Below are 115,343 nucleotides of genomic sequence, written 5' to 3'. Positions count from 1 at the left end.
GATGTTACTCACCCCATTTGTTACATCATCTTGCGTCAAACGCTTAAATGTTACGTGCACCGTTGTCTCGGTAATGCCATACATATTAATCAATTGACAGTTAGTAAAACGCGTAGCCCATGGGACCAATTTCACCGGTTGTAACGCTTCACCACCAAAAATAACATATCGTAAGTGACTACCTTCACGGCGACTATTTGCCTCGTCTATGAAGGGGATTTGCAAAGCATAAAACGCGCTGGGGGTTTGGTTTAGTACCGTGACTTTTTCATCAAACAGTAATTGTGCAAATGCAGGGCTATTTTTGCTTGTCTGCGATTCGACAACAACCAATTGGCCACCAAACAAGAGTGCGCCATACATTTCCCATACTGAAAAATCAAAGCAGAATGAGTGAAAGAGTGTCCATACGTCATGTTCATTAAAATCAAACTGATTCGGTTCAACACATAATAAGCGTACAACGTGGCGGTGCTCTATCTGTACACCTTTGGGTCGCCCTGTCGTGCCAGATGTATAAATCATGTAAGCCAAATCACTGGATTCAATCGCTAATTCAAGATTATGACGTTGGTCAATATCAGCGTACAGTGCTGCATCGTCAATATTAATAGCGACTAAATTGCGTTCATCCTGATTAAACAGCTCTAAACTTGCCGCATCACAGAGTACCCATTTGCTGCCAACATCATCAAGAATGTAATTGATCCTTTGCACCGGATAGTCGGGGTCAATCGGCACATAGGCAGCACCAACTTTAAGCACTGCCAGCAGAGTCACCACCAACTCAGCACGTCGAGTAATACTCACGGGTAACATATCTTGCGCACGCACCCCTTTTGCACGTAATACCCACGCGAGTTGATTCGCTTGGTCATTTAGTTGCTGATATGTCAGTTCATTTTCACCATGCTTGATTGCTATTTTGTGGGAAAATTGCGCCGCTTTTTGTTCAAAAATATGCACTAAGCTTGCTGCTTTATCCCACTGCGCCAGTACACCACTTTGCTGCACGGCTAAGTCAATTTGCTGTTGCTGGTTAAGTAGTTCCAAACATTTAAAATTGCGCTGTGGACCTTCAACAATGTGCTCTAATAATACTTCAAAGCACGTTGCCCAATGCATTATTGTGTCTATTTCATACAGTGCTTTATCAAACTTCCAGGTGAGTAACAAGCCTTGTGTATTAACCGTTGCATTGAGTTCGATATCACATTTAACTGCTACCTGGTGTGCGCGCTCAGCACTGCGATATTCCTGAATATCAAGCTCTGGTAATTGAAAATCGGCTCTGTTATCCATCTCCAAAGTAAACAAAATCTGAACCAATGGATGGTGACTTAAATCTCGTGGACAGTTAAGTCCTTCAACGACCTTATCAAATGGCGTATCACGATACTCAAAAGCTTGCAATATATGGTCTTTTTGTTGTTGCAGCCAATCGTTAAATGACTGTTCTTTGGATAAATCAGCTCGAATAACTAAGGTGTTTACAAATAAGCCAATTAAGTTTTGTAACTGTGGGTGTTCCCGCCCTCTAACCGGGGTGCCCACGACAACTTGTTCACTCTGATTAATGCGTCCAATAAACAACATGAAACTGCTTAACAGCCACATAAAAGGGGTCACCGATTGCTGCGCTGCATGTGCCTGAATCTTAGATAACAACGGCATGGTTAGCTGTTGCCGATACACTAAACCTTGCTGCTGCTGTATTGCCGGTCTTGGCTTATCTGTCGGTAAAGATTGAATGGGGTCTAGCCCCGCTAAAGTTGTTTGCCAATGCGTTAAATGCGTAGCTAGTCGCTGCTCAGATAGCATAGATTTTTGCCAATGAGCATAATCAACATACTGAATGGGAAGCGTTGATAACGCAGAACTCGATGAGGGATATAGTAAATTACAATATGTACGTTGCAAGTCTTGAACGAGTATTTGTAATGATGCACCATCTGACACAATATGGTGCATATTAAAGGCTAAATAATGCTGAGAACCATCTGAGATTAAAAGGACACGCAGTAATATATCCTTCTCTAAATCAAATTTCTGTGATTGATGCTCAGTAATAGAGTCAATGATTTTTTGATGGCGCTGTGCAACAGGAAACTCCGCCGCATTTATCCATTCAAACGGCGTATCAAATGACGTAGAAACCAGATGGTGCGGCTGGCCATTGTGCTCTACTTTTGAGCTGAAGCGGGTCCGTAATATTTCATGCCGCTCTACTATCTGCTTGATAGACTCACGTAGTAATGGCACCTCTATTTTTCCCTGCAATTCAAACTCGGCGGGCATATAATATTGACGACTACCTTGTAGCTGTTCAATAAACCATAACCCTTGTTGTGCAAAAGTAAGAGGTAATCGCTGCGAACGTGATACGACAGGGATCCGCGCATTATCTGACGAGGCTTCTAACGATTTTCGTTGCTGAAAATACGCAATGATCTGCGCTTTATTGGCTATCACCCGTAACTTCAATGCTTCTGGAAAACCATTCGTTTGCTTAAATGCCAAGCTCCCTTGCTTTTCGTACAGAGTAACCCCCACACTTAAAGCTTCAGCAATAAGGTCTTCAATTACTAATAACTGTCCATTCATTACAAAAACATCTCTTCTGAAGTATCGCTTTCATTATCATTTGGCGCTGTGTTAGTCATCATTTTCTGAATGCTGTACCACTTAGAAAGTGCTTCTATGGTTGGCCGTTCAAACAAAACGCGTACGGGAATGTCTACATCTAAGGTCTCTTTCACCATTGCCATACACTGGGTGGCTAATAATGAATGCCCTCCCAATGCAAAAAAGTTATCTGTTATTCCCATAGAATCAGCAGCTAATATCTTGGAAAAAATATCAATTAGCGCGCGCTCAAAATCATTATTTGCGGCAATATTCTTACTTTCTACAGTAATTGAAGCACTTAGATTCAACAGCTGCTTAGAATCAACTTTACCATTGTGGGTTAACGGTATGTGCTCTACGACCATCCATTTATGGGGGATCATATAGGTAGGTAAAAGCGCAGCTAAATGCTCTTTTAAAGCCCCTATGACATTGTTGGATACGGGCTGAATGCGTTGCTGCTCTGAAAATTGATATTGCAACCCATACTGCTGTGAAATAATGAAGGCTTCAAGTTGTTCTGTCTCAGGGTTTAGCAGTACCTGCGCCTCATCGATATCACCATGACGTATTAATTGGTGAGCTATTTCGTTTAATTCAATACGATAGCCTCGCAGTTTAACTTGCTCATCTACTCTGCCGTAAAATAATAAGTATTCAGGGTGCATTTGTTCATTTATATGCCAACGAACCTTATCCCCAGTGCGGTAAAAGCGCCGTTCGGTACCCTCAGGCCCCAATGGCAACATGTTAAAGCACTGATTTGTTAGGCTTGGTTGGTTTAAATAGCCTAAAGCAAGATTGTCTCCTGCAATGTATAGTTCACCAATTGCGCCCACTGGGGCCAACTGTTGCTCTGTATCGAGCACCACGAGTCGACTGTTTGCAATGGCGTTTCCAATGGGCACTTGCGTCAACTGCTGTTGATCAAGCTCGGCTATACTTGCCGCATTACAACGATAAACACTGGTTCCGACTGTTGCTTCTGTTGGCCCATACTCGTTCACCCATTGAATGTTAGGGAAATACTTACTGAGTGATTGCAGTAAAGGTAATGGTAATTTTTCACCACCAATAATCACTTGATGGGCTGTGGGGATGATTTTTTGAGGCAATAAAGCCAATATCCCTTGCAGATGTGCGGGCGTGACTTTAAAAAATCCAGAGTGTTCGCTTTGCAAACGTTGCGACAGTTGGGTCAGCATTTGTGTATCATCAACGAGTATATCTAAACACATTCCCGTCAATAATGGCCCCCAAATTGACGTCACCGTCGCATCGAAAGCCAATGGCGTACTCACCACACTAATAGATTGATCGCCATCTAAGTAGGTATCCAACACATGATCAAGATACATCGATAAATTGCGATGCGTTATCTGCACCCCTTTCGGCATGCCCGTCGTACCCGATGTATAAATAATATAGGCCAGATCATCAATATCATAAGCGACAGGTGCAAGTTCACTCATCTCTTGCTGCCAATTATATTCATTTAACAATAAGCGACATGAGGCACTCGATTGCGTTAGCGTATTAAAATCGATATCTAACTGCGACGTAGTTATTAATAGTTCAGAGCCCGAATCGTCTAATATATACTGACGTCTTGATATTGGCTGCTTGGGATCTATGGGCACATAGGCCCCACCTATTTTGGCTACTGCGAGTATAGCGATAATCATCATACTCGATGCCGGTAAACAAATTGCAATCTTGCTGGCTTTACCGATCCCTTTACTTTGCAAGTACCCTGCGAGCTGATCGGTTTTTTTAACCAGGTCAGCGTAACTCATGACACGCCCATCAATATCTATCAATGCTCTAGACTGGTTCAAATGACCTTCATTCGAGCCCGTTTTGCTATGCCAATGTTTATTCAACCTAGACATGACATGGCGAGTATGGGGTTCTGGGCTTAATCGCAGGTTATTTTCTACTGCTTCTTGGCCACTTAGTTCTTCAGCCAGTAACCGCTGTCTTGTATCCGTGCTCATTACGGATAATGATCCAATTTGCTGAGATGGTGCTGTGAGTAAAGCAGCAATCATCACCTCAAAACTGAGAATTAGTTGTTCAATCCGCTGTTTTTTAAATAGTGATGTGTTGTAATTCCATTGAATATGAATACCATCACCTTGCTCAATCGCATTTACCTCTAAATCAAACTTCATTCGTACCGCGTGCGTTGAATGTTGTTCAATATGTAAATGCGGTAATGTAAAATCAGTGACTTCATTATTTTGTAGCGCAAACAAAATTTGAAACAAAGGTTGATGTGCCAAATTACGCTCTGGTTGTAACACTTCGACTAACTGCTCAAAAGGCACATGTTGATGTTTGAATGCATCAACAATAACCTGCTTTTGCTGAGCTAAAAGTTCAGTAAAGCATTGCTTGGACTGGGTCTGGCTTCGAATAACAAGCGTATTCACGAAGAAACCAATTAAATCACTCACTTGAGCCTGATCACGCCCCGCAACTGGCGAGCCAATTAGTACATCTTGAGATTGGCTGTATTTCATAACTAATACTGAAAATACCGTATGAAGCCACATATATAATGTTACACCGTGATCTGCACACTGCTGATGTATGGCTTTCGTTGTCGCGGCATTTAAATGGTGAATAACGCTCGCCCCGACAAGCTGTTGTTCTTGAGGGCGCGTAAAGTCCAAAGGCAACTCATGCACATGTGGTGCACCTTGTAATTGTGAGCGCCAATAATCAAGCGATGTGTTCAATGCATTTTCGCTACACACTAAGCGCTGCCAGTATGCATAGTCAGCATACTGCACTGAGAGTGGTTCAGCCAAAGTTTGTGGTAATTGATACTCTTGCTCAGCAGTATGCGTGCGATAATAGGCAACAAACTCTCGTATTAAAATCGCCATAGACCAACCGTCACTGGCAATATGATGCATGTTAAAGTGCACAAGGCTGGTTTGTTCAGTCATTTTTGCCACTACCACACGCAGCATCACATCATGTGCTAAATCAAATGGTGCTGTACTTGCTTCGAATGCAATATGTGCCCACTGTTCGTCTTGTTCTTGCTGACTGAGCGCGGTTAAATCAAGACATTTTAGTGGTACTGAGAATGTTGAGTTAATCTTTTGCTCTGGTGCATCACTGCCATTTTGATTCACAATTATGGTGCGTAGCACTTCATGGCGCGTAATTAAGTCGTGTAATGCACTCGACACCGCTTCTAGATTCAACTTACCATTAAATGTAAAGCTCGCAGGCATATGGTATTGCGTACTACTTTGCTGCACTTGGTCAATCAACCACAGTCTTTGCTGTGCATAAGACAAGGGCAATGCCTGCTGTCTCGACACTTTTACAATCTCTTGAGCGTGTGTAATCTTTTGACAACTCTGCAACGCGTCCGTTAACGCTGCAACAGAAGGTGTTTTAAACAATTGAGGTAAAGTGATATCAAAATGTTTTTGCTCGCGAATTTGTCCAATCAGCCGAATAGCCAAGAGCGAGTGACCGCCTATATCAAAAAAGCTATCTTCTATACCAATATGCTCCAACAGCAACGTTTCACGGAATAGGTTTAATAAATAACTTTGTAGGGGTGTTAAGTCTTTATCATTATCAACCGCTTTAGGCTCTAAATCACGTTGCTCAATACCTACTGTTAACGCAGTTTTGTCTACTTTGCCATTTTTTGTAACGGGTATGCCATCGTGCTCAAAAAATAACGACGGGACCATATAATGAGGTAACGTGTTTGCTAACTGTGACTTGAGAAGGCGAGAAACCATAGTATGACCTTGGCACATCACAATATGGGCGTGCAGCACCGCTTGTTCTACATCGACAGTGACCGCGCAATCCGATACTTCATTTAATTCACGTAATGTGTGCTCAATGGCGCAGACGTCTATTCTAAAGCCGCGCAACTTAACTTGTTCATCAATCCGTCCACTGTATCGCAAATAACTGGTTTCTGTTTTTTTATCCGATTGCCAAAATGCAATGTCCCCGGTTCGATAAAAGCGCTGTGTTCTTTTTTTGCCATTGCTTTGCATAAATGTCAGTGTGACAAAACGTTCATCATTAAGCCCAGCTAAATTCACATACCCTTGGCTAACAACAGGCCCACCAATCAACAATTCTCCCGGCATGTTCAATGGAGTCAATTGATTAAATCTATCAACCACTCGCACTATGACATTACTATTTGGTATACCAATAGGCACATCTTTATGCCCCTCATTTACATACTGAGTATACGGCGGCACCTGAATACCATTGCTGAGCGTTGTTTGTGTATCATCAATGGTATACGTTGTTGAACCAACTGTGGTTTCTGTTGGACCATACTCATTGACCCAACGACAATATGGCAGTTTTTTGCGCAAAGCTGCCAATAAGTCAACTTCCAGCGCTTCACCACCAACCACCAATGTGTGGTTCATTAAAGTGTTACTTTTATCTTTCGATAGGCCAACAATGGCCCTCAAATGCGCGGGGGTTAGTTTGAATAACTTAGCATTCATACTAGAGAATATAACGTCGGTTAACTTAACCAACTGTTCTCCACCTTCAGGTATTATTTCAACGGTTCCACCATGCATTAAAGGCGGAAATAACGCGGTTACCGTAGCGTCAAAAGCCAATGGAGTACTCACAACCGACGACCAGATCACCCCATCTTTCGGTTTATAACAAGTCACAGCATGCTGTAAATATGCACTTAGATTATCATGACTGATCATGACCCCTTTTGGCTTACCAGTAGAGCCTGACGTATAAATGATATAGCATATATCTTCGCCTTTATGACAAGGCTCACCAGCGCGTTCAACACCCTTTGGTGCTGCCGTATCATAGCCACAGAAATTTGAGTCTAAATCAAAAATATCATCTAACAATAAGAAGTCACTGCCACTGTTAACCAATGTGTCGGTATCATCACTGTATGCCAAAATCATCAGGAGCTCTGCGTCATCAACGATGTAGTTTAATGTTTGGCTGGGCGTGTTACTGTGAAGGGGAACATAAGTATGGCCTGCTCTCAAAATTGCGAGTATCGCCACAACCATTGCAGGGCCCGATGGTAATAAGATGGCGATGCGGCTTTGTGGTTCAAAGGCCATTTCGAGTAAACAATGTGCTAATTGATTGGCACACTGCTCTATCTTCTCATAAGAATAGGCTCGTCCATCATATAACAGCGCATCATAGTGCGGATACTGTCGTGCCATACTTGAAAAATGCGCTGAAAAAGTCGGTTGTTGTGCCACAGTTAAATCGAGCGATTCAGTGTCATATATAAACTGTGATTGTGCTTGGTCAGTCCATAGTTGTAACTTTGAAAGTGGGGTGTGAATGTCGTCAAGACATTGCTGTAACACATAGCAGTACTGCTCAAAAAACGCCTTAATGCTACACTCATTCCATAGTGCAGTATCGTAAAGCCACTCAATATCGATAGCGTCACCACTGTCAATTACCGATACTTCAAGATCTAATTTCGCACTACGTACCCCACTCTCAACCTGTTCAATTATCAACCCATCAAGTTGTAAAGTTTCATTCACGTCATTATTTGCTCTGAATACCACTTGCATTAATGGATGTATTGATAAACTCCGCTCAATATTCAAGGTATCAACAAGTGCTTCAAATGGTAATTGTTGATGTACCAATGCATCGCTCAATGTCACTTTAGTCATTCGCAGCATATGCGCTAGGTCAGTGTCAGATGACATCTGGCTTCTTAGCACTAAAGTATTAATGAAATTACCAATAATAGGCTCAAACTCGGCGAGTTCACGCCCCGCGACAGGGGTGCCAATTGCAATATCATACTGCTCAGAAATACGGCTAAACCATAATGTAAACACGCTTTTTAATGTTAAAAAGAGTGTTTGTGATGATGCTTTATTAAAGCGTCGCAATTGCTTAGTCAAACCCTTTGGCATTGCACCTTTAAATAGCCCACCTCCGCTAATCACATTATTTGAACGTGCACGATCAGTTGGTAGCGTATGCACTGTTGGTAAACCGTCGAGCTGAGAACGCCAATATTCACAGCTATCTTGCCATTGCTTCGAAGCTTTTTGTGTGCGCTGCCAATACACATAATCGATATAATGATACGGCAGTGCCGTTTGGGCACAGTGCTCATTACCCACAACCAAATTGTTATAACTTTCTGACAGCTCTTTACACAAAATGGAAATCGACCAACCATCTGATACTATATGATGCATTGTGACAATAAGTTGATAACATTGAGTATCGAACTTAAGTAACGTTGCACGTAACAGTAGATCATCCGTCAAATCAAATGATGTGCTGTAATCATCCGCAATGAACGTCTGAGCCACTTGTTGCTGTGATGGGCTGTCGGAATCACATAAATCAATTTCAGCCAAGGTAAACGCTAATTGTGAATTTAAGCTCTGCGTTGCTTCTGCTGTCGCGCTGCTTTGATAATTAAAATGAAGTATTTTATGACGCGCAATAACTCGCTGAAATGCCTGTTGTAACGCCACTATATTCACGTTACCTTTTAAGGTATAAACACCTTGTAAATTGTACTGTTCACTGTGACCTTGCATTTGATCAACGAACCACAGCCTTTGTTGTGAGAACGACAATGGATGAACGCCTATTAAATCATGATGCTCAAGCGCAACTATCCCTTGTAAACCACTTTTTTCTGGCGTTTGACATAAATATGCTGCCAACTCAGCAACGCTTGAGTATGCAAATAACGCTTTAAGCGAGATATTCACATCTAACTGCTGACGTATCAAGTTCAATAATCGCATCGCTAACAGGGAGTGCCCACCAATAGCGAAAAAGTCATCCGTAACACTGACTTTTTCATGTCCTGTCAATTGAGAAAACAGCGCCACTAAAGTGTGCTCAATATCTGTTTGAGCAGCAACAAACGCACGTTTACTAACTTGAATTGGCTTATTTTGTAATTGCTTGCGATCTATTTTCCCATTTGCCAAATACGGTAATTGTGTTTCAATTTCCCATATTCGGGGGATCATTGGTTCTGGTAATAGCAACTTTAAAGCATTTACAATGTCTTGCTTCATTTTCGCGATATCTAAATCAACGCTCTCATTTGATAAGGTGCAATACCCTACTAGCGTGTCAAGTTCACCCAATTTTCGACACACCACTACAGCGCTGCTTATTATCGGCAGCGCGGTCGCTTTTGCTTCAATATCTAACAGGTCAACTCGATAACCACTGATTTTTGGTTGATTATCTATGCGGCCTAAATACTCTATATCACCTTGTGGCGTGAGTTTCACTTTATCGCCAGAGCGATAAAACAACTGTGCTACCCCATTACTTTCATGCTCAACAAAGCTGTCTGCGGTTTGTTCAGGTGCATTGATATAGCCCGTTGATAAACTCCTGCCTCCAATGTATAACTCTCCCGGCATACCTGGTGGTGTAGGCTGTTTTAGCTCATCCAAAATTAACGCCGTAGCATGAGAAAGCGGCTGACCAATTGGATACAAAGTACTCGTACATTGCTCGTTAGACGTAATCTGGTATGTCGTCACACCGATGCATGTTTCTGATGGCCCATAATGATTTATTATGGAAGACGTTGGGTACACGCTCTGCAGTGTATTCACAAGTTGAGGCGTTAATGGTTCCCCACCTAACACCCAATATGAAATAGCGGGTATATGCTTGATATTCTGCGACATGACAGGCAGTAATTCGCTGGCAATACTCGGCGTTATTTTTAATAAATTAACGTCTAGTTGATATAATGCGTCCACAATTAAGCTTGGATCAGCACCAATATCATGACAGGCAAGCGCTACGGTGCCCATACCGGCTAACACTGGATATATTCCTGTAAGGCATAAGTCAGTCGCCAACCCTGTGATCACACCGGCACGTATACTTTCATCAAATTGAATGCGCTCGCTGACCCCATTAACATAATGGGAGAGTGCCCCATGAGATATTTCAACGCCTTTGGGCTTACCTGTCGTGCCAGATGTAAATACCACATATGCTGAGTCACAATGTTGTACTTTTGGAAGGGCGAATTCTTTTTCTATATAAGGACTTATAAAGCCCTCTAATGGATGGATGCTGATTTCATGCTCATTTAATAGCTGCATGTCGGCCTCTACTAAGCTCTGCTTATCAACCGTGATCAGATATTGGCTTTTTGCCTGACTTAGCATCTCCATGATACGACGTACCGGTGTACCGCGCTCAATCGGCAAATATGCTCTGCCCGCACGCATAATGCCAAACATTGCCAGTACTGAATAAGCAGAACGAGATACAAGTAACCCGATTGGGGCTAATTGTGACGTACTGCGCTGTTCTAACAAGGCGGTCATATGTTGAGCAAAATTAAAGCTGAGGCTGTTTAACTGTGCATAACTAATACGGCTTAGTTTTTCTGTATGAACACTCGATTCAACTAACGCCGTTTTGTTTGGGTTACGGTCACTATGCGCCATTACCTTATGTAATAATAAATCCACATCGTCTTGTACTACGCTATTACTTGTTGTAAATGTATTCTCAGAACGTAAAATTGAAGGCAGGGCTACCTTCCCGATTGCTTGCTCTGGTGCAGAACTCAATGCTGTTGTCAGCGCAATAAAATCATCACTCATTCGCACTATTAACTGCGCGTCAAATAATGCAGTGCAGTAATCAATACTGCCAACTAACCCAGTATCTGACTCTGTGATATTCAGTGTGAAATCAAACTTCGCCGTATTGTTATCCAAAGGCGTCAGATCCGCTGATAACTCCGACGTTTGATGTGATTCAATGGTAATACCGTTATAGTTGAACAATATTTGAAACAAGGCTGAGTGTGCCGATGATTTTGCTAAACCAAGCGCTTCAATAATACTCTCAAGTGCAACATTTTGATTTTCTAATCCCTGCGCCACCGTGGCCTTTGTCGTACTTATCAAAGTATGAAATGATTGTTCTGCACTGAGCTTTTGACGCAGTGCTAACGTATTAACAAAACACCCAACCATTGCTTCAAATTCTGGCTGGTCTCGATTTAATACTGGTACACCCACAGTCACATCATTTTTCTGACTATACCGATGTAATAACACATAAAATACACTCAGTAACCCAACAAACTGTGTGACGCTATGTTGCTGACAGTAGTGCGTAAACGGCGCTATCGTTGCTTTGGATATGTCAAAATGATGAGTCGCACCGTGATATGTTTTTTGACTTTTTCTCGGATAGCTGGTTGGTAATTCAAACAACTCAATGTCTTTTAACGAGGTTTGCCAATATTCAAGCTGATTAAGGTATACCGGTGTTTGCTTAAACTGCTTTTCCCAATGAACGTAGTCTAAATACTGTAATTGTGGCTGCTGCAACGAGCCAAGATCATCCGGGCATTCCGCCAATATATCAACCAGTTGCTGTACTAATATTTGAACCGACCAGCCATCTGCAACAACATGGTGCATCGCAATATACAGCCACTGCCCTCGGTTCTGCTGCGTTATCAAGGTCGCTCGAAATAACAGTTCATTTTCTAAATCAAAACAATGCTGCAGTTCATCATCAAGCAGCGCGATAATATCCGCTTTATTTGCATTAACACCGACTTCGATTGTGTCTAAATGAAGTTGTGCCTTTTCATTAATTCGTTGTACGACATTACCATCGACTGTAACAAAGTTACTTTTTAAAACTTGGTGACGTGTTAGTAAAGTGTTTAGCGCTTGCTCTACATCCGCCGTTAACACTGATGTTGAAAAATGTAGTAACCCGCACATGTTGTACGTCGCTGATAACGGCTCATATTGGTCAATAAACCAAATCCGATACTGAGCGCTTGATAACGGCCCCTGCTTTTGATGATGCTGTTGCATGTAAGCGATCAACGCTTGCTTACATGCTTTGATACGCGCAAGCTGTTCTGCCGGCACAGTGGTAAGTTGCGTCCGCAGCTTTAAGCGGTCTTCTTGCAAGTAAACAAATATACCTTGTTCATCTAACTCAGCTAAAAAAGCGGCAATTTCTGAATTTTCCATCGTTATAGGTCCATCTCTGTCATGGATTCATCATCCAAAGCGGCACTAATATCGCGTCCACTCACAATATCACTCACCATTTTTATATCTGGTGAGCTGTCTGAACATGTCGCCATTGCATTCATCAAATCATCTATTCGCACTGCCAGAAGTGCGATGCTTGAATGGTCAAAAACATCGCCAACAGTGATACGGATCCCGAATTGGGCATTGATTTTCGACACCAACTGCATCGCTAAAACAGAATTGCCACCGCACTCAAAAAAGCTTTCTTGAGTGCCTAAAATACTTGTATTAAGTAACCTCAAAAAGCAACCGTGAAGCGCTTCTTCAGTGGCGGTATTCGGCTCTACAGGTATTATGTTTCGCTGTTTTATACTCTCTGGTATGGGTAGAGCATTCGAGTCCAATTTTCCATTCGGCGTTAATGGCCACGCCAGCAACCAACACACAGATTCAGGTACCATATAGCTTGGTAAACGCAGGGTGAGTGCTTGGCGTATCTCGCTGTATGCCCATCGTGTTTGCAAGATGCCATCATCAATACAATACGCACATAAACTGGCTTGTTGCTCGGCATTTTGTTTTATGAATACACGTACATTCTTAGTTTCCAAAACTTGTCGTAAATGATGTTCGATATCACCTAATTCAATTCTATGACCGTGCAGTTTTACTTGCTGATCAAGTCGTCCTTGGAGCTCAATTTCACCATTTGGTAAACGTCTTGCTCTGTCCCCCGTCCGATATAAACGCTGAGTAAATTGGTCATTAAAACGATGCTCTATAAATCGTTGAGCAGTTAATTGAGGCTGCTTAAAATAGCCATTTGCCAAACCTACACCACCAATACACAGCTCCCCCCATACACCCGTAGGTAGTGGCAACAATGCACCTTGCACATTGTCTGACATGATATACAAGCTGGTATTTGTAATACCGTCTCCGATAGATATGTGCTCGGCATCTGTGATGTGACTCAGTGAAGACCAAATTGTGGTTTCAGTCGGTCCATACATATTCCATAATTCAACGTCATTTTTCAAAAATGCCTTTGCCAACGACTTGCTAAGTGGCTCGCCGCCACAGAGCACTTTTAACCCTTTGACACAGTGAGGCTGGTGATCTAACAGCAACTGCCAAAGTGTTGGTGTCGCCTGCATTATAGATACAGGGTTTATATTTAGGAGCTCAACAATGGCCGCAGGGTCACTGCATGTTTGCTCACTTGCCAGCAGCACATGAGCACCTACAAGCATTGGCGTAAAAAGCTCCAGCATTGCAATATCAAATGCAATGGTTGTCACTGATAGCAACGTATCTGAACGCGATATTCCAGGCGCTTGTACCATTGCAGATAAAAAGTTAATTAGCGCTAAATGATTTATTTCAACGCCTTTTGGCTGACCTGTAGATCCTGAGGTATAAATGACATAGGCAGGCTGTGTTGGCAATAACTCGATATTTAAGTTAGGCGCCTCGCTTGGATTTAAAGTGCTCGATAGTGAGTCAATATCTAACACTGTCATACTATGGCGACTATTTAATACACTGTCGTCGCATAGGCTATCACAAAGTAAGATGCACGCTTGTGCATCATTTAAAATGTAGTTTATCCGCGCCTGTGGAAACGCCAAATCTAATGGTAAATATGCCGCACCTGTTTTCAAAACAGCCAATATACTCACCACCAACTCAACACGCCGAGGCAAAGCAATGGCGACTAAACTACCGACGCCAATATCGAGCGCTCGCAAGTGGTGTGCAAGTACGTTTACTCGCCTATTTAATTGCTCATACGTTAAAGTTTGTTCTTCACAACTCAATGCTGGATGCGTCGGGTACTGAGCAACGATTTGCTCAAACTGCTCAATATAGTTAGTTAATGCCGGCTGTGAGCTGTTCGAGTCAACGTGTCGTTGCTGTGCTTTATTGAACTGCTCTTCAAGTAACGTTTTTTGAGCTGATTCAGTTACAAACGAACAAGCTGGTGAGTGCAACGTATCTTGAGTGTTTCCTTTCTCAATGAACGCAACAAAACTTTGTATGAAGCCATCAAATAGTTGGGTATCAAATTTGTGTTTATTAAACTCTATGTCTAACGACCATGACTCACCAACTTGGGTAACATTACAATTCAGTTCAAACTGACTATAGGTGGTTACCGAGGGCCCAGTATCAATACTCAGCTCAGCAAAAACCGGTAATGACGGTACTTTATCCATATTGAACAAGGTAGAGGGTAAATGAATGTCTTCTTTCGTTAACGCAGAATATGGATAATGCTGATGTTCAAAGGCAGTCAGTAGTACAGACTGCACGTGCTTGATCAGCTCACCTAAATGAGTGCACGCCATAACATCAATATTAATTGGCAGAATATTAGTACAGTACCCCACCAACTGGCTATCTAAGATATCAGGCTCAAAAGTATCCTCCGAACTTCCAACGATATCTCTGCGAGACAATAACTGTCGATCTGAACATGGGATCCCTGCTGTAACAACCGATTGTTGCGTCAATTTACTTAACCATAAAAGGTACATTGACAACAAAGTAGCAAATTGCCCACAGCCATTGCGTTTAGCAAGCTGCGATACATTCAGCATGGCCTCCTCTGTGAGATGTATACTCCGTGTTTCCACCTCAAAATGCATCTCCTCCTTTGCATCGATGTTTTCAGCTAACGCAAACTTCGTTGGCAAGGCGAGCTCACAGCTGGTCGCTAAATGCGTTAACCAAAACGTCCTATCCTCTTCAAATTTTATTGTCTGTTGGTATTGCTTGAGCGCTTGAATATAGGCAAAAAAGTCTAGTTTTGAATTTGCGGGCTCTATCACTTCCTGATTATAATAAGCTGCAATCGCCTTCAAAATAATCTGTAGTGACACTCCGTCATACAGTATATGATGTGCAACAAGGCTAAAATAACTGCAGCCTCGCTGATCTTCTACCAAATTAAAACGGCATAATACATCATTATCCAAGTCAAACGGGGCGTAACGCAAGGCGCTTAAATTTGCCGTCAGCTGAGCGTCTGTATCAATTGTCACAACCGGCATTAATATTTGATTAAAAGCACCTTTCCTATGACATAACGTATCGCTATCCACACCATAACTTAGCATTGGGTATTGCTTTATAACTTCCCTAATTGAACGCTCTAAACGTTGTTTATTCACTGTACCAGTTAACTTCACCGTCGCTTGTAACTGATAGGCTTTTGCACCTTGTTCAGACCGTAAAGCCAACGCCAGCAATTGCTGCTGAGCATCACTTAAGGGCACAGCGTCATTTTCACTGGCACCACTTATCTGTGATTCTAATGCTAAAGAATCGCCAAAATATCCGGCTTTTTTTATACTGAGTGCGCTGTCTTGTACGACTTGGATAATTGCCTCAACATCAGCATCCGTATGCGCTGCTGATAAGAAGCAATTTCGCCCCTCCCAAATAAACACGCCACGATTGAGCATTTCATAAAAAAACACATCCAAGTTTTGTGTAAATTTAAATCTAAATAGTGATGTAAAGGCTTCAAGGCTAATTGGGATCTGCTCTGCTGTAAAAAACCGATTTAACGTCTCTTTCAAGTACGTGGTTTTTTCATTCACAGCATCGAACAAAGCGGGTCCTTGACGTTTTATTTCGCTCAACACAGCTTTTGCACTCGCCATGGCTAATGGGTGTTTGCAGAAAGTCCCAGCAAAGAACGTTGTGTCTGCTTGGGGGTAAGAAGTATCGCCATATTGCCACACACCACCATCAATACCATCTAAGTACGCGTGGCTACCCGCAACCACACCAATAGGCAGCCCGCCACCAACAATTTTTCCATAAGTTGCCATATCGGCTTGGATATCTAGCAACCCCTGAACTCCACCTGGATGTGCTCGAAACCCAGTGATCATCTCGTCAAAAATCAGCGCAATGCCCAATTCTTTCGTCAACTCGCGTAATTCTTTTAAAAATGCCCATGGCTGTAATTCAGGATGACGGCTTTGTACAGGCTCGACTAATACGGCTGCAATAGAAGAAGCATGTTTACGAATAGTCTCTAACGCCTTAGGATCTGCATATTCTAAAACCAAATTATCACTAATTGATCCATGACGAACACCCGAACACATTGGCTCAACGTCACTTTCACTCAATGCATGTGCTAATGTGCCATCATAATGTCCATGGTAAGCACCTGAAAACTGAACGACTTTTTCACGTTTAGTCGTATTACGCGCTAAACGAACCGCAGTCATGACCGCTTCAGTACCAGAGTTACAGAAAGTGACACGCTCTAAACCGGTCAAATCATTAATCAATGATGCCACTTCACACGCAAGCGGGCTGGCTAACCCAAGTTGCAAACCCGCCTCAACTTGCTGTAACAACGCCTGTGTTACAAATTCTGGTTTATGGCCGAATAAATTAACCCCAAAATCCATAGCAATATCAATGTACTCGTTACCATCAATGTCCCATATTCGCGATTTTTCACAACGCTGAGAAAAAATTGGGTAAAGTAACTCTTTACTTGAAAGTCTAAATCCAGCCGAGGCTCTACTGTCTGCTAAATATGGTCTGTTCTCACTAATTAGTCCTTTAGATTTTGCCGTTTTTTTACAATATTCCTCACTTAATACCGCAAAATGTTGCTGCATACGTTCAGATTTTAATTGAGAAGTAAGCTGTTTTTTTTGAAAAGATGGCAAGACTGAATTAACGCTACTTTGATACTTGTGTACTTGGGGCTGAGGTACTGAATGTGTAACATTACCTTCCTCAACGCTGTACTTATACCCAGTATTTACGCCTTCTAAAGCATCCTCAGAATCATCTTGTCCTAACGGTAATGAGTGACTACGCTCTGTCGTCGTTGTTAGCCACTGTAATTGCTGCGCAGTGATCGCCTTGAGACTATCTCGACTATGCGCGTTGTTAACTTGAGTAGCAGCGTGTAATTGCGCTTGACAAATTTCTTTTACAAGCTCGCCATTTATATGGCCCACAGCACACGAAGCTACGGTGTTATTTCCGTGCGTAATGTCTCCGGCACTTACTAATTGGTCTGTTGCGTGTTCTTCAACATTTGCTGCTATTGGCTGAGTACAGTAATCACTATGTTGTACAATGTAAGCCAATAAACTATCAACTGTGCTCAACTCTTCATAAAACTGACGCACACTAAACTCAAGGCCAAACTCCCTTTCATATAAGCGCACGGCCTGCATGATCATCAATGAATCTACGCCCATTTCGAGCAAAGGTAGATCTGTCTGGATTGCTTCAGCCGGCATCGATAATAAGTTTGCTAATGTAGACAATACAAACTCTTGAATTATGACTTGTCGGTCTTCACTATGCTTGCCTTGAACAGTCGCGCCTTTAACATAAGCGTTAACTTCATCTGCATGGCGGTGCCCGTTCGATGCTTTACTTTTACTCTCTTGGGTATTTAAAGGCACAATCCAATGAGCATGTTCATCAAATGGATAAGCAGGTAAACTCTGCCTTGGAACCAATTTTTGAGGGTAAACGCAAGACCAATCAAGCTCCAACCCTAATTCAAATAAGCGACCAATACTTGCTGGAAAGCGCGATACATCTTCCCCCTTGTTATGGAGTACATGCAAACATTCACAATGATGATCTTTAAGGTTTTCTTGAACAAGGGCACTCAATACAGGTTTGGGCCCCACTTCGAGCGTACAAAGTGGTGCAACTTTATTTAATTGATGCAGACACAAATCAAACCGTACAGGTTTAATAATTTGTTGCACCCAATAATCAGGGGTTGTCAGTGCGTCAGTTTCAAACTCACCTGTAACCGAAGACAAATAGGGATACTTAGGTAAAGAGAAAGTAATGCTATTGGCTACTTTTGCAAACTCACTAAGCATAGGTGCCATTAATGTAGAGTGAAAAGCACGTGCAGTGTTTACCTCCCTATATTTAATTTTCTTCTGTTCTAACTGCCTACATGCAAAATCAATCGCGGTATTGTGCCCAGATAACACCACCCCTGACTCTGCATGAAATGCGCAAATGCAAACCTGAGTTGAACAGTCAGCATGGCACTTCGCAACTATTTCTTGTGCCACAATATCAGTACAGCGTATTGATATCATTCGGCCTTCATTAGGCAGCTCTGCCATTAACGATGCTCGAGCAGCAATCAGTTTAACTGCATCTTCGATAGAAAAAACCTCTGCAATACATGCAGCAGCATATTCTCCAACACTATGACTGACCAAATATTTCGGTGTAATACCTAAGCTTAACAATAACTTTGAGAAAGCGTATTCCACGGCAAATAAACAAATTTGTGTCCACTGTGCTTCGTTGAACAATTCAGCTTGTGGATTGCCGTATAACACGTCCAGCAAACTTTCTGCTCGCTGACCCTCTAGCAAATCATTACATTCGTCTATCGCAGCCTTAAATACTGCCTGTGTTGAATACAAAGACTTTGCCATATTTGCATACTGAGCACCCTGCCCTGTAAACAATAAAGCCAACTCGCTGATATTATTAGACCCGCCGTCATGATGCGCACTATAGGTTTTGTTAGCCATGTTCAGGTTTTCAAGTAATTGTGATCGACTTAAACCGTGTACCACCCGCTTATACTCTCTCATATGAGGCTGCATTGCATTGTTATAAACCAATGCATCAAACTCATTAGCGTCTAGTTTAGCTAACACCTCGTTGTAACGATTAAGAGACTGATGCAGTGCCAAAGGCGTTTTTGCTGAAACAGCAAGCAAATAAAACCCTGTTTGCGCCAGTAAATTAACATCAAGGGGATTTTGCTTAGGTGCAGCTTCACAAATTACATGCGCATTGGTTCCCCCAAAACCAAATGAACTTACCCCTGCATAATGTGCTAAATCCTCTTTTGGCCAATGAGTATCAGAAGTATTTGCGACTAAAGGCATTTTTGCCCAAGGAACATGCGTATTAAGTGTATTAATGTGGGGCTGAGCAGGAATTTTTCCATGCTGCATACACAATAGAGTTTTAATGACACCTGCAATCCCGGCGCCTGATTCTAAGTGGCCTATATTGGCTTTAACCGCGCCGACAGTAATGGGAGACGCCATTTGACCCTGAGGTCTATATACTTTGCTTAGCGCTGATAACTCGATAGGATCACCCAATTTAGTACCAGTTCCATGTGCTTCAACATACTGTACATCTTCAGCACAAACAGCTGCGTTGTCTAAAGCGGCTTTAATAACAGTCTGTTGTGATAAGCCATTCGGCGCTGTAATACCATTACTGCGTCCATCTTGATTTACAGCACTGCCTTTTAATATGCCTTGTATTGGATCTTGCGCTCGATATGCCTCTTCCAATGGCTTCAAAAACAAACAACCAACACCTTCACTACGAACATATCCATCAGCAGCGTCTGAAAATGTTTTACAACGACCATCATCAGCAAGCATTTGTGCGGCTTCACAGGCTTTAGTCACTTCATCACTGAGAATCAAATTCACACCACACACAATCGCTTGAGAGATCTCTCCTCTTTTGATGCTCTGAATTGCTTGATGAAGCGCCACTAAAGATGAAGAGCATGCTGTATCAATCGAAATGCTAGGCCCCGTAAAATTATAAAAGTACGATAGCCGATTTGCTGCAATACTCAGTGCTGTCCCAGTACCAAGATAAGCATTTTGTTTATCAAACTGCTGTGACATGGCAAAGTAGTCGTTCTGTGAAATTCCCACATACACGCCTGTATTGCTTCCTGATAAAGCTGAGGGGGAATAGCCACCAGCCTGGATGGCGTGATAACTGACTTGCAGTAGTAAACGATGTTGAGGATCAATATATTTTGCTTCCGTTGGAGAGATACCAAACAAAGCGGCATCAAACTGCGCAATGTCTTCTAAATATCCACCAAACCGACCCGCTTCCAAATTAGGACACAATTGCTGACGCCTTTCGGAAGGTAAAGAAATGGCGTCTCGTTTATCACAAATGAGCTGCCAAAATTCCTCAATATTATTTGCCTGCGGATAGCGACAAGCCATACCTATAACTGCAACATCTCTCTTATCTAAAGCCTGCTCTATACTTTTACCAATCGGAGTGTTGATGTTTTTTACCGTATCATCCATGTCACTCTGATTTATAACGTTTTCAATACCTTTACTCTGTAAAACCACGCTTTGTACTTGCTCAAACTGCCACAAATAGTCACTAAGCTGAGCAATAGTCGGGTATTCATATAACACTGTTGCTTCCAGCTCAATGCCATGCATTTCCATTAACTCGCCAGAGATCCGTACCGCCCTCATAGAATCAACACCCAACGAGTGAAAAGGTGCATTCACGTCTAAAACGGGAGCATTACTTTCGAGCTCTTGACCAACGACCTGCTGCAACAGCTTTTCTATCAATAATTTGCCTGATGCGTTTTGTGAAGAACCTGCCGTTAATGGCGCGTGAGTTTCAGCTAATTCATGCCCATGAAGGGTTCGATATAAAGGTGAAAATAAGGCTTCTACGTAGTGCCGTTTATTTTCTTGGCGCTGAATTTTACCACTAGATGTTTTTAAAATACGACCTGGTTTGATTAACACAACTTCATATGGTGTTACACCATGATGTTGTGTTACCGCGGCCATAATGTCAGCGGTTACGCTCTCGGGGTTTAGCTTACGCACCGCAGTACGTTTTACTTGCTGGACTATGATCAAACGTTCTTGCGCTGCTGATTGGTTTGCTTGTTGATCCGGCGATGACACAATTGAAAATGCAGCCCCTCCGTTGGCATCTAATGCCTCATTTGCATTGCTGACCGTAAGCTCTATATCTTGAGGATAATAATTTTTACCCCGAAAAATAAGCACATCTTTTGATCTACCTGTGACAAATAATTCGTCTTGAAAGATAAACCCTAAATCTCCCGTGCGTAAATACGGGCCATCATTGTCATCTGCAATATGTGCTTGAAATATCTCTTTTGTTAGCGCTTCTTTACCCCAATATCCTTGTGCAACACTTGCACCTTTAACCCAAATTTCCCCTGTGTCACCATCATCACACCGCTCTTTACTCTCTGGGTTTACAATTGCGACGGTATGATTATGCCACGCAATACCACATGAAACCGCGTAATAGGGTTGCTCTTCAGAGATACTATCAAAGTCAAAAAAGATACCTGATTGAGAGGGCATAGATTCTTGCGTGCTCAACAACCGAGCTTGTCCACCTTTTAACGCTTGACTGGCCAAGCGCAATACCGTTGGCGCGACAGACAATTTACCTCCAGTGGCAAATAACGTCGTTTCAGCCATGCCATAACAAGGTGCAATACTGTCTCTATGTAATCCACACTCTGCAAACTTTTGCGCAAAACGCTCTAAAGTACTTGCTCTTACAGGCTCTGCACCATTTAATGCAGAACGCCAATGTGATAAATCTAACGATTTTAAATCTGCATCTTTGACAGTATCAACGCATAAATCATATGCAAAGTTTGGGGCGCTTGAGGTCACGGCTTTGGTGTCACTCAACAACTTTAGCCATCGGTAAGGCTTTTGCAAAAAATAAGTTGGGTTCATTAAGGATGCCGGTGCACCAATATATATCGGATGCAAAATACCAAAAATAAGACCCATATCATGGAAATGTGGCAACCAACTGACTATTGGGGTTGAATTATCATGCCCAAATGCAATTTTCATCATTTCTTGGTTATCGATGATATTGCCGTGGCTAACCATCACCCCTTTAGGGTTACCCGTTGACCCCGAGGTATACTGCAAAAATGCTAAATCATCCAATAAAATATCACTAAAACACCATTGCTGCGTTTGTATCTTAGTGGTGCTTTCTGAATCAGTTGTAAATACGGCTAGTTTGGCTAATTGCGCTTCAGAATCAAATAGAGGGCGTGCAATTTCATAAATTTTCTCACTGGTTAAGGCACCTTTCGCACCCGCATCAGTCACTATGCTTCTTAAGCGATCAACATTTTGATTTTTTTTAGGTGGATAAACAGGAACTGCAATAATACCTGCATATAAGCAAGCGAAGAAAGCTTCAACAAATTCAAAGCCTGAGTTAAACAATAAGAGTGCTCGGTCGCCTTTGGAAAAATGTTGCTGAAGGTGTATTGCAACTTGCTTTGCTCTCTCGTCTAGTTCAGAGTAGCTCATTACTCTACATGGCTTACCGTCTTCATAAAAATATTGATATGCAATGTCGCTACCACGTGTATTAGCCAATGCGACTAACCTAGTCACTAAATCTGTATTCATTCCATGCCCATCATTGGTTCTGCGGATCAGTCAGATGTCACATCCTCAGCACGGCAATTGACACAGTAAAGTGCATTAAATCGCGTTACTCAAGGTGTTTCAGCCTATTACCACTTAAAATTGAAAAAATAGAATCAATTAAATATCATCAATAAACATTTATTAAAAACCGTGCATTCTGTGTTTCTAAAATGGCAGGGTTTAGTGAAACATTTATTGCAAATCAAAGGTAAAACTAACCGCTTAAACCACCAGCACTGCTAATTTAACTGCACCTTTCTTACTACATCTTATTGCCTAAAGACATAAACTAACTCTAAAGGTAGACTTTTCATAAAACGTCTTTCGAAATTAGTTTATGCACTCATTTAAATAAACGAGTACTCAAATAATATGACAAATCTCGCAAAAATAACCTTATAAGTGTGCCAATAAAAAACTACTAAAGGTGTCCAACACCATGAATATTTACAAAAATGCTACCACAAACACCTAAAAAATAAAGATAAACAACAAAAAAATTAACAACCCGCAAATATAAATCAAATTATCACAACAATAAACATACTTGTATTTCAAGCTGCTCAACATCGTAAATCTATGAATCAGTATCTTAATAGATAGTACTGAATATAGTTGCATGGGTAAATTACAGTCAATTACATTAACAATATGTAAACTATAATCTTAGGTAATTCTTGAAAAAAACAGAGTACTTTTTGAAACTAAAATCTTGATTGTTAAAAGCGGTAGCCGACAGGTGAAAATAAAAACATAATTATTCATATCAATTACTTATATTTTATTTTGCCGAATAGTGAAATAAAATACCTTGGCCATTGATTAAGGGTTTTGTTTAGATATCGATATTATTTACATTGAACATGAAATTTATCACATTTTGTGACTCATACTTGTATGCTAATACAACGGACTATATAAGAAAAAACAACGATACATAGTAGTGGCTATAAAGAAAGTGACCAGGTTTGACGATTAAGCCAAAATAGCTGACATGCTGAACTTTAAAACAGGTAAATTGAACTCGTCAATAAATAAGCCTATACCTCCAGGTTTTTAACTAATTCAATTCACAGCATAACATTAATTTAATGCAGAATAAGGCGAGCTGGGTGCGTACTTGCAGCGAAAAGGCAATGAAGCCAGAGATTCAACCAATGCGTGATAGGATAAATTTATAGCATTATCATTTGTATTTTTCGAATTTCACGAAGTTAGTACATAAGAAGTGGCTAGTAATTACAATTACAAACCACTGCTTTGTTAAGTTGCATTCAACTTACCACTTATATAAGCGGCACTTTTGTTTCGATTTTAAACCGTAATTAGCAACAGTGTATGGTCCAATTTCAGCATCACGAATTGTCTTAAAAGTAAAACTATCCATTGACACATCCATTGTTCCATTGCTATCGAGTGCGTATGTTGTTTGAATTTTACTACTGCCAATTTCAAACATACTTATAAACTCATTACCTGTTAGGAATTGATCAATCACAATCCCGTTATTTTCATCCACAGCATAATGGCCTCTATCAGCATTGATTGTTAATAGATTATAGTTACGTACACTCGCTGATTGCCCTGAGCCATAACTGAGCGTCCACGAAACCTTACCAGTATCTTGTGCCGCAATTTCTAAAGACATTGCAAAGTTATAATAAGACCCGTGTCGAGGAGAAATAAGCTCACATTCCCCCTTGTAAGTGCCTGCCCAGCCATCGGGAATAGTATCCGCCGCGTAAGCCACTGAAGATAAAACTGCACCAGCAAATAGTATTGATAGAGTTTTCATTGATAATCCTTATTTTAATGTTGGTCTCAACAAGGTACCCAATATAGCAACACAATCACATTTTACAAGTATTACTACTTAATATTCCAACACACCGTCGTCTATAGCGCTTTTACCAAAAAGTAGACATAAAAAACGGCACTTAAAGTGCCGTACTAATTCATATGATTAATAGCTAATATCGGTTCAACCTTAGCAAACTATTTCCAACATCGTCACATCACCAAAAAATAGCTGCACATCGTCGACTTTATTCGTTACCTTCATACTCGTAACCTCTATAGCTCGTTAGATATCAGAACTAAGCGTAAAAGACCTATTTTGATATCCAAGGTTTCACTGACACAATCGAAGCTGGCGTATCTACTAATGCAGTTTCAATTCCATCCCACGTGGCATCCACTGCAAAATGACATAATGTACGTTCACACTTAATATCTATATTATCTAAAGCCACGGGTTGAGAGAATTCAACTATCACTCCTTTTTGTTCCGGTAGTAAAAAGCGCATTAACTTACTAACAAAAAACCCTGACAGATCAGAAAGTAACGTATCAAATTCATTGTGTAATTGATATAAACTCGCTTTAGTCAATTGCGTGCTATCAAAATGCTCTGCTTCAATTTGAAATTTCAATTGGCATTGATGCTGAGGGTCACGGGGTTCTATAACCAGCACCGCTTTATCTTTGTCTAGCTTTTTATCAAATGGCAACAGTAATTGAGCTTGATCTGTATACGCCAAAGGCGCTTCGCTATTTTCTGTTATAATTTTCCCACTACCAATTTTACAAGGTGCTAACGTTGTACTGTCTACAACATAGAAGTTTATGCGAGCGAACTCGAACTCACCTTTTTCAATTACTTTCAATCTGTCGTAAAAACCATCATATGACACAACAAACTCTGTGGCCTGTGACATAAACGACATGCTTAATAACACTGCTGCGCAAAACCAATTACTCTTCATCAAAATAAGCCTTATTGTGTCTGATCATATCATTCAGTTCATTTACATATGCTTCTCCACGTTCTGAATATGAAATCAAACCAGCCGTTAAGGCAGTTGCTTCAACTGGTTGTTTATTACTTCTTAATTCGGAACGCTTTACTCTTAGTCCTTGGTAAGCCTCATGTGTATTAATGTTTCTAAAATACGACTTAACGGCAGCTCGAACGGATTGAAATGCAGCAACCTCATGCTCCGCTTCATTGTCTCTACGTCGCGGCACCATGCCACACCCTTTTTTGTAACACCATTGACCAAAGAAGTTTAATCCAATACGTGCAAACCGAGAAGTCCCCCATGCAGATTCATTTGCCGCTTGCATTAACGCCAACTCTTTGGGGATCACATCGACATGAGATAGCGCGACCTTTAAACTCTCTTCGGTATAACGCTCACCCTCCAAACGGTAATAATCATATATTTTATTCAGCTTGTCGGTTTGTGCGCCCGTTAATACTTCATCAAACTGTAACATCATAAGTGCAATTTCAATACTTGCACGCTGCTGCTGTATGGCTTTATTTTCCGCGATAATGTGTGGCTTAATAAAATCAAAAAATTGTTGCTTCTTTTGTCCAACCTCTTTTATCTGCGAAAATTTTGGGAGCCTCACAGTGTGTAACGGTTTTTCGGCAACAATTGGCGGTGTCTCAATCACCACCGGGGTGGTTTCACTTGGTTTTATGATTGGAGCTGGTTTATACAAAAATGGGTAAGCTAACCCCCATAATGACACTATAAAAATGACTACTCTAACTACATTGACTTGCATGTCTTTCCTCATCATTGAGCGTACCAGCCTATATCCATAATTTGGCTGTAAGTTACTGATATAACTTGCTACTATCAGCATATGTGTACGCTATTACTTCGTTCTTTCATTTTAAACTAACGGCGTATTATACTTAAAGTAGCAATTAAACGCGAGTTTATGCGTATTCACCGCATAATCGATATGTACAACGTGCGTTACTATGCCCATTAATCATGGAGTACTTATGCAGTCTGCTTGGCAACATAGACTATCGGAACAACAGAAAAACCGGCCAAACGATAATCGTTCTGCGTGGCAAGTAGACCGTTCACGTATTATTCATGCCGCTGCATTTAGGCGACTACAAGCAAAAACTCAGATAATGAGTATCGGTGTGAACGACTTCTATAGAACTCGACTTACTCACTCATTAGAGGTTGCACAAATAGGCAGTGGTGTACTACGCCATTTACGTATTCAAAACCCTGATTTTGAACATTTCCCTTCGACCAGTTTAATCGAAACACTATGCCTAGCACATGATATTGGCCATCCGCCATTTGGCCACGGTGGCGAAACCGCCCTTAATTACTTAATGCGAGAATACGGTGGGTTTGAAGGTAACGCACAAACCTTAAGGATTGTGTCTAAACTTGAACCCTACAGTAATGGATTTGGGATGAACCTTACTCGGCGTACATTATTAGGGTTTATTAAATATCCCGCTATTATTGATACTTTGTGGTTCAACATACCGAAACACAACACTAATCGACGTTTCATTAAAGCCAAAGATTGGCTCCCAGCTAAAGGCGTATATCGATGTGATTTAGACGTTTTTAATTGGGTTCTCGATCCTTTTTCAGAGACAGACCGTAGGCTACTGCAAACCAACAGACCTTTTGACAGCCACAAACGCAAAACACAATTTAAGTCTTTAGATTGCGCGATAATGGAGCTGGCAGATGACATTGCTTACGCTGTCCATGACTTGGAAGATGCCATCGCCACGAGTACACTCAGCTTAACTGATTGGCAAAACTACGCATTACCACAACTCAAAGCAGTGCCATCTAAATGGCTCAGTAACAACTTAAATACGCTAACCGAAAGGTTATTCTCTTTTGACGAGTCATTACGAAAAGACGCCATTGGGGAGCTTGTAAACTTATTTATTATTAATAGCCATTTAGTCATACAACATAATGACTTTGAATCGCCATTACTCAAATACAGCGTTGAAATAAATGCTGAATACGCAGCAATTCTTCAAGTATTAAAAACGTTTGTTTTTGAGCGCTTAATTCGAGAACCTAAAATGCAACAAATCGAATTTAGCGGTCAAAATTTACTGATTGACGTATTTGAAGCTTTGGCCAGTGATCCTCTACGCCTACTCCCATATACAACACAAGAATTGTATATGCAGGCAAATTCAAAAGCAGAGAAAATGCGAGTACTCGCTGACTATTTAGCAGGCATGACTGATGAGTACGCTAGAAGGACACATAAGCGGCTATTTAGCAGTGAGTAACATAACAACGCCAGACTCATTGTCTGGCGCTTTTATCAAAACAATTCACGATAATAATCGTATTTAAATTGCCGTATTTTCAAACTTTCTGACGAACTCTCTCACTGGTACATCATTACAACGTAAGCTACGTGCCTTATGACCATATTTTGAAATACTTGATAAACCATTTTTAGCTGCTTTTATGCATAACTCTGTTGCTGATGTTGACGTTTTTGCATAAAGAGCCACTTTTTTTGCATCTGAACGAGTGTCATTGTTCACCTTCTTTGCCACATCACGAATATCTTCACCATTGCACAATACACTGGCCGAAAAACGAGAGATATGAATACCGTGTTGTGATGCTGCAGCCCGTGCAGCACTTAGCCCTTGCTCGGCAGCAACAACACACACTTTTGACGCAACAGAAGCATCGCCCTGAGTATATTGTACTTTCTCAGCCTGAACTGACAAAGTAGTAGAAACCGCAACAACCAAAGAGATAAATTTAAACATAATATACCCAACAAAGATGAATTTGCGCGCATTATATAGCCAAATTACCCTTTGTAAATGATTCATTAAGTCTTAAAAGCTAATTTAATAGACCATTCACATCTTTGTGATTTTTTCTCTCGCCCACTGTAACATTTACATACATTTATACATAAATCGATCAAAAATTAACCTTTGGTTTTTATATCTAGATCATGCCAGTTATGAAATTAAATGATAAACTATCCTTCACCTGACCATAGCGAAATAATCGATCAATATATGAAAGTCATTTCTTTTAACATCAACGGCCTAAGGGCTCGTCTACATCAATTACAAGCCATCATCGATAAACACCAACCTGATGTCATCGGATTGCAGGAAATCAAAGTACATGACGAAGCATTCCCGATTGAAGATGTTGAAGCCATGGGTTACAACGTATACTTCCACGGACAAAAAGCACACTACGGTGTAGCTTTAATGTCGAAAAAGCCAGCTAAAAGTATTCAAAAAGGATTTGCAACTGATCCAGAAGATGCACAAAAGAGAATGATCAGTGGGACATTCGAAAATGCAGCGGGTGAAGAAGTCGTAATAATGAATGGCTACTTTCCGCAAGGGGATAATATAAGTCATGAGACAAAGTTCCCGTATAAACGTCAGTTTTATGCTGATTTAATGACTCATTTGCAAGAATATTGCGACCCAAAAGAACATTTAATTATCATGGGAGACATCAATATTTCTCCCACTGATTTAGACATTGGCATTGGTGAACCGAACAAAAAACGTTGGTTAAAAACAGGTAAGTGCTCCTTCCAACCTGAAGAACGTCAATGGTTAAGTACCTTAATGGATTGGGGGTTAAAAGACACTTTTAGAACCCTAACACCGGACGCCAGTGATCTATATTCCTGGTTTGACTATCGTTCAAAAGGGTTTGTCGATAATAGAGGCTTAAGAATAGATGTCATTTTAGCAACTGAATCATTAATGCCGCACTGTACTATCAGTGCGATTGATTATGAGTTGAGGGGCATTGAAAAACCATCAGATCACGCCCCTATTTGGGCTGATTTCGACTGCTAATACATGCTCGAATATCTCATCGTTACGGCATTATTTCTGCTGAGCATAAATAAAGTAGAGTGTATTGCCCTGTTCAAAAACCCCGCTCGTCAAACCGGGGTTTTTGCATGTGCGGTGATATTTGCCGCATTATGGCAAATCAAAGCAGGTATTTTGCCTTATCTTGACATTCACATTTTGGGCGTTACTGCCGTCACCCTCGTTATGGGCTGGAGATTAGCCTGCTTGAGTGCATTAGTGGGTGCTTGTTTGTTACTGTACTTTACATCTTTATCAGTCAATGATTTTGCGCACTTCCTGCTTTTCACAGCATTACTCCCAATTTATTTAAGCTATGCACTATTTGTATTGTGTTACAATTTCTTGCCTAGACATTTTTTTGTCTACATTTTTGTATGTGCGTTCATATGCGCAGGATTGGTAGCTGCAACTAAGATTTTAGTGACTAGCAGCTATTTTTGGTCCCAAGATATATACCCTTGGCAAACACTGTGTGACAATTATTTGTTCTTTTCAGTGCTAATGTGGTTTCCCGAAGCCATGCTAAATGGTATGGCCATTACTTTATTAATAACTTATCGCCCTGAATGGGTGAAAACCTTTTATGATCAGGAATATTTAGATAAATGACTTTGATGTATCACTGCCCACTTTGCAGTAAGCCGCTTAAAACAAACGACCAAAGTTTACAATGTGACAGCCTTCACCAATTCGACTTTGCTAAAGAAGGTTATGTCAATTTATTACCTGTGCAAAATAAAAAATCCAAGCAACCCGGTGATAACTTAGAAATGGTGCAAGCAAGACGTGCATTTTTCGCGACCGATCATTATGATTTTTTGCGTCAAGAAATTGCGCAAAGGGTCATTGCAGCAAACCCAAATACCGTGATCGACTTGGGTTGTGGTGAAGGGTTTTATACCCAAGCTTTTACTCAGCACCTATCTGCAACAGCACAGGTTTATGGTGTTGATATTTCTAAGTCAGCTATAAAATACGCGGCCAAACGCTACAAGAATGTTAATTTCAGTGTTGCATCGATTAAACAAGCACCATTTAAGGCCCAGTCTGCAGATGTTTTGGTCAGTATCTTTGCCCCGGTCTTTTCGGATGAATTACACCGATTGTGTGATAGTAACGGCAAGGTTATTATCGTTAGCCCAGGTCCAAAGCATTTATTTGAATTAAAAAATTGTATTTATGAAGAAGTCAATTTGCACGAAGCCATTGAATGCCCAGCAGGCTTTGAGTATCGCTCACAAACTCTATTAGAAGTTCAGCAAGATATTCCGACCAAAACGATAGCGCATTTAATTATGATGACACCTTTTGCATGGAAGTTTAAACCATCTCATTACGAAGCACTTCATAAAAAGTCATCTCACAGGGTTACCTTATCATTCTATATTAGTGAATTTTCTCCGGCTGTTGTTTAACTAAATAGTGTGCGAGTCAATATTTTCTCGCACACCGTATTAATTTTACTAAAACTGTTCTTTCGTAAATGCTTTGTCCATTTTATTAAACATATCTGCCAATAGTTTTGCTAATTCTCTATATTTCGGTTTACTAGAAGCTAGCGGAGTGTCATACCCGTTCGCCACCATTTTATGATAAAGCTCGTTATACCAAGAAGCCAGTGAGGGGTTTAATGATGTTTCAGCTCGTTTACCAAGCCACAACAACCCTTGGACAGGTAACGACAAGAAAAACAATGCAATCGTAATTGCTTGTGGTAGATATTCCATACCTAACTGGCTGGTTTGAAAAAACACCGTAAAAATAGCCAGCATCGGCATCACTGTTAACCCTAGTTCAGTGGCTTTTATTACTCTAAACTCAGCAAACATTGGCGCGAGTTCTTTTCGCATAGGCCATTCTTTGGCATATTGGCGTCCAAGCTGCACTTGTGAAATAAGACTTTTTTGCATCATAACTCCTAGGTGCTAACTTTTAAGTAAATAATCAGGTAAAATTATAGTCTTAATAAGTCAATTATACCTTTGTCTAACGTGTAGCTGTAGTGCAACCTCACTATTAGCTTAATACGCGTTTACTGTTCTTGTCAAAAACGGAAAGTCATTATGTCATCTTCGCATGTTCTGGTTCTAAACTGTGGTAGTTCTAGCCTTAAGTTTGCCATTATCGATATCAACTCTGGCGCTGAGGCGTTATCCGGTTTAGCCGAGCGCCTCGCTGAACAAGCCCCACTGATTAAGTATAAACACAATGGCAGCAAACAATGCATTGACTTAAACGCAGGTGATGCACACCAAGTTGCTATCAAGCAACTTGTCAAGCTAGTCAAGCAACTCGATTTAGCGCAGAACCTTATCGCTGTTGGTCACCGAGTTGTACACGGTGGCGAACACTTTACGAAATCAGTACTCATCAATGATAACGTGATTGATGCGATCAAACAAACAAGTGTACTCGCCCCCCTACATAACCCAGCAAACTTGCTCGGTATTACCGCAGCACAACATGCTTTTGAAAACCTACCGCAAATCGCGGTATTCGATACCGCTTTCCATCAAACCATGGACAAACACGCATTCTTGTATGCGATACCTTATGCTTTATACACCGAACATGGTATTCGCCGTTATGGGTTTCATGGAACCAGTCATTACTATGTATCGACCCAGGCACATAAAATATTAGGTCTATCTCATGATCAATCTCGCGTTATTAGCGCGCACTTAGGGAATGGTTGTTCAGTAGCAGCCATTAAAAATGGAAAATCTGTAGACACCAGTATGGGCCTTACACCTTTAGAGGGTTTAGTCATGGGCACACGTAGCGGTGACATTGACCCAGGGTTATTTTCATTTTTAGTTAATCAGCTAAATTACACGGCCAGCGCCGTCGATGAACTACTGAACAAGAAAAGCGGCTTATTAGGCATCAGTGAGTTATCAAATGATTGTCGTGCAATTGAAGAAGCCGCAGCGCAGGGACACCCACAAGCAACCCTAGCTCTGGACATTTTTTGTTATCGACTTGCAAAACAAATTGCCGCATTCGTCGTCCCTTTAGGTGGACTTGACGCACTCATTTTTACTGGCGGTATCGGTGAAAATTCAGATGTTATCCGAAGTAAAGTCGTTAATATGCTCGCATTCTTAGGGTTAAATATTGATACAGACAAAAATCTTGCTGCCCGTTTTGGTAATCAAGGCGTTATCACCTCTCAAATTCAACCATGCGCCATTGTGATCCCCACTAATGAAGAGTGGGTAATTGCAACCGATGCTGCAACAATCGCTCAGGAGCAATAATATGGGTCGTCGTATTATGCTCATCCCTATCTCAACGGGTGTTGGTCTAACGTCTATCTCTGTTGGTCTAGTACGTGCACTTGAACAAAAAACTGTTAAAGTCAATTTTTTTAAACCAATTGCACAGCCACGTAAAGACGATGAAGGCCCAGAGAAATCAACGGTCATAGTTCAACAAGGATCAACCATACAACCACCAACTCCATTCGCGCTAAGCTATGCTGAACAAATGATAGGTGATGGTAAAGGGGATGATTTACTTGAAGAAATAGTTGAGCGCTTTGAAAGTGCCATTTCTGATGATGAAGTTGCAATTATCGAAGGCATGGTGCCAACTCGCCTACAGCCCTATGCGGGTCGGGTAAACCGTGAGATTGCACAAACGCTGGGGGCTGACATCGTATTTGTGCTCACACCTGGCAATGACAATAACAGCCAACTAGAAGATAGGCTCGAGATTGCGGCGGGTAATTATGGAGGTGTCGACCACAGTCGTGTTTTGGGCTGTATTTTTAATAAAGTAAATGCGCCCCTAGATGAAGAAGGCCGTGCACGTGCCGACCTTGTCGATCAACATAAGCCAGAAGAGTTAGAAAACGAAATAAATAGGCTGGCCTCTCTGCCCATCTTTAGAAAACATCCATTTAAGCTGCTCGCAACCATTCCGTGGGATTTTGATTTGGTTGCACCACGCGTTATTGATTTAAGTAACTATTTAAATGCTGAAATAATGAATGCAGGAGATATGGCGCACAGACGCCTTCGCCGTGTGACATTTTGTGCCCGAACAGTATCAAACATTCTCAATCACTTTACCCCTGGCGCGCTGTTAGTAACGCCAGGTGATCGCTCTGACATTCTGGTTGCAGCTTGTCTATCTGCAATGAATGGTACCAAGTTAGGCGCAATTTTACTGACTGGTGGATTCAAACCTGAACCTCGCATTATGAGTTTATGTGAACAAGCAATGGAAACAGGATTGCCGATCCTTGCAACAGATGCTGATACATGGCGCACTTCATTACTACTGCATAACTTTAATATGGAAGTACCAAGTGATGATGAGCAACGTATTGATAAGGTTAAACAACATAATGCTAACCACATCGATTCAGAGTGGCTAGATAGCCTAGCGCAAGGGGTAGCGAAAACACGAAAACTATCCCCTCCTGCTTTTCGTTATTTATTAACAGATCTTGCTCGTAAAGCAGATAAAACCATTGTCCTACCTGAAGGTAACGAACCAAGGACAATTAAGGCAGCCGCAATTTGTGGTGAACGTGGTATAGCGAAAACTGTTTTATTGGGTGATAGAGAAGAAATTGAGCGTATTGCCTTACAACAAGGCGTTGAACTAAACGAAAATGTTACAATCTGTGAACCTCATAATGAGATAAGCAATTACATTGTGCCTATGGTGGAGTTACGTAAAAATAAAGGGCTAACAGAGGTTGTTGCTGAGGAGCAACTACAAGATAATGTAGTACTCGGTACCATGATGCTTGCACAGTCTCAAGTTGATGGGCTTGTCTCAGGCGCCGTTAATACAACAGCAAACACCATACGTCCGTCATTACAGCTCATTAAAACAGCACCAGGCTCATCTTTAGTGAGTTCTGTCTTTTTCATGTTGTTGCCAGATCAAGTACTCGTCTATGGTGATTGCGCTATTAACCCAGATCCAACCGCTGAGCAATTAGCAGATATCGCGATTCAGTCTGCAGATTCTGCCGCTGCATTTGGCATTGAACCGCGTGTTGCTATGATAAGTTATAGCACGGGTACTTCTGGGCATGGTGCTGACGTTGATAAAGTGCGCGAAGCCACCGAACTCGCTCAGCAAAAACGTCCAGATTTAGATATTGATGGACCGCTACAATATGACGCAGCAATTATGGAGAATGTTGCGAAGAAAAAAGCCCCGAATAGCAAGGTTGCGGGAAAAGCCACTGTATTTGTATTCCCTGATTTAAATACCGGTAACACTACCTATAAAGCGGTACAAAGAAGTGCTGATTTAATCAGTATTGGTCCTATGCTACAAGGGATGCGCAAACCGGTTAATGATTTAAGTCGTGGTGCGTTAGTGGATGATATTGTTTATACAATTGCACTCACAGCTATTCAAGCACAGCAAATCATAGACGCTAGCTCACAAAGCTGAGTTGTTTTAGCCAAGTGTTAAAAAGGTTTTAATTTTTATCGCTTGGCTATACTATTAACTTAATTAGTTTTTATAGAGCTTACGGGATGTCAAAGCAAACCTTACAGTTGCTCAACCAAGACTTTACCATTCATAGCTTAGACTGTGATGATACAATCCCCACAACGGTTTTAAATGCAAGTATTTTTTTTATTGCCAAAACCGATGAAGAGTTATCAATTGTCTGTCCTAGTGATATAAAGCTGCGTAGTTTTTCGGCAGAGAAGCACTGGCGAGCATTAGAAGTTGTTGGCCCATTAGGCTTTTCTCTCACGGGGATCATGGCTGATATTTCCGGGGTACTTGCTAATGCAAATATTTCTATTTTTGCGATGTCCACCTATGATACTGATTTCATTTTAGTTAAAGAGCAGCAAATTGATGTTGCTATTCATGCCTTAAAAAAAGACGGCTATATGGTGCTTTAAATGCAATTCTCCCCTGTCATCACTTACACTCCTATCAATGCAATACCAAACCCGTTCATGCACCTTGCAAGCCCGTTCAGTGGCAAGGTTTTACCTCTGAGCTCACACCCTGAGCCTTTATTTTCTCAAGGGATGCTTGGTAGAGGTGTTTGCGTGCAATTGAGTAGCTGTAAAGTAGTGTCACCTGTACACGGAACCATTGAGCAAATTAATCGTCATGGAACAGAATATATTATTACTGCACAAAATGGCCTAAAAGTGCTCGTCAACATACTGATCCCCGCTGAATATTCGAGTGCCCAATATCAAACGGCTAATACATTTGGTAAAACCGATATACAACAAGGAGAAATTTTGGCCTATTTTGATATTCCCAGCTCGGTGGCCCCTACAATGGGCTCTTTGGTGCTCATCAATGCAGAAAAACTCGGACCATGCTATCATCCATTGAAACAAGTGAGTGCGGGACAAGATCCTCTCATCACACTCACTAAAACTTGAACAAATTTCAAATGAGGCCAATTTATGACCATCATGTACGGTATCCCTAACTGCGACACAATAAAAAAAGCTAAAAAATACCTTAATGATAACAATGTTGAATTCACCTTTCACGATTACCGTAAAGATGGCGTATCACCCGAGTTAATTGATCAATTCTTCGCTCAACTCGGATGGGAAAATGTGCTAAATAAGCGCGGTACAACTTATCGATCATTGACTGATGAGCAAAAACAAGCATTAAATGAATCCTCTGCTAAGCAGCATTTACTCGACTCACCTGCAATGATAAAACGCCCTATTATCGTACATAATGAAGCATTTCATTTAGGTTTCAAAGCACCGCAATATAATGAGATTTTTAGTTAATGAGTGATACACGCCTGAGTTCCGTGGTACAGCTCGCGCAAACGCTAATACAGCGTGAGTCGATTACCCCCGAAGATGCCAACTGCCAATCATTAATGAACAAACGTCTGAGCAATATTGGCTTTAACATTGAAGAACACTTCTTTGTAGACACATTGAATACTTGGGCAAGAAAAGGCCAAACATCCCCCCATTTTTGCTTCGCAGGACATACCGACGTAGTCCCTGTAGGTGACGAAAAAGCATGGCACTACCCCCCGTTTTCCGGTGTAGTGAAAGATGGGATGCTCCATGGTCGTGGTGCCGCAGACATGAAAGGCTCCCTTGCTGCCATGATAATCGCAACAGAGCAATTTATAAAAAAATACCCAGATCACAAAGGCTCTATTTCATTTTTAGTTACCTCTGATGAAGAAGGTCCGTTTATTAACGGTACAACCAAAGTTGTGGACTTACTTGAGGCCCGAGGTGAAAAAATTGATATGTGCCTAGTAGGAGAGCCTTCTTCTCGTAATGAACTCGGTGATGTCGTCAAAAATGGCCGACGGGGATCCTTAACTGCTCACCTAACAATTAAAGGAAAACAAGGCCATGTTGCATACCCTCATTTGGCAATAAACCCGATCCATAAAGTCGCTCCTTTTATTAGTCGGTTAACTGAGGAAGTTTGGGATGCTGGAAATGATTATTTCCCTGCCACCAGCTTGCAAATATCCAATATCAAAGGGGGAACCGGAGCTGGTAATGTTATCCCCGCTGATGCATATGTTCAATTTAACTTTCGTTTTAGCACTGAGGTCTCTGCAGACGAACTCAAAACTCGAGTTCATCATTTGTTAAGTCAATTCGAGCTAGACTATGACATTGAATGGATACTAAATGGATTACCATTCTTAACCGAACCTGGGCCTTTATTAGACGTAACCTTAGCTGCAATCAAAGACGTAACGGGTGTTGAGAGTACTCCCGAAACGTCAGGTGGCACATCTGATGGTCGATTTATTGCCCAAACAGGCTGTAAAGTCATAGAGCTAGGGCCTATTAACGCAACAATCCATCAAGTAAATGAATGTGTAAGTACAACAGATCTTGATAATTTAGCCCTGATTTATGAACGAATTTTAGAAAAGCTGCTGACCTAATGATGGATGAACACTTAGCCAGTATCGCCTGTGGGCTCACACAAACTCACTTGTGTGAGTATCAAGGGCAATTATTGCACCGAGATATTATTGATGATTTAGTATGCTTAACCCAGCATGCAAAAGACGCTGGGTTCACACTTTCAATTGCATCGGGCTATCGAAACTTTGAGCGACAGATGCTTATTTGGAACAGTAAGTTTCTAGGTAAACGCACCGTTTTAAATAAACAAAATGCCCCAGTGAACCTATCTGGGTTTGACGATTTAGAAAAGTGCCATGCGATCATGCTGTTTTCTGCATTACCTGGGGGGAGTCGGCACCACTTTGGTACAGACCTAGACATATATGCGATAAACAGCCTTCCAGACAACCAAAAATTACAACTTGAACCTTGGGAGTATGCGAAAGGAGGTCCTTTTTATGACTTCAACTGTTGGCTAGACAGTTATTTAGCGAAATTTGGGTTTTACCGGCCATATGCACGCTTTAACGGTGGTGTTGCTGCTGAACCTTGGCATATTAGCCATATAAAAACCTCCTCATACATTTCTCAGGCGCAAAATGTAGATAATCTTCAAAGTGCGATACAGCTATTTGACGTTGCAGGAAAACAAACTATTCTAGCAAACATTTCACAATTACATTCCCAATATATAAACAATACGTGCTCACCCTAGACGACTTTTTTGTTTCAAGTAAAAGCCAATAGATAATACAATTAATACCGCACATATACATTGGATGACATTGACTGACTCGCCTAAAAATAGCACACCAGAGATTAACGTGATCACAGGTACACTTAACTGCATAGTAGCCGCTTTATCTACCTGCAACCAAAACAAGCTTTGATACCATAAAACATAGCCAACACCTGATGTTATCGCACCACAGATTATAGCGATAACAACACCATACCATGAAAATTGAATCGCAGAGATAAACGGAAATATAGCAGGCACAAACACCATGGCTCTAAGAAAGCATCCTGCAGTACTTTGAATGGGGCTCTGCCCTTCTAATTTTAATTTGGTACCCTGCAGACTATATGCCCCCCAACCAATGCCACTTAACCCCATCGCCAACACTGCATACCAATTAGGATGTGACACGGAAGGGTTGAGTAAATATGCTAAGCTCAATAATGCGACGCTTAATGCACCCCACTGTAGTAGTGATAATTTTTGCCCCTGAATAATGCCCCCTATTACCATAGTGAATGTTACCACCACAAATAATATCAAAGCACCAAAGCCCGCATCTAGCGCTGTATAAGCAAAACTAAAACCAATTAAATAGACTAGCAGCGCAATTGCCCCATACCAACTTCCGCACTGTGATAATGCTCTATTTTTTTGCTTGGAAAGTAACAGAAATAATACCAGCACAAAAGCACCACTACATAAACGAATCACCGTAAACGTCACTTCATCTAACAAGTCTTCATTAAAAACATAGCGGGCAATTAAAGAGTTAAGAGCAAAACATACGAGGGCCAGTACCAAAATAAAATACTTCATAAAAACAAACTTTTTGCTCAATCCTATTGGTTGTAGTCCATATTATCAGTAAACAAACACTTACCGACGTTTTAGCATAATAAAAAAGCGGGACTTAGCCCGCTTTCATTCCCAACGTAATTTACACTTGCTGGTATCCATCAAAGAAATGCTTAATTCTCTGCATTGCTGGTTCTAATTCATCTTTATGAGGTAGAAAAACCAGTCTAAAGTGATCTGGCTGTGGCCAATTAAATGCACGCCCAGGGACCAACATAATTTTCTCTTGGCTTAATAAGTCAAGCATCATCTGCTCGTCATTCACAACATTAAATTTAGCCATGTCTATCTTCGGAAAAGCGTATAATGCTCCTTTAGGCTTAACACAGGTGATCCCATCAATTGCATTAAGGCCTTCAGTTACGATATTACGTTGCTCGTAAAGCCTTCCACCTGGTAGAATCAAATTATCAATTGACTGAATACCACCCAATGCTTGTTGAATAGCAAATTGCGCGGGCACATTTGCGCATAAACGCATAGAAGCCAACATATTAAACCCGGTGATCAAATCAGTCATAGCACTTATTCTACCACTTAAAACCATCCACCCCATCCGCAAACCGGCGGCTCGATACGATTTTGCTAAGCCGTTAAATGTGATAACAGGTAAATCATCACACATCGCTCCAATAGACGTATGCTCTAAACCATCGTAAATAATTTTTTCATAAATTTCATCACTCAATAACAACAACTTATGCTCTCGAGCAATATCAATAAGACCTTGTAACAGTGTTCGATCATACACTGCACCAGTGGGGTTATTTGGGTTTATCAATACCAACGCTTTTGTTTTCGTTGTAATTTTGGCTCGAATATCTGCCAAATCAGGAAACCAGTCTTGCTCTTCATCACACAAATAATGGACTGGCGTTCCGCCTGCCAGCTTTACTGACGCTGTCCATAAGGGGTAATCTGGAGCCGGTATTAAAACTTCATCACCGCTATCAAGCAATGCCTGAGTGGTCATTTGAATTAACTCACTCACCCCATTACCAATATATATATTGTCTACATCAATATTCGGTAAGTTTTTTTGCTGGTAATGCTGATAAATTGCTACCCGAGCTGAATATAACCCTTTTGAATCACAATAACCTTGCGCTAAATGTAGGTTTCGGATGATATCTCGATGCATGTCTTCTGGCATATCAAAACCAAATACGGCTGGGTTACCAATATTCAATTTTAAGACCTTTTGACCTTCGTCTTCCATTTTTTTCGCTTGATCAAGCACAGGACCACGAATGTCGTAGTACACCCCATTTAATTTATTACTTTTTGTTAGTTTAGACATTTTCATCTCCCTCTCGACCCTAGAATAGCTTACAAAGCATCCTAAAAACTAGAGGGGGAAAACGATTTTTAAGAGGTTTTTCTTAAGATATAATTAAAGAGACGCTTTAGATGACAACCACTGTAACAGCTGAGCTTTTGACCCTGCCACTTGACCGGATAAGCATGCAACGTTCTCTTGAACTGACTCATTATCTTCATTTATCAAGCCTTGCTCTATCGCACGCGCAGCATTACTCAAGCTCATTGCTCCAAACTGTGCCGCGTTTGACTTTAAGCTATGTGCGTGACGGATTGCATCTTGATTATTTGCATTCAGCGACATTCTTAATTCATTTTCGAGTCTTTCAAATTCATCACAACAAAAAATAAGCGTATCTTCAAATTGATCGCCTAAAAGTGATTGCATACCTTCTAAAGCATCTTCATTAATGGTTACATTCATAACAATCCCTTCGCTTTGTTTCATACTTGTAATGCTAGTCAATTCAGACACTATTAGCAAAACAATTCACGATATATGGTACTATTTGTCTAGGTTTTAAATCCACGAGTAACCCATGAAACGCTCACAATGCTCAAACTGTACATACCCGACTACCACTTGTGTTTGCAAATACCTTCAAGACCCAATTAAAAATAGAACCAGAATCATTATTTTGCAACACCCCGATGAAGCCGATCTTGCAAAAAACACGGTTCGCTTATTGAATTTACAATTGGACAATATTGAGATTTTTGTGGGGGAGTCCAATCAAGACTTTGCACAATTACAAACGCAGTTAAATTTGTCATCGTGTGCATTATTATACCCAGGGCAAGAATCCATAGCCGTTGAGGATATTCCCCAATCAGGTATTGAAATTGATACCCTATTAGTTATTGATGGAACATGGAAAAAAACCAATAAAATACTCGCGCTTAACTCATGGCTGCATGCACTCAAGTTTGTCAGTTTCAAGCAATTACCAAAAAATCAATACTCAATAAGAAAAGCAGAACAATCATACAGCTTATCAACATTGGAAGCAGTTGGCCTTTTTCTTACTTGCCATGAACATGTTAACTCCCAACCATTGCTTAATTTGTTACAGGGTATGATTGAACAGCAAACAAAATATATGCCCCCACACGTAAAAGCACGCTATTCATGATGAGAGTTTCCCGAGTTATGCAAAAGTTTAATCGTCAAGGTCCTGACTATCGCTTTGATGATCAAGTTGATTTTGACGAAGTGCGTGATACTTTTGGGTTGTGCACAATCTCAATTGGCCAATGGGTAACCAAACCTGAACGATTAGCGAGTGCAAATTTAGTCTATGATGCATTTGCAGATTTGGCACAAATCCTTAACATTCCTCCTTATGTTATTGGGTTGCGGGGAACACTCAACTTTTCATTTGGTACAGGTGGTCAACTGGGTGTTCAAGCTCACTATGATAGCGGCTCACGTACATTAGCGTTGGCAAAAAATGCGGGGGCTGGCGCGATCGCACATGAATGGTGGCACGCATTTGACCACTATATCTGCAAGCGCCTCTTTAATAACAGCTCTGCACATGGATTTGCATCAAGCTACTGGTTACATAGCGCAAACATGACGCCTCACCCTTTGAACAATCTATTAAATGACTTTTATAAAGCATGTATGCTAGATCAAAGTGGTGTAAACCCCAGTATATTTTTCGTCCGAGCAGTCGAATTAGATAAGCAATACCAACAACTTTATTTCAGCAAACCACAAGAGCTTACAGCAAGAGCGTTTGAGGCATGTATCGCTTTTAACTCAAAAATACACAACGAATTTTTAGTCAGCGGTGTCAAAAACAGTGAGCTTGCAAGTCTTGGTGGCTTTCCGTGCCCTACTCTTCGAGCTAAATTGTCGCACTCTATATTCCGCTACTTTAACGCGCTAGGTGTTGCTTTACATCAGTAACTCGATTCGCTTTAGTTAGCCAGACCAAGTAATCACTCATCGCTAACGGCTTTGAAATAAAATACCCTTGACCAAAGTCACACCCATAACCCTGCAGCCGAGTATAGCTAGCTAAGCTTTCTATGCCTTCTGCTACCACTTTTGACCCCAAACTATGTGCCATATCACACGTTGCTTTACATATGGTTTGATTACTTCGAGAAGTTTCAATATTCATAACAAACTGCTTATCTATTTTCAATTCATCAAATCCTAATTGACTTAGATAAGCCAAAGATGAATACCCGGTACCAAAGTCATCTATCGCCACCTTGATCCCTATCCTGCGGTAATCATCAACCACCTCTTTTAAGTTTGCTTCTTTGCCTATTGTGACTGATTCCGTGATCTCTAATATAATTTGCCGTGGATTAAGATTTAACTCATTAATCAACGTGATCAATTGCACCGTGAGTTCTCTTTTTGATAAATCCTTCCCTGATATATTCAGCGATAAAACATGGCTAGGGAATTGCTCTACTATTTGCTTTTGGTATCGTAAGCCTTGCTCAATAACCCATTCAGTTACTGAATATATCATCCCTGACGATTCCGCTATCGGAATAAACTCATCTGGAGGTACTTGACCTAAATCTGGATGGCTCCACCTGAGTAACCCTTCACATCCGTGTACCTTACCAGTCGTTAAATTAATTTGAGGCTGCATATATAACGCAAACTCCCCCTTATCCAGCGCCGTTTTCAAAGCCGATGTAACCTTCAGCCTTCGCTCAGAAACAACCGAGTTTGCGACATCAAACAACTGCCAACGCTCACTACTTGCACATTTTGTTGCCAATGCTAGCCTAGCGCGTTGTACTAATTTCTCAGCGCTTTTTGCATGCACCGGAGAATGTGCTACGCCAATTTCTATTTTATCAACGAGCTGGTGCCCTTTCAGCTCAATACCTTCTTCAAATACTGACGATAACAAACACACATATTGTTCAACTTGAGACAACGACAGTTTTCCGACTAGAATCACTGCAAAAACCGACTCATCGAGTCGATAAATGTCCGTATGTTTATCGTTGCGCTTGGTACTGATCGTTGAGTTACCATATGTGTCTAGCTGCAAATTTAATTGCTCAAAGAGGTTTTTTAAATGCCTATCGGCATAGTCCATGCCATAATTTAGGCGAATACTATTAAGCACCAACGGCTTAAACAAAAGCAATGTGTGGTGTTTGTGGCCTGCTGCAAGCTTGCTCAACTCGCGACTTAATGCAAGCCTGTTGGGTAACCCCGTATCTTTGTCATGAATCGTATAAAATACAAATGCGTCTCTTTGTCTTTTATCACGCAAGTAGATAAGGAACCCCAGTAGAGTAACATGGAAGATAACAGCTAATTTACTGGCGCTCACTAGTGCGCTATTAATAAATATCCCCATTTGCATACTGACCCAGGTAAACGCTAAAATAAACATCGGGAGCCATGCAAGTATGACGACCCATATTTCTCGCGCATGCTCCTTTTTTAGATAACTACACATACCGACCCCAAGCCCCAATGTCGTTAAAACACTCAACGCTTGAACCTGCACTGCAATCGAAGACCCCATTCCAATCGATAACACAGCCATAAATACCAACAAGCCAGTCAGTATTAAAGTCGGCAATTTTAATTGTTTTACATGCTTATCTATTTTAAAAAAGCTATAGTGGAACAACAAACACGCAGCTAAACCTAACACCACAAGCGCACTACAATGATGCGTGACCCACCTTGCGATGCTTTGTGGTAAGTAGTAATAAATACTGCCATTGTTTGCACTGCATTGCAGCGCCAGTAACAATAAATAGCCACCTAAATATGATAAGTACTTTCTAGCGCTAAATATTGCAATCAGTACGATAAACAACGCAACAAAGTAGAGCAAACCTAGCTCTAGACCATACCAAAATAACCGTGCTTGTGCTTGCTCAGAAAAGTCTCTCACGGAGAGTCTTTGATGCTCTATCTTAGTGTTGAAGGGCGCTCTAATTCGAATATAAATCTGTTGCGGTGTGTTAGAAGTCGTATACTTAATATGAGGGTAAATACTTTGTAAACGGGGGAGTACCGCGTTATCTATAGGTAGGTTGACTGCTTGAACAACTCGAGCTCCCTCAACAACATACAGGTCAAGCAGGGTTTCAACAGGTTTATAAATAGTGAGGATTTCTTCTCTAATGACATTGCTGTCCTCGGCTGGAATATCCACTTTCAGCCACGTCGAGATTGCTTTTTCTGCAATCGCTTGATTGATATTTACAGCAGAAAACAGTCCTTCCCCATAAATGATCTCATTAATTGTGACTTCATTGCTGGTATCATTAAACACCTGAGCAGCCTGTAAATAGTTGCTAAACAAGTGTGTTATCAATATCAGAGCTATTGCATGTAATGCCTTTTTACATACCCACATACCATCTCCTTGATGCCGAGGCATGCAACAGCCTCGTTCAATCAATATTTAAGTATGTAAACTTTACTCAGTATTGCCAGTTATGAATTAAAATATTCATATATTTTACACTGTCTTCTGAGACGCCTAAAAGCTAGGCTTTATTGTCATCACTAATGCGGCTTGCTACAGCGCTATTTTGCCCTTTGTATTTCGCATCTTTTCTCGCATTATATGGCGTTGCGGCTTCACTGCTCATCGTTTCAAAACTCAGTGCACCAATTTTCATATTAGGCCTTAATGCTAAAGGTAGCTTACCTGAGTTATAAAATTCTAATACAATGTTCCCTGACCATCCAGGATCAATTCTATGAGCTGTAACATGAACCATTAAACCCAATCGTGCCAATGAAGATCGACCGTCTAACCAACCAACAAGGTCCGCTGGCAATGTAACCGACTCAAACGTAATAGCCAATGCCAATTGACCGGGATGCAAAAAAAACGCTTCATTTTCTTCAAGTACAATTTCATCGCTCATGATCGACTCCATTGCAGCATTAAGCTGGTCTTTTGGTCCGCTCAAATCAACATATGGTGCAGCGTGATCTTGAAAAACTCTAAACTTATTCCCCAATCGTAAATCCAGCGTAATACCTGAAATCATTCCGTCTTCAGGAGACGGGTCAATAATAATGCGCTGTTGTTCTATCGCTTGTTTTATATGCGTATCTGATAATCTCATTGATTAGTCATCCGTTATTACAATATCGACCGTTGAAGTCGCTTGCGTTTGATAATGCAGTATGCTGCTAACAAGTTGAGCGCACGCAGTATAATTGCTTGCTTGATTTGCTGGCAGCGTTGAAATATTTCCACCTAGCTCTGACGTTTCACGAATTGCAACATTCAGTGGCACTTCAGCCAGTAAAGGAACACCATGACGACTCGCTAACTCTGCGCCACCATGCTCACCAAAAATATGATTTTTTTGTCCACAATGAGTACATAAAAAATGGCTCATATTTTCAATCAGACCTAAAATAGGTAAATTAACTTGATTGAACATAGCGATACCTTTTTGCGCATCTGCCAAAGCTAAATCTTGTGGTGTAGTAACAATCAGGGCACCGCTTGCTGGCACTTTCTGTGTCATTGTTAATTGTATATCGCCAGTGCCTGGCGGCATATCAACAATTAAATAGTCTAAATTACCCCAATCGGTTTCATTCAGTAACTGATTTAATGCTTGTGATGCCATCGGCCCTCGCCAAACCGTGGCGTTTTCAGCCGGTACTAAAAAACCGATCGATTGAATTTTTATTGCATCTTTTACGATAGGGTTGAGGGTTTTATTATCTTTTGAAGACGGCTTCTCATTTTTCACACCAAAAATAGACGGAATAGAAGGCCCATATATATCCGCATCTAATACACCAACATTCGCCCCCTCTGAAACGAGCGCTTGAGCTAAAAATGCCGCGGTTGTTGACTTACCAACCCCGCCTTTCCCTGACGCCACCAAGACGATGTGTTTTATTTTTCTATATTTAAACTGCTCAGGTAAGTGTACATTAATTGTAACCGTGACGCGCTTATCTAAGTGCTCGCTTAAATAAGTAGCTAATGCAGTGTTCGCACTTTGCACTGCAAATGGGACCGACAACGTAATATCTAAGACGTCTGGTTTGTCAGTATAACGCTCCACCCATTCATGCTCAATACCAAGCGGAAATACGCCACTTTTATAGCCTTCAAGTAAAGTAAATAACCGCGATTCATCGGAATTATCTTTCTTAAATAGTTTATTGATGCCAAACATAAAAATAAAACGTACTCGAGTGATGAAAAAGGCTTCGGAATTATGTAACATTCAACCCATTAAAACCAGTCTATTAATGCTTTACATGGCTACCAACTGGCAATTGTAAACTAAAACTTAGAGGGTTGGCTGTTTCTTAAACAGAACCGCTCAAAATTCACGGAACCGTTATGACTAAGAGAAAAATTCTCATCACCAGTGCTTTACCTTATGCCAATGGCCCAACACACTTAGGCCACATGCTTGAGTATATACAAACGGATATTTGGTCACGCTTTCAAAAACTACGTGGTCACGAAGCGTATTATGTATGTGCTGATGACGCACACGGTACTCCTATTATGCTCAATGCCCAAAAGCAAGGGATCTCGCCAGAGGAAATGGTGAAAAATGTCAGCATAGAACGCCAACGAGATTTCGCTGACTTCAATATTGAATTTGATAACTATCACAGTACGCATAGCGATGAAAATAAAGAACTGAGCGAACTGATTTATAACCGCCTAAATGACAAAGGGCATATTAAAAAACGGACAATTTCACAGCTGTTTGATCCTGAGAAAAACATCTTTCTACCTGATCGTTTTGTGACTGGTACATGCCCTACATGTGACGCAACAGAGCAAAATGGTGACAGTTGCGATGCATGTGGTGCGACATATAGCCCAACAGAATTAAAAGAGCCGCGCTCTGCAATGTCTGGCGCTGTCCCTATCTTAAAAGACTCAGAGCACTTTTTCTTCGATTTGCCTGCATTCGAAGGCATGCTAAAAGAATGGTTACATTCTGGTTCAATTCAAACTGAAATGGCTAATAAGCTTGACGAATGGTTTGCTGATGGTCTTCAGCAATGGGATATCAGTCGAGATGCGCCTTACTTTGGTTTCGAGATCCCAGGTGCTCCTGGAAAATACTTTTACGTTTGGTTAGATGCACCAATTGGCTACATGGCGAGCTTTAAAAATCTATGCGATAAAAAAGGCATCAATTTTAATGATTTCTGGTCTGAGAATTCAAATGCCGAGCTTTATCACTTTATTGGCAAGGATATCATCTATTTCCACAGCTTATTTTGGCCTGCTATGTTAGATGCTGCAGAATTCCGGAAACCAACGAATGTATTCGCGCACGGTTTTGTTACAGTCAACGGTGCCAAAATGTCTAAGTCTAAAGGCACATTTATCAAAGCTCGTACCTACCTTGAGCATTTAGACCCTGAATTCTTGCGTTATTACTTTGCAGCAAAACTCAATGGGGGGATCACTGATTTAGACCTAAATTTAGAGGATTTTGCACAACGTGTTAACTCAGACCTAGTTGGTAAAGTTGTTAACATAGCCTCTCGTTGTGCTGGGTTTATAACTAAAAAGTTTGATGGAAAAATCTCTGACACAATACTTGAGCCAGAACTCATTACAGAATTCCAAACAGCCGCTAGCGTTATTGCAGAGCATTATGAACAACGTGAGTACAGTAGAGCCATTCGTGAAATAATGGCACTTGCAGACAAAGCAAATCAATTTATAGATGCACAAGCACCATGGGTACTGATCAAGAACGAAGAAACTCATGAACAAGCACACCAAGTGTGTTCTTTGGGTTTAAATTTATTCAAGATCCTAATGACGTATTTGAAGCCAGTATTACCTGCTATGGCTAGTAATGTGGAACAGTTCCTAAATACAGAATTGACATGGGACAGTGCACAAGAACTATTATCTGATCACCCGATCAATAAATTTAAAGCACTAATGCAACGTGTTGATATGGATAAAGTCAATACAATGCTAGATGAGTCAAAGGAAAGTTTGGTTGCGACAACCCAAGCAACAATTGATCCAAGTAGCCCACTTGCGAAAGAACCAATTGCCGAAGAGATTGAATTCAATGACTTTGCCAAGGTTGACCTGCGAGTTGCCAAAATAGCTAAAGCTGAGCATGTTGAAGGCGCTGACAAACTACTCAAACTCACCCTTGATTTAGGGGGAGAAACAAGACAAGTCTTTGCCGGGATCAAGTCGGCGTACGCACCTGAAGATATTGAAGGTAAACTAACAGTGATGGTTGCTAACCTGAAGCCTCGTAAAATGCGCTTTGGGATGTCAGAAGGTATGGTCTTAGCTGCAGGACCAGGTGGTAAAGAAATTTACATATTAAGCCCAGACGACGGTTCAGAACCTGGCATGCGTGTAATGTAAAAATAGCCAAATTGAGAAATGGCCAATTAAGAGGCCATTTCTTTTACACTGTCGATTGGTATTTTTAGCTTCACAGCAATACCTTTTCCTTCTTCTGAGAAACACTTAATTTCCCCTTTTAATAGCTGCGTCACTAAATTATAAACAATGTGCATCCCCAGCCCACAGCCTCCCTGGCTACGCTTAGAAGTCACAAAGGGGTCAAAAATGGTTTTTAACATCTCCTCATTCATTCCTACACCATCATCCGTATAATTGACATACCAACTACTCTCATCAACTGCAACCGTCACTAACACCTCTCCATTACCACGTTTTTCAAAGCCATGCAGTACTGAATTATTGAGTAAGTTAGTTAATATTTGATAAATCGCCCCTGGATAGGTTGTTAATATCACAGTGTCACTTCCTGATACATGGATAGTGATCTCCTTGCCCTTTATCAATGGTTCTAAAGAATGAAATACATCTTCGACATATTCTTTAAGGTTGATTTGACGAGACGTTTCACTAGATTGGTCAACTGCTACTTGCTTAAAGTTACCTATTAAGTTTTGCGCCCTATCTAAGTTCCTCAGAATGAGCTGGTACCCTTGCGTTTGCTCTGCAATCGCTTTAACTAAATCATTTTGTTTCAAAGTTTTATCTGCTAATTTCTTTTCAACTACTTGCAAACACTCTTGATTATATGTCATCGCGGTTAGTGCGACGCCCAAAGGCGTGTTAATCTCATGCGCTACTCCGGCCACAAGCCCACCGAGTGATGCCATTTTTTCACTTTCGATAAGCTCTTGTTGAGTTTGTTTCAGTGTTAACATTGCCTGCTCGAGCATTTGATTCTGTTTATAAAGTTCATTTGTACGCATTTCTACTTTAATTTCAAGTTGCTCATTAAGCAGTTGTAACGCATTTTGGTGTGTTTTGAGTTCGGTAATATCTTTCAATGCCCCAGCAATTCGAATGGCTTTACCACTTTCGTCTCTATCAACCACTTTTCCCCGATCTAAAACCCATGCCCATTGACCACTTAAGTCTTTTACTCGTATTGCGATTTCATAGCTTTCAACGTTTCCACGAATACAAGCTTCTACTTTATCTTCTAATAAAATATTATCTTTTGGGTGAACAAACTGTATAAAATCGTCCAGCTGCATGTGATTCTCAGCTTTCCCATAATCCACTCGAGGTGAAACACAGTGTCTATATATCGTCTGTTGATCTAAATGCCAATCCCACAACTCATCACCACTTGCCCATAGCGACAACTCTAACCGTTGCCGTAATTCACTCATTTTCTGATTATCGGCCACGACCTGCCTATACCGCTTCTGCCTTATCCTTACTATCAAGATAATTAACGCAAGTAAGGTCAATACATATAATGTCTTCGCATATATATCCCACCACCATGGCGCATCTATTTTAAGCTCAAAACGATGTATAGGTGACTGCACATTAAAACGATTAATTGTATATGACTCAATAATATAGCTCCCTGGATCTAAGCGTAATAAATTGACTTGACGAACCCCTTTTGCCAGCTTAAGCCATTTATCACTCAACCCAATCACTCGATAATAGAATTGCTGTTGCTCCGAGCCATAATCTAAACTGGAGTATTGTAACGAGACAATATCTTGATCATATTTCAATAACAATGATTCAGCCAATTCTGGTGCTGTTTTTAAAAGCCCTTCATCACTTGGTGTTAAGCTCTTACCTAACAGCTCAATATGACTAATCAGCAACGGACTAGCTGAGTTATCTAAACGAAGCTTTTGTGGATAAAATTGATTAAAGCCCATCGCACCACCAATAAAAACACGTCCATCAGGTGCCAACCACGCAGCGTTATAATTAAATTCATTGCCTTGAACGCCATCTACCGGAGAGAAGTTATAAATTTCAAAGTTATTGGTGTTGATCTGACTTAACCCCCCACTACTGCCTACCCATAAATGATTTAGATTATCGAATACAAGACCCCAAATTGCGTTATTTGCTAAACCACTTTGCTGAGTAAAAACACGCTCAACAGTAAACTCTTTTGTCACCAATGATAGGCCTGACTCACTGGCAACCCACACCCGACCATACTGGTCTTGTTCAAGCATAAATACTAGATCTGATACTAATCCTTCTGCTGTTGTCAGATTCTCCAGTTTCCCATCAATATCTCGATACAGTCCATTGCCAATTGATCCGAACCACAGCTCTCCATTAACCACTGACATTGATGATACATGACTAGGCGCGTTCTGCTCATTTGTATATAGTGACTTTAGAGTCTCGGATGTCGCATCAAAATACATTGCCCCCATGGTTCTAGAACTAACTAGAACTCTATTTTTAAACAAAAACACATCATTAAAACTCAGTTCTGGTCCATTGCCTATATCGGGTTTTAAGTGAAGTAATTTCTTTGTTTTCAAATTAAACGACACCACACCGTTACCCCGAGTAGTGGCCCAAAGGTGATCGTCATCAAAAAGTATCCGCGTGACAAAGCTTCCGTCAAGTACCTTTAATAATGGATATAGCTCATGTGCGCCATTAAACCCCTTACCATCAAATATATGAACACCATTAGATGTTGCTAACCAAATTCGATCATTACGGTCTATGGCAAAATTACGAATATCAGCTGACTTGATTGGCGCACTGGGGTAATTGTACTCACTGACATGGCCAAATGATTCACTTAACTGGCTAAAAAAGTGCAGACCACGCGTTTCAGTGCCAATCCACAGATCTTGGTTTTTGTCCCTCATAACGGTGAGAATATTATTGTCCTGAAGACCTTCATGTTGTCGGTCACGTTTATACCAGTGATTTAACAACTTACCCTGTAAATCAAGTAGGTATACACCGTTGTCACTGGCAACTAATAATTCGTTGCCAGTGATGGCTAAACTATGAAGTGTGATGTTCTGCACCGCATCAAAATTACGCGACCATAAAACCCGTTGATACAAAGTATCATAACTTATCAGACGGTCTGACTTACTGATCAACATAGCGCGTTGACCTTGGTAAATCATATGCTTAAACTCACCGGAGAGCAGTTGTACTGAAGTTTGTGCCTGTTTATGATAAACCATAAACCCTTCATTGCTCAGGTAGAAATAATTGTCACCCCGTTGCACTACATTTCTTATGTAACTACCTTCTATTTTTAAAGCTTGGGGTACCAACGTCGCTTTATCAACTTCATAAGAAGTATTATCCTCGGTAGAAACAACAACATGCTCACCTTTACAATCAATCCAATTTACTCGGTCAGATCCAATAACCGGAAACTCGCTGGCCAATAAAGACGTAAACCGTCCTTCAACAGTATGATAAACACTTAGACCTGTACTCGTTCCCACCCACACTTTATCATTACTAACACATAATTCAGTAATAAAACCACCAGCCAAGCTTTTTACGTTTTGCTGCTGTGATGCAAATGTTTTAAATTCGTGCCCATCAAAACGATTGAGTCCAGCTTGAGTTCCGATCCATATATAACCAAACTGGTCTTGTGCCAGTGCCATAACAGTCACTTGGCTTAACCCTGCTCGGTAATCATAATGTCGCATGACCTGAGCGGTATCAGTAAATTGTGGGACTGCCCACAATAATTTACAGAATAGGAATAATAGACAACCAAGACAGTGAACGGTTTTCATATACAGCCATATGCAAGACTCGATTTATAAAATATAGCAAACTGTATAAAAACTAGGAGGTTTTTATTCTAAGTCTAAGCAGAATTTACTTTTCGAACCATCGCCATGTAATAGCTCATACTGTGCTAATTTTCCTTGCTCTAACGTAATAAGGCTTATCGCACTATGAGATACTAAATAGGGTTGCTTTTGATCACCCTCTTGAAGCGGGTGCTTGTTTACTTCCATTTGCCAACGCTTGGTGAAAAAGTTAAGAGGACTCCAAGGGCCATAAAAAATTGAATCTAATTTGTCTAAACAAGCAATGAGCTTTTTTGGAAATTCATTTTTAATGCCTGATGCAGTTAATTGCCAAATACGGTTATCATGGCGACCAAATCGGCTTTGCACTGAAAAACAAAAGGAGTAATGTACATCTCCTGATAATATAATTGTTTCTCTTGGAGTGTCTGGCCGTTTAAAAATATCCAATAGCTTCCTTGCTGATCCCTCATGGGCCATCCAATTTTCAACATCTACAACAAGAGGTTGACCGCAAAAATTAAAAAGTGCTTGGATCGCTTCAATCGACTTAACACCAAATACTGGCGGGGGTGATACCAGTATCACGGCATCATGATCAACGAGCATGTCTTGCAACTCCATCAACATTTCCCAGTCCATTAAGCCACTGGGTTCTCCGAAATTTTGCTCATTTCGCCAGCGGTGTGTTCGCGTATCCAGCACCACAACTTTCGGGTATGTATTTAAACAAAAGTGCCACCGACCAAATCGCTGTAATGATTTATCTAATGTGTCAAAATGCCAAGTTTCACCTCTAAAGCTGGCTTCAAAAGGTGCTATAAGCGCTTCAGAATCACTCATCGCGTCATTACCTAGACCTTGGAACAACCAATAACTCAACAATCCGTTGTTAATGATCCTACGGCTCGCATAATTGCTCGCTATTGCTTGTTCCCATTGTGCAGTTAAATTCCAATCATCAGTGACATCGTGATCATCAAACATCATGAGTGTTGACGTATTGGCAAACAACCGTTGCGCCTTTGGTAATTGGGTAATAAAGGTTTGTAATGCGATCCACTCGTTAGAAAACTTGCTCACCTTGGCTGGATTGTTGCCGTCGTACGTAATTAAACTTCGATCAATCAAAGTCCATGCAATAGGACTAAAAGCGAGCAAATAGTAAGCGATAAACTCTTCAAAATGAATAAGGTGATTACATGCATGTGCACTGGTAAAGTGTGGCTCATCTTTTTTAAAGTGATACCCCAAAGACCATTTACTGCACTTTTGCCATGGGGTTTTTGGCAAAAAGTTATGTCGGCTGAATAGTTGTTCTTGTCGCAACTTAGGTAATTGCAACCCATTGTCCGCTTCTTTATACAAGCCAAGTTTATCTATTAACTGACCTATAGCAAGTAGCATTGCTCCCGCTACATCATCTGCATAGATCTGATCGCCAGACATTAACAATAAGCTTGGGCCAACTTGCCTGCGCTGTCGATATTGCTGTACTTGATCATCGGCACTGGCTAAGCTATCTGCACTAGGGTGATGGGGGTTACGACATGAGCCATGTAGAATTTGAGTCAGGTTATGCGGAATAACAATTTGTGGTGATGACAACCCAGCATAGCAAAGCGCATCAAGTTGCTGCATAACACCATCAAAGTACAGCATATAATCTAAGGCTACATCGACTGAAAACTCATTTTGGTATGGCCTGATAATCACAGTATGTAAAAAGCAAGACTGACCTAAATTAAGCGTTTTTTGTTCACTCTGTACAGTATAATCAGCCACAGTGAACTCTACTCGTACCGCAACACTAGTAACCAATTGAACACATACTTGATGACGCTCGGCGCGACGAATAATCGGGCCAAGTAACATCAAGGGTAAATTGCTAGTACAATCAGACATTCACTTTTGACGCTAAGTTAAATAAGCGATAAAAGTTTTCTGTGGTCGCATCAGCCAATGATTTAAACGGCAAGCCTTTTAAATCCGCAATATAATAGCCCACATCTTGTACATAAGCTGGTTGATTAGTTTTTCCTCGATAAGGAACCGGTGCTAAATAGGGTGAGTCTGTTTCTATCAATAACCTATCTAGAGGCAGTTGCTTAACAACTTCTTTTAGCTCAATTGCATTTTTGAACGTGACAATTCCTGAAATCGAGATGTAAAACCCCATATCAATGGCCTTTTTAGCCATATCCCAATCTTCTGTAAAACAATGTAATACGCCACCACATCGCTCAGCATTATGTGACTTCATAAGAGAAATGGTATCTTCTCTTGCATCTCGAGTATGAATAATAAGTGGTTTGTTTAACTCATTGGCTACTTCAATATGCCCGACAAAACTGTCTTGCTGCACTTTATGTGTGTCTTTTGCGTAATAATAGTCCAGCCCAGTTTCACCCACAGCCACTACACGCTCATGGGATGCTAATGTTCGCAGCAATGCTTTATCCAATTGATCTTTTTGGTCTAAAGGGTGAACGCCACAGGATGCGGAAATATCTTTATAAGGGAGAATAGTTGCAAGCATGTTAGGGAACTGCTCTAAGGTCACGCTTACACACAAAAAGTGCTCTACTTGTCTTGCTCTTGCAGCTTGTAAAATTTCAGGTAAGTCCTGACCTAGCTTGTCAAACTCAAGTCTATCTAAATGGCAATGGGAATCTACAATCATAACTACTCTTACATGGTGTAGGTGGGTTTATCGGCATTAAGCATCGTACCCAATAACTTAATTATTTTATCGTTAACACGATCTTTGTCTTCAGTAAAACCGATGCCAACACCGGGTGGATTTGAATTTTGCGCACCTTGAGGTGTGATCCATACGATCTTGCCCAAAACTAAGTCATGCTCTAATGCATCAGGTAATGTTACTCTCATATTGACAGCCTGACCCAATTCATAGCGTGTATTTGTTTTAATAAACAAACCACCGTGCTTTAAAGCTGGCATATAACAACGATACAGTTCATCTAAATCTTCAAAATCTACTAATAACTCTTGCACAATGTTACATCCTATTTTATTGCGTTTTGTAACGTATATATTAGCTTAGCTAACCCTAACGATTGATTTAAGCCTAGGATCTGTTGTGTATCTAACATAAAGCGATGCAGAGCTTTTTGCGCATCATTATAAGCGCTAAAACCCAAACCTTGTTGTAAGCGGTATTTAAGCTGTTGATTGATAAACACGTAAAAAACAGAGTTCAATTGAGTGTGCTCTGTCAAAATCCCTTGTACTTCAGCAAAATTATGACTTTCTTTTAAGTGACTTGCAAATAAGTAGAGTGCTTGAATTTTATCTAGCATACCATCTTCGTGCCACTGTACTAGTTTTAAAGGTTGCAAATAGAACTGCTCTACCCATACAAATTCATGCAATGGAATATGCTGCTCTGATAACCAGTTTTGTGCACACGACACCTCACTCACAGCCACAGATTGCTGACCACAGCGGCTGAGAACCGTTGCTGGTAATTGACTTTTATCATTGCACGTTAACAAGATATATCGATTTAAGTTCGGCTCTTCTAATGTTTTTAACAATGCATTAGCCGCAGAATGCGTCATTTTTTCAGCATCTTTGATAAGGACAACTTTATTGCCACCTTGTAGCGCTGAGTGGTGTATAAAATCACTTAGGGCCCGAATAGCATCTACACCAATACTATTTGATTCCGCACTTATTAGCAGCTTATCTGGGTGAGTCTCTGCTGCCAGTAGCCCACAAGCCTTACAGGCATTACAAGCTCTAAAACCCTCTGGTCGCTCACATAATAATGTACTCGCAAGCACTTTAACTAAATCAAATTTGCCAACACCAGGTAAACCAATAAATAATTGTGCATGATGAAACCGCTTTTGCTGGAAGCTATCTTGTAATTGCTGCCATAAAGCATGTTGCCAAGTATACATACTATGCTTTCACACCAAGATAAAATGTGTCTAATGCAGCAATAATATCTTTATGTACACGCTCTATTGGCTGTTCAGCATTAATAATGACGCAGTGTTCATCAGCGTTTGCAAGCGTTAAATACCGCGCACGCGTCCGCTCGAAAAAACTCATCGCTTCAAGTTCAATTCTATCAAGCTCTCCACGGCCTTTAGCCCGAGCTAACCCGATTTCGGGTCTAATATCTAAATATAGCGTCAAATCAGGCTTTAATCCTTGTAAAACGATACCAGAAAGTGCAGTTAACGCCTCTTGCGGTAAACCTCTGCCGCCCCCTTGATATGCTTGTGATGACATATCATGGCGATCACCAACTACCCACTGACCTTTGTTAAGCGCCGGTGTGATAACATTATGCAATAGCTGCATACGGGCTGCATACATCATCATAAGTTCTGTTTCTGCTGCAATGCTTTCTTCATGCTGCTGTTTGACAAGATCACGTAGAGCTTCTGCTAATGGCGTTCCTCCTGGTTCTCTAGTCTGAATAAAGTCAATGGCTTTATCCGCTAAAAACTGCTGGCATGCCTGCATTGCCGTTGACTTACCCGCGCCTTCAAGGCCCTCTATTACGATAAACTTAGCTGTCATTACGTCTCTTTAAAATATACTTTTGCACAGCGCGATTATGCGCTGCTAAATCTTTTGAAAATTGATGCTGTCCATTACCCTTGGCAACAAAATAAAAATAATTCGATGCCTCGGGGTGCAAAGCTGCCCGAATAGCATCTTGTGATGGCATTGCAATTGGCGTTGGGGGTAACCCATCTATTCTATAAGTATTATATGGTGTCAATTGCCGTAAATCTTGCCGTTTAATATCCCCATCAAATTGCTCTCCCAAGCCGTAAATCACCGTAGGATCGGTCTGCAACCGCATTTTAGCGTGTAATCTATTTATGAAAACCGACGAAATAAGGCCCCGCTCTGGCGCATAACCTGTTTCTTTTTCAATGATTGAAGCCAATATTAATGCCTGATATGGTGTGTTTATTGGCAAATTATTTGCGCGATTATTCCATTCTATATTTAAAACTTCATCCATTTTACTTTTGGCTCTTTGGATGATTGACACCGCACTCGTGCCAGCAGTATAAGCATAAGTTTCTGGGAGTAAATACCCTTCAGCAGACCCTTCAAGTGCCAGTAACTCTGTAAGCTTTTCTAATTCAACATCATACTCAATAAAACGACTGGCTTTAAGTTTAGCTAGAACACCACGAAGCTGCTCGCCTTCAATGATTGTAAAAAAAAACTGCTGTTGCTGCCCTTCATTAATTTTATTAATTGCAGAAAGCACCGTTAAACCACGTAAATCGTAAACACCGGCCTTCAATATAACTTTTTCGGGGAATAATTTGGCATAGAGCTTATAAGGTAGGCAGGATTCTAACAACTGTTTGTCTTGCCATGACCGACATAGCTGATTAAACCCTATGCCTTGCTTAACATGATACAAACTTTGTACATTGTTAAGTGGCAATACCTTAAACTTCGATATTTTATATGTCAAAAATATCCCTATAAAGACGATTAAAGTCATTAGTAACAGCAAAGTTTTTTTCACTTCTATACCTTGTTATTGAGTTTTCTAATGGCTTGGCATGCCATGTCTAAATCATAAACTTTATTCTCTAATTGAGAAACATGAATACATTCCATTAAACTATTACATACCACAACCACATCCATCTCAAGTAGTTGGTCTAATTTTATTTGTATAGGCTTAATTAGATTCTGTTGAGCTAAGTGTTTTAGATATACCCCTTCAATACCACATTTATCTAGTTGCGGTGTGTAAAACACACCATTTTTGCAAGCTATAATGTTTCCAACAGATGTTTCTATAACGTGGTTGTCTATATCCATCACAAGCACATCATCAACACTAAACTGCATTGCGTCCTGCTTAATCAAAACTTGCTCTAACCTATTTAACGTTTTTAGACCCGCCAATAATGGCTGATGCCCCAATTGGATATTGCTAATGCCCAAGCGTAAGCCACTTTGAGAGAGCTGCTTGTAATGCCCTGGAAATTCACTCACTGATACATATATCGTTGGAAGCACGGCTGTTGGTGGGGTATAACCTCGTCCGCCCACACCACGAGTAACGATTATTTTCAAAACTGCGTGTTGATGCTCTGCCGCTACATTTTCGCAATGCGTTGTTAAATATTGCCAGTTAAGCGCCGTAAACCCCAATCTCTCTTGGCATTGCTGTAATCGCTGTAGATGCAATGACCAAAGTGACAGTTGTCCTGCTGTGATCTGCACCGTCGTAAAAAAACCGTCTCCATACTGCAGTCCGCGGTCTTTGCAAGAGATCGTATCTGTCGTTACTATATTCATCTAACACCTACAAAAAAAGCCTGGCATTGCCAGGCTTTTATTTTCCTTACTGACTAGATATTATACCCTTTTAAACAGTAAAGAACCATTTGTGCCACCAAAACCAAAGGAGTTACATAGCGCATACTCTAATTTAGCATCTCGTGCCGTATGGGCGATGTAGTCAAGATCACACCCTTCATCAGGATTATCTAGGTTAATCGTTGGTGATACTTTTTGTTCTTGTAATGACAAAGCGGTAATAATTGACTCAACAGAACCTGCCGCCCCAAGCAAGTGCCCCATCATTGATTTAGATGAACCAACCATTACTTTATCTGCAGCTGCACCAAACACAGACTTAACAGCTTGAGTTTCTGCTTTATCACCTGCATTTGTTGATGTACCGTGAGCATTAATATACCCAATTTGATCGGCATTAACTCCTGCATCATTTAGTGCATTGACCATAGCTAATGCTGCACCTGAACCATCTTCTGGCGGTGAAGTCATGTGAAATGCGTCACCACTCATGCCAAACCCAACAAGTTCGGAATAAATTTTTGCACCTCGCGCTTTAGCATGCTCATATTCTTCAAGCACCATAACACCCGCACCATCCGACAACACAAAACCATCACGATCTTTATCCCATGGACGAGATGCTGCTTGTGGATCGTCGTTGCGAGTTGATAATGCTCTTGCGGCGCTAAAACCACCCATTCCTATCGGTGTTGAGGCTTTCTCTGCACCACCAGCAACCATGGCATCTGCATCGCCATATGCGATCATACGCGCGGCGTGTCCAATATTATGAAGCCCTGTTGTGCACGCTGTTACAATAGAAATATTTGGGCCTCTAAGGCCGTGCATAATTGATAGATGACCAGAAATCATATTAATAATGGTCGACGGCACATAAAATGGTGATAATTTACGTGGACCACTGTTTAATAGCTTAATATGATTCTCTTCTATCAATGTCAGTCCACCGATACCAGAACCAACGGCAACCCCTATACGCGGTGCATTTTCGTCTGTTATCTCTAGACCTGAATCTTTAAAAGCTTGAACTCCCGCAGCGATACCATATTGGATAAATAAATCCATTTTCTTAGCATCTTTCTTTGGCATAAACTGTGTTACATCAAAGTCGTTAACCAACCCTGCAAACTTAGTTCCAAAACTTGAAGTATCAAAATGAGTAATGTTTTCGATGCCACTTCGGCCATCTAATAAGCCCTGCCAGGTTGATGATACATCATTACCTAGCGGCGTAAGCATACCTAAGCCAGTTACTACAACTCGACGTTTAGCCACGGAGTCCTCCAAAAAAGGGATTATTATATTTTACGAGGGGATATAAAGACTAAGGGCAGCGAATGCTGCCCCAGTGATTAGTTACTTACTCTGCGTGAGCTGTAACGTAATCGATCGCTGCTTGAACAGTAGTAATTTTCTCTGCTTCTTCATCAGGGATCTCTGTATCGAACTCTTCTTCTAAAGCCATTACTAGCTCAACAGTGTCTAAAGAGTCTGCACCTAAGTCATCTACGAAAGACGCTTCGTTTTTAACTTCTTCTTCTTTAACACCTAGTTGCTCTATGATGATTTTCGTTACGCGTTCTTGGATGTCGCTCATTCTTCTTTCCTTTATTTAAACGCATTTGCGTTATTTTCAGATTGCGGCGTAGTGTACGGCGCATAATACTGTGATTCAAGGATTTGCTCAGAATTTTTTATCTGGTCAAACCTGTTACTAAATGTTTTGTTCTTTTATCGCTCATTTTAAAAGCAATTTCAAGTCTGTTTGTAACACGATCACAAAAATTTAAATTTATTCTTGCACTCTTCAGTGCCTTAAACCATGTACATTGCGCCATTGACATGAAGTGTCTCACCAGACACATACGCGGCAGCATCTGACGCCAAATAACACACTGCAGCAGCAATTTCTTGTGGTTGACCTAAACGCCCTGCTGGCACATTTGATAATGTCGCAGCTTTTTGCTCATCAGTTAACTCATCAGTCATATCAGTTTGAATAAAACCAGGTGCAACCACATTGACAGTAATACCTCGAGAAGCAACTTCTCGTGCTAGCGATTTGCTAAAACCAATAACACCAGCTTTCGCCGCCGCATAATTTGCTTGGCCTGCATTGCCCATCGTACCAACAACTGACCCAATATTAATGATTCGACCTGACTTTTTCTTCATCATTGGGCGTAATACAGCTTTAGACAAACGATAGACCGAACTCAGGTTAGTATCAATGATATCATTCCACTCATTGTCTTTCATTCGCATTAATAAATTGTCACGCGTAATGCCTGCATTATTTACTAGCACATCAACATCACCTAAGTCAGCTTTAATTGCAGCAAGCGTTACCGAGATAGACTCTGCGTCAGTCACATTCAATGCGTACCCTTTACCTTTATCTCCAAGATAAGCACTGATTTTCTCTGCTCCAGCTTCACTTGTCGCTGTTCCAGCTACAAGTGCACCTTGAGCAACAAGCTCAGAAGCAACCGCTTTACCAATCCCACGACTAGCACCTGTTACTAGTACAACTTTCCCTTCCAGTGAAAATAAATTACTCATATTAATTCTCTAATTATTTTGCAGATTCAATAGTAGCAACAGTATTTACTGCGCTACATGCTACTGATTTATCTATACGTTTCGCTAATCCAGTCAATACTTTGCCAGGACCAAACTCATATGCTTGGGTGATACCCAAAGCTGCAAGTTTTTGAAATGTCTCAGTCCATCGAACCGGACTATATAATTGACGAACCAACGCACCTTTAATTTCTTGTTCTGAGCGTGCAATTACAACATCAACGTTGTTGATAACGTCAACTTTAGCGTCAGAGAAAGCCAACTGCTGTAAGTCTGCATCGAGTTTATCTGCCGCAGGCTGCATTAGCGCACAATGAGAAGGGGCACTTACTGAAAGAGGCATCACCCGTCTTGCTCCCGCTTCGTTACACACCGCTGATGCTCTTTCAACAGCCTCTTTATGACCCGCAATCACAACTTGACCTGGCGAATTATAATTTACTGGGGAAACAACTTGGCCTTGTGCACTCTCTTTACAAGCATCCGCAATTATTTGGTCACCTAGACCAATAACAGCCGCCATAGAGCCAACACCGGCAGGCACCGCTTCTTGCATGTACAATCCACGCTTTTCTACCAGTTTTACAGCCTCACCTAAAGAAATCACTTCAGCACACACTAATGCTGAGTATTCACCTAAACTATGCCCAGCCATTACAACTTCGCTTTCTAAGTTGCTCGCACGCCATTCGCGATAAATTGCAACACTCGCTGTAAGTAATGCTGGCTGAGTACGGTGCGTTTGATTTAAGTCGTCTTCAGGACCATTTAAAACAAGATCAGCCAAATCGTATTCTAATGCTTCTGACGCTTCTGAAAATGTTTCTTTGACAATCTCTGATGTGGCAAGTAACTCTGCTAGCATACCGACCGCTTGAGATCCTTGTCCTGGGAACAAAAGTGCAATTTTCTGTGACATATGGTGCTCTTAATAATAATAGTTGTGCCATATCGCTCATCACAACTACTTCATTAGTTTTCGAGCGAAGATGACGAATGTTCTGATTTTGCTGCTATTTGTGCAAAAGTGGCTTGGATTTTATCCGGAATACAACGCTCGACTTCGCGCGAAGCTTCTTCAATTGCAGCAAGAAATGCTTTATTCGAAGCATTTCCGTGGCTTTTTACAACAATACCCCGCAATCCTACCAGACTTGCGCCATTATACTGGTCGGGGTTCACGCGTTTATACAGTTTTTTTATGACTGGTTTAAGTACAAATGCTAGCAACCGATAAAATACATGCTTTTTCAATGATTTTGTAAACTTATACATAATAAGTTTCGCTATTCCTTCACATGTTTTTAAAGCCACATTACCCACAAATCCCTCGCACACAATAACATCGGCCTTACCAGAAAACATATCACTACCTTCACAATAGCCTTGATAATTGATCTGTGGTGTTTCTTTCATTAACTCGGCGGCTCTTTTTATTGTGTCATGACCTTTTATTTCTTCTGAACCTATATTAAGTAAGCAAACTTTAGGGCTTGGAATATTTTGAGCTTGACCTGCAACAATTGATCCCATTACCCCAAATTGAAATAAAGTATGCGCGTCACAATGTACATTCGCTCCCAAATCTAACAAATACACTGGTTGTTTTTTTTCGGTAGGCACTGCTGAAATTAATGCTGGTCGCTTGATACCAGGTAGCATTTTTAAGACATAATGAGCCATAAAAAATAGTGCCCCAGTATTACCTGCACTGACACACGCCTGTGCTTCTCCGGCTTTAACAAGTTCAAGAGCAACTCTCATTGACGACGACTTTTTATTTCGCAGCGCTGATGCAGGCTCACAACTGTTCGTTACAACTTCAGAGCAATGCTTAATAATTAAGCGGGGATGGTTTATCGAGTCGAGACTGGTTAAGCGCTCTCTTATAACACTTTCATTACCGCATAAGAGTAACGTTAAATTGGCATGTTTATTTACTGCAGAAACAGCAGCGGGGATAGATGAACGGGGGCCGTAATCGCCCCCCATCATATCTAACGCTATGGTTAGATGAGTCAGCATAAAGTAATCTCTTAGTTAGAAATTACTTTAACGCCTTTGTAGTAACCATCTGCAGTCACATGGTGACGACGATGAGTCTCGCCTGAAACCTGATCTACAGTTAAAGCTGGTCCACTGATCGCATCGTGTGAACGACGCATACCACGTCTTGCGCGAGACTTTTTGCTTTTTTGTACTGCCATGAGCCTTCTCCTAAGAATCTTTCTTAAGTTGTTTTAAAATGTCAAATGGATTTGGTTTACTTTCTTCTGCATCTACTTCTCCAAAGCTGGCTGGCTTCTCAGAATAAGAGCAGTTAACTTCGTTATGTGTAGGAACTATTGGAATAGCCAAAATCAATTCATCTTCGATTAATGCTCGAAGATTAACTTCTCCATCTTCATCCAGTTCTACTATATCGTAGTTATCAGGAAGTTCGTCCGACTCTGTATCCGCCTTTACAGGTGAATAAGCAAAATCTTGGACCAAATCCAACCCTAGTTCATCATTACAACGCTGACAGACAACTGTTAGATGTGCTTGGATTGAACCATACACAACTGTTAACCCTTGTTCATCATTTTTGCAATGAATCTGTACCGCTATTTCACCGCTTTGATCACGCACAACTTGCTCTAAACGAGAAAGTTCTTCAAGCTGAACAACACCATCATAACTAAGTTGGCGCTGAGCTGCTCTGCTTGGATCAAGAGTGACGGGAATTTTCACCTTTTGCATAGGGGCTGCATCATATAGATTGTTAGTATGTTAGTCAAAATAAATCTCAAACTTTCCTTTGTTTTTCGCCTGATTGCGTCCTATTCTAGCGACATAATTATAACGACGTCAGAGTATTTATGAAAATCCCTCTAATTCTAGCCTCAAGTTCTGAATTTAGGCAGTCTATTTTAAAAAAAATAAATCTCCCTTTTTCTTCTTTCAATCCTGAAATTGATGAAACCGCACTCAATTGTGAAACACCCGAGCAATTGGTTTTGCGGTTAGCAGAACAAAAAGCACACACGGCTAAAAAGTTCTATTCCCAAGGCCTTGTCATAGGATCCGACCAAGTAGCCGTGCATCAAAGTCAGGTTTTAGGAAAACCACATACAAAACCAAATGCCATTGCGCAATTGCGCCAATTTAGTGGCCAGAAAGTGACCTTTCTAACTAGCCTTTGTCTATACAATATTGAACAAAACAAAAGTACTTCCCTGGTTGAACCGTTCCATGTTTATTTTCGCATTTTGAATGATAAACAGATCAGTGCCTACTGTGATATCGAACAACCTTATCAATGTGCGGGTAGCTTCAAAAGTGAGGGTCTAGGGATCTGCTTATTTGATAAATTGGAAGGAGACGACCCCAATAGCTTAATAGGTCTTCCTCTAATACGGTTGACACAACTATTATTAGCTCAAGGAGTCGATGTATTAACTGCAAATAACCTGTCGTAGTTGTACGTAGCTATCACATATCGTTAACGCTTTTGATGCTGACAATGATAATTTGTCAGCGGCCCCCCAACTCATGGCAACAGCATCCATATTCGCATTGCTTGCCATCGTCATATCTAATAAAGAGTCACCCACCATCAACGCCGAACTTGCATCTATTCCTACTTCATTGAGGATCTGCTTAAGCATATCAGGTGCAGGTTTCGAATGAGCTTCATCCGCAGTTCGACTCGTAATGAAATAATCACACAGTTGCGACTCATCCAAAACTCTATTCAGTCCTTGCCGACTTTTCCCTGTCGCGACAGCTAACAGCATCCCCTGATCACGCAAGTAGCTCAATAATTTTGCAGTTCCCTCAAACATCACAGGTTGTATACTATCACTTGCTTTATAATTCGCTTGATACCCTGTGACCAGCTCGGTCCAATAATCTTCTTGTTCGGGAAACAAGGCCGCTATCGCAACATCCAATGATAACCCAATAACCGCTGCGGCTTCATTGGTAGTAGGTTCAGGTAAACCCACCTGCAATGCGGACAATTTAAGACAATGGACAATTTTTGGTATAGAGTCCATCAGAGTGCCATCCCAATCAAAAATTATCAGTTTATACTTCATCAACTTAGCTCCGTAGAACCTTCAAACAATTTTTTAACGTTTTATCTAATGGCGCTTCTACTCGTAAGGTTGTCTCAGTTTTAGGATGGAAAAAGCGAATATCATGCGCATGCAAAAATAAACGATTTAAACCGAGTTTACGCATTTTACCGTCAAATACCTGATCACCATATTTGTCATCACACGCAATAGGATGACCTTTACATTGTGTATGAACACGTATTTGATGCGTACGACCAGTCACAGGAGATGCCTGTACCAAAGTGCAATCATCAAATCGTTGTAACACTTTAAAACGAGTGTGTGATGCTTTCCCTTCTTCAAGGTCAACTCGAACAACTCGCTCACCTGACTGTAAGGTGTTCTTTCTTAGCGGCTCCGTCACATTTTTCAATTTTGATGCCCATTCACCCGTCACTAACGCCCAGTAATTCTTTTCCATGGTTTTTTCACGCAGCTGCTCATGCAAACTTTTTAGTACCGAGCGTCGTTTAGATATTAACAAACAGCCAGACGTATCTCGGTCTAAACGATGTACCAGCTCCAAGCTCTTTTCATCCGGTCGAAGCGCACGTAAAGCCTCAATTAAGCCATAACTCAAGCCACTGCCTCCATGCACTGCCATACCTGATGGTTTATTTATGACAATCAAATATTTATCTTCATATATAATCGCATTTTCAAGACCCGCTACTTTATCTAGGTTTTTTGGAACGAACTCTTCCCTCTCTGCAACCTTTACAGGAGGAATACGCACTAAATCATCTAGTTGTAACCTATATACGGGCTTAATACGCTTCTTATTTACACGTACCTCGCCTTTTCGCAAAATCTTATAGATAGCACTTTTTGGTACCCCTTTTAAATGCGTCAACAAGAAGTTATCTATCCGCTGACCATCTTGATCTTCGGTAATAGTTACGAAGCTAACTTTTAGAGCCGGTTTTTCTGACATTGCCTAATCACTGATTTGAGTAATAATTTAGTTGCTATCACGAGTATATTAGTGGGATAATTGGTCCGCAATTTTTGCGGATTCGCTTTTTATCGCAAAAATCAACCGTGATGCACATCTTGGGTGCCAGATCATACAGATTGAAGCTTGGATCTCCAACGCTTTTTAGCCCCAATTAAAACACGTGCGTTTAGCCCACTGCGTTGCGCGTAATAGAATGTAGTGTGAAGCTAAGCATGGTTAAGCTTAAAAAAGCAAAAAATAGAAGATATATGTCTGATTGTTTAACACCGAGCCCTTTAGCCCGTGCAAACACCAAACGCAAATAGCGATGCTCACAGGTGCCAGTAACAATGGCGAAGTTAGCCAAATATAAGGCACTGTGAAGCCGGTGATACTGATTGTTCCCATTTCCCCAGTCGGGAGACTGTATTAAATACCTAGGAACACTAAATGTCGGCGAGTGATATCAATCAGGCTTAACTAAAAATTGAAATGTAGAGTAACAATATGAAACGTATGCTAATCAATGCTACGCAGCAAGAAGAAATGCGCGTCGCACTGGTTGACGGCCAACGCCTTTACGATCTAGATATCGAAAGCCCTGGTCACGAACAGAAAAAAGCCAATATATACAAGGGTAAAATTACCCGTATCGAACCATCTCTTGAAGCAGCCTTTGTAGATTATGGCGCCGAGCGTCACGGTTTCCTTCCTTTAAAAGAAATAGCAAAAACGTACTTCCCTTCCGGATACACTTTCAATGGTCGTCCGAACATTAGAGATGTGATTAAAGAAGGCCAAGAGGTTATTGTTCAAGTTGATAAAGAAGAACGAGGCCAAAAAGGTGCTGCACTTACTACATTTATCAGTGTTGCTGGTAGTTATTTGGTACTCATGCCGAATAACCCTCGTGCAGGTGGGATTTCTCGCCGTATCGAAGGTGACGAGCGTATTGAGTTAAAAGAAGCACTAAGCCGACTTGATTTACCTAAAGGTATGGGATTAATCGTTCGTACTGCTGGTGTTGGTAAATCTTTTGAAGAGTTAGAATATGACTTGAAAGCGCTACTTGTGCATTGGCAAGCAATTCAAGAAGCCGCGGATAGTGATAAAGCCCCTTTTTTAATACACCAAGAAAGTAACGTTATTTTCCGTGCGATTCGAGATTATTTACGCCGCGACATCGGTGAAATATTAATTGATAAAGCCCGAGTATTTGAAGAAGCAAAGGCGCATATTGAACGCTTTCGCCCTGACTTTATGAGCCGTGTGAAGTTATATCAAAATGATGTACCTTTGTTCACTCACTATCAAATTGAAAGTCAGATTGAATCAGCCTTTCAGCGCGAAGTGCGCTTACCATCAGGTGGCTCAATTGTAATTGACCCAACTGAAGCGCTAACTTCTATTGATATTAACTCTTCAAAAGCAACTAAAGGTGGCGATATTGAAGAGACAGCACTCAATACTAATTTAGAAGCCGCTGATGAAATTGCTCGCCAATTACGATTACGCGATTTAGGCGGTTTAATCGTTATCGACTTTATCGATATGACACCGCCTCGTCACCAGCGCGAAGTGGAAAATCGTCTAAAAGATGCAGTTCGACCTGATCGTGCTCGAGTACAGATTGGTAAAATATCTCGTTTCGGTTTACTTGAAATGTCTCGACAACGTTTACGCCCAAGCTTAGGTGAAGCAAGTCAGCATTCATGTCCACGCTGTAATGGTCAAGGCACGATTCGTTCAAATGAATCAATCGCGCTTTCTATTCTTCGTTTAATTGAAGAAGAGGCGATCAAAGAAAATACGGCACAAGTTAATGCGCAAGTTCCTGTTCGTGTTGGGGCTTATTTACTAAATGAAAAACGTAAATCAGTTCACCGTATTGAAAAGCGCCATAACTGTGACGTGGTGATTATACCTAACCAGCATCTAGAAACTCCTCATTACGAAGTCGTTCGGTTACGCAAAGATGAAACTTCTGAAGCCGCTAGCTATGAACAAATGAGTGTACCTGAGCCTGAGACCATTGAAGTCGCACGAACCGTAACAACGGTTAAAGAAGAGCCGGTTCTAAAAGGTGTGGTTATGCCTTCAGCACCTGCACCTCAACCTGTCTCTGAAGCAGTCACAACGCCTACCGACTCAAATGAACCATCAGAACCGAGTTTACTTTCTCGTATTGGTAGTTGGTTAAAAGGTTTGTTTGAAACTGAAGAAGTTAAGCCTGAACCTACTCCAGAGCCAAAACCTTCGGAAAGAAAGCCGCGTCGAAATAACGACAATCGTCGTCGTAATCAACGTAGACGTAACTCAGGTAAAAAACGAGATGAGCACGTTGAAAGTAATGAAACTGAACAAACTCAGTCTCAACCTGTCAGTAATGATAGCAGCGATAAAAATGAAGGCCGTAATAAAAGGCGTCGTCAAAATAACCGTAAACGTACTGACCACCAGAAACCAAGTAACGAAGGTGATACTGCAACAACTGACGCTACAGAAGCTAAAGAAGTTAAAGCTAAGCCGCCACGTCGCCAACGAAGAAACCTGCGTAAGAAAGTACGTGTCACCGAAGAAAAAGTTGAAAGTGTTGAATTAGACACGACTCAGCAAGCACCAGAGCAATCAACTGTAGCTGTAGCTGAAAAACCAATTAAGCGAGTGAAGAAAAAAGACAATGCTGAAGCAACGTCTCCTTCTAATGACGACAATACACCGCAGCAAGATATTGTTGAAAAAGCATTACCTCAAGACCAAGCAGTGATTGCAGTTGATGACAATGAGAAAGATGCACCAAGAACCCGCTCTAGGCGCTCTCCTCGCCATTTACGTGCAGCTGGTCAACGCCGCCGTAAACCTGAAGTGGAAAATAGCGAAGAACCTGCGTTTGTTCCTGTTGCAGATCAAGCTGCTGCTGAATATGAAGCACAATTGAAAGCCAGTGACGACGTTGAACAACCCACAGCTACTATTTCAGCGCCAGTTGTTGAAACGACAGTCACTAAAACACCCGTTGTTGAAGCACCTGTTACTGAAACACCTGTTACTGAAACACCTGTTACTGAAACACCTGTTACTGAAACACCTGTTACTGAAACACCAGTTACTGAAACACCAGTTACTGAAACACCAGTTACTGAAGCACCAGTTACTGAAACACCTGTTACTGAAACACCAGTTACTGAAACACCAGTTACTGAAACACCAGTTACTGAAACACCAGTTACTGAAACACCAGTTACTGAAACACCAGTTACTGAAACACCAGTTACTGAAGCACCAGTTACTGAAGCACCTGTTACTGAAGCACCTGTTGTTGAATCACCTGTTACTGAAGCACCTGTTACTGAAGCACCCGTTGTTGCAACTCCGGTAGTTGAAGCATCTGTTACTGAAGCACCAGTTGTTGAAGCACCAGTTGTTGAAGCACCAGTTGTTGAAGCACCTGTTACTGAAGCACCTGTTACTGAAGCACCCGTTGTTGCAACTCCGGTAGTTGAAGCAGCGGTAGTTGAAGCGACCGTTGTGAACACACCAGTGCTTGATAATTCTCATGGTACGTCTCGTATCCGCTTTAATCAAAATGCGAGTGCACCGATGAAAAAGGCCAGTAGTGTAGAAGACCCTAGTGTTGTAATAACCCCTTCTGCAATGCCACATGAAGCCCGAGAATTAGTAGAAAACTCAGGCCTTTCTGCGGGCTCTAAAGCCCCAGCAGGACGAGCTAGTGCTGCTATGGCATCACCTGCTCAAGTTGGCTAAAAGATAAAAACTCAATTAAAAGGCCGCTTTTTGCGGCCTTTTTTACCCTAATACAAATACACTCCTACCTATGTTGGTAACGGTAAAGGCCTTAATCAAACCAATAGTTCTGACCTCCTCCAACCTATTAAGCTATTAATAACTTTCACGGAACATCAATACAAACCCTTCAAGTGCATACGCGAACACACCCTAATAATAGTTTATTAATCTATACAGTTTTATGCTTAACTCAGCAAAGAAAGCTTGTGACAAGAAGATTGATTGCGATAAGACGGCACCGCGGTGAAAAGCGACAGTAATACTTTAAGTCTAGTAAAGGTGGCATGGTAAAGGCAGTGTTAATTTCAGCATGGTTTGTAGATGTCACATAACTTATTTGCCTAGTGTGTGATCAGCCACTTATCGCTGCGGCCGATTTAAACTCTGTTCTTTTATCATTTACTAAGTGATACATATTCTATTGAATATAAAGTGCCTCTCTTGATAACACTTTTTCTAGATAATGCTTTGTTTCATCATAGGGTAAACGACTTTGGAGTGCTTCTAAAACTAACTCAGGAGACATCGAGTTAATTACACGACTCGCCTTCTTTATATTTCGTGAATCATCACTATTAAATACCCTAGCAACATTGCCTGCTCCAGTGTTGTAAGCAGCTATAGTACAGTACTTACGACTTATAGGGTCTTCTATATGTCTTAAATATCGATCATTTAATATATGTAAATATGCAGTACCCGCTTCAATATTATTGTTAGTAACATATAAGTAAGGTTCTGACATAGGCTCATCTATATCATACAAAAACCGATTTACGTCAACGCCTGCACTGGTTGGTACAACTTGCATCAATCCATAGGCTGGAATATGAGACTTAGCCAGTGGGTTAAAGTGACTTTCGGTATGCATCACCGCGAGTACTAAACTACCGTCAATTTCAAACCGCTTACTGTGAGCGGTTATTTGATTGAGGTAACTGCTCGCTCGCTGCTTAGCGAGTGTATTTTTTGGCAACTTTATCACAAACTCTGTAACAGAGCTGTCACTGCGCCCAGATGGTAACTCTTTGATACTTTCTTTTAGGCTTTTGAGTCTATTGTTTTGCAATGTCTGTAGGTCAGCTTTTTTCTTCTCAAGTACTTGTTGTGCATTATAGTTTTGGGGGTTAGTCAACGCATTAGGAGACAATACATCGTTTTCCCCCGCTAATAGCGCGTCAAACTGCTTTTCAAGCAATTGCTGCTGTTGTTGTGTTTGATTTTGTATTTGCTGCTTTGCATCAAGCAGTGCTTTTGCCCGTACTTTATTATCAATAATATAAGATTCACTTTTTTCAATTGTAGCTTGCTGTTCTTTGACTGATTGTGTTTTAAAGAATTCAGTTAATAATGCACTATTTGATTGTAGAAATCGTTTAAATACAGCCTGTGCATTTTCCTGAGAAACATCAGTATCAGCATGATGCTTAATACCAACCACTAATTGATCTTGCTCGAAATCGACAATTAATCTGGTATTTTCAGCTTGAGAATAATGTACATACCGACTTGTTGTCGAAGTCTGAGCATCACCCCATTGTTTAATCAACTTATCTCTAAAAGCATCAAACTCTGCAAAGTGCTCTTCAACATATTTGTGGTATTCATTAAGGTGCTGTGTCTTAAATTGCTCAAACTCATCCTTGTCTTGCACTGAATGTTGACTTGTTTGCCAACCATTCATAGCCTCATCTAACTCGGCGTATAATTGCGCTTGACTTGCTTGAAGTTGGGTGGGTAGAAGATGAGTGGCAACAACAAATGCGATAAATTTTTTCATTATGCTGTTCTCCAAAATAGATAAAATACAGTATTCGCGTAACAACGTGTTATTACGCGAATACTGAGCCATGATTAGTTTGTCAGCTTAGCAATTTCCTTTTCTAAATCTTGCTCTGCTTTAAATGCTTTAAACTCTTGATATAGAAACTGCTCATCTTTGGCATTTATCTTTGGCTTAGTTTCTTTTATGAGGTCTTTAAAAAGCGTTTTTGTCAGCTCAGGAGATAACGTAGTCAATGCACAGAAATAATCTTTACCACCAATCTCCACAACATCAGCTTTAACAATCCGAGACCCACTGAGTGTTTGTTTAGTTAACTGCTTAGAAACCGAACTAAATGTAGTACCGACTGTTGTCTCTTCATTCGCATCAGTCCTGTTTGCAAAAGTTTTGTCTAAGCCTTCTATACGCGTTTCTATCTGCTGAGAAAGCGCGAGACGTGCATTCGCAACAGCCATTTTTTGGTCTATTGAAATATTACCCGAATATTTAATGCAATCAGCCGCTGCGATCCCATTCTCTACAACAGGGTTCAATACCCACTCTGGTATATTTACACTCGAGCTTGATGCAGCGTCATTTTTAGTTGAACTACACGCAGATAGCATCCCAGCAATAATCAAAGTTGTTAACATTGGTTTCAATTTCATAGTGGTTCCTTTTAGCATTGAGCGGTTTAGAGTTAATCTAGCAAAAATACATCGCATTAACAGTAATAAAGTGTAAAAACGATTTTTAACAATTTATTGCTTTAAATATCATTTCTTTTTATCTAACTTAGGGAAGTTACTGTAATATATTCTCAATTATAATTGAGTGCAAAGGACGCATTTTTGAATTTAAACGTCATAAACACCCTAAAAAAATTAGTACTAATGAGTACTTTAACATGTTTAAGTGCTTGCAACGTCACGCACTTTCAAAAAAACAATGCGATTGCGTTGGCTCAAAAAGGTGAACTTGTCTCAGCAAGAACAACTATAAAACGTAACTATAGTAGTCAAGGCAAGAATAGACTTTTATATCACCTTGAACTTGCCACTTATTTCCAATTAGAAAAAAAATATGCGCAAAGTAATGAACACTTAAGTGAAGCAAAAGACCTACTTGACTCTTTTTACACGAAGAGTATTTCTGAGCAAGCATTGTCGCAATTTAGTGGTCCTACTTATACTACTTTTCATGGTCAAAAATATTACCGTCCATTGCTACATATGATGAAAGCCATGAACTACAATGCACTTGGCACGCTTCAGCCTACTCGCAGGCAAGAGATGCTAGACGCGTCACTGATTGAAATGCGACAATTAAACGTTTACTTAGAAGGGCTAACGGAAGAAACTGGTGGTTATCATGCGCCAAGTAGTGATGAATTAACCAACCAAGTTTATGCCATTTTTCACCCCCTCTTTTCACCGAGTGATTTACTCACTAATATTGAATATAAAGATGATGCCTTTGCACATTATTTAAGTGGTCTACTTAATGAACAAAGCGGTGAGTTGGATAGCGCCAGATTACAATATCAACGTGCGGCGCTGGCGTATGAAAAAGGGTTTGCAAAACAATACCAATTGCCAAATCAAACCACAGAGCAGGTTTATAAAAATTTAGTAAGAGTCATGAAACAGGCTGGAGGCTATGAAGAAGAACTCAGTCATATCCAATCGAAAGTCCAATCTGATAACGATTATGATGGCAGCCAATTGACCATTTTACAGAATCTTGGTGTAGCGCCAAAACGTAAACAATTTAACCTTATTCTAAGAGCCGACCACAAATCCAAAGCATTGGTAATCACACCTATTCCGATGGGTTCACACCGAGAACAACAAATTCAGATGAAATGGTTTCAAATGCTTTTCGCTGACACCAGTTTATTCGACATGATGCAAAACTATGCAATGGGTGACATCTCTGACGTCGCACTTGGACTATTAACAAAGCGTATTCCTCTCGGTGGATTATGGGACGATGCTAAGAAAGTAGGTTTAATTGATGCTTTAGAATATGGAGGAAGAATTTCAGTTACCTACTTATCCCCTTCAGAAACGAGAGTCCAAGGCTCAGAAGTTTGGGTTAATGGCAAAAAGCAATCAGAGCTAAAAACTTTTTATTCAATTGAATTATTAACGCTGCAGAATGCACTAGAAAATGCCAATACTGAAATCCAATTGGCTTTGACTCGCGAAGTTGTAAAAGCGATAACAGCACAACAATTGCTAAATAAAACAGGTTTACAAGAAAACAATGTACTCAGTGGTATCGCCAAGTTAGCAACGTCAGCCGTTAATGCTGTCACGGCTTCTGCGGATACACGGCAATGGCAGTCTTTACCCGCAGAAATAAGAGTGTCTCAAATACAGTTGCCAGTGGGGCAACACCAAGTCACCATCAAAACAGTATTGAATTCTGGACGTGTAATAGAACAAACGGACAATGTTGATGTAAAAGGACCTATGTCCCTGTGGCAAACCAGAACTTTTATTAATTCGCAAAAGCAACCGACATCATCCGCACAATCAATTTTTACTTTGGAATAAATGGTATGAAAACAACACCTAAATTAATCACAACGGCCCCTCTTTTTGTTGCTCTATCTCTTGCTTTGGTAGGGTGTAAAAGCACAGAGGTACGTCGCGTAGACTCGAGTCAAGAAGTTGCTCTATCTGATAAATGGAATGGCAAAGACTCTCAACTTGTATCAGAAGCAATGGTCAACGACATGCTGAGCTTTCCGTGGGTTAACGATCATCTAGCTAAGGAAGGTACAAGGCCTGCAGTAATTATTCAATCAGTTCGCAATAAATCTCATCAGCATATTGCTGTTGATACTTTTTTAAACGATTTAAAACGCGCAATTTTGCGCTCTGGACAAGCGGATTTTGTTGCCAGCGCAGATTTACGCGGTGAGATTAGAAATGAGCGAAAAGATCAGGAGCTTAATTCAAGCTTAGCAACACAAAATGAAATGGGCCAAGAGCAAGGCGCAGACTATGCCCTATCAGGTACTATTAACTCTTTTTTAGATGAACAAGGAGGCAGCCGCGTGACTTTCTATCAAGTAGATTTACGTTTAATTGACATGACAACAAACCGGGAGGTATGGAATGGCCAGAAGAAAATTCAAAAAGTTCAAGAGCGCTCACGCTTTGGTTTCTAAAACCAGCGTGGCATTTTGTGTCTCTGTTGCATTACTAAGCGGATGTAAAACCACTCAGAACAGCACTGAAAATATAGCCAAACCCACTTGGCTGACGACCACACCTACATCAACATATTTGGTATATGGTGTTGGCAGTGCCAAAAACATAGGCGACACGCGCCAAGCCCAACTTGCTGCGCAAGAAGCTGCTCGTTTGGAGCTTGCAAAACAGTTGAATGTATCAATATCAGGAACTACCACCGTACAACAAACTGCCAATGAAAAGTCGATGCAATTTCATGTTGATGAATTGATAAGCTCTAACGTCCCGACGATTCAGCTGCAAGGAGTGAAGATAGAACAAGAGTATCAGTTAAATGATGTTAACTATGCACTTGCTTCATTTAATCGCACTGAAGCCATAATGCAAACTGAACTGAGTATCAATGCGCTCGATACTCAGATAAGTGAATTTAATATACAAGGCACTAGTAAATCAGAGCTGCTAAAAAAAGCGGTTAAAATAAAAACGTTTGCGGCTAAGCGTGGCAAACTGAACGCATATTTACATATGCTCCAAAGCCCTTTCGTCAATATACCGGCTAAAGTAAATAAGCAATTAGAAACAAGCGAGCTCATACTAAACAACCTTAGTTTCAATGTTGTCTCTGATAATATGCAGCACGCAAAAGTAGATGACCTTCTCTCGAGTGCCCTTACTCGTAATGGCATAAAAGTTACACAATCTAATGCTGATTTCGATCTAAGTTTTAGAGTTGAGTGGCAAGAGAAATACCAGTCAGGTACTTATTATTCTGTTGCAGAAAGTTATATGGTCGTTATTGAAAATGGGGAAGAAAAAGCACACTTTAATAGCCGTGTTAAAGCAGCCTCTTCTTTCAAAGACACAGCCAAGAGCAATGCAATGACTAAGCTCGCCGAGAAATTATCAACACAGCTTGCTAAATTTATTATTTCTGGTCATTCGTAGTCGGCATAACACGTATAAAGGCCACGCTAGTGGCCTTTATTCAAACAACCCTTGATTCAGTCACTTTCATCGTAATGGCGTTCAAGCTGATCTTTCAAATTAGGTGGGATCCCTTTTATTGTTAAGGTATCGGTCGCAGCGTTATAAGTCACTCGCTCGCCCAAATGTTTGCGTTCAAACCCTATACTTACACCACCTCCAAGACCAGAAAACTTAACCATACTTGTTACGGTTTTCTTATCTACCGGGAATGACTCTTCTAAGGCATAATCTTGATCTTTATAAAAATCATCAAATTGTGTATCGCCTGATTTCGACAATGTATCTGATAACGTTTCAATATTGGCATCTTCTCCTGATGCGATACAATCATTACAATAATCAAATACTTCTTTTCGCAACGTGTCTTTTTCTTGCTTATCAAACTGCTGTTCACTCAAATAGTCTTCTACCGCTTCTAGCATGACTTGAGATTGTTGCTTCGGATCTATTCCCTCTTCACAGCCCAAAAAGTCCAAAAAGAAGTCAGCTACTTTACGACCCGCTCGACCTTTTATAAACGAAATATATCGCGCGTCATCTGGTTGAGTGTCCCATGCTGATAAATCAATTTTTGCGGCCAGTTGCATACGGGAAATATCTAAATGTCGAGATGATGACAAATCGAGTTCCGATGTTATCGAATAATGGTCCTTAATATTAATTAGGGCGATTAATATATAATCGGTTGCAACGTATTGATAATGGCAAAAAACTAAATAACCTGTCTCATTAAAAGCATATTTATTCAACTCTTCTTTTAATACCTCAGTCGCCTGCTCCGTCATGTGCCAAAATCCAAGTTCATCATTTCGATAACTTTGCATAGCAGCCGACACCTGACTGTTTTTATCTCCACTAAACGCGCAATACCCTTTACCCGGCTTTCCGTTGTAAGCGTGATGTAACTGTTCGATAAACACATTTACACGGTCATTAACTTGCATTTCATCGTTGCGCAAATGGATTTGTGTATCTTCATCTTTCTTGTCTACATAATGTACAACAAGTTTATTCACCTCAATGCTCATCTTTGTTTTTCACGCCTCTAGTGTTAAAATAAATAAATTATAACACTTTAATATTGAACTTACTGATGCCTATCCAATCAAAATACTCCAACGAGCAAGTTGAAGAAATTGTTGACCAGCTACTAAACGTACTTACTCAGCAACATTCTACTGTTGACTTGAGCCTTATGTGTTTAGGAAATTCTATCACGCATATTCTAAAAGAACATGTGCCTGAAGGAAAAAGACAAGCTGTTGCCAATAACTTTGCAAAAGCATTACAGCAATCGGTAAAATAACTGAATGAATTTATCCCCTCAAAATCCTTTTTCATCAAAAGCAAGCCAGTTACTCAGTTGGGGACATTGGTTCACTTTTGCTAATATTGGATTAGTCCTGCTGATCAGCAGTAGTTACCTTTTCGCTGATAAAAGTCCAACGACTTTACTTGGTTGGTTCTACATGTTGATCACTTGGGTTAGCCATACCAGCTTTATAACGTTCAGTGCATTTGTGCTCACGATTTTTCCTTTGAGTATGGTCTTTCCATACCCTCGACATATTAGAGGTATGGCGGCAATTTTAGCGACTCTGGGGATAGCTTTGTTGAGTCTTGATGCGTTTGTTTATTATAAACTCGGATATCACCTCAATTTTTCATCATTGTCTGATATTGTCAGTGTTCTATGGAAAACAATCATTGGTCATCCAATTATTGCAACTGTGGCAGCGGGCGGATTTATACTGATTATTTTTGCTCTGGAACTGGTTGCGGGAAATCATGCTTGGCATAATCTTGCAAAATTAAAACAATATCGATTTCCTCGTTATGCAACTGGTGCGCTGGTATCTTGCTTTGCAATGAGTCATACAATTCATATATGGGCTGATGCAAATACGTATTTTGACATTACTAAGCAAGACAATGTTTTACCACTATCTTATCCAACTACAGCTAAAAAATTACTTGCCAGACATGACTTACTCGATATTGAAAAATATCAGCAAGCAACTGATATACAATTTGACCATAATGACAGCCAATATCAACTCCCCCGTGCGCTGCCTAATTGCCAACCTAGAAAAGCATCGGTCAACATTGTTTATTTTCAGACACTCGCTGAACTGCTTAGTTTCACGAATGATCACGATGAATTGGTTGCGGTTTCACAGTTAATTCAGCCGACAAATCACGATGATGCGCGGTTTAATTTGACTTTCGGGCTACCTGCATATTATAGGAACCCGCAAACTCAACACGCTCATCCAAGTTGGGATCCATCAAAACGTTTGATTTTTCCTAAGCACCTAGGCGATACGGCAGCTGAAGAGGGAGGAAATGCTTCACTTATCATCATTAATGGTTCTGAAAGCACCGTAAAATTTGACCCCAAACATCTTTACTTTGCTTTTGCATTAGCAGCAAAAAACAGTGATGTTATCAGCGCAAGTTCCTATTTCACAAACGTAACCAAACTACAACAGATTGATGGGTTTAAACAATTACAAGACATCACGTATACTCTGCTCGCTTCTCATTTAGAATGCTCAGAGCTTGCCAAAGCCACCATGATTGGTAGGGACTTAATTAATAGTCGTACCAGTGTTGGCGTTAACTTTACCCAAGGTGTACTTGTCGCGTTTAAAAAGGATCGGATCACCCTAATCAAGCATGATGGCAGTTACGAGCATATTTCCGGCACCGATGGATTTGCCATTGAACAAAAGTTAAATGTGCCATTTTTAATTCAAAGTATAAAAACGCTTAAACAGTTTTCTAACCCTCCCCCAACCTGATAACTTGCCATTAACCTGTAAACAGCTATCTTTTTAATATGAAGATAGCTGAAGGATGCACTATGTTTAGGATGATTTTTGTATTATTACTCTTTCTGAGTACTGCTATTCAGGCAAAGACGGTAGTTAACTATTATAAATGCGTAACAAAAAGAGGAACTACATACAGCCAATTTCCTTGTGGTAGTAATGGCACTCAACACACCCTAACCCATTCGAACCCCAACAAGTCGACACCGTCTGAACAGCATTTCAAAACCCTAAATCAGCTTGAGAAAAAACAAGTTGTACGTAATTTGAAAAAGTCATTACGTGCTAAACGTTACCAAGTGGCCATATTAAATAGAGATCTTGATAGAGCTACCCGTGATCAACAAGAGCGTATGCGACATATTATGGATGATAAAAAGCGCAAAGAAACAGTGAAAGACATTAAAAAGAAATTAAAATCTCTCAATAAAAAACACCGAAAGGAAGTAAAAGTTGTTTCGAAACAAATAGCAACACTTGAGAAAAAACTAAAACGGTATGAGTAATATGCTAAGCACTTGACTCCGTCCATATAAATCATGCTACTCTAACGTCAGGTCTGACCACTTAATTAATGAGCTGTATGAAACCCTTTTTAATAGCGCAGATGATATTAGCCGGCTTTACAAAGCACTACCGGCTATTTCAGTCAATCACTTCTGACGCCCCGAGTGCTTTTGCAAGCCAAGACTGGGATAAAATACAATTAATAAGCACCACTCGGATCAGTCATTATGATGAGCGTGTAGACGAAACAATACAGCATCTAAAAAGCGCTCTACCCTGTGCTAATTTACACGAAGCATTATGGTATGACATAAAACAGCAATATCTAAGCTTGTTAACGTTTCACCCACAAGCAGAATTAGCAGAAACCTTTTACAACTCTGTTTTTTGTCGGCTGTTTCATCGTCGTTATTTTAATAACACATTTATTTTCGTTGAAACCACGCTACAGTATGCCCCTGCGCTTCCTATCGAGGCTGAATATCGAAGTTACTTTCCAGTAGTTGATGGATTACGACCCACAATAAAAAGTATCATCGATCACATAGATTTTCAGTGTAGCTTCAGAGATTTAGACCTAGATATTCGCAACTTAATGAAAGCATTTATTAAACAAGCGCCTGACACACACCATCAGGGTCACATGATGCGTTTTGATATGCTTTCAAAGCCATTTTACCGCAACAAAGCAGCCTATATCGTAGGCCGTGTTGTGTCCACCAGTGGTGTGCAACCTTTTATAATCGCTGTATTACATCATAGCCAAGGTGGTTTATATATTGACGCACTACTGACCAGCTCATCACAAATGCGCGTTATTTTTGGCTTTGCTCGCGCTTATTTCCTCGTAGAAACACATGCTCCATCAGCGCTAATGCGATTTCTAAATCAGCTCATGCCAAGTAAAACCCCAGCCGAACTGTACAATGCCATCGGCTTTCATAAGCAAGGAAAAACGGAGTTTTACCGAGAATTTTTACATTATTTAGCACAAAGTGAAGATAAGTTCGTCATCGCCCCCGGTACTTTGGGCATGGTAATGATGGTGTTTACGCTCCCGAACTTCCCGTATGTATTTAAAGTCATAAAAGATACCTTCTCAGAGAGTAAACCTTTTGGCAGAGATACCGTACTCAAGCGCTATCAATTAGTTAAAAATCACGACCGTGTTGGCCGTATGGCCGATACCCATGAATACTCCAATGTGGTGATCCCTAAGGAACGCATTTCAGCAACACTTTTAACGCAACTTATGGCAACCATCTCAACCAGTATGCAAGTCGAAGACGACTATGTCGTGATAAAACACTTATATATTGAACGACGTATGACGCCTCTTAATTTGTACCTCAATAACGCCAGTGAGCAACAAGTTCATCACGCAATGATTGATTATGGACAAGCCCTTAAAGAAATGCTCCACGCAAACATTTTCCCTGGCGATATGTTATTGAAAAATTTCGGGGTAACAAAACACATGCGAATTGTTTTTTATGATTATGATGAGGTTCAGTATTTAACCGATATGAATTTTCGAGCTATTCCAAAAACTTCACTAGATGATTTATATTCAGGTATGGATGAGCAATCTATCGCCCCTCAAGACGTATTCCCAGAACAACTATATACATTTGTGCTAACAAACCCTAAACTCAAAGCTATCTTTAAAGATGCTCATCCAGAGCTATTAACCGTTTCCTACTGGTTACAAGCACAGCGAGATGTCATTAATAAAGTAAATAAACAAATCTACCCATATCCTCAACAACAACGATTCGCTCATTTAGAACAAACAAAAATAAAGGAACGTCGTGAACATAAGTAAAATAGATCTTAACTTACTAGTATATTTAGACACGTTACTACGAGAGTGTAATGTTACACGGGCTGCCAACCAACTCAGCATTACGCAGCCTGCAATGAGTAATGGGCTAAAGCGCCTTCGAACATTGTTTAACGACCCTATTTTAGTTCGTACTAGTGAAGGTATGGTGCCAACTGAAAGAGCATTAGAGTTACAACCCGTGGTACGCGGAATCCTGATGACTTTAGAAGAAACACTCGCGCCAAACCGAGAATTTGAAGCTGGGCAAAGCAAACGCGTTTTTCGCATCATGGCCAGTGATTATGCGGCAAGTACTTTGGCACCAAAATTACTGAATAAGCTCCATGAAGAAGCCCCAGAAACCACTTTAGATATTTTAACGCCTAGCGATGTCACTTTTCACGATGTTGAAAACGGTAAAGTCGATATGGCAATCAATCGCTTTGAAAACTTACCTCAATCATTCCATCATAAACGGATCTGGAAGGATAGCTTTTGTTGTTTAGTTAAATCAGATAACCCGATCATCGAACAGTTTAGTCTCGACGCTTATTTAAATGCACGCCATATATGGGTAAGTAAAACGGGATTTGGGGTTGGTGTAGGGATGGACCCAGAGGATGTTCAAAAGCTTGGCTGGGTAGATGAAGCCCTTGCCCATTTTGGTAAGCATCGAAATATTGCTACGTTCACACGAAATTACCATGTCGCGATTCATTTGGCTAAAGAGCAAAACCTAGTAGCAACTTTGCCATCTAAAGCAGCCAATATTTATAGAGATGATCCCGGGTTAGCCATATTAGAAGCGCCCTTTCCAATTCCACCATTTGAACTAGATATGATCTGGAGCCCGTTACTGCACCGAGATGCCAGTCATGTATGGTTAAGACAAAAAATTGCCGAAGTGGCTAACGCGCTTAAATAATCTATCGCCTCTTGTAAATTGCTCATACTTTGCGCATATGAGCCCTGCTCCTAAATTAAAAATTGACTATAAATACCACTCATTATTGGATACAATATCCTAAAAAGGATATTTATGCGCGTTATACTCTGTCTCTTTTTCTATTTACTGGCTGTTTATCCCAAAAATGCCATCGCATTTGAAAATATCATAAATCGTCAAGGTGAGCCCAGTTATATGCACCCTACGGATGACTATGGCCATAGTCCATACAATCCGCTATTTGATGCCGGAGCTTGGCATGGTCACTTATTGCCTATTAACGATAATGAGCTTGGCGGCTTCACTGGCCACGCCTTAATTACAGAAGAGTACCTACACTATATCGCCAAGCGCTTTGATAAACTAAGTATTTATAAAAATGGCGTCCGAGTTCCTTTGCAGGGCAAAGTATCTAGTCACCCTGGTGCTTTGGTGCAAACCTTGTCAAACAAGAGCGAAAATATTGAGGTCACTTTAACACTCAGGTTTGTTGGCCCTCGCACCTCAATGGTCAAAACCGAGATCAAAACACGCACTCCTTTAACGTTGCACTTTGAAGGGCAGCTGTTGGCCGCATACGATCAAGAAAATACCATGAGTGCCCAATTTCCAACATATCAGCCAAAGCTCGAATCGAATGATAATACGATTATCATTCGATTTGGAAAAGTAAGAGCTAAATGGGACCTGCTTACCTCAGGTACATCCGCTTATGTCACACAAAAAACCATTGCGACCACCACCCGTTTATCTCCTATTGGCTTTAACAGCACAGCCAATATAGCAAGCGACACAACATTTTATACTACCTATAGCCACGTCTTAAATACTGATGAAGAACAGCAAATTCAGCAATTTAACCAACAGCTTTTTGCTGACCCAGAATCCTATTTAATAAAAAGCAAACTACGCTGGCAAAGCTATCTCAAAGTAGCTGATAATTTCCCCGTCGACAAACAGCGCCTCATGACTAAAAGTATTGAAACCTTAATTGGTAATTGGCGTTCAGCCGCGGGGGCTCTCTCATTTGATACTGTGACTCCATCCGTTACCGCTCGTTGGTTTTCAGGCAACCTTACATGGCCTTGGGACTCATGGAAGCAAGCTTATGCAATGAGTCAATTCGCACCTGATATTGCTAAATCGAATATCAACGCGGTATTTGAATATCAAATCACAGAGAATGATCCAATCAGAAGCAATGATGTAGGCTTTATCCCCGATCTCATTGCATACAATAAAAGTGCTGAACGTGGCGGTGATGGAGGCAACTGGAACGAGAGGAATACCAAACCAAGCTTAGCTTCATGGGCCGTGTATAAGACCTATCAACACACCAAGGATAAACAGTGGCTTACTAGCCTTTACCCAAAGTTAAAAGCCTATAGATCATGGTGGTTAAACAATCGTGATCATAATAAAAATGGCATTCCTGAATATGGTGCCACACTCGATGCGGCGCATACACATAAAGTTCATGGTTTTAAATTCAAATTTAATGAGCGTACCTTTTACGGATTAGATTTATACAACTCATTACTCAAAGCCAATATCAGGCTCACGTCACCCGCGCAAACCGCCGCATCGTGGGAATCAGGTAGAGACCATGCCGCCAATTTTGGCTACATCAACTCGGTACAATTAAATAAATATATAAAACAAGGCGGAAGCATATCAGACTGGCAGGTAAAATTTGCCGAAAATTACAATACGCAAGGGCTGCTTACTGGGTACTCTTTACTACAAGAGTCAGTTGACCAAGCTAGCTATATGGTCTCTGACGCACGTTATTTAGCAAAAATTGCCCGAATATTAAATCAACCTAACGAGGCAGTCACATTTGAGAAAAGTGCCGCAATAATAAGCCGATACGTTAATCGATGCATGTTTGACACTCAGTCTGGATTTTACTATGACATTTCAATTGAAGCCAAACCATTAGCCAATGGCTGTGCAGGCTATGCGCTCACCAAGCGAGGAAAAGGCCCTGAAGGTTGGTCGCCACTATTTAATCAAATAGCCACCGACGATATGGCGAAACAAGTTAGAGCTGTAATGCTCAATCCACAAGAGTTTAATACCTATATTCCATTAGGCACCGCGGCACTGACTAACCCCGCTTTTGGTCCGAACATTTACTGGCGAGGAAGAGTTTGGTTAGATCAACTCTATTTTGGAGTGAAAGGACTTACTCATTATGGCTACAAGGAAGATGCAAGAGCATTAATAAATCGGTTTATTGAGCACGCTGATGGTTTACAGCAAGATGGCCCCATTAGAGAAAACTACCACCCTTTAAACGGCAAACAACAAGGTGCCCCCAATTTCTCATGGAGTGCGGCACACCTATACATGTTACTCAGCGAATTTTAACACGAGCATAGTATCTATGAATATTTAGATACTATGCTCGTGTTTATATTGGCATAAAACCAAAGAGCTAACAGAACCTATTCAAATTTAATTTACTCCATAATCACGCGCCTTAAATTTCAAGCTCAATGATCCATGTTAAAAAGAGTCGAAGGATATATTACATCCGACTCTTTACTCTATTGGTTGCCTGAGCGTTTGCGGGATCATCCGGCCAAAAATGCTTAGGGTATCTGCCCTTCATCTCTTTTTGTACGTCTTTATAACTCGATTGCCAAAAGTATCTTAAATCTTGGGTTAACTGCAGAGGCCTGTGTGCTGGTGACAATAACTCCATCAGCAAAGGTAATTGGCCATTACACAACTTTGGCGTCTCAACTAAACCATATACTTCCTGCATACGCACTGATAACTTTGCCGGCCCGTCAATTTGATAATCAATGGTAATATTGGAGCCACTTGGTACAGTGATTTTTTTTGGCAGTAGCGCATCTAGCCGTTGCTGTTGTTGCCAATCTAACTGACTCAAAACCGCTTCTTTTAGGGCAAATTTTTTCAGCTGTGGTAATTGCTTAATATCACTCAAATAGGGTGCAAGCCACGTAGCAATATTATTAAGCAAACTCTGTTCATCAAGCTCTACGAATTCCAATGGGCTATATCGTTGCGCTAATGTCATACGGATTAATAGCGGTAACACTGTGTCATAGTCTTTAAATAACTTTAGTCCATACTTTTCGATAAGCATGAGCCAAGCTTGAGTGCGCGCAGCCACATCAATTTTTTGACTACTCGGGGTTGCTTCAATAACCAAGTTGCCAATGAGCGTACGGTCTTCATGTAAAAACCGTTCTTTCTTTTCATCAAACTCACACACGCTCTGTTTTGTGAATAAATATGGTAATGCCTGTAAGAGTTGTTCAATAGATACATCTGTGGCATTAAATATTCTTTGCCCTTTATGACCACCTAACGATGCAATAGCAATATAATCACTGCCTAACCAATGACTTTCATGACTATTAGCGCCAGCGCCATTAGCCAATACAAAACCTTGTCCTCGCCTTTTTGCTAATCTATCAGGGAATGCTAATGCAATGGTAATATCCAAGTGCTCAGTCGCCAACGCGTGCGGTTTAGTTAATCTCAATCGTTTTAACCACGGCATCAACTGCTGACTAAAAAGCTTAGTCGGCCTTTCAAACTGTGCTTGTAAGGCAACCCTAAGTTCAGGGCTACTCGTTATTCGGCTTTCTATCAAGGCCACAAGGTAACATGCTAACGTACTAATTCCAGAATATTCAGTTTCCAATTGCTGTGCTTTTACTAGCATATGGGCTAACCGCGGCTCTGTACCAAATTGGTAAACTTTGTGGCCTAGCGTGGTGAGTTTCTCATTGTTGTCGAGAATTTCCAGCATTTTTAATAACTGAGTAGCCTGCTGAATTTGTATCTCACTAGGATGGTCAAGTAGTGGTAAAGCACGAATGTCACTGCCCCAGACTTTAGCCTCTAATAGTAAACTACTTATGTCTGAGCTTAAAATTTCGGGCGTGTCGTGTCCCTCTCTACGTTCAAATTGGTCACGGCTTCCCAAACGATACACAACCCCAGCTTCTATTCGCCCTGCCCGTCCAGCTCGTTGCACCGCTGATGATCTTGATATGGAGGCCGTTACCAGTTCTGTCACACCGCTTTTTAAATTAAACTGTGCAACTTTACGCTTTCCACTGTCAATAACGACTCTGATACCTTCAATGGTTAAAGATGTTTCCGCCACATTCGTTGTTAAAACCACTTTTCGATAACCCGCTTTGGCTGGGGCGATCGCAGCCTGCTGAAGGCGTTTATCTTGATTACCATATAACGGAGCCACCTCAGTATCGGACAATTCGTAACCTGCTAAAGATTGAGCCACGTGCGTAATTTCTTTTTGCCCCGGTAAAAAAACCAACACACTCCCGTCTTGCTCTTGCAACGCTTGACGAATAAGGGGGGCAATCGCATCTAACCATCGCGTCTCATTTGCCAGCGAGGTATAAATCGTATCAACAGGAAAACTGCGACCTTCGCACACAACAAGAGGACATTCTAAAAATGCTTGATACCTGTGTGTGTCTAGCGTCGCTGACATTACCAATAGTTTTAAATCCTCACGAAATGCGGCTTGCGTTTCCAAAGCTAAGGCCAGTGCAGTATCTGCCGCCATTGAACGCTCGTGAAACTCGTCAAAAATGACAAGGTCAACTCCTGTCAATTCCGGGTCGTTTTGCAGCCGTCTTGTCAGTACACCCTCAGTGACTATTTCTAATCTCGTCTCAGCAGAAACCTTCACTTCATTTCTGATTCGTAAACCTATACTGGCCCCAATTGATTCTTGCTGTTGACTGGCTAAAAAACTAGCGATATTTCTCGCTGCTAGCCTTCTTGGTTCCAGCATAATAATATGTTTGAAGTGCCCATCTCTGACCATTTTTAATGGCAGCCAAGTTGACTTACCAGCCCCTGGTGGCGCTTGTAGCAGCACACAGCTATGTAATTTTAATGTATCAATAAGGGAGTTATAAACTGATTCGATGGGTAACACAACATACTCTGAAAAAATATTTTAGCGCTATATTAACACGTTAAGATAAGTAATTAGCACTCTTTAGAAGGCCCAATTGAATGGCCTCGTTATCACCTTAGGTAGAAATCAAACAGGCACTTGCAACCCTTCATAACTACTTGATATAACAATACTCCCCAGCCTGACTTGTTCTTTGTAGTTTTTCAATAAATAGTCAAAATCAATCGGCTCTGAGGTGGATACAGAGTCTAACCCTATCCATGTGTTTCTATTTACTTCTTTGGCCAAGTATAAGCCACTGTCGGCCAACTCTAATACCTGCTCCCATGATGCTTGCTTAAATTCACCTGTCATTAACGGGTAAGGTGCAAATCCAATTGAACAAGTACATTGTACAGTTTCACCATTAACAATAAACGGAAAGCGCTCGACCTGTTGTCGTATTCGCTCAACCACCTCTTGTGCATCGCGAGTCGACATATCCGGCATAACCAATAAAAACTCCTCTCCGCCCCACCTTACTAATAAGTCACTACTTCGGGTGCATTGTTTCAATATATCAGCAAAGCTTTGCAGCACTAAATCACCCGCTGCATGACCATAAGTGTCATTAATCCTTTTGAAATGATCTATGTCTATCATACAAAATATAATGTCATGCTTAGGCTTTAGTGCATTTATCTGACTATCAATGGTGCTGAAAAAATAATGTCTATTATTTAGTCCCGTTAAACTATCGGTAAAGCTCAATGCTTGCAGACGTTCATTACGCTCTTTCAATTCTGCTGTGCGTTGTGCTACTTGCGTTTCTAAACGAGTTGTATAACGAATATTTTGCCAGCGCCAATAAACAAACACGATGGCAGCAGCACACAACACCCCAATCAATAACCAACGCTGCTGAGTCAACTTAGAGTTTTCTAATACCTGTCTGTGCTGAACAATTTGTTGCGCTTTTAATGTGTTATCTTTTTCCAGTAGGCTCACTTGCTGTTGTTGATGTGCCAACGCATATTGTGCTTCAAGCTGAAGTACTTTGTTGTTCCGTTTTTGTTGGTCAAGTGCACGTTCGGTCAGTGAATAACGTTTTAAATATAGGTGAGCTTGTTGATAATTTCCCACTTGCGCAAAAGCACTGGCCAATAGCCGCTGCAAACTTGACTGTTCTTCTAAGTATCGTGTGTGAAACGTTTGATCAAGCCCAGTCATAGCCAGTGCGATAGCTTCTGTAAACATACCAGCCTGTAAGGTACTTGCTGCCAAAGCAAGTTGGTAATTCAGCTTTGCTTTTGTATCTGCCACCAGCATATATTTGGCAGAAAATTCACTCAGTAGCGTTTGACTCAATAAATAATCACCAAGTTTTAACGCCACTTGCGCTTCGGTCAATAATAACTCTGCTGATAAACGCTTATCTTCTAGAGGAAGTTTTCGTCCTAAATCTAATTCGTGTTGTGCTTGACGAAAGCTTCCACGCTCAAGATGCGTTCTTGCTTGCCACAATTTAATGTGCACCAACAACTCATCCCCAGATTGTAAACTGTTCCCAATTTGTACCACTCGGTTAATATACCGTGCTGCATGGTCAAATCGTTCTAAGTCTAACTCTAAGTCGATAACCGCAAGCAGTGTTTTGACCATAATACGAGGGTTATTTAATTGCTCAGCCATATCCAGTGCTTCGTAATGCATTGATAAACTATGTTTATAATCACCAAAGTGCTGACGAATACTGGCTTCAATCAATATCGTATGAATAACTATTTCACGCTGAGCGTAATGCGCTGCTTGACTTCTGATCACCCTTAATTGCGGTAAGGAGCTTAACTCATAACCACTTTTCATCTGAAACTTTAGTTGCTCAAAAGCCGCACTGATTGTTTGTTTTTGTTGGGTAACCGTATCTGCACTATGTGCTTCATAAGCAATGAGCAACATACAATAGCACCAACAGCCTTTAAGCCAGCTCATTGTATGCCTCGCATTAACATCGCTTCATTTACCATATGCCAAGGCGCTACTTTTTCATTAATAAAGCCTGACTCAGTCAGTGCTTTCCTTAAAATACCGCGCTCTTTTAAAATTGCCAGCCCTTTATTCAAGGCTGCAAATACTCGTTTCCCATCTGGGTGGCGTTTACTGACAACAAAATGGCGTGAATCTGGAAGAAATAGTTTCAATTCATTAATTGGCACATATTCTCGCCCTTCAAAATTTAACACCAATGACTGACTGACACTGAAATTAACTAGCATAGCATCAACAATTTCTGTTTCTACCATTTCCAGCATGGTCTCCCAAGGGCCTATAAAGCTAACAATATTAACGTCTGTATTATTTAACGCGCGCCAGTCAACTTTCCACCGAGGATTGGCCACCACGGTTAACTGATTTAATCGTTCTGCTGGCATGTTATGCAATGCAATATTGCGTTTTGCAACATAAAAACCCGCTTCGTACTCGCCATACTCAACTAGAGGTTCACTCACAAACAAGGAACCTTTGTAATCGAGTAGATCTTCATGCCACGTCGAGCGTGCAAGTACTAAGCTCTCACCGGCGATAAGGTCCGAAAACTCTATGATATTAACTGACGGTTTTGGGTTAAAGATCACCTTTCGTTGTTCACCTCCAAGGTGAAGCGCTTGCTGCAACAGAACCATTTCAATGATCTCAATATGAGACCCTTTTGTTGATGGATGAAAGTCTTCAACGTCTAATACAGAACGACCGTCTAAAAACTCTTCATATCGTAAACTAAAGTTTTCACTACTAATAATATCAACCACCAAAGGTGCTTGGGCCTGAACAAAAAAAGACGAGAATAGGAAAAATAGGCACCACTTCATTTACACTTCCAATAAACAAAAACAAGAAAAAATATTCTAGACACTTAATTATACAAGAATAAATCTTTTTTGGTTAACCTAATAGAAACATTATTTAAGAAGGGGGGTAATGGATATAATTTATTATTGAATATCAGCTGAGTAGGAGGAGAAATATCAAACTAAAAACAGATAGAATACAGACTGCACATCACGCATTGTCATGCGCAGTCAAAAAACTTTATTCGGGTTCATATCCCAAGTTAGGCGATAACCAACGTTCAGCTTCGGTGAGCGGCATATTGGTACGCTGAGCATAGTCTTCCACCTGATCTTTTTGGATACTGGCAACAGCATAATACTTACATTCAGGATGAGAGAAATACCAACCGGATACTGCTGCCCCTGGCCACATTGCATAAGAGCTGGTTAATTGCATACCAATACGTTGTTCCGTATCTAACAACTGCCAAATCTTCTTTTTCTCAGTGTGCTCAGGGCACGCAGGATAGCCCGGTGCTGGACGTATACCTTGATAATTTTCACGAATTAGTTCCTCATTCGTTAAATTCTCATCAGGTGCATATCCCCAGAACTCTTTACGCACTTGCTCGTGCAAATACTCAGCAAACGCTTCAGCCAAACGATCAGCCACCGCTTTTACCATGATCTTATTGTAATCATCTTGTTTGGCATCAAATGCATCTGCCAAATCATCTTCTTCAAGCCCACCTGTAACCGCAAATCCACCGTAATAATCGGCAATACCTTTAGGCGCTATATAATCAGCTAAGCAGTAATTTGGAAAGTCGGTTTTTTCTGTTTGCTGACGCAAGTGACACGATTTAGTAAGTACCTCAGAGCGAGTTTCATCGGTATAAATTTCAATATCATCCCCGACTCGGTTTGCCGGAAACAGGCCAATAACACCGAGCGGCTGAAGTGCGCCACTTTGCTCATATTCATCGAGCATGGCATTGGCATCTTTAAACAAGCTCTTCGCCTCTTCCCCGACAATTTCATCATCAAGTATACGTGGGTATTTACCCGCTAATGACCAAGTCATGAAATACGGTGTCCAGTCGATATACTTACGTAGCGTTTTGATACTGACGTTACGAAACTCCGTCACACCTAACTTTTTCGGTACCGGTGGCGTATAGTTTTTCCAGTCAATTTGAATCGCGTTATCACGTGCCCGCTGCAATGTAACAGGTTTAGAACGCGGCTTTTTACGCGCTTGCTGTTCGCGTACTTTGACGTACTCAGCGGATGTTTTAGCCAAAAACTCGCTCTTTTGGGTGTTACTCAATAGACTTGATACCACCCCCACCGCACGACTGGCATTGTTAACATACACAACTCCTTTGTCATATTGTGGCTCAATCTTAACCGCGGTATGTGCTTTGGACGTTGTCGCACCGCCTATCAATAACGGTAGCTCAAAGTTACGACGTTTCATTTCTTTGGCAACATGGACCATTTCATCAAGCGAAGGCGTGATCAATCCCGAGAGGCCAATCACATCTGCCTTTTCATCAATGGCTGTTTGCAAGATTTTTTCCGCTGGCACCATCACACCTAAATCGACGACTTCGTAGTTGTTGCACTGTAGAACAACACCCACAATATTCTTACCAATATCATGTACGTCCCCTTTTACGGTCGCCATGACAATTTTACCATTGGTTGCGCCTTCTTCTTTTTCTGCATCAATGAAAGGGTCTAGGTAAGCTACCGCACGTTTCATTACCCGTGCAGATTTAACCACTTGAGGTAAAAACATTTTACCTGCGCCGAATAAATCCCCCACCACATTCATGCCATCCATTAATGGCCCTTCAATAACTTGTATGGGTTTATCCATACTGGCACGACATTCCTCAGTGTCTTCATCAATGTAGTTAGTAATACCTTTTACCAAAGCATGTTCGAGGCGCTTTTCAACTGGCCAAGTACGCCACTCTAGATCTTCCACTTTTTCAGCTTGTGCCATACCCGAATATTTAGGCGCAAGCTCCACCAGCCGCTCACCAGCACCTGGATCGGTATTGAGTACCACATCTTCAACGGCTTTTCTGAGCTCTTGTGGAATATCATCATAAACAGCAAGTTGCCCTGCATTTACAATCCCCATATCCATACCAGCTTTGATAGCATGGTATAAAAACACCGAATGAATTGCTTCACGAACGGGGTTATTACCACGAAACGAAAATGAGACGTTCGATACCCCACCTGACACTTTACAATGCGGTAAACCTTGTTTTATACGACGTGTGCCCTCTATAAATTCAACCGCATAATTGTCATGCTCTTCAATACCGGTTGCCACAGCAAAAATATTCGGGTCAAAAATAATGTCTTCAGGCGGAAAACCTAATTGGTCGACTAAAATTCGGTATGAACGCTGGCATATGTCGAACTTTCGTTCTTGTGTTTCCGCTTGCCCTGTTTCATCAAACGCCATCACCACCGTTGCAGCCCCAAAGCGCTTAATGATCTTCGCTTGGTGAATAAATGGCGCTTCCCCTTCTTTCAAAGAGATCGAGTTAACAATAGCCTTACCTTGAATACACTTTAAACCTGCTTCGATTACGTCCCATTTTGACGAATCAACCATAATTGGTACTCGAGATATATCAGGTTCAGAAGCAATTAAGTTTAAAAACTTCACCATTGCTGCTTTTGAGTCCAACATGGCTTCATCCATGTTAATATCAATGACTTGGGCACCATTTTCAACCTGTTCACGGGCAACGCTCAAAGCGGTTTCATAATCTTCTTCTAATATAAGGCGTTTAAAACGCGCAGAACCAGTGACATTTGTACGCTCACCAACGTTAGTAAATACTGCTGTAGCTTGACTCATTGACGACTTCCTAATTCAGATTACAGGCTTCAAGACCAGCCAAACGCATACGCACGTCTAACTCTGGTAATGGCCGCGGAGCTACATGCTCGAGACCATCAGCAAAAGCTTTAATGTGTGCCGGTGTGGTACCACAACATCCGCCAACAATATTAATGTAACCTTCCTTTCCCCAATCAACGATTTCTTTCGCCATCTCATCTGCTTCTAAATCATATTCACCAAATTCATTGGGCAAACCGGCATTCGGGTGAACCGATGTAAATGTCTCACACACTCGCGATAACTCGACAACATACTGACGTAATAGATCGGGTCCTAACGCGCAATTTAAGCCAATTGAAATGGGCTTAATATGGCGAATAGAGTTGTAAAATGCTTCCGTTGTTTGGCCTGATAAAGTACGCCCTGATGCATCTGTGATAGTGCCTGATATCATAACAGGTAAGGTTACGCCCGCTTGTTCAAACGCTTCTTCTACCGCGTATGATGCCGCTTTTGCATTGAGCGTATCAAAAATAGTTTCTATTAATATGAGATCTGCCCCACCTTCAATAAGGGCGAGCGTTGACTCGACATACGCTGCAACTAATTTGTCAAAGGTGATATTACGATAACCCGGATCGTTAACGTCTGGTGAAATTGAACATGTTTTTGAAGTCGGCCCTAGTACACCTGCAACATAACGCGGTTTATTGGGGTTTTGTGCTGTAAACTCATCACACACCGCTCTTGCCAATTTAGCCGACTCTATATTAATTTCACGACTAAGACTTGCCATCTCGTAATCATCCATCGAAATAGTCGTGGCATTAAATGTATTGGTTTCAATAATATCTGCACCAGCAGCTAAAAACTGGCTGTGTATATCTCTGATCACATCAGGCTTAGTCAGGCTTAATAAATCGTTATTACCTTTGATCAACACATGCCAATCTTTAAAGCGCTCACCACGATAGTCTTGTTCCTCAAATTTGAATTCTTGGATCATGGTCCCCATTGCACCATCAAGGATCAAAATACGATTTTTCATCGCCTCGGCTAAAGCGATACTTTTATTCTGCGGTAAATTATTCGGCATAGTTGTTAGTCCTTACATCTTGGCTAACGAGATTAATATCATACGGTGTGGTTTGGTAAACATAGTAGTTTAACCAATTTGAGAATAACAAAAAGGCATGGCTTTGCCACGTTTTTGAAGGTGTTTTATCTGCATTGTTATCTGGAAAATATCCTTCAGGCATTGCGGCATCAGGGCCTTTTTCGAGGTCACGCCTATATTCTTTTTGCAGTGTATCTGCATCATATTCAGGATGACCCGTTAAGTACACTTGACTTCCAGATTGGTTTTTAACCAAATACGCACCAACCCTTTCTGAGCCAGCCAACGTAATGAGATCCTCAGTTTGGCGTATTTTCTCTTCATCTATGTGGCCATACCGTGAGTGTGGTACGACAAACTCATCGTCAAAACCTCGGGTCAACGCACCATGTTCAAAATAACAACGATGTTTAAACACCCCACAGAGTTTATTCTTTTTCAGCGTTCGCTTTAAACCATGATGATGAAATAGCCCTGCATGAGCTGCCCAACACGAGAACAACGTCGATGTCACATGACCTTCGGCCCAATCAAAAAATACTTGTAGTTCATTCCAATACGTTACGTCTTCATATTCAAGATGCGCGAGGGGTGCACCAGTCACAATTAAAGCATCATAATTTTGATTCTTCACATCTGAAAAATAACGATAAAACATATCTAGGTGTTGCTCTGAGTTTTCAGAGCTGCGGTGCGTATCTAAACGCAATAGGTCAACATTAACTTGTAAAGGAGAGTTGGCCAATAAACGAATAAACTGTACTTCGGTTTCTACCTTGTTAGGCATCAAGTTTAGAATTGCCAACCGCATAGGTCTAATTTCTTGCGACTTCGCACGACTTTTTGGCATTACAAACACGTTTTCTTGACGCAATTGCACAATAGCAGGTAATTCGTCTTTGACGGTGATCGGCACACGCTTCTCCTGAGTTTAAGATACCTTGTTATTATGACCACAACCACAGAAATTTCAACCTCTAGATGTACAGACGTCTAAACATTTATACTTTATTTGATTGTTTCTTTGCCTGAAGTTGTAATAATCAAAAAAAATGACAAACAATTCAGTAAATATAAGGACAACAGATGTTGAGTGTGGGATTAGGAGAAATTGCAGCTATCAGTGCTGCAATGGTATGGGCAAGTTCAACAGTCATCTACAAGCGTTTTAGTCACTCTTTATCACCGCTAGAATTAAACATAAGTAAAGGCGTAATGGCCTGCACCATGATGTGTATTAGCCTAGTGCTACTGCAAGATAGTGCCATACCCAGTGAAATAAATGCATGGATATGGTTAGTTGCCAGTGGCGTAATTGGAATTGCAGTGGGAGATAGTGCGTATTTTGCAGCCCTGAGAAATATAGGTCCAGCAAGAACATTAGTGATTGAATCTATGGCACCCGCCATCACTGGCATACTCAACATTTTAATACTAGGCACCTATTTAAATGCCATGGCATGGACCGGTATTATTGTTACCACAATGGGCGTCATCTTAGCGATTAAACCACGTATAAAATTGCCTCCTCTTGATAAGAAAAAATACAAAATTGGGGTGTGCTTTGCGCTACTGGCGGCCGCGTGTCAAGCAGCCGGAATGGTCATGTCTAAGGCAGGAATGGCAGATGAGGCAACGAGCAGTTTATGGGCAGCTATGATCCGTTTATTTTCAGGCACCATGACAGTTGCTATGCTGGTTGTATTTTTGAAGGATCACAGCATTAATCAAGCTGTGAAGCTGAGCGGGATCAGTAATAAGAAATGGCTGATCGTTGCGGTATTCTTTGGCACTTTTATCGGCCTATGGTTACAACTTGGTGCGGTCAAATATACCGACCCAGCTATCGCGCAAACTCTGCTAGCCACCGCACCGTTAATGGTCATGACATTGGCTTTGATAAAAAAAGAAGTGATCACTCGAAATATGATTATAGGCGGGGTATTCGCGTTCTTTGGTGTGGCTGTATTATTAAGTGCATAATTATTAAGTACGCAGTTATTAAGTACATAATTACTAGGTACATAATTTTGCGCTGAACATATTAACTCTCACAGCACGATATACAAAAATGTAGGAAGGAGGCCAGAGCCCGCTTTTGCAAGCGAGGATAGCCCATATGGAGAAAGGAGTGTCTAGGTAGGGTTATAGAAGAAGGTTATTTGCTTTACAAAAAATGTCATAAAGCATCATAATTTAGATACAAAAAATGCTTAACATTGCGTTCAGCCTTTTTGCTGTTGAGTAATTTATGAGGGCTTATTGGCCTAAAAAGAGTGATTTTTAGCAACCTACCCGGTTGTTTTTTGCATAAAAAAACAGTTAAAAATTAATAGTTAGTGAACATGCAAACTAATACTTGCCCAAAGCCGTGCTAACTAACCTCAGCTCTGGATAAGCGAATTTGCCCAATAAAGCTATTTTTCTCACTCTCGGCGTTGCTTTCATTTGTCATAGCCCGCTATTACTGTATAAAAGCGCCTTGATATTGAACAAAATATCATCATTGGATTGGACGTAAGTTTGTTTTCAAAACATTTTCTATTCCAAAACCCTTATCCAAACCTGAGGTTAACTAAATATATTCAGTTAGCACGGGATTTATTCTGTAGAGTCCAGCAGAGCTGATTAGCGACGAACTTGCTCGCACAATAAATAAGATGCGAATCCTTCACTATTGATGATGTGATCGACCTCACTGACATACCATTTACCATCTGCTAATGTGTCAGTGTTGAGTATATTCACCACCGCACCTGCGCCAATGGCAGGATCGCCTATCACCTTGGCTCTAATTGACTTAGCTGCGCGATTAAGTCTTCCATGTTTAGCCATCGCTGCTTGTGTTGCATATGCTTCATTGGCGTATACATAGGGCAGTACGATTGCAGGTTGACCGCTCCCCGCTGTTACTGGTTTACGCACCGCCTCATTCATATCATAAAAATAGGCTTTAACTTCCCCAACAGCACGATAGGCATCTTCCATAAAATGCCAAGATAGTATCTGGCTTACGTCAATATCCACTTCTTTTAACGGCTTTCCTGATAACGATTTTCCCGTCCCTCTGCCCATAAATATCAATTTATCTTGGGCAATTTTCAAAATAGCATCGTACTGCTCAGCCAATTTACTTAATAGCTGTAAATCACTTTCACTTTGTTCAATATGCGGTAACTCTATGGTACTAAACTGCGCACCAACCTTTGGGTCTAAGCCATGTTCCGAGGCAATATCGGAGACGAGATCCCCAAGCTTTTGTGGCGTATTAGGATCAGCAGGCCACGATTTTTGCTTTGGTGCTTTCAACCCTGTCTGCCAGAGCACTTTATTGCCAAACAACTCAAGTGAACGAATCGGCCCTGATACGCTATATTCCCCCACTTCAAATGATCCTAAAGGAATAAGTTTGGCCGCTTTATCGGCCGCACCATTTTTATATCCCATGGCAATTTCAACAATATCGGTCGGCTTAGGGTTTTGTATTGGTGCTGTTCCGAGGTTATCAAATCGTACGTAGCATGCATCACTTTGCAACCCCGTTTTCAAACTTACACGCACCTCGACCATTCGATCTCGTAGCCGCTCAGCCACCTCATTGCCATTTGCTTTAATTGAAAACTGAGGTTGTAAATTCATCTTTTTCTCCTCAATCCCATATATTAATGACGTTATCTGAAATCGGTTTTGTGATCACTTCAGGCAAGAAAATGGCGATATTTTCACAGTAAATCGCGCCTTTTTCCGCAAGCCCGTGGTTCGCCTCTAAAACGAGCTCAACCATTCCGCTGCTGCGTCCATAATGGCGCCAACAGATATTATCTAAGCAATCTCCATCTCGGGTGATATACGTTACCCCGTTCTCATTCATTGGCACACCTCATTATTTAGTGTTTGCATCATGACGCTTCAATTCCATCGAGAACTTAATTTCTCTTGGAATACCATCATTCAAAAACAGCGTTCGATCTTCACTGATTGACATAATGATCCAATTGCCCAAAACGCGACCAACACTGGGGTCTGACTTACCACTTGCTTGCACATAGGTAAGTTTGAGTGGTAGCTGAGTCATTGCCTCTGCTCGCATACTATCAATTTGGGTAAGACCATCTTTCACCAGCTGAGGATATATTGTCCCCGTCAAGCTAAGCGTTTGATCTCCTATCCCCACAAACTGCATTGCAGGGCTGCTATTTTCTGTTTGCGAATCCTGTGTTTTCCAGCGGTAATCCGTATTAAACTTTAAGTTGTCAAAAGCAGCGCCTCCAACAGAAAATTTAAACTTACCTAATTGCATCATATGTGATGCATTACCTACTTTTTCCATTAAGCTACCTCATCAATATAACGAGTACGCAAATCACGTTGCGCTTGCAATTGTTTTTGTTCAAGTACCTGTTTTATCTGTTCTGCAATTTCAACTGCAGACATGCCAGGCGTAGTATTGACGGTAATGTTGGCATTGACCGTCACACTGCCGCCACTGACTGGCGTTTTACCTGATTGTACCGTTGATGTGCGCGTGCTGGTTGGTGCCAACGATTTGATGTTTAAAGTATTGCCTTTAGTCGCTGTGCCATCGACTAATTTAGGTGAATCGACTTCACTCACCTTATCTTTTCCAAATAATGTATCAACCAACAAGCCAGAGAGGCCACCACCTAATGCCCCCACAACCGCATTGGTTGCATACCCAGCAACTGGTGCGAGCATGCGTATAGCACCATTTTTCGATTTACCCATTTTGTTCGAGACCCATTCACTGGCTCCCCAACCTGCTGCTGTACCACCCATAGTGGTTGCTTTTTGCTTTAATGATAGTGAATCATCATTTGCAGCTTTTAATATCGTGTGCCCATTGAGTATACGTCCGGCGTTAGTGCCTACAGCCGATAACTTATTCATCGGACCATTATTAATACCCGCGTTTTTTTCCATCTCTGCAGCCATGCCGGCAAACATATTCGCTTCATTAATGACATTATTTTTTACGTAATCTAACGAAGTACTTACGTAGCTGCCTGGCCGTGTCGTAGCACTTGAAGCAGTGTTTACACCCTCCTTTGAATGCTCTTCACTTTTTGATGGTGTATCAGCAAATAAACTCCCGATTAAACCACCAAGCGCATTTGATGCCGCACCAATACCTGTAGCACCCAGTATTTTTGTGACTGGACTTGCCATTATCTTGCTAAATACACCGCCTTTTTTACTTACTGTGGGCATCGTATTGTGCGCTTTAGATGAGTCACCTTGTGCTATTACTGAGCTGCTTGTCGTTTTAGTATTGGCTAATTCACTGGCACGAGTATCGGCTTTACTGCTTTTTCGCTCTTGTGCTTTACTGTCGGAGTCATCTAGCGTATTGCCAAACCACCCACCTAACATGCCCCCTAACGATTCACCACCGAACGCGCCTAATGCACCACCCACGATGCCACCAATGGCCGTGCCAAATACAGGAATAACCGACCCAATTGCAGCCCCAGCAGCAGCGCCCGCAAGTGCACCACCGGCACCTCCAGCGGCTTGTCCTACTTGCTGTGACTTTTCTTTTTTCGTTAAGCTATCATCTGATAAAGTTGACGCGACATCCATCGCCCCCATTACCGCCGTTACAGGCGCTGCTAATTTGCCAAATAGCTTACCAAATGGGCTTCTTGTGATACCTTTAATTAACCCTTTGCCTTTAAAGCCTCTTTTTACCGACTTACTGAAAATAGGATCATTCGCTGCAATTGGTTTACCCAATTTGGTAGCACTTGCCTTGGTACGGCTTTTACTTACTTTTCTATTTTGCTCAGTCTCTGATAATCCGCCCTCAATAATCGATAACTTCGGCTTTGCTTTTAGCTGTGTCTTAGCGTCTGTAGTTGAGTCTTTAGCCCAAGGCTTTTTATTGCTCTTTGGCACTTGTTTTTCGTCTGTAACATTATCATTTTGGTAAGTTGAGCGACCTTTATTCCCTCTGTTTTTGCGAGAGCGTCTATTGCCTCTTTTATTGCCTTTATTCTTACGCTTTTTAGGTTTTTTCTCTTCTTGTTCTGGTGCTGCAAAGTCAGACTCGGCTTCACCACTTGAAAACATATCCGCGATACCACCTAAGCCAAACCCATCCAATAAATCGGGTAAAGCGCCCGTTAATGACGATAAGTCACCTTTGACGATCCCTTTAAAATCCAGCTTTGCTAATGTCGTAGCATGATCTTGCATAAATGAAGCTGCACCATCAAACCCAAACGCATTGAGTAAATCAGGCCCTGCATTTAATAAAGAATCAAGGTCCCCACCCATAATCCCTTTTACATCTAACTGCTTTAAAGCAGGCAATGCCGCTTCCATAACACCGGCAGCACCATCTAAACCCAAGGTCTTTAATACCCCAGGTCCGGCATCCAGTAACGTCGAAATATCACCACTGGCAATACCCTTCATATCAAGCTGTTTCAGTGCTGGGAGCGCGTCGCTAAACTTATCCGCTGCCTCGCCTAAGCCAAATGCTCTAAGTGCCTCAGGACCAGCGTCCATCAATGAAGTCAAATCCCCATTCATTATCCCTGTTGGGTCTAGCTGTTTAAGTGCAGGCAAAGCCGCTTGAATTGCATCTGCTGCGCCGCCCAAATTGGCTGAACGCAGCATATCTGGCGCGGTATCAAGTAGACTCGTCAAGTCACCTTGTGCCACGCCCACTAAATCTAATTGCTCCAGCGCAGGGATTTTTTGTGTAATAGAATTATGTATACCCTCTAAATCAAGCGTCTTAATTAACTCAGGGGCGACATCTTTAAGCGAGTTTAAGTCGCCAGTCATTAACCCTTTCATGTCTAACTGCTGCAGGGCCGGCATCGCAGTTTGTATCGCATCTGCAGCGCCACCTAAATTCGCGGTACGTAAAATGTCTGGCGCTGTATTTAATAAACTGCTTAAATCACCCTCTACTGCCCCCGCTAAGTCGAGCTGGGCAAGTGCTGGAATATTCTGTGCTATTGATTGATTCAAGGCATCAATATCAACGGCTTTAATGAGCGCTGGTGCCGCATCTTTTAACGAGCTTAAATCGCCTTGCATAATGGCACCGGTATCAATGCTGTGTAATGCAGGTAACATGTTCTCAATTGTTTGTGCCGCTTGCGGCATGTTTAACGCATCAAGTGCAGCGGGAGCGGCATCTGCCAAAGAGCTTAAATCGCCCTGCAAAACTGCGCCAGCGTCTAACTTATCTAGTACTGGAAGTGCCTTACCAACTACATTGGCAGCTTGGCCAAATCCCATATGCTCTAGCACTTGTGGTGCTGTCGCCGTTAAGCTCGACAAGTCACCATCCATCATGCCTGAAATATCTAACTGATTAAAAGTCGCCAGCCCCGTTTTGAGTGAGTCGCTCATTTGCGGCATATTCAACGCATCTAAAATATGTGGCGCTGTCGAGGTCAATAAATCCAGCTGTTGAGAAAGTGCTTTCTCGCTATCACTGGCTGCAAACTTCGCACTGTGCTGCGACAATACATCAGTTAGCCCCGTAACATCTATTGAGTTACTTATCTCTGGAATTGCTTGCGTTAAACTTGATAAGTCTTGCTTTATAACTTGCTGAAACTGCCCAAAATCAAGCCCCTCAATATGCTGACTCAAGCCAAAAATAACCTCTGATAAGTTGCCACCTTTACCTACTTGTACCGCAAGCTCATTTGCCGCAATATTATTAGCCGTATCAGCCTCGCCTTGCGCTGACTTTTTCTGCGTCTTTATCAGTTCAACGGCGCCATTATCACCAGAGTTACTGACAGCCACCCTACTCAAATTTGCCAATTGCTTTTTGAGCACGTTACCATTGTCAAGCATGAGCTGATTCACATTAAACTTCGCCAATTGAGCCAATACAGGTTCAATGGAGTCGGGCTGCACAATTGCACCTGACGCTTTGATGCTCTTTACCGCCTCAGCGATAAACTGCGCTGCTTTTGCGTGATCTTGCTGAGTTTTTGGTAACTTATTTTTAACTTTATTGGCGTTATTTGCCTTTTTTTTGCTGGCTGCGGGAGATTTTTTCGCACCGCGTTTTTGATCAGATGATCCGTGACGTTTCATAGCTATACCTGGGAGATGCAAAGAAGTGAGCTGAGTACTTGCCTGCCAGTACACCCGCCTGCATCAATAGCAAGACTTGTACATAACTGAAATAACAAGCGTGAAATAGTGGGCCGATGGCCAGTAGAGTTGAAAAAGATATGCCAAATAACAATAAGTGAGTACCACTTCGTGAATCGTGTTAAATGTGATTTGGCTTATCTATTTAAATATCATCGTTGGATTGTACGTAAGTTTGTTTACAGAATACTTCCTATTCCAAAACCCTTATCCAAACCTGAGGTTAAATAAGATCATAAAACATGCAGTCTACAGATAAAAAAGGCAGGTCAATGACCTGCCTCCGTTTCTTTTTTATATTCAACGGCTGCTTCGAACCAGTCGCATAGCTCTGGTTCTGTTAAGCCGTTTAATTCTTGTAAGCCCCACCCGGTGTATTTTGCGAGGGCTATCACCATGGACTTTAAGCGCTTGGGCGGGATACGAGAAAAGCCTGTAGCTTTTCTCTTAGTTTGACAAAGTCGCTCCAGTCTAATTCTTCAATGACGTCTGGAGATACTTCACACAAATGTGAGAAGTAACGAATTTCGCTTTCTGATTCGCTTAAATCCGTTTTGTCTACCATTAATCTATCACGTACCTTTGGTCGTCTCATCTTTAGCTCTGCATACTCATGCGCATCGACCGTGACTGGGAAAGTCAGTTTAATGATATCTGTCATAACTTATTAAGCTCCAATTGCTGTGCGAAGTAACGCCATTTGGTCAACACCGTTAACGATACGAACATCATTGGCTAAATCGATGTCATAAATCACATCTGCGCCAATTTCTAACTTGTATTTTTGTACTGCGTATTGCATGGTTAATTTGGCTTCTTCGCCATCTTTCCAGTTACCCATATCCATTTCTTTGAAGAAACCAGACAACGTTACTTTTACCGGCACTGGTGCTTGACCTTGTGCTTGAATTGCACCACGAGCAACAAGTGGTTTAGTGTCGCCACCCCAGCCACCCATAAGTTTCAATACATCTGAACTGTATTCAAGCAGCGTAATTGTGCCTTCCATTTTTTCAAGTTGACCTACATCTAATTCAATAGGCGCTTGAAAACCAGACGTTATTTCACGAGTTTTAACCGTTACTTTAGGTAACGTAATCTCATCAGCGATACCAAGGTAGCCCTTACCATCGACAAATAATTTGAATTTTTTTAGGATCTTAGGAGATGTTGCCATTATACGATTTCCTCTAGGTAGTTGTTAGTAAGGATGCTTTTAAAGGTAATGTGTTCAGCCGGTGTTGGTGGCGTGAAATCAAAGCTAAAATATACTTTACCCGCTTGGATATTAATTGGCGTGTTAAGCTCTTCATCAGCCCAGATTTCACCACCTAAAATAGCACCTTGTGCTTTAAGGCTATCGAGGTAACCCTGTACACTTTGTACAACATCATCGATGTATGTTTTAGTAATGTTACGGTCAACCGCCCACATATGAGCACGAAGCAATGAATCGTTGATCATATCAGCTGTACGTACCACAGATAAGAACGCCCATTTAGGGTCATCAGAGCATGTACGGTTACCCCATAGCTTAAAGCCATTTTGACGAATAATCGTTGCCACTTCATTTTCATTTAATAAGTTAGCACGAGCATTTGAGTCACCTAATTGAAAATCGATTGGGCGAGCGGTTGCCACAATGCCATTCATGTTGGTGTTACTTGGGCTCCACCAGAAACCACGGTCGTTGTCTGATTTTGCAATCATACCGGCAACACGCGCACTGGCTGGTTCAACTACTGATTGACCATCACGGAAAACACGCACCGCAGGGTCAACCACAAATACACGACGAGAACCGAAGTCTTTACGATATGCTTTTGCATCGTCATCATTGGTATTTGGACCATCAGCGATGATCACAGCGCGTAAACGCTCAGCAATACCCACCATATCTGTTACGACTGGGTTTTTCTCAGAACCATTTTTCTGATGTGTATAGCCAGGTGCCACTAAAATACGCGGTGCAACGCCCACGACTGATTCAGCGCCTAAGAATGCTTGCATCCCTTCATACGAACCATCAGCAGCCACACCGCCTACAATTCGTTGAGTTACCGTTGCTTCATCACCGTCCGCAACACGCACAACAATAATGACTGCGCCCGCTTGGTCAAAAATACCATCCACAGCAGGAACCAAAGTCCCTTTTCTGTCATATTCTACGTCTGTGACCGCTTTTTTAACTTTTTCAGTCAGTGCTTTTAACTCATCCGCGGTAGGCGCGGTGTCATTATTTTCAGCTTTGAATTTAGTGACTTCAACAGCCAGAGCCGCATCACGCAAAGTTTGTAAGCGCGCTGCAAAATCGGTATTACTAGGATTAACTAATTTAGCCGCTTCTGCACGTTTACCAGCAATAAGTACCGGTGTATTTAAAGGAAAAGCGTCTTCATCTGCAAAAGGCGCCGTACCTATCAAGCCAATTACTGAGCTTTTTACTGTTTTAATTGGACGAGTGCCTGATTGCGCCTCGATTACCTCTACACCATGTAGAAATTTTGACATATGAATCTCCTTTAAGGGTATGTCAGTTAGAAACAAAAAAACCACGCTTGGCGTGGTTTTTGAGAATGTTAAAAATATAAGGCAATGTTGAACTGCCTTACTAAATAAGCTGGGTTAGATTTGTATACCTTCGATGAGCACTGGTTCACCGCTAATTAAATACAACCCACTGATATCTATCGATAGCTTTCCATCTCCTGTTGGTTGCACTGCAACTGATTCCAGTTCAAAACGAGGTTCCCATTTTTCCAGTGCATTGGAGACAACCAAAGTGATATCTCCCACCATACTGGTCGAATAGGGGCTATCGAGTAAATCAAATAGGCCACATCCATAATCTCTGCGCATCACACGACTGCCGATGGGGGTGGTCACGATGTCGTGAATGCTTTGTTTTAAATGTTCAACCCCCGCGAGGGGCTTTCCTGTTTTCGCGTTCATGCCAAGCATAATGTTGCCTTATGTACCTGAAGTTAATGATGATTAAGCGTTATCCACCAACTGTAAAGCCGCCTTCACCTTGCGCCAACTGCCCACCACAATCTGTGGGGTCGCCAATACGTGCGACAGCTTTGCCTTCAATCGTAAAACTACTCGCTCCCATAGAAACTTTCATACCAACATGCTTAACTTGTGGATCTGCAATCAATGCATGAGTACTAATAGGATCACCTTCTCGTAAAGCTGGCTTACCAGAGACGGTAAAACTACCTTGCGTTGCACTCGCTTTGCCTGGTAGATAACCAACATGTACATTAGTCATTGCGCCATCAAGTGAAATTGCCGGCATCCGTTACTCCTGCGCGCTAATTGAAGCGCCGTTAAGCTTTAGTACCGCAGCTGCTTTTACTGCAATCCCGCCTGACTTTGACTCAATGTTCACTTCAGAGCCCGTCAGTGACAGTTTTTCTTTTGCAGTCACTTCTATTTGCTTATCAGCAGTTACTTTTGCATTACCTTTTACTGCAATCGTTGCGTCTTTATCAACATTAACAATGGCATTGGTTTTAGTATGAATTGTGATGTCTTTTTCCGTAGTGATATTAAGTGTACCGGCAGATACAACATCAACCGTTGCCTCTTCACCTTTTATATCAATATAGTAGCGGTGTTTTTCGCGGTCGTACTCAACCATGGAGCCATCTTGATATACCGTGCGCTGCACGTGTTGACGGCTCTCTTTTGCTACATCGCTGGCCACTTTGCCTATGTTGTGGTCTTGTTGATATAAACTCCCTAACACCACCCCTTGCGCTAAGTCACCACACGGGGCCAATACCACCACTTGCTCACCCACTTCAGGGGCTTGCCAAGTTAAATCGTTAAACGCTTGCGCTGTAAGCCAAGGTAACCAAGAGGTTAACCAATCACCAATGGTGACTCTGACTAGCGCTTTTTCGTAATCCACCTCATTCACAGTGCCTAACGAAATTAACTTTGCGAGCCGATGCTGCATGTCGGCTTGGGCTAAATTGGTTTGTAATGGGTTGGCTATCATTATTAAGCACTCCCGTTCCCAGATGGTGTATTAACCGCTGCAGGCGTTTTAGCAATAAGCCAATGTTCGCCCCCTTCAGGGCCTAAATACACTTCACTGACCGGTGGTAAGTCACAGACTTCCACAAATTCAACCTGATAATAAAATTGCCATGTTAATGTGGCTTTGCCAATTGTGCTATTCGCCTGTTTGGTAAATCCAAATTCAATATGATAAGGCACAAAAAACTGCCATGGAGTGGCCATATCGTCCGCCTGCATCAGCATTTCACATTGCTCAATCACCCCATCTAAACGCGTGAGTAGTGCATCACTATTGGTATGTTCTACCTCTAAGTCCAGTTGCAATGTTAATACCCGTCTATCGAGCGGGTTCGGGCTCAAATTCTTATTGGAAGTTGGCCCATACGTCACACCTGGCTCAGCACCTTTTGATTGCAACTCACTGGCTTGGCGTTCACTCAATACTTGAATACATAACTGCGCAACTTGCGTTAAATCTGGATAAGGCATGTTCGGCTTTAATAGCCCTACCTGAGCGGTAGCGCCCAATCCAGACGTTAGGCACTCAAGTACCTTTCGTACTAGGGTACTGCGTTGATTCATAATGATTCTCTGATAAAAAGCTCAGCCAGAAATGGCCGAAAGGTTTTAAGGCGGATGATATGACCGAAGTGGTTTAAGCCAGCAATGGATATCGCGCTTTAATTTCTTCGACTTTAGACAGCCACTTTTGTTTTGCTGCATCAGTTTGATCATATTGCCATTCAATAAAAAGGGAGTCTGACTCTAATTTATAAGCATCCTTTCTAGCAGACAATGCTTCTGATGGTTCATACGTCAATTCAAGTTCTGATACTGGGATATCTACTTCATTTTGTAACAAAAATGAAGCTATCGCATCTGAGTCTAATATTTGGCCTACCGAAGCCACTAGTTGCCCTTGATGTTTAATTAACATTTTACACTCCTATTGCTGGTATATCTGTTGGACGTGCGAATTCGGGATAAATACCCCACCCTACTTTTTCAAGGTCAATATATCCACTGGCAGTGCCAAACAAACAAATTAATGCCTCTCCTGAAGTCTCTTTGTTTTTGGATAGCGCTAACTTAGTATGACTTCCATGAAACTGACCCGTTAAATTTGTCACTTTCGTTTGAAAACCATACAGCGACCAATCATTTTCATAGTTAATAACAGGCTGCATTGAACCTTCCACATCCCCCGAAATGAGCTTCAAATAACAAGCCGTAGTCAGACTCCCTTGTTGATAGCCTCTAAACCAATTATCGTCTATTCGTGCAGAGTGAGCCCTGTCATTTCGAGTCCACTTAATCCGTAATATATTAAAATAGCCATTAACATATCCGCCATACACATTAGCTCTAAAGTCAGCCGCAACGCCATTCCCAGTATGGTCAACATCATGAGATGAATTACCATGTAATGTCGCTTCTTTTATAACTTCAAGTGACGATAAACCAATCGTATTAAAATGTTTAATTCCTGTTGTTCCGAGAGGTTCCATTCGCTGATTTTTGCTCAGTAATATATGCGATGCTTCACCTCTTGCACCAACAATAAAGTTATCGATACTCGCTTTTGATTGTGCTATTGAAACATCAACCTCTGCAGATTTCGCAGCAACGGTAGCATCAATATTGCCAATTTTATCTTGTACGGTTTGAGTTAGGTTGTCGGCGGCGACCACCACGTCCGTGAGCCGTTGGCTCATCGGTTTTTCTTGATTTGACATAGTATTTCCTTAACTTTAAAGACTAAGCTTGTTCAAGTGCGACTAAACGCAGCTCTTGTTCAATTTGACGCGCCATGGTATTGAGTTGAACCAAGGTCATATCAGCCAGCTCTCTATCTACAATCAGGTTAAGATTATCAACGCCAACTTTTATCTCAACACTCTGCGAAGGTAACTGAGTCAACGATAAGGTTAACCACTGGAGTACTTTTACATCGGGTGTACGATAACCAAGCGTCGTATCTGGTTTCGAGTACACACCCAGTAAAATAAGCTCAGGCTCACCTTCGCCGCTATAGTTTGGTGACTCAATGAATACCCCTATTTCACGAATCGCATATTCAATCGGCGCATCAAACTTACCTGCTATTTTTAAGCTGCTGCCTTCGCCATCGGAATAATCGGTGTCGGCAATGGCGACCCGTTCTTTTTCGCCCTTAAGCGCTGTTTGAGTTTTATCTGGTGTGTAGGCACTGTCACCAAATGCCATGTGGCTGATTTTGCCTTTAAAACCACGCTGTGTGGCGGTCATTAACGCATCTAAACCAGCTTGAGTAAATTGCAAGGTTAATGCAGACATTTACGTCGCTCCTTGTAGAGTAAAATAAGTAAGTTGAAGTTGAGATAATGCAGCTGACACCACAGTAGTAGCAGTACATGACTCAGGCCATACACCTTTCCAGCTCGCTTGCGCCTCCATTGCTGCAATATTCACTTGGCCATAACCGTATAAATTTAAGCCTGCGGCCATTGCATTTGGCACCACCCCCGTCATATCAAGACTATGTTCTAACGCGCCAATCCCTTTTTGACTTGCAAGTACAGCGCCAAGCGTTGCCTCAGTGTCATCAGGTGTCACACCGTTAAAGTCGCCTTGTTGTTGCAAAGACCCAATACCGGGTTGAGCGTTAAGCGACGCGGCTAAATCAACATACCCCGTATCTGGCCTTACCCCGTTGAAGACGCCTTCCTTGGAGAATAATCCCGTCCCTGCACTGGCATGTATTCCCATACCAAATTGTTCTTTTAACGAAATGCCCAACTGCACTTCGACATGAATTGAAGCGCGTTTAACGGTATCAATAATGCGCTTTACTTGCGCAAGCATTGCTTTGGTCAATAACCCTTCCTCGTTACTGTCGAGATTTTCGTTCACCATCGCGTTAACCAAGATGGTGCCGGGCTGCGCATCTATTTGATGCCACCACTCATGAATATCGGTTTCAATATTTAAACTGTCTAATGCTTTTTTTAAGGCAAACGGCGTCGCTTTAAATTGATGGACGACAAACGCATCATCAATCATTTTCCGTTTAGTGTGTTCAGACCACGCATCATTCCAATCATCTACCGACAACGCCCAAGCAAGCCAAGGCAATAGCTCTGCAGGGCAATCCTGTGGGTGCCAAATGTGCTTTAATAACTGTGATTTATCAGGGTAAGTCAATAACTCAGCAAGTGAGCGCATCAACATTGAGGCATTATGTGGCAACAGATCAGGTAATGCTTTGAAGTCACTCATTCATCACCTCGGCGCACCGATGCATTAATCACCATACCTGTGCAGTGTGCGACTGAGTCGGCAGATATTGGTACATCTGTACTTGGGCTTAATACTTGGCCATTTTCAACACCTGGCTGATTAATAGCGCTAAAGAGCCCCATTTGGCTAATGTCTCGCCCTAATAAAGCTTGCTGTGCAATATATTCATCAAGCGCCGCTTTAACCGTTGCCTCAACACTTGATGCCGAAGGCCCGGGAGCAATTACTAAGTTAACCTCAATATGATACGGCACAACATTTGGGGTAAAAATCGACACTTTATCGCCCAATGGCCTCACTTTTGACGCCTCTTCACTTGGCCTACTGCCATCGGGCAATAAACCAAAATGATTGCGTAACTTTTCAACTAATTCTGTAGAGGGTAAACCGTGCCCTTCATGGCTCAATGCGGTGAGTTCCACAACGCAAGGTTGCGGACTATGTACATACACATCTTTTACCCGAGGGTCAGCTGATAAAGCATGAAACTGATATGCTTGCTTACTTCCTGCGGTGTTTAATCCTTCAAATACCATTTGAATACGACGCCTAAAACGCGTATCGCTTTCTTTTTCATGAATATTTGAGTTCGCAGCTTGGCGAGATAAGTTGTATCGCGCCGCAATGGCGTCTAAATCATTGCCTGTCGCTGACGCCAACATATTACCTTTTATGGCATCATTCACTTTGCCATCAAATAACAAAGCTTGATACGCCATCATTTCTAGCATGATGGCCAGTGGCTCTGATTCTAAGGTCAACGCATCTGAAAATTCAGGGTGTTTTACTAAGAGCTTTTCTTTTAGCGCTTTAAGTTTTTGTTCATAGTCCAACACCGTGATGCTATCGGGCAATGGTACTTTTGACATATCGAGTAGATTAAAAACATTCATCTGCAGCACCTTCAATTAACACCAATAAAAAAGCCTACACACTGTGTAGGCTTAATTGGTGGAGTTGGAATCTATGTGAAACGAGTTATTATTTATTAATAACAACGCTTTATATCTTTTCTTTGATTAACCAGCTTAGGTATATCTTACCGGTTTTTTAGGGTTGAAACAGGTCAATGCTGACCCTCTCAAAAAATTCAGAATGATTCGCTTAAACAAACCATTTTGAATGTGTTTATCTGTATGTCGTTATTTTCACTAGACCCTGAAGCAAGTTCAGGGAGACGAAGAAGGTATGCATTTTAAGGTGATAGATGTGCTAGCAAACCTAGAACCAGCTTACTATGCTAAAGCAAACTCTTTTGAGCTTGTTGTCTAGCATAGGTGTATCTTACTGATTTTTAGCGTTGAAAACAGGTCAATGCTGACCCTCTCAAAACATTCAGAATGATTCGCTTAAACAAACCATTTTGAATGTGTTTATCTGTATGTCGTTATTTTCACTAGACCCTGAATCAAGTTCAGGGCGACTAAGAAGGTATGCATTTCAAGGTAATAGATGTGCTAGCAAACCTAGAACCAGCTTACTATGCTAAAGCAAACTCTTTTGAGCTTGTTGTCTAGCATAGGTGTATCTTACTGATTTTTAGCGTTGAAAACAGGTCAATGCTGACCCTCTCAAAACATTCAGAATGATTCGCTTAAACAAACCATTTTGAATGTGTTTATTTGTATGTCGTTATCTTCACTTAGACCCTGAAGCAAGTTCAGGGAGACGAAGAAGGTATGCATTTCAAGGTGATAGCCATCATTTATAAGGGCACCGTTGCTTTGCATAGTGATAACCATCGCTTACAAGGTGGCTGTTGTTTGCATAACGATAAATATTTGCACGATGTGAGTTGCTTTGCTATCACTGTGCTTCACCCCACTCCATCGTCTTCCTGACGAAGGTCAGGATCCCGGTTTGTGCTATCGTTGATGTTGAACTCACAGCAACGCTCAAACCCACTAGACCCTGAAGCAAGTTCAGGGCGACTAAGAAGGTATGCATTTCAAGGTGGTAGCCATCATTTATAAGGGCACCGTTGTTTGCATAACGATAAATATTTGCACGATGTGAGTTGCTTTGCTATCACTGTGCTTCACCACACTCCATCGTCTTCCTGACGAAGGTCAGGATCCAGGTTACGTTATCGTTGATGTTGAACTCCACAATAACGCTCAACCTCACTAGACCCTGAAGCAAGTTCAGGAAGACGAAGAAGGTATGCATTTCAAGGTGATAACCATCATTTATAAGGGCACCGTTGCTTTGCATAGTGATAAATATTTGCACGATGTGAGTTGCTTTGCCGACACTACGCTTCTCCCCACTCCATCGTCTTCCTGACGAAGGTCAGGATCCAGGTTACGTTATCGTTGATGTTGAACTCCACAATAACGCTCAACCTCACTAGACCCTGAAGCAAGTTCAGGGAGACGAAGAAGGTATGCACCTCAAGGTGGTAGCCATCATTTATAAGGGGACCGTTGTTTGCATAACGATAAATATTTGCACGATGTGAGTTGCTTTGCTATCACTGTGCTTCACCCCACTCCATCGTCTTTCTGACGAAGGTCAGGATCCAGGTTACGTTATCGTTGATGTTGAACTCCACAATAACGCTCAACCTCACTAGACCCTAAAGCAAGTTCAGAGAGACGAAGAAGGTATGCATTTCAAGGTGATAGATGTGCTAGCAAACCTAAAATCAGCACACTATGCTAAAGAAAGCTCTTTTGATCTTGTTGTCTAGCATAGGTGTATCTTACTGATTTTTAGCGTTGAAAACAGGTCAATGCTGACCCTCTCAAAACATTCAGAATGATTCGCTTAAACAAACCATTTTAAATGTGTTTATTTGTATGTCGTTATCTTCACTAGACCCTGAAACAAGTTCAGGGAGACAAAGAAGGTATGCATTTCAAGGTGGTAGCCATCATTTATAAGGTGACCATTGTTTATATGGTGATAGCCATCATTTATAAGGGGACCGTTGTTTGTATGGTGATAACCATCGTTTACAAGGTGCCGTTGTTTGCATAACGATAAATATTTGCACGATGACAGTTTCTGGGCTGTCACTGCGCTTCACCCCACTCCATCGTCTTCCTGACGAAGGTCAGGATCCATTTACCGTTTTACCGTATAAGCGCAGCGCTTAAATTCACAGCACAGAACAAAAAGCCAACTTAGCCATACTCGAAAGTACACTAAACCGGCTTTAATCTGGACAAGTGAGATGTGTAAGCAAACCTAGAACCAGCTTACTATGCTAAAGCAAACTCTTTTGAGCTTGTTGTCTAGCATAGGTGTATCTTACTGATTTTTAGCATTTAAAACAGGTCAATGCTGACCGTTATGTTAGATACTCATCAGGGATGAAGTTGAATAAGTTCAATGCATCGATGTTTGTTATATCAATAACATCTTGCTCAGCTAAGTTACTTGCTTCTCTCAGTTTTTCTCTAGCTAATAATTCAAGTTTTAAATGCTCTGTAGCCTCCATAATTACAGTATCATCAGCTCCTAACTTAGCCAATTCTAATCGCTCTTGGGCTCTTTCAATTCGCCAAAATGTGCTTGTTAAACGCTTAGCTACCGCGGCTTTAATTCTTTCAACTGCCTCGCCTTTATTCACTTGTAGTTGATCTATCTCTTTCGGCTCGTAACTCGCTGTATATTCGGCGGCAGATTCAGCAGTCCAATTCGCGCCCGTCTCAGGGTTCACTTGCCAGTAGTTTCCTTCAATACACATGCCTTGAATTTCATTATAATAACAATTCATATTTTACTCCTAAAATGCTCTGCAAGTTCGGCCTAAACCATACTGATTATGTAAATAGTGCTCATTCAAAATACCCACATTTGAATACGGGTTTATACAATTTATAGCAACGGCCATTATTCCCCCTTGATAGCCGACATGATCTGGTTTTGATTTATACTGATACATGCCTAATAACTCGCCTGCCATACTTTGCAAAGCAATCGTTACTTCACCCTCACTATTTTGCGTGCCATTTGCATTGCTTGTTTTATAAGGTTCTGAATTACTGGTAAAAAAGAAGTTGATTGGTTCTAATTTCTTTTCTTCAGTAAAACGGTAATGCGCACTGTATTTCTTATGGCCCATTTTAGTTACTCCATTGAGGATACCAAAATAGCCATGATAGTTTTGTGCGTATGAACTCATCGCTCCTTCAGCATGGTTATACCGACTTGTTCCGTAAGGATGTATCAAGGTATTGTAAATAAAGTTAACACAAGTAAAATCTCCAGAATTAACATAGTTTTGCAGCGCTGCTTCATCTGGAATAGAGATTGCGGTAATGTTATTGCCGTCACGATACTTTTCAATCAATAACGACGTCCCTTCATCAACAACCACTAAACAATGCTTGTTGTTATCATATAAAACGCCGACCGTGTGATATACATGATCCGTGGCGGTAGTTATACCCCATTGATCCGCGGCATTCAGGTTCTTTTTAGGCTTAGTAATAGAATTAAACCCAGCTGTTTTACAAAAAATACCACCGTAATCATTTACTGACGAACTGACTGAGTCTTGCGAGCTAAATACCACTTCATATTTAACATCATTCGGCTGCTCTTTTAATGCTAATGGTAAAAATGCAGATGCTCCGTACTGAAACACTTTGCCTACTGGGTTTTGTTCAAAGGCATTGTTATAAATAAAGCTCGTAAAATGTGCTGTTTTATGAGTAGCATCATCACTCAAGGTCAAAAACTCAATTCGGCTTTGCTCATGAGTATTGTTTGCCGTGTAGCTTGGTCGCACCAGGTGCGTTTCACCAGAGCTATCATAAACCGCAAATGCGGCTGTTGTTCGCCCATTATTACTACTGGTACTTGGCGTTTCTAATTTACTTAAACCAAATAAGGGTTTTACATAACTAGCTGAAGCCTGCTGTTGGACCTTGGTGATGTTCTCAATCGCAGGTGTAATATTATCTAATTGGCTTAGTTGCGCACTGCGCGAGACCAATGTATTGGTTGCATTATTCACCGACTGCGTTGCGTCTACCATCGTTGATGTATTGTTACTCGTCGCTTGTTTTAACTCCTGCGTCGCAACATCTAAATGCTCCTCTGCAACCGCTACGAGGGCTTTTTCTAATCTGTCATTATCTGCTAATTTGGTTATCGCATTACTGACTAACGCTTGGTCTTCTGCCGATAGTGGTGTGCTGCCTTGCATATCAGCTACCAGTTTATCGACCATGGCCTGTACGGCATTTTGTATTGTTGCCATAATATCCTCTTAAAGTGGAAAAATTGATTCGCCCAGTATTTGGTTGAGCTTGTGTTTACGTGCTTGCTTGATGTGTTTGTCTGTCAAAGCATCATGTTTATCGGATAAGCTATCTTGCTGCGCCTGCATACGAGTACCTTGCGCCTCCAACGCTTTTCGCAGTGTCTCTCGCGCATCTTCTGCTTGATTGTCAGCTTGTTGTAACATGTAAACATTGCTGTCAATGGCTTTTAATGCTTCAACCAGCCTTAAAACATCTTGGTCTAGCTGATTGGTTGGGTGTGGTAATGGATATGTTTGATGTAGGGTTTTATTGTCAACGGTCATTGACCCTCCTAGGTTGAAAATGCCCTCAAATTACGCACTCTGGGCCGGCTTGACGCGGTGCCATTGAGTACTAATTTCACTCGTGTGCTATCTTGGTTAATTTGCGGTAGTTGATAGTCTCTTTGCTGCCAACTTTGTGCGAGTTCTTGTGCGCCACTCAGGCTTAACTCTTGCCATTGCTGGTCTTGTTCAACCATCACTTGTACAGACGCCGTCGCGGGTGAATTAACTTCAAAGCTCACCGTAAATTTCCCCC

At 41.3% G+C, this 115,343-nt stretch carries 87 protein-coding genes (2 of these 87 cut by a window edge); 26 read left to right on the top strand and 61 right to left on the bottom strand.

Annotated features, from left to right (window positions below):
* The 6 genes from J8M01_RS05835 to J8M01_RS05810 form a co-directional block, all read right to left on the bottom strand.
* A protein-coding gene (locus tag J8M01_RS05835; protein ID WP_211057333.1) for a non-ribosomal peptide synthetase crosses the window boundary here: on the bottom strand, positions 1–2,604 show its 5' end (the start). The gene continues 9,792 nt to the left of window position 1, outside the view; only the first 2,604 of its 12,396 coding nucleotides appear in the window; its start codon is at positions 2,602–2,604; its stop codon lies beyond the left edge, outside the window.
* Complete coding sequence (locus J8M01_RS05830) at positions 2,604–12,671, bottom strand: non-ribosomal peptide synthetase (RefSeq protein WP_211057332.1); 10,068 nt, start codon at positions 12,669–12,671, stop codon at positions 2,604–2,606. The genes J8M01_RS05835 and J8M01_RS05830 overlap by 1 nt, the downstream gene beginning before the upstream one ends.
* Before the next feature lie 2 nt (positions 12,672–12,673).
* The gene (locus J8M01_RS05825; RefSeq protein WP_211057331.1) at positions 12,674–22,945 is read right to left on the bottom strand and encodes a non-ribosomal peptide synthetase/type I polyketide synthase; all 10,272 of its coding nucleotides are present in this window, start codon (positions 22,943–22,945) and stop codon (positions 12,674–12,676) included.
* A gap of 1,300 nt (positions 22,946–24,245) precedes the next feature.
* Positions 24,246–24,761: a hypothetical protein gene (locus J8M01_RS05820; protein ID WP_210996958.1), complete on the bottom strand. Its 516-nt coding sequence runs from the start codon at positions 24,759–24,761 to the stop codon at positions 24,246–24,248.
* A gap of 316 nt (positions 24,762–25,077) precedes the next feature.
* Positions 25,078–25,731 (bottom strand): DUF2987 domain-containing protein, encoded by a 654-nt coding sequence (locus J8M01_RS05815; protein WP_211057330.1) that lies wholly within the window; start codon positions 25,729–25,731, stop codon positions 25,078–25,080.
* Positions 25,721–26,542 (bottom strand): glucosaminidase domain-containing protein, encoded by an 822-nt coding sequence (locus J8M01_RS05810; protein WP_192507120.1) that lies wholly within the window; start codon positions 26,540–26,542, stop codon positions 25,721–25,723. The genes J8M01_RS05815 and J8M01_RS05810 overlap by 11 nt, the downstream gene beginning before the upstream one ends.
* A gap of 226 nt (positions 26,543–26,768) precedes the next feature.
* Between J8M01_RS05810 and J8M01_RS05805 the strand changes: the two genes are divergently transcribed.
* On the top strand, positions 26,769–28,058 hold the full coding sequence (locus J8M01_RS05805; RefSeq protein WP_211057329.1) for an anti-phage deoxyguanosine triphosphatase: 1,290 nt from the start codon (positions 26,769–26,771) through the stop codon (positions 28,056–28,058).
* Between the two features lie 63 nt (positions 28,059–28,121).
* Here the strand turns inward: J8M01_RS05805 and J8M01_RS05800 are convergent, their stop codons facing one another.
* On the bottom strand, positions 28,122–28,556 hold the full coding sequence (locus tag J8M01_RS05800) for an exonuclease III (RefSeq protein WP_247671015.1): 435 nt from the start codon (positions 28,554–28,556) through the stop codon (positions 28,122–28,124).
* Positions 28,557–28,817: 261 nt separating this feature from the next.
* Between J8M01_RS05800 and xthA the strand changes: the two genes are divergently transcribed.
* The 3 genes from xthA to rlmA are packed head-to-tail and all read left to right on the top strand — an operon-like array spanning position 28,818 to position 31,063.
* A complete protein-coding gene (gene xthA, locus J8M01_RS05795; RefSeq protein ID WP_211057327.1) occupies positions 28,818–29,627 on the top strand; it encodes an exodeoxyribonuclease III in 810 nt (269 codons plus the stop codon).
* 3 nt (positions 29,628–29,630) lie between these two features.
* Positions 29,631–30,257 (top strand): energy-coupling factor ABC transporter permease, encoded by a 627-nt coding sequence (locus J8M01_RS05790; RefSeq protein WP_211057326.1) that lies wholly within the window; start codon positions 29,631–29,633, stop codon positions 30,255–30,257.
* A complete protein-coding gene (gene rlmA, locus J8M01_RS05785) occupies positions 30,254–31,063 on the top strand; it encodes a 23S rRNA (guanine(745)-N(1))-methyltransferase (RefSeq protein WP_211057325.1) in 810 nt (269 codons plus the stop codon). Before J8M01_RS05790 ends, rlmA begins: the two co-directional genes overlap by 4 nt.
* A gap of 48 nt (positions 31,064–31,111) precedes the next feature.
* On the opposite strand, the gene yfbV is transcribed toward rlmA, so the two are convergent.
* Positions 31,112–31,558 carry a terminus macrodomain insulation protein YfbV gene (gene yfbV / locus J8M01_RS05780; protein ID WP_210997013.1) on the bottom strand — a complete coding sequence of 149 codons (447 nt, stop codon included), beginning with the start codon at positions 31,556–31,558 and terminating at the stop codon, positions 31,112–31,114.
* 153 nt (positions 31,559–31,711) lie between these two features.
* Between yfbV and J8M01_RS05775 the strand changes: the two genes are divergently transcribed.
* The 7 genes from J8M01_RS05775 (at position 31,712) to J8M01_RS05745 (ending at position 38,231) form a co-directional block, all read left to right on the top strand.
* The gene (locus J8M01_RS05775) at positions 31,712–32,908 is read left to right on the top strand and encodes an acetate kinase (protein WP_192507116.1); all 1,197 of its coding nucleotides are present in this window, start codon (positions 31,712–31,714) and stop codon (positions 32,906–32,908) included.
* Between the two features lies 1 nt (position 32,909).
* A complete protein-coding gene (gene pta, locus J8M01_RS05770) occupies positions 32,910–35,072 on the top strand; it encodes a phosphate acetyltransferase (RefSeq protein WP_210996965.1) in 2,163 nt (720 codons plus the stop codon).
* A gap of 86 nt (positions 35,073–35,158) precedes the next feature.
* Complete coding sequence (locus J8M01_RS05765) at positions 35,159–35,539, top strand: ACT domain-containing protein (protein ID WP_210996966.1); 381 nt, start codon at positions 35,159–35,161, stop codon at positions 35,537–35,539.
* Entirely contained in the window at positions 35,540–36,040 is a 501-nt protein-coding gene (locus J8M01_RS05760; RefSeq protein WP_211057324.1) for a PTS glucose transporter subunit IIA, read from the top strand.
* A 24-nt stretch (positions 36,041–36,064) separates the two neighbouring features.
* Complete coding sequence (locus J8M01_RS05755) at positions 36,065–36,409, top strand: ArsC family reductase (RefSeq protein ID WP_211057323.1); 345 nt, start codon at positions 36,065–36,067, stop codon at positions 36,407–36,409.
* Positions 36,409–37,551, top strand: a complete 1,143-nt coding sequence (dapE, locus tag J8M01_RS05750) for a succinyl-diaminopimelate desuccinylase (protein ID WP_210996969.1) — start codon at positions 36,409–36,411, stop codon at positions 37,549–37,551. Before J8M01_RS05755 ends, dapE begins: the two co-directional genes overlap by 1 nt.
* Complete coding sequence (locus tag J8M01_RS05745; protein ID WP_211057322.1) at positions 37,551–38,231, top strand: M15 family metallopeptidase; 681 nt, start codon at positions 37,551–37,553, stop codon at positions 38,229–38,231. The genes dapE and J8M01_RS05745 overlap by 1 nt, the downstream gene beginning before the upstream one ends.
* Here the strand turns inward: J8M01_RS05745 and J8M01_RS05740 are convergent.
* From J8M01_RS05740 to J8M01_RS05730, 3 genes are all read right to left on the bottom strand, one after another.
* Positions 38,223–39,074, bottom strand: coding sequence for a DMT family transporter (locus J8M01_RS05740; protein WP_211057321.1), 852 nt, complete (start codon positions 39,072–39,074; stop codon positions 38,223–38,225). The two genes, J8M01_RS05745 and J8M01_RS05740, sit on opposite strands and share 9 nt — an antisense overlap.
* Positions 39,075–39,195: 121 nt before the next feature.
* Positions 39,196–40,413, bottom strand: a complete 1,218-nt coding sequence (locus tag J8M01_RS05735; RefSeq protein ID WP_210996972.1) for a pyridoxal phosphate-dependent aminotransferase — start codon at positions 40,411–40,413, stop codon at positions 39,196–39,198.
* A 93-nt stretch (positions 40,414–40,506) separates the two neighbouring features.
* A complete protein-coding gene (locus J8M01_RS05730; RefSeq protein ID WP_211057357.1) occupies positions 40,507–40,857 on the bottom strand; it encodes an Hpt domain-containing protein in 351 nt (116 codons plus the stop codon).
* Between the two features lie 115 nt (positions 40,858–40,972).
* Here J8M01_RS05730 and J8M01_RS05725 point away from each other — a divergent pair, with 115 nt between their 5' ends.
* A complete protein-coding gene (locus tag J8M01_RS05725; RefSeq protein ID WP_211057320.1) occupies positions 40,973–41,566 on the top strand; it encodes a tRNA-uridine aminocarboxypropyltransferase in 594 nt (197 codons plus the stop codon).
* Complete coding sequence (locus J8M01_RS05720; protein ID WP_210997014.1) at positions 41,566–42,348, top strand: CLCA_X family protein; 783 nt, start codon at positions 41,566–41,568, stop codon at positions 42,346–42,348. Before J8M01_RS05725 ends, J8M01_RS05720 begins: the two co-directional genes overlap by 1 nt.
* On the opposite strand, the gene J8M01_RS05715 is transcribed toward J8M01_RS05720, so the two are convergent.
* The 3 genes from J8M01_RS05715 to J8M01_RS05705 form a co-directional block, all read right to left on the bottom strand.
* Positions 42,317–44,821 carry an EAL domain-containing protein gene (locus J8M01_RS05715; protein ID WP_192507106.1) on the bottom strand — a complete coding sequence of 835 codons (2,505 nt, stop codon included), beginning with the start codon at positions 44,819–44,821 and terminating at the stop codon, positions 42,317–42,319. The genes J8M01_RS05720 and J8M01_RS05715 overlap by 32 nt on opposite strands.
* A 109-nt stretch (positions 44,822–44,930) precedes the next feature.
* Positions 44,931–45,521: a dCTP deaminase gene (gene dcd / locus J8M01_RS05710; RefSeq protein ID WP_211057319.1), complete on the bottom strand. Its 591-nt coding sequence runs from the start codon at positions 45,519–45,521 to the stop codon at positions 44,931–44,933.
* Positions 45,522–45,524: 3 nt separating this feature from the next.
* Positions 45,525–46,598, bottom strand: coding sequence for an Mrp/NBP35 family ATP-binding protein (locus J8M01_RS05705; RefSeq protein WP_211057356.1), 1,074 nt, complete (start codon positions 46,596–46,598; stop codon positions 45,525–45,527).
* Positions 46,599–46,768: 170 nt separating this feature from the next.
* On the opposite strand from J8M01_RS05705, the gene metG reads away from it, so the two are divergent.
* Positions 46,769–48,796, top strand: a complete 2,028-nt coding sequence (gene metG / locus J8M01_RS05700; RefSeq protein ID WP_211057318.1) for a methionine--tRNA ligase — start codon at positions 46,769–46,771, stop codon at positions 48,794–48,796.
* A 26-nt stretch (positions 48,797–48,822) separates the two neighbouring features.
* Here the strand turns inward: metG and J8M01_RS05695 are convergent, their stop codons facing one another.
* The 15 genes from J8M01_RS05695 to yceD form a co-directional block, all read right to left on the bottom strand.
* Positions 48,823–52,470, bottom strand: a complete 3,648-nt coding sequence (locus J8M01_RS05695; protein ID WP_211057317.1) for a two-component regulator propeller domain-containing protein — start codon at positions 52,468–52,470, stop codon at positions 48,823–48,825.
* A 63-nt stretch (positions 52,471–52,533) separates the two neighbouring features.
* Complete coding sequence (locus J8M01_RS05690; RefSeq protein ID WP_211057316.1) at positions 52,534–54,396, bottom strand: metallophosphatase; 1,863 nt, start codon at positions 54,394–54,396, stop codon at positions 52,534–52,536.
* Complete coding sequence (locus J8M01_RS05685) at positions 54,389–55,174, bottom strand: YchF/TatD family DNA exonuclease (protein WP_211057315.1); 786 nt, start codon at positions 55,172–55,174, stop codon at positions 54,389–54,391. The genes J8M01_RS05690 and J8M01_RS05685 overlap by 8 nt, the downstream gene beginning before the upstream one ends.
* Positions 55,175–55,182: 8 nt before the next feature.
* Positions 55,183–55,509 carry a PilZ domain-containing protein gene (locus J8M01_RS05680; RefSeq protein WP_192507100.1) on the bottom strand — a complete coding sequence of 109 codons (327 nt, stop codon included), beginning with the start codon at positions 55,507–55,509 and terminating at the stop codon, positions 55,183–55,185.
* A gap of 11 nt (positions 55,510–55,520) precedes the next feature.
* Positions 55,521–56,420 carry a DNA polymerase III subunit gene (locus J8M01_RS05675; RefSeq protein WP_211057314.1) on the bottom strand — a complete coding sequence of 300 codons (900 nt, stop codon included), beginning with the start codon at positions 56,418–56,420 and terminating at the stop codon, positions 55,521–55,523.
* Position 56,421: 1 nt separating this feature from the next.
* A complete protein-coding gene (gene tmk / locus J8M01_RS05670) occupies positions 56,422–57,051 on the bottom strand; it encodes a dTMP kinase (RefSeq protein WP_192507098.1) in 630 nt (209 codons plus the stop codon).
* Positions 57,041–58,003 (bottom strand): endolytic transglycosylase MltG, encoded by a 963-nt coding sequence (gene mltG / locus J8M01_RS05665; protein ID WP_211057355.1) that lies wholly within the window; start codon positions 58,001–58,003, stop codon positions 57,041–57,043. The genes tmk and mltG overlap by 11 nt, the downstream gene beginning before the upstream one ends.
* 26 nt (positions 58,004–58,029) lie before the next feature.
* Positions 58,030–58,812 (bottom strand): aminodeoxychorismate lyase, encoded by a 783-nt coding sequence (gene pabC, locus J8M01_RS05660; protein WP_211057313.1) that lies wholly within the window; start codon positions 58,810–58,812, stop codon positions 58,030–58,032.
* 60 nt (positions 58,813–58,872) lie between these two features.
* Positions 58,873–60,111: a beta-ketoacyl-ACP synthase II gene (gene fabF, locus J8M01_RS05655; protein ID WP_192507095.1), complete on the bottom strand. Its 1,239-nt coding sequence runs from the start codon at positions 60,109–60,111 to the stop codon at positions 58,873–58,875.
* Positions 60,112–60,196: 85 nt separating this feature from the next.
* Complete coding sequence (acpP, locus tag J8M01_RS05650) at positions 60,197–60,433, bottom strand: acyl carrier protein (protein WP_010364517.1); 237 nt, start codon at positions 60,431–60,433, stop codon at positions 60,197–60,199.
* A 218-nt stretch (positions 60,434–60,651) separates the two neighbouring features.
* On the bottom strand, positions 60,652–61,398 hold the full coding sequence (gene fabG / locus J8M01_RS05645; RefSeq protein ID WP_192507094.1) for a 3-oxoacyl-ACP reductase FabG: 747 nt from the start codon (positions 61,396–61,398) through the stop codon (positions 60,652–60,654).
* Between the two features lie 13 nt (positions 61,399–61,411).
* Positions 61,412–62,338, bottom strand: a complete 927-nt coding sequence (gene fabD, locus J8M01_RS05640; protein ID WP_211057312.1) for an ACP S-malonyltransferase — start codon at positions 62,336–62,338, stop codon at positions 61,412–61,414.
* Positions 62,339–62,391: 53 nt separating this feature from the next.
* Positions 62,392–63,444, bottom strand: a complete 1,053-nt coding sequence (gene plsX, locus J8M01_RS05635; RefSeq protein ID WP_192507092.1) for a phosphate acyltransferase PlsX — start codon at positions 63,442–63,444, stop codon at positions 62,392–62,394.
* 11 nt (positions 63,445–63,455) lie between these two features.
* The gene (gene rpmF / locus J8M01_RS05630; RefSeq protein WP_070985127.1) at positions 63,456–63,626 is read right to left on the bottom strand and encodes a 50S ribosomal protein L32; all 171 of its coding nucleotides are present in this window, start codon (positions 63,624–63,626) and stop codon (positions 63,456–63,458) included.
* A gap of 10 nt (positions 63,627–63,636) precedes the next feature.
* A complete protein-coding gene (gene yceD, locus J8M01_RS05625) occupies positions 63,637–64,161 on the bottom strand; it encodes a 23S rRNA accumulation protein YceD (protein WP_192507091.1) in 525 nt (174 codons plus the stop codon).
* Between the two features lie 119 nt (positions 64,162–64,280).
* Here yceD and J8M01_RS05620 point away from each other — a divergent pair, with 119 nt between their 5' ends.
* Positions 64,281–64,880 (top strand): Maf family protein, encoded by a 600-nt coding sequence (locus J8M01_RS05620; RefSeq protein ID WP_211057311.1) that lies wholly within the window; start codon positions 64,281–64,283, stop codon positions 64,878–64,880.
* On the opposite strand, the gene J8M01_RS05615 is transcribed toward J8M01_RS05620, so the two are convergent.
* Both J8M01_RS05615 and rluC read right to left on the bottom strand, forming a co-directional pair.
* Complete coding sequence (locus J8M01_RS05615) at positions 64,857–65,501, bottom strand: HAD-IA family hydrolase (protein WP_211057310.1); 645 nt, start codon at positions 65,499–65,501, stop codon at positions 64,857–64,859. The genes J8M01_RS05620 and J8M01_RS05615 overlap by 24 nt on opposite strands.
* Positions 65,502–65,505: 4 nt before the next feature.
* Complete coding sequence (gene rluC / locus J8M01_RS05610; RefSeq protein WP_211057309.1) at positions 65,506–66,456, bottom strand: 23S rRNA pseudouridine(955/2504/2580) synthase RluC; 951 nt, start codon at positions 66,454–66,456, stop codon at positions 65,506–65,508.
* Between the two features lie 510 nt (positions 66,457–66,966).
* Here rluC and rne point away from each other — a divergent pair.
* A complete protein-coding gene (gene rne / locus J8M01_RS05605; protein ID WP_211057308.1) occupies positions 66,967–70,224 on the top strand; it encodes a ribonuclease E in 3,258 nt (1,085 codons plus the stop codon).
* Positions 70,225–70,684: 460 nt separating this feature from the next.
* Here rne and J8M01_RS05600 read toward each other — a convergent pair whose 3' ends face one another.
* Together J8M01_RS05600 and J8M01_RS05595 are read right to left on the bottom strand one after the other, a co-directional pair.
* On the bottom strand, positions 70,685–72,046 hold the full coding sequence (locus J8M01_RS05600; protein ID WP_211057307.1) for a transglycosylase SLT domain-containing protein: 1,362 nt from the start codon (positions 72,044–72,046) through the stop codon (positions 70,685–70,687).
* 74 nt (positions 72,047–72,120) lie between these two features.
* Positions 72,121–72,699 carry an LPP20 family lipoprotein gene (locus J8M01_RS05595; protein WP_192507085.1) on the bottom strand — a complete coding sequence of 193 codons (579 nt, stop codon included), beginning with the start codon at positions 72,697–72,699 and terminating at the stop codon, positions 72,121–72,123.
* 225 nt (positions 72,700–72,924) lie between these two features.
* Here J8M01_RS05595 and J8M01_RS05590 point away from each other — a divergent pair, with 225 nt between their 5' ends.
* From J8M01_RS05590 to J8M01_RS05580, 3 genes are read left to right on the top strand one after another with little or no spacing between them, the layout of a single operon-like run.
* Entirely contained in the window at positions 72,925–74,592 is a 1,668-nt protein-coding gene (locus J8M01_RS05590; RefSeq protein ID WP_247671013.1) for a hypothetical protein, read from the top strand.
* Between the two features lie 5 nt (positions 74,593–74,597).
* The gene (locus J8M01_RS05585) at positions 74,598–75,212 is read left to right on the top strand and encodes a penicillin-binding protein activator LpoB (protein WP_211057305.1); all 615 of its coding nucleotides are present in this window, start codon (positions 74,598–74,600) and stop codon (positions 75,210–75,212) included.
* The gene (locus J8M01_RS05580) at positions 75,160–76,185 is read left to right on the top strand and encodes a hypothetical protein (RefSeq protein WP_247671012.1); all 1,026 of its coding nucleotides are present in this window, start codon (positions 75,160–75,162) and stop codon (positions 76,183–76,185) included. Before J8M01_RS05585 ends, J8M01_RS05580 begins: the two co-directional genes overlap by 53 nt.
* A gap of 56 nt (positions 76,186–76,241) precedes the next feature.
* On the opposite strand, the gene yejK is transcribed toward J8M01_RS05580, so the two are convergent.
* Positions 76,242–77,255 carry a nucleoid-associated protein YejK gene (gene yejK / locus J8M01_RS05575; protein ID WP_211057304.1) on the bottom strand — a complete coding sequence of 338 codons (1,014 nt, stop codon included), beginning with the start codon at positions 77,253–77,255 and terminating at the stop codon, positions 76,242–76,244.
* A 65-nt stretch (positions 77,256–77,320) separates the two neighbouring features.
* Here yejK and J8M01_RS05570 point away from each other — a divergent pair, with 65 nt between their 5' ends.
* From J8M01_RS05570 to ygjK, 6 genes are all read left to right on the top strand, one after another.
* On the top strand, positions 77,321–77,533 hold the full coding sequence (locus J8M01_RS05570) for a DUF1414 domain-containing protein (RefSeq protein ID WP_192507081.1): 213 nt from the start codon (positions 77,321–77,323) through the stop codon (positions 77,531–77,533).
* 4 nt (positions 77,534–77,537) lie between these two features.
* Entirely contained in the window at positions 77,538–79,031 is a 1,494-nt protein-coding gene (locus J8M01_RS05565) for a DUF3413 domain-containing protein (RefSeq protein ID WP_211057303.1), read from the top strand.
* Between the two features lie 62 nt (positions 79,032–79,093).
* The gene (locus J8M01_RS05560) at positions 79,094–79,567 is read left to right on the top strand and encodes a DUF4124 domain-containing protein (protein ID WP_192507079.1); all 474 of its coding nucleotides are present in this window, start codon (positions 79,094–79,096) and stop codon (positions 79,565–79,567) included.
* Between the two features lie 77 nt (positions 79,568–79,644).
* Positions 79,645–81,393 (top strand): bifunctional isocitrate dehydrogenase kinase/phosphatase, encoded by a 1,749-nt coding sequence (gene aceK / locus J8M01_RS05555; RefSeq protein WP_211057302.1) that lies wholly within the window; start codon positions 79,645–79,647, stop codon positions 81,391–81,393.
* A complete protein-coding gene (locus J8M01_RS05550; RefSeq protein ID WP_211057301.1) occupies positions 81,380–82,318 on the top strand; it encodes a LysR family transcriptional regulator in 939 nt (312 codons plus the stop codon). Before aceK ends, J8M01_RS05550 begins: the two co-directional genes overlap by 14 nt.
* A 114-nt stretch (positions 82,319–82,432) precedes the next feature.
* Positions 82,433–84,712: an alpha-glucosidase gene (gene ygjK / locus J8M01_RS05545; RefSeq protein WP_211057300.1), complete on the top strand. Its 2,280-nt coding sequence runs from the start codon at positions 82,433–82,435 to the stop codon at positions 84,710–84,712.
* Between the two features lie 160 nt (positions 84,713–84,872).
* Here the strand turns inward: ygjK and hrpB are convergent, their stop codons facing one another.
* The 6 genes from hrpB to metA all read right to left on the bottom strand — a co-directional run bounded on the left by hrpB (position 84,873) and on the right by metA (position 94,999).
* Positions 84,873–87,299 carry an ATP-dependent helicase HrpB gene (hrpB, locus tag J8M01_RS05540; protein ID WP_211057299.1) on the bottom strand — a complete coding sequence of 809 codons (2,427 nt, stop codon included), beginning with the start codon at positions 87,297–87,299 and terminating at the stop codon, positions 84,873–84,875.
* 108 nt (positions 87,300–87,407) lie between these two features.
* The gene (locus J8M01_RS05535; RefSeq protein ID WP_211057298.1) at positions 87,408–89,252 is read right to left on the bottom strand and encodes a GGDEF domain-containing protein; all 1,845 of its coding nucleotides are present in this window, start codon (positions 89,250–89,252) and stop codon (positions 87,408–87,410) included.
* Positions 89,249–90,130 carry a hypothetical protein gene (locus J8M01_RS05530; protein ID WP_210996998.1) on the bottom strand — a complete coding sequence of 294 codons (882 nt, stop codon included), beginning with the start codon at positions 90,128–90,130 and terminating at the stop codon, positions 89,249–89,251. The genes J8M01_RS05535 and J8M01_RS05530 overlap by 4 nt, the downstream gene beginning before the upstream one ends.
* Before the next feature lie 220 nt (positions 90,131–90,350).
* Positions 90,351–92,981: a methionine synthase gene (gene metH, locus J8M01_RS05525; protein ID WP_211057297.1), complete on the bottom strand. Its 2,631-nt coding sequence runs from the start codon at positions 92,979–92,981 to the stop codon at positions 90,351–90,353.
* 10 nt (positions 92,982–92,991) lie between these two features.
* Positions 92,992–94,062, bottom strand: a complete 1,071-nt coding sequence (locus J8M01_RS05520) for a homocysteine S-methyltransferase family protein (RefSeq protein ID WP_211050588.1) — start codon at positions 94,060–94,062, stop codon at positions 92,992–92,994.
* Complete coding sequence (gene metA, locus J8M01_RS05515; protein ID WP_211057296.1) at positions 94,052–94,999, bottom strand: homoserine O-succinyltransferase; 948 nt, start codon at positions 94,997–94,999, stop codon at positions 94,052–94,054. Before metA ends, J8M01_RS05520 begins: the two co-directional genes overlap by 11 nt.
* Before the next feature lie 170 nt (positions 95,000–95,169).
* Between metA and J8M01_RS05510 the strand changes: the two genes are divergently transcribed.
* Positions 95,170–96,066 (top strand): DMT family transporter, encoded by an 897-nt coding sequence (locus J8M01_RS05510; RefSeq protein ID WP_211057295.1) that lies wholly within the window; start codon positions 95,170–95,172, stop codon positions 96,064–96,066.
* 645 nt (positions 96,067–96,711) lie between these two features.
* Here the strand turns inward: J8M01_RS05510 and J8M01_RS05505 are convergent.
* From J8M01_RS05505 to J8M01_RS05410, 21 genes are all read right to left on the bottom strand, one after another.
* The gene (locus tag J8M01_RS05505; RefSeq protein WP_211057294.1) at positions 96,712–97,722 is read right to left on the bottom strand and encodes a contractile injection system protein, VgrG/Pvc8 family; all 1,011 of its coding nucleotides are present in this window, start codon (positions 97,720–97,722) and stop codon (positions 96,712–96,714) included.
* A gap of 10 nt (positions 97,723–97,732) precedes the next feature.
* Positions 97,733–97,954: a tail protein X gene (locus J8M01_RS05500; RefSeq protein WP_192507067.1), complete on the bottom strand. Its 222-nt coding sequence runs from the start codon at positions 97,952–97,954 to the stop codon at positions 97,733–97,735.
* Between the two features lie 12 nt (positions 97,955–97,966).
* Positions 97,967–98,413 (bottom strand): phage tail protein, encoded by a 447-nt coding sequence (locus J8M01_RS05495; protein WP_210997004.1) that lies wholly within the window; start codon positions 98,411–98,413, stop codon positions 97,967–97,969.
* Positions 98,413–102,174, bottom strand: coding sequence for a hypothetical protein (locus tag J8M01_RS05490; protein WP_211057293.1), 3,762 nt, complete (start codon positions 102,172–102,174; stop codon positions 98,413–98,415). Before J8M01_RS05490 ends, J8M01_RS05495 begins: the two co-directional genes overlap by 1 nt.
* 329 nt (positions 102,175–102,503) lie before the next feature.
* A complete protein-coding gene (locus tag J8M01_RS24170; protein ID WP_282100510.1) occupies positions 102,504–102,632 on the bottom strand; it encodes a hypothetical protein in 129 nt (42 codons plus the stop codon).
* A gap of 5 nt (positions 102,633–102,637) precedes the next feature.
* Positions 102,638–102,895 (bottom strand): phage tail assembly protein, encoded by a 258-nt coding sequence (locus J8M01_RS05485; RefSeq protein ID WP_010364460.1) that lies wholly within the window; start codon positions 102,893–102,895, stop codon positions 102,638–102,640.
* Between the two features lie 6 nt (positions 102,896–102,901).
* Positions 102,902–103,411, bottom strand: coding sequence for a phage major tail tube protein (locus J8M01_RS05480; protein ID WP_192507064.1), 510 nt, complete (start codon positions 103,409–103,411; stop codon positions 102,902–102,904).
* Positions 103,411–104,745 carry a phage tail sheath subtilisin-like domain-containing protein gene (locus J8M01_RS05475; protein WP_211057292.1) on the bottom strand — a complete coding sequence of 445 codons (1,335 nt, stop codon included), beginning with the start codon at positions 104,743–104,745 and terminating at the stop codon, positions 103,411–103,413. Before J8M01_RS05475 ends, J8M01_RS05480 begins: the two co-directional genes overlap by 1 nt.
* Before the next feature lie 114 nt (positions 104,746–104,859).
* On the bottom strand, positions 104,860–105,195 hold the full coding sequence (locus J8M01_RS05470; protein ID WP_192507062.1) for a GPW/gp25 family protein: 336 nt from the start codon (positions 105,193–105,195) through the stop codon (positions 104,860–104,862).
* Positions 105,196–105,235: 40 nt separating this feature from the next.
* On the bottom strand, positions 105,236–105,535 hold the full coding sequence (locus J8M01_RS05465; protein WP_211057291.1) for a PAAR domain-containing protein: 300 nt from the start codon (positions 105,533–105,535) through the stop codon (positions 105,236–105,238).
* 3 nt (positions 105,536–105,538) lie between these two features.
* A complete protein-coding gene (locus J8M01_RS05460; RefSeq protein WP_211057290.1) occupies positions 105,539–106,243 on the bottom strand; it encodes a phage baseplate assembly protein V in 705 nt (234 codons plus the stop codon).
* A 2-nt stretch (positions 106,244–106,245) separates the two neighbouring features.
* A complete protein-coding gene (locus tag J8M01_RS05455) occupies positions 106,246–106,848 on the bottom strand; it encodes a hypothetical protein (RefSeq protein WP_211057289.1) in 603 nt (200 codons plus the stop codon).
* 73 nt (positions 106,849–106,921) lie between these two features.
* The gene (locus J8M01_RS05450; RefSeq protein WP_211057288.1) at positions 106,922–107,203 is read right to left on the bottom strand and encodes a hypothetical protein; all 282 of its coding nucleotides are present in this window, start codon (positions 107,201–107,203) and stop codon (positions 106,922–106,924) included.
* Between the two features lies 1 nt (position 107,204).
* Positions 107,205–108,002, bottom strand: a complete 798-nt coding sequence (locus J8M01_RS05445; protein WP_247671011.1) for a hypothetical protein — start codon at positions 108,000–108,002, stop codon at positions 107,205–107,207.
* Between the two features lie 22 nt (positions 108,003–108,024).
* Entirely contained in the window at positions 108,025–108,582 is a 558-nt protein-coding gene (locus tag J8M01_RS05440) for a phage tail protein (RefSeq protein WP_211057287.1), read from the bottom strand.
* A complete protein-coding gene (locus J8M01_RS05435) occupies positions 108,583–109,524 on the bottom strand; it encodes a phage tail protein I (RefSeq protein WP_211057286.1) in 942 nt (313 codons plus the stop codon).
* Positions 109,521–110,438, bottom strand: a complete 918-nt coding sequence (locus J8M01_RS05430) for a baseplate J/gp47 family protein (RefSeq protein ID WP_211057285.1) — start codon at positions 110,436–110,438, stop codon at positions 109,521–109,523. The genes J8M01_RS05435 and J8M01_RS05430 overlap by 4 nt, the downstream gene beginning before the upstream one ends.
* Before the next feature lie 2,402 nt (positions 110,439–112,840).
* The gene (locus J8M01_RS05425; protein WP_211057284.1) at positions 112,841–113,269 is read right to left on the bottom strand and encodes a hypothetical protein; all 429 of its coding nucleotides are present in this window, start codon (positions 113,267–113,269) and stop codon (positions 112,841–112,843) included.
* Positions 113,270–113,278: 9 nt separating this feature from the next.
* Positions 113,279–114,760, bottom strand: coding sequence for a hypothetical protein (locus tag J8M01_RS05420; protein WP_211057283.1), 1,482 nt, complete (start codon positions 114,758–114,760; stop codon positions 113,279–113,281).
* Positions 114,761–114,769: 9 nt separating this feature from the next.
* Positions 114,770–115,087 (bottom strand): hypothetical protein, encoded by a 318-nt coding sequence (locus J8M01_RS05415; RefSeq protein ID WP_211057282.1) that lies wholly within the window; start codon positions 115,085–115,087, stop codon positions 114,770–114,772.
* A gap of 8 nt (positions 115,088–115,095) precedes the next feature.
* Positions 115,096–115,343, bottom strand: the end of a protein-coding gene (locus tag J8M01_RS05410; RefSeq protein ID WP_211057281.1) for a hypothetical protein. 946 nt of this gene lie beyond the right edge of the window; 248 of the gene's 1,194 nt are visible here — the last part of the coding sequence; the start codon falls outside the window, past its right edge — the gene reads right to left on this strand; the stop codon is at positions 115,096–115,098.

This window comes from Pseudoalteromonas sp. MMG005 (genome assembly GCF_018101015.1).
Classification (GTDB): Bacteria; Pseudomonadota; Gammaproteobacteria; order Enterobacterales; family Alteromonadaceae; genus Pseudoalteromonas; species Pseudoalteromonas aurantia.
The sequence above is the reverse complement of the archived record's forward strand: the minus strand, read 5'-3'. Positions and strand labels throughout refer to the sequence as shown.

Coding starts and splice junctions, on each gene's coding strand:
- J8M01_RS05830 (WP_211057332.1), bottom strand. CDS start 12,671: ATGGAAAATTCAGAAATTGCCGCTTTTTTAGCTGAGTTAGATGAACAA.
- J8M01_RS05825 (WP_211057331.1), bottom strand. CDS start 22,945: ATGAATACAGATTTAGTGACTAGGTTAGTCGCATTGGCTAATACACGT.
- J8M01_RS05820 (WP_210996958.1), bottom strand. CDS start 24,761: ATGAAAACTCTATCAATACTATTTGCTGGTGCAGTTTTATCTTCAGTG.
- J8M01_RS05815 (WP_211057330.1), bottom strand. CDS start 25,731: ATGAAGAGTAATTGGTTTTGCGCAGCAGTGTTATTAAGCATGTCGTTT.
- J8M01_RS05810 (WP_192507120.1), bottom strand. CDS start 26,542: ATGCAAGTCAATGTAGTTAGAGTAGTCATTTTTATAGTGTCATTATGG.
- J8M01_RS05805 (WP_211057329.1), top strand. CDS start 26,769: ATGCAGTCTGCTTGGCAACATAGACTATCGGAACAACAGAAAAACCGG.
- J8M01_RS05800 (WP_247671015.1), bottom strand. CDS start 28,556: ATGTTTAAATTTATCTCTTTGGTTGTTGCGGTTTCTACTACTTTGTCA.
- xthA (WP_211057327.1), top strand. CDS start 28,818: ATGAAAGTCATTTCTTTTAACATCAACGGCCTAAGGGCTCGTCTACAT.
- J8M01_RS05790 (WP_211057326.1), top strand. CDS start 29,631: ATGCTCGAATATCTCATCGTTACGGCATTATTTCTGCTGAGCATAAAT.
- rlmA (WP_211057325.1), top strand. CDS start 30,254: ATGACTTTGATGTATCACTGCCCACTTTGCAGTAAGCCGCTTAAAACA.
- yfbV (WP_210997013.1), bottom strand. CDS start 31,558: ATGCAAAAAAGTCTTATTTCACAAGTGCAGCTTGGACGCCAATATGCC.
- J8M01_RS05775 (WP_192507116.1), top strand. CDS start 31,712: ATGTCATCTTCGCATGTTCTGGTTCTAAACTGTGGTAGTTCTAGCCTT.
- pta (WP_210996965.1), top strand. CDS start 32,910: ATGGGTCGTCGTATTATGCTCATCCCTATCTCAACGGGTGTTGGTCTA.
- J8M01_RS05765 (WP_210996966.1), top strand. CDS start 35,159: ATGTCAAAGCAAACCTTACAGTTGCTCAACCAAGACTTTACCATTCAT.
- J8M01_RS05760 (WP_211057324.1), top strand. CDS start 35,540: ATGCAATTCTCCCCTGTCATCACTTACACTCCTATCAATGCAATACCA.
- J8M01_RS05755 (WP_211057323.1), top strand. CDS start 36,065: ATGACCATCATGTACGGTATCCCTAACTGCGACACAATAAAAAAAGCT.
- dapE (WP_210996969.1), top strand. CDS start 36,409: ATGAGTGATACACGCCTGAGTTCCGTGGTACAGCTCGCGCAAACGCTA.
- J8M01_RS05745 (WP_211057322.1), top strand. CDS start 37,551: ATGATGGATGAACACTTAGCCAGTATCGCCTGTGGGCTCACACAAACT.
- J8M01_RS05740 (WP_211057321.1), bottom strand. CDS start 39,074: ATGAAGTATTTTATTTTGGTACTGGCCCTCGTATGTTTTGCTCTTAAC.
- J8M01_RS05735 (WP_210996972.1), bottom strand. CDS start 40,413: ATGTCTAAACTAACAAAAAGTAATAAATTAAATGGGGTGTACTACGAC.
- J8M01_RS05730 (WP_211057357.1), bottom strand. CDS start 40,857: ATGAATGTAACCATTAATGAAGATGCTTTAGAAGGTATGCAATCACTT.
- J8M01_RS05725 (WP_211057320.1), top strand. CDS start 40,973: ATGAAACGCTCACAATGCTCAAACTGTACATACCCGACTACCACTTGT.
- J8M01_RS05720 (WP_210997014.1), top strand. CDS start 41,566: ATGAGAGTTTCCCGAGTTATGCAAAAGTTTAATCGTCAAGGTCCTGAC.
- J8M01_RS05715 (WP_192507106.1), bottom strand. CDS start 44,821: ATGCCTCGGCATCAAGGAGATGGTATGTGGGTATGTAAAAAGGCATTA.
- dcd (WP_211057319.1), bottom strand. CDS start 45,521: ATGAGATTATCAGATACGCATATAAAACAAGCGATAGAACAACAGCGC.
- J8M01_RS05705 (WP_211057356.1), bottom strand. CDS start 46,598: ATGTTTGGCATCAATAAACTATTTAAGAAAGATAATTCCGATGAATCG.
- metG (WP_211057318.1), top strand. CDS start 46,769: ATGACTAAGAGAAAAATTCTCATCACCAGTGCTTTACCTTATGCCAAT.
- J8M01_RS05695 (WP_211057317.1), bottom strand. CDS start 52,470: ATGAAAACCGTTCACTGTCTTGGTTGTCTATTATTCCTATTCTGTAAA.
- J8M01_RS05690 (WP_211057316.1), bottom strand. CDS start 54,396: ATGTCTGATTGTACTAGCAATTTACCCTTGATGTTACTTGGCCCGATT.
- J8M01_RS05685 (WP_211057315.1), bottom strand. CDS start 55,174: ATGATTGTAGATTCCCATTGCCATTTAGATAGACTTGAGTTTGACAAG.
- J8M01_RS05675 (WP_211057314.1), bottom strand. CDS start 56,420: ATGTATACTTGGCAACATGCTTTATGGCAGCAATTACAAGATAGCTTC.
- tmk (WP_192507098.1), bottom strand. CDS start 57,051: ATGACAGCTAAGTTTATCGTAATAGAGGGCCTTGAAGGCGCGGGTAAG.
- mltG (WP_211057355.1), bottom strand. CDS start 58,003: ATGACTTTAATCGTCTTTATAGGGATATTTTTGACATATAAAATATCG.
- pabC (WP_211057313.1), bottom strand. CDS start 58,812: ATGAATATAGTAACGACAGATACGATCTCTTGCAAAGACCGCGGACTG.
- acpP (WP_010364517.1), bottom strand. CDS start 60,433: ATGAGCGACATCCAAGAACGCGTAACGAAAATCATCATAGAGCAACTA.
- fabG (WP_192507094.1), bottom strand. CDS start 61,398: ATGAGTAATTTATTTTCACTGGAAGGGAAAGTTGTACTAGTAACAGGT.
- fabD (WP_211057312.1), bottom strand. CDS start 62,338: ATGTCACAGAAAATTGCACTTTTGTTCCCAGGACAAGGATCTCAAGCG.
- plsX (WP_192507092.1), bottom strand. CDS start 63,444: ATGCTGACTCATCTAACCATAGCGTTAGATATGATGGGGGGCGATTAC.
- rpmF (WP_070985127.1), bottom strand. CDS start 63,626: ATGGCAGTACAAAAAAGCAAAAAGTCTCGCGCAAGACGTGGTATGCGT.
- yceD (WP_192507091.1), bottom strand. CDS start 64,161: ATGCAAAAGGTGAAAATTCCCGTCACTCTTGATCCAAGCAGAGCAGCT.
- J8M01_RS05620 (WP_211057311.1), top strand. CDS start 64,281: ATGAAAATCCCTCTAATTCTAGCCTCAAGTTCTGAATTTAGGCAGTCT.
- J8M01_RS05615 (WP_211057310.1), bottom strand. CDS start 65,501: ATGAAGTATAAACTGATAATTTTTGATTGGGATGGCACTCTGATGGAC.
- rluC (WP_211057309.1), bottom strand. CDS start 66,456: ATGTCAGAAAAACCGGCTCTAAAAGTTAGCTTCGTAACTATTACCGAA.
- rne (WP_211057308.1), top strand. CDS start 66,967: ATGAAACGTATGCTAATCAATGCTACGCAGCAAGAAGAAATGCGCGTC.
- J8M01_RS05600 (WP_211057307.1), bottom strand. CDS start 72,046: ATGAAAAAATTTATCGCATTTGTTGTTGCCACTCATCTTCTACCCACC.
- J8M01_RS05595 (WP_192507085.1), bottom strand. CDS start 72,699: ATGAAATTGAAACCAATGTTAACAACTTTGATTATTGCTGGGATGCTA.
- J8M01_RS05590 (WP_247671013.1), top strand. CDS start 72,925: ATGAGTACTTTAACATGTTTAAGTGCTTGCAACGTCACGCACTTTCAA.
- J8M01_RS05585 (WP_211057305.1), top strand. CDS start 74,598: ATGAAAACAACACCTAAATTAATCACAACGGCCCCTCTTTTTGTTGCT.
- J8M01_RS05580 (WP_247671012.1), top strand. CDS start 75,160: ATGGCCAGAAGAAAATTCAAAAAGTTCAAGAGCGCTCACGCTTTGGTT.
- yejK (WP_211057304.1), bottom strand. CDS start 77,255: ATGAGCATTGAGGTGAATAAACTTGTTGTACATTATGTAGACAAGAAA.
- J8M01_RS05570 (WP_192507081.1), top strand. CDS start 77,321: ATGCCTATCCAATCAAAATACTCCAACGAGCAAGTTGAAGAAATTGTT.
- J8M01_RS05565 (WP_211057303.1), top strand. CDS start 77,538: ATGAATTTATCCCCTCAAAATCCTTTTTCATCAAAAGCAAGCCAGTTA.
- J8M01_RS05560 (WP_192507079.1), top strand. CDS start 79,094: ATGTTTAGGATGATTTTTGTATTATTACTCTTTCTGAGTACTGCTATT.
- aceK (WP_211057302.1), top strand. CDS start 79,645: ATGAAACCCTTTTTAATAGCGCAGATGATATTAGCCGGCTTTACAAAG.
- ygjK (WP_211057300.1), top strand. CDS start 82,433: ATGCGCGTTATACTCTGTCTCTTTTTCTATTTACTGGCTGTTTATCCC.
- J8M01_RS05535 (WP_211057298.1), bottom strand. CDS start 89,252: ATGAGCTGGCTTAAAGGCTGTTGGTGCTATTGTATGTTGCTCATTGCT.
- J8M01_RS05530 (WP_210996998.1), bottom strand. CDS start 90,130: ATGAAGTGGTGCCTATTTTTCCTATTCTCGTCTTTTTTTGTTCAGGCC.
- metH (WP_211057297.1), bottom strand. CDS start 92,981: ATGAGTCAAGCTACAGCAGTATTTACTAACGTTGGTGAGCGTACAAAT.
- J8M01_RS05520 (WP_211050588.1), bottom strand. CDS start 94,062: ATGCCGAATAATTTACCGCAGAATAAAAGTATCGCTTTAGCCGAGGCG.
- J8M01_RS05510 (WP_211057295.1), top strand. CDS start 95,170: ATGTTGAGTGTGGGATTAGGAGAAATTGCAGCTATCAGTGCTGCAATG.
- J8M01_RS05505 (WP_211057294.1), bottom strand. CDS start 97,722: ATGAATTTACAACCTCAGTTTTCAATTAAAGCAAATGGCAATGAGGTG.
- J8M01_RS05500 (WP_192507067.1), bottom strand. CDS start 97,954: ATGAATGAGAACGGGGTAACGTATATCACCCGAGATGGAGATTGCTTA.
- J8M01_RS05495 (WP_210997004.1), bottom strand. CDS start 98,413: ATGGAAAAAGTAGGTAATGCATCACATATGATGCAATTAGGTAAGTTT.
- J8M01_RS05490 (WP_211057293.1), bottom strand. CDS start 102,174: ATGAAACGTCACGGATCATCTGATCAAAAACGCGGTGCGAAAAAATCT.
- J8M01_RS24170 (WP_282100510.1), bottom strand. CDS start 102,632: ATGGTGATAGCCCTCGCAAAATACACCGGGTGGGGCTTACAAGAATTA.
- J8M01_RS05485 (WP_010364460.1), bottom strand. CDS start 102,895: ATGACAGATATCATTAAACTGACTTTCCCAGTCACGGTCGATGCGCAT.
- J8M01_RS05480 (WP_192507064.1), bottom strand. CDS start 103,411: ATGGCAACATCTCCTAAGATCCTAAAAAAATTCAAATTATTTGTCGAT.
- J8M01_RS05475 (WP_211057292.1), bottom strand. CDS start 104,745: ATGTCAAAATTTCTACATGGTGTAGAGGTAATCGAGGCGCAATCAGGC.
- J8M01_RS05470 (WP_192507062.1), bottom strand. CDS start 105,195: ATGCTTGGCATGAACGCGAAAACAGGAAAGCCCCTCGCGGGGGTTGAA.
- J8M01_RS05465 (WP_211057291.1), bottom strand. CDS start 105,535: ATGCCGGCAATTTCACTTGATGGCGCAATGACTAATGTACATGTTGGT.
- J8M01_RS05460 (WP_211057290.1), bottom strand. CDS start 106,243: ATGATAGCCAACCCATTACAAACCAATTTAGCCCAAGCCGACATGCAG.
- J8M01_RS05455 (WP_211057289.1), bottom strand. CDS start 106,848: ATGAATCAACGCAGTACCCTAGTACGAAAGGTACTTGAGTGCCTAACG.
- J8M01_RS05450 (WP_211057288.1), bottom strand. CDS start 107,203: ATGTTAATTAAACATCAAGGGCAACTAGTGGCTTCGGTAGGCCAAATA.
- J8M01_RS05445 (WP_247671011.1), bottom strand. CDS start 108,002: ATGTCAAATCAAGAAAAACCGATGAGCCAACGGCTCACGGACGTGGTG.
- J8M01_RS05440 (WP_211057287.1), bottom strand. CDS start 108,582: ATGTCTGCATTAACCTTGCAATTTACTCAAGCTGGTTTAGATGCGTTA.
- J8M01_RS05435 (WP_211057286.1), bottom strand. CDS start 109,524: ATGAGTGACTTCAAAGCATTACCTGATCTGTTGCCACATAATGCCTCA.
- J8M01_RS05430 (WP_211057285.1), bottom strand. CDS start 110,438: ATGAATGTTTTTAATCTACTCGATATGTCAAAAGTACCATTGCCCGAT.
- J8M01_RS05425 (WP_211057284.1), bottom strand. CDS start 113,269: ATGAATTGTTATTATAATGAAATTCAAGGCATGTGTATTGAAGGAAAC.
- J8M01_RS05420 (WP_211057283.1), bottom strand. CDS start 114,760: ATGGCAACAATACAAAATGCCGTACAGGCCATGGTCGATAAACTGGTA.
- J8M01_RS05415 (WP_211057282.1), bottom strand. CDS start 115,087: ATGACCGTTGACAATAAAACCCTACATCAAACATATCCATTACCACAC.